Consider the following 115,343-nt stretch of genomic DNA (forward strand, 5'->3'; position numbering starts at 1 on the left):
CGTCCAGGTGATGGCCTGGGAGCTCGCGGCGAAGTCGGGGAACCGGGCGGACTCGGCGATCGCCATCCGGCTGAGCCGAACCAGATCCGGGTCGACGGACCGCGCCAGGATGGCGCGCGCGATCGTCTCCAGGCTGGCGGCGAGGTCGTCCGGCAGCGGTTCCAGGGCTCCTTCGTCCCGTTCCAGCCGCGTCAGCGCCCACGAGCTCACGGCGATGAAGAGCGCGCGCTTGTCGGAGTAGCGGGCGTAGAGCGTGCCCTTGGTGACGCCGGCGGCCTGCGCGACCGCCTCCATGCTGGTGCCGTCGTACCCGTTCTCCAGGAACGCGTCGACGGCCGCGCGCCGGATCCGGTCGGTCAGTCGGGCCGCCTGCGTCGACGTCGGCCGCCCTGAGCGGGATCGCTCCCTCCCCACCTCAGACACCACCCGACAACCCTACGGTCCCGCCCGTTTCGGGCGACGGTGCGCGACGGCCACGGGGCACGGGCCGCGTGTGACGAGCACGGGCCGGGTGCGACGGGCAGGGGCCGCGGGCGCCGGGCGGGAGCCAGCGGCGCCGGCGTCCGCGTCCGGCCGGTTGACCTAAATCGTACGGGACCGTATGGTTAATCAACCGGACGGCACCGTACGATTTTCGGCCGCTGGCCCGCTGCCACGACCGACTCGGGAGGCAGATCGATGGCGCACTTCCCCAAACCCGCCGAGGGCAGCTGGACCGAGCACTTCCCGAGCCTCGGCACCGGCTTCGTCTCGTTCGAGGACTCGATCTCGCCCGAGTACTACGAGGTCGAGCGCAAGGCGATCTTCCAGCACACCTGGCTGAACGTCGGCCGCGTCGAGCAGATCCCGAAGACCGGCAGCTACTTCACCAAGGAGATCCACGCCGCCCGCACGTCGGTGATCGTCGTCCGGGACGCCGATGGCGGGGTCCGCGCGTTCCACAACATCTGCCGCCATCGCGGTAACAAGCTGGTCTGGCAGGAGAACCCGGGCGAGGAAGTCAGCGGCACGGCCCGCCAGTTCATCTGCAAGTACCACGCCTGGCGTTACGGCCTCGACGGCGCGTGCACGTTCGTGCAGCAGGAGTCGGAGTTCTTCGACCTCGACAAGGCGACGCTCGGGCTCGTCCCAGTGCGCTGCGAGGTGTGGGAGGGCTTCGTCTTCATCAATCTCGACGACAACGACTCCACGTCGGCGCGCGAGTACCTCGGCCGTTTCGCGAAGGGTCTCGAGGGCTACCCGTTCGGCGAGATGACGCAGACCTGGAAGTACCGCGCCGAGGTCGGCGCGAACTGGAAGCTCTACATCGACGCGTTCGCCGAGTTCTACCACGCGCCCGTGCTGCACGGTAAGCAGTACGTGAGCTCCGAGAGCCGCAAGATCCAGGCATACGGCTACGAGGGGCTGCACTACGACATCGACGGGCTGCACGGGATGCAGTCCACCTGGGGCGGGATGTCACCGCCGAAGGACCTCAGCATGGTCAAGCCGATCGACCGCGCGCTGCGCAGCGGCAACTTCGGCCCCTGGGACCGGCCCGACCTCCCCGGGCTCGACCAGCTGCCGTCCGGCCTCAACCCAAGCCGTCACCACAAGTGGGGCAACGACTCCTACGTCTTCTTCCCGAACTTCATGATCCTGGTGTGGGCGCCGGGCTGGTACCTCACCTACCACTACTGGCCGACGGCCTACAACAAGCACATCTTCGAGGGCACCCTCTACTTCGTCCCGCCGAAGAACGCCACCGAGCGGATGCGTCAGGAACTGGCGGCGGTCACCTTCAAGGAGTTCGCTCTCCAGGACTCCAACACCCTGGAGGCCACCCAGACGATGCTCGAGTCCCGCGTCGTCACCCAGTTCCCGATCAACGACCAGGAAATCATGATCCGCCATCTCCACAAGACCGCGGCCGACTATGTCGCCAGCCACCAGGCGCAGCACTGAGCAAACGGCCGGGCAGCACACACGACCAGAAAGCGCCGACGGCCCCGGCCGGCCAGGAACCTGACCGGCCGGGGCCGTCGGCGCTATTTTCATGATCTGGTGGAATCTTGGGAGAAAAGACTCCGGGGATTCCGCCAGATCATGAAATGGCCCAGATCGCGAGCTCAGATCACGATGGGCAGCTTCTGGTAGCCGCGGACGGTGCTGGTGTGGAGGCGGACGGCGTTCTCGTGGTCGACCTCCCAGGTCGGGAAACGCTTCAGGGTCTCCTCGATCGCCAGCCGGCTCTCCAGGCGGGCGAGCCCGGCGCCGAGACAGAAGTGGATGCCGTGGCCGAGGGAGACGTGGCTGTCGAAGCTCCGGTGGATGTCGTAGACGTCGGGGTCGTCGTACTTGCGGTCGTCGCGGCCGGCGGAGCCGGTGAGCAGCAGGATCTTGGACTTGGCCGGGATCGTGGTGCCGTGCAGCTCGACGTCGCGGGTGGTGACCCGCCCCTGCACGGGGGACGGCGCCTCGTAGCGCAGCGTCTCCTCGACGGCGTTCCTGGTCAGGGACGGGTCGGCGGCCAGCTCGGCGCGCTGGTCGGGGTGGGCGGCGAGGATGTCGGCGGCCCAGCCGAGGAGGCGGGCCACGGTCTCGGTGCCGGCGGCGGTGAGCAGGGTGGTGAAGTCGGTGGCCTCCYGCGTCGAGAGCCGCCGGGTACCGCCGTCGGCGGCGCGGACCTCGGCCTGGACGAGGGCGGTCATCAGGTCGTCCCGAGGCGTGACGCGGCGGGCCTCGATCTGCTCGGCGAAGTACAGGTGCAGCTTCGTGGCGGCGGCCACGGCGATCTCGTTGGCCATCCCGGCGGTCTCGTCGTGGTGGAAGGTCCCGTCGATCATGTGGCGGACCTCCTCCCGGTCCGCCGGGTCGACCCCGATGAGCTGGGAGATGACCATGGAGGGCAGCAGCGCTGCGAAGTCCTGGACGTAGTCGAACCCGCCGCCGCCGACATGCGGGTCGAGCAGCTGGGCGCAGGTCTCGCGGATGGCGCCCTCCAGGCCGCCGACCCGGCGCGGGGTGAAGGCCCGGGAGACCAGGACCCGCAGCGTCGTGTGGGCAGGGGGATCCATGAAGATCATCTGCCCGGTGTCCCACGGCTCCGGGGTCATGATCTCGAGCACCGTGCCGTAGCGGGAGCTGAAGGTGGCCGGGTCCAGGTGGGCCTCGTCGACGTCCTCGAACCGCGATAACGCGTAGAAGTCGAACTTCTCGTTCCGGTATACCGGCCGCTCGTCCCGCATCCGCCGCCACACCGGGTGTGGGTCGAGATCCATCGCCTTGTCGTACGGATCCCAGTACAGATCCTCGGTCACGCTGGCCCTCTTTCGCTGATGCGATCGCCGATCGCCTTCTGGTTCGTGGAGTATGCGATCGTCGATCGCAGACTGTCAAGATGGTGCTTGAATGGTGGAATGGAGCGGCGATCACTCGTGGAGTCCGGCGATACCCGGCTCGACGCGCCTGAGCGCGCGGCCGGGGCGCGCGAGCATGGCACCGGTCCCGCCGAGCCAGCACCGCCGGCTCCCCCTGGGTACGAAGGCACACCGCCCGAGGCKGGTTCCGCCCGCTGGTGGGCACAGCGGGCGGCGTCCGCCGGCAGGCGGCGCCCGCGCCCGGGAGGACTGTCCTCGCAGCGGATCGTCGAGGCCGCGCTGGACGTCCTGCGCGACGGCGGGATCGACGGGTTGACCCTGCGCTGCGTCGCCGAGCGGCTCGACACCACCATCGCCTCGCTCTACCGGCACATCGCCAGCCGGGACGAGCTGATCGCGCTGATCGCCGACCACGTCATGGGCGAGATCCGGCTCGACCGCACCGGCCGTGGCTGGCGCGCCGACATCGAGGCGTTGATGCGCGACTTTCGCCGGATCAGCCTCGACCAGCCACTGCCGCCGTCCGCGCGCAGCAGGACCGGCTACGGGCCGAACATGCTGCGGGTCGTCGACGCGGCGCTTGGCCTGTTCCTGGAGGCCGGCCTGACCGCGGACCAGGCGGGCTACGCCACCATCACGATGCTGGAGCTCATGGCCAGCGACGCGATCCTGCGGGTCCACCGCCCCCAGAGCTCGGGCGGCCCGACGGGATCCGACGGGTTCGGCGAACTTCTCGACGGGCTACCGGCCGACCAGCTCACCGCCCTGCGCGCCGCCGGCGGCAGCTACATCAGCGCCAACGCGGACGACGTCTTCGACCACAGCATGGCCATCTTCCTCGACGGCGTGGCCAGCCGGGTGCCCAGGAGCGGGTGACGGCGCCGGGCTGGTCGCCCGGTCAGGCGCCGGGCTCCTCCACCGGTCAGGGGGTTTCGAGGATCTGGCGGGTGAGGGTGGCGCGGTCGAGCTTGTGGACGGCGGTGAGCGGCAGGTCGGCGGCCACGCGCAGGTCCTCGGGGAGCTTGTAGTGCGCGAGGAGGCCGGAAAGGTGGTCGCGCACCTCGGCGAGCGTCGGCGGGCGGGCGCCGTCGCGGGGGACGACGACGGCGACGCCGATCTCGCCCATCACCGGGTCGGGGCGGGGCACGACGGCGCACTGGGCGACGGCGGGGTGGGTGCCGAGCGCGGCCTCGACCTCCGCCGGATAGACGTTGTAACCGCCGCGGATGAACATCTCCTTGCGCCGCCCGACCAGCCGGACCAGGCCCCGCTCGTCGACGCGGCCCAGGTCCCCGGTGCGGATCCAGCCGTCGACGACCGTCGCCGCCGTCGCCGCCGGGTCGCGCCAGTAGCCGGCGAACGCGCTCGGGGTGCGCAGCCACAGCTCGCCGACCTCGCCCCCGCCGGCCGGGCGGCCGTCGTCTGCGCGGATCTCGCGGGCGATGCCGGGGCGCGGCCGGCCGATCGTGAACAGCGCCTCCTCGTCGTCGGCGTCCGGCGCGGTGCCCAGCCCGCAGCCACCCGACTCGGTCGAGGAGTAGCGCACGCTGTAGGGGGCGTTCAGCCGGCGGCGGGCCTCCTCGATGAGCGCCGGCGGTGACGCCGCCGCGCCTGCGATGATCACCTTGACGGCGCTCAGGTCGAAGCTGTCGAAGTCGGGAACGCGTAACAGCAGCGCGAGCTGCGGGGCGACGGCGTTGACGGTCGTCATCCGGTGCTCGGCGAGCAGCGCGAGGGTGTCCCGGGCCCGCCAGCGGCCCTGGATGTACATGCGCAGGCCGCGCCGCAGGTACCAGGGCAGCTTGGTCATGAAACCGACGTGGGCGAACTGGGTGGTCGCCATCGTCGGCTCACCGGGGCGGTCCGCCCACAGGCCGCCGGTGTCGATCTGGGTGACGGCGCGCAGCTGCCGCTCGGTGAAGACCGCCGCCTTGGGCGTGCCGGTGGTGCCGGAGGTGAACACGATCGCGACCGGGCGGGCCTCGTCGCCTGGCAGCGGGCCGGGCGCGGTCGCCGAGCCGGTCTCGAGCGCCGCCGTGCCGTACGCCGCCAGCTCGTCGACCTCGTGGCCGTTGGTGAGCACGACGACCGGGTCGGCGAGCTCGGTGAGCCGTTCCTGCTCGGGCGGGGCGAGCACCGGGTTCACCCCGGCGGTGATGGCGCCCAGTTTCGCGGCGGCGGCGTAGGCGAGCACGTAGCGGCTGGTCGAGGCGATCCGCAGGACCAGCCGGTCGCCGGTGCCCAGCCCGCGAGCCGCGAGCCCGGCCGCGACCGCGTCCGAACCGGTGTCCAGCGCCGCGAACGAAAGCCGGGTGCCGTCGGGATCGACGAACGCCGCCGCGTCCCCGAACCGCCGAGCCGCCTCCCGCACCGTGTCCGCCAGCATGAACCAGAACGTATCCAATCTGCATGTCACGGGCCCGCGGTCGGGAAACGAGCTGATCCAACGTTCCCCGGCGAACGGGAGACAACGGCGGGCTGGCGACGAGCGCGGCGCGGCGATCATTCGGCCGGACACGGGGTACGGCAGGCTGGTGCGTGGGCAGCCTGCTCGTGGTGGGCCATATGCGGTTTGATGAGGGTACGGGCCGCCAGAGGCACGCCGCGTCGGCGCTCCTGCACCGGCCGGATCACCACTGCGGGATCACCACTGAAGGACTGAAGGAGGGTCATCATGCGGGTCGTTGTCGATTTCGACGTCTGCGAGAGCAACGCGATCTGTGTCGGGCTGGTGCCGTCGGTTTTCGAGCTGGACGACAACGAGTACCTGTCGGTCGACGAGGAGCCTGACGAGTCGCTGCGTCCGGACCTGGAGAAGGCCGTGCGCTCCTGCCCCAAGCAGGCCATCAAGCTGGTCGACTGAGGCGGTTTTCGGTGGCGGGCGCTTCGCGCCCGCCACAGGATCGCCCCGCGAGCGTTGGTAGGAGACGGTCATGACCGACCATGTGCAGACCGAGGCAGCCGGCGGGGTGCTGACCGTCCGGATCAACCGGCCGGACAAGCGCAACGCGATCACGCAGGACATGTACCAGGCGCTCGGCGACGCGCTGGTCGGCGCGGAGGCCGACGAGTCCGTCCGGGTCGTGCTCTTCACCGGCAGCGGCGGCGCGTTCACCGCCGGGAACGAGCTCGCCGACATCGCCGAACGCGACGTCCTCGAGCCGGGCGGCCCGACCGACCGCTTCATCCGGGCACTCATCGACACGACCAAGGTGCTGGTCGCCGAGGTCGACGGCGCGGCGATCGGCATCGGCACGACGATGCTGCTGCACTGCGACCTGGTGTACGCGACGGCCCGGTCGAAGTTCGGGATGCCGTTCGTCAACCTCGGGGTGGTGCCGGAGGCGGCGTCGTCGGTGCTGCTGCCCCGGCTCACCGGGCAGCAGCGGGCGTCGAAGCTGCTGTTGTTCGGGGACGTCTTCAGCGCGCAGGAGGCGTTGGAGGCCGGGATCGTCACCGAGGTGCTGGCGGACGCCGACGCGCTGCGGGCACGGGTCGCCGACCGGGTGGCGGCGCTGCTCGCCCGCCCCGCGGGGGCCCTCGCGGCGGTCCGCCGGCTGCTGCACGGCGACACGACGATCGCCGAGCTGCACGCCGCGGCGACGCTGGAGGGCGAGGTCTTCACCCGCACCTCCAGGTCCCCCGAGGCCCAGGCCGCCATCGCCAGACTCACCAGGCGCTAGGGTCCTGCCCGTAGATCGTCGGAGTCGCCGTAGCCACGGCCGTGGCCGTGGCCGTGGCCGTGGCCGTCAGCGGCCGTCGGTGGTCATGGATCATGGAGCCATGGCCCGCCGGCGACGACGGTGGCGACGATGACGGGGAGGTCCGCATGGTCGAGCGTCGGGTGGGGCGGCCGCCCCGGATCGACCGGGCCATGATCGCCAGAGCCGCCGGTGAGATCGGCATCGACCAGGTCAGCCTGCGCTCGGTGGCCGACCGGCTCGGGGTGAGTGTCCCCGGGCTCTATCACTATGTGCGGGGCCGCGACGACCTGCTCCAGCTGGCCGCCGAGCAGTCCGCGGCGACGATCGCGCTGCCGGCCGACCGCGGCCAGCACTGGGCGTTATGGCTGCTGGAGTCGGCCGACATCCTGCGGCGCAGGTTCGTCGAGTCGCCCGCGTTGCTGGCCCAGTTCATGAGCGGCGCCTTCGGGCTGGACCAGATGGTCGACGTGCTGGAGGCCGTGATCGCGGCGCTGGTCGGCAAGGGGTTCGGCGCGCGCGAGGCGTTCGAGGCCTACGTGCTGGTGACGCAGGGCGCGATGGGCGCGGCGGTCGGCGAGATCCGCCGCCGGCAGATCGACGAGACCAACCACCCGATCGCACTGGAGTACCAGCGGGTGTTCGCCCAGCGGGACCCGTCGGACCTGGCGCACCTGCGGGCGATGCTCGCCGACGGCCCGCCGCCCGAGTCGAGGCCGGACGACCAGCTCACCACCGTGCTCGCCGGCATCGCCGCCCGTCGCGGCGACGACTGGCGCGACGTCGTCGCCCAGCTGCACCAGCGCTCCCGGGGCTGACCGGCGCACCGGGCCGCCCGGGTGGCGCGTGGCCCGGATGGCGCCGGCCCGGTCAAGCGGTTCGGGGGCCGCGGCCAGGGCACACCGGACGACGTGACTCGGATGCTTCCTCCCCAACGTCAGCCGGATGCGCCGCGTCGCTCCGTCGGCAGGTTCGCCGCGTTCACCGGCGCGGCGCCGGCCCGAAGCCCGCTGCGGCTGCGGGCCGCGCTCGCGTTGTTCGGGCTGGTGTTCTGTGGTGTCGCCGCGGGGCTGTTCGCCGCCGCCGGCTGGACGGTGCCCGCCATCCTGCTCTGTGTCGTCGGGGCCACGGCCGTCGTAGACCTGATCGTGATCGGGCGCCGGATGCGCCAGCGGCGGCGCTCGCTTCCGCCGGGCTTCGGCCAGGGCGCCGCGCCCGGGAACCGACCCCGCAGCGGGAGCTACCCGCAGTAGGGCCGTGCCCGCTTTCTGATGGTCCATGAGGAATGCCGCCGCGGCGGCCCGCTACGCCCGCGCAAGGCCGGCCGGCGACCGGCCGCGCACCATGGTCCTGACCAGCGGCTATACGATCGTGCGCCCGGAACCGTTGACCTTGGTCCCCGCACGCTCTTACCTTCGTGCTCCCACTATCTGACGGGCCATCAGATATGGCTCTCGGAGCACGGAGGAGACCGCGATGGGACGACGGCGCGACGACCTGGGCGGCACGGAGTCTGGCGGCGACGACGCGGACGGCGCCGGCTTACCCGGCCTGTCCGGCATGTCAGGCCTGTCTGACATTGCAAGCACGGCAAGCACGGTAGGCACGACAGGCGCCGCCGGAACCGCCGGCGGGGGGACGCGGCGCGTGGTGCTGGCAGGGGCGCTCGGCGCGGCGGCGGTGACGGCCGTCGGCTGGACGCCGGTCGCGCGGGTGGCGGCGGCGCACGCCGACCCGCCGGCGCCGCCGAACTTCCCGGCGTCGATCCCGCTGTACCGGCAGACGTTCCAGAACTGGTCGCGCGAGATCAACGTCACCGGCGTGTGGACCTGCGCGCCGGCGACCCCCGCCGACGTGGTGACCCTCGCGAACTGGGCCAGGGCCAACAACTACAAGATCCGCCCCCGCGGCATGGCGCACGGCTGGTCGCCGCTGTCGGTCGCCGTCGGGTCGACCGGCAACAACGTCATCTTCGTCGACACCACCCAGCACCTCACCACCGTCACGATCACCGGTTCGTCCGGGTCGACGCCGGCGACCGTACGCGCGCAGACCGGCGTCTCCATGGACAGTCTGCTCACCCAGCTGCAGGCCGCCGGCTACGGCCTGACCGCCACCCCCGCGCCCGGTGACCTCACCGTCGGCGGCGTGCTCGCGATCGACGCGCACGGCACCGCCGTCCCGGCCAGCGGCGAGACCCGGGTCGCCGGCACCACCTACGGCTCGCTGTCCAACCTGATCACGTCGCTGACCGCCGTCGTCTGGAACTCCGCGACCAGCCAGTACGTGCTGCGCACGTTCAGCCGGTCCGAGGCGGAGTCGAAGGCGTTCCTGGCACACCTGGGACGCGCGTTCCTCACCGAGGTGACGCTGCAGGTCGGCGCCAACCAGCGGCTGCGCTGCCAGAGCTGGTTCAACGTGCCGTGGACGGAGCTGTTCGCCGCCCAGGGCTCCAGCGGGCGCACCTTCGCCAGCTACGTCAACTCCGCCGGCCGGGTCGAGGCGATCTGGTTCCCGTTCACCGACACCCCGTGGCTGAAGGTGTGGAGCCGCAGCCCGAACAAGCCGCTGCTCTCCCGCCAGGTGTCCAGCCCGTACAACTACTCGTTCTCCGACAGCCTGCCGTCGTCGATCACGGACCTCGTCAGCCAGATCTCGACCGGCCACCCGGAGCTCGCCCCGACGCTCGGCCAGACGCAGATCGCCGTCGTCGGCGCCGGCCTGATCACCACCTCCACCTGGGACATCTGGGGCTGGTCGAAGGACCTGCTGCTCTACGTCCGCCCGACCACGCTGCGGGTCACGGCCAACGGCTACGCGATCCTCACCAGCAGGGCGAACATCCAGCGCGTCATCAACGAGTTCTGCACGTACTACAACAACAAGCTGACCACCTACCAGAACAACGGGCAGTACCCGATGAACGGGCCGGTCGAGATCCGGGTCACCGGCCTCGACGCCGCCGGCGACGTCGGCGTGCCGAGCTCCGGCTCGCCGCAGCTTTCCGCCCTGCGCCCACGGCCCGACCACCCGGAATGGGACGTCGCGGTCTGGCTGGACATCCTCACCGTGCCTGGCACTCCGTACGCGAACCAGTTCTACCGCGAGGTCGAGGCCTGGGTCTTCTCCAACTACTCGGGCAGCTACGCCTCGGCCCGGGTGGAATGGTCCAAGGGCTGGGGCTACACGAACAGCGCCGCCTGGGCCGACGGCACCGCGATCGGCACGACGGTGCCGAACTCGCTGCGCACCGGTCAGCCGGGCGGGGACAACTTCGACACCGCGGTCGCGACGCTGAACGCGTTCGACCCGAACCGCGTCTTCTCCAGCCCCCTGCTCGACGCCCTCCTGCCCTGAGCTCGACGCCCTCCTGCCCTGACGCGGTGGCCGGGACGGACGCGCCGCGTTCGTCCCGGCCACCGCCGTATCGTGGCCCGAGGCGACCATGAGTGCCCGGCGAGGCGCATCCAGCGGCCGCGGGGCGACGAGCTGGGGGGACGAGTGGACAGCGCGCCGGAGGACCGGGAGCAGGCGGCGCTACGCTCCGGGCTGCGCCGGATGCGGACGGTCGCCGCCTGCCTGCTGGGATTCGCGGTCGCGGTGTACATCGCGACCTCGCTGTGGCGGGACGCGCCCGGCTGGGTGGGCTATGTGCGGTCCGCCGCCGAGGCGGGCACGGTCGGCGCGCTGGCCGACTGGTTCGCGGTGACGGCCCTGTTCCGCCACCCGCTGGGCCTGCCGATCCCGCACACCGCGATCATCCGCAAGCGCAAGGACGACCTGGGTCGCGGCCTGCAGTCCTTCGTCTCCACCCACTTCCTCACCGAGGCCATCGTCCGCGACAAGGTCAACCAGATCGAGGTGGCGAACCGGGTGGGGGCCTGGCTGTGYCAGCCCGACCACGCCGACCGGGTCAGCGCCGAGGTCGCCGCCCGGCTCGCGTCGACGCTGCGCAAGGCGAACGACGAGCTGATCGTCGAGCTGGTCGAGAAGTCGGTGGTGCCCCGGCTGGTGGACGTGCCGCTGGCGCCGGTGCTCGGCGTCCTGCTCGAGCGGGCGATCGAGGACGGGCTGCAGCACCGCGTCGTCGACGTGCTGCTCGAGCAGGCCGAGGACTGGCTGATCAAACATCCGAGCGCGGTACACGACGCCGTGCTGGACCGTGCCCCCGGCTTCGCGCCGAAGTGGCTCAACGAGGCGGTCGCGGCCAAGGTCTACGCCGAGGCGGTGAAGCTCATCGGCGCGCTGCGCGCGGACCGCCACCACCGGATGCGCCAGAGCCTCGACAGCTTCCTCACCGACCTGGCCGGCAAGCTGAGGACCGACCCGGACCTGCGGGCCAGGGTCGAGGACGTCAAGGCGAGGGCGCTCGCCTCCCCCGTCGCCGGCGACGCGATCTCCCGGATGTGGGAGACGGCCAAGGGCCTCCTACTCGACCTGACCACCGACGAGCACGGCGTGGCCCGCCGCGCGGCGACCACGCACCTGGCCAGCCTCGGCCTCAAGCTCACGGCCGACCCGGAGCTGGCCGCCTCCGTGAACCGCACGGCCGCGGACCTCGCGACGCGCGCCGTCGGCCGGTACAAGGGCGACATCGCGGCCATCATCGGCGACACCGTCGCCCGCTGGGAGCCGGCCGAGGCGTCCCGGCGCATCGAGCTGCAGGTCGGCCGTGACCTGCAGTTCATCCGGATCAACGGCACCGTCGTCGGCGCCCTAGCCGGCGTCCTGATCCACCTCGTCACCGAGCTCGCCCTGTAGGCCCCTGCCCGGCGGAAACCACGCCGGGAAGGGAGGAACCACCAGCACCACGAACCACGAACCACCGCCAACCACCACCGGCCCACCGAGAGGCCTCGACTGGCCGCGCCAGGAGGCGCGCAGGGTCACCACGCGGGGCGTCTGGCACCATGGGCACCCGTGACGACCGAGCGGACGCCGGCCGCGTCGTCGCGGCGGACTCCCCTGGTGCTCGCCATGCGGGTGCTGCCGGCCGGGTGGCCGGCCTTCGCGCCGGTGGTGCTGACGGGCCTGGTCGCCGTCATCTGGCTGACCTACGTACACCCGCTGGTCCATTTCGACATCGACGTGTTCCTGCGCGCCGGCACCGCCGTCGCCGCCGGGCGCGACCCCTACCCGCGGCCCGGCACCGCGGACGTCTACTCCGGGTTCGCGTTCGTCTACCCGTACCTGATCGCGTTCCCGTTCGCCCTACTCGCCTGGCTGCCGCGCGGCGGAGCCGAGGCGCTGTTCATCGGCCTGTCGGTGCTGGCCGTGCTCGCCGGCTGCCGGCTGGCCGGAGCGCGGCGCTGGAGCCTGTACGCGCTCGTGCTGGCCGCGTCGTCGACGATCATCGGACTGCAGATGGGGACGCTGAACGCGGCCCTGTTCGCCGGGCTCGCGGGGCTGTGGCGGCTGCGGGACCGTCCGGTGCCCGCCGGCCTGCTCGCGGCACTGCTCGTCTACAGCAAGCTCTTCCTGCTGCCGCTGCCGCTGTGGCTGCTGCTCACCGGGCGCCACCGCGCCGCGGCGGTCGCCGCGGGCACGCTCGGCGCGCTGTTCGGCCTCGGCGAGCTGGTCAGCCCGGTGGACCTCACGACCTACGGCGACATGCTGAACGCCCTGGCCCGCGCGGAGGCCCCCGCCGGCCTGAGCCTGACCGGGCTGCTGATGAACGCGGGCCTTGGCCTGGGACCTGCGACCTGGGTGGCGCGCTCGGTGGCCGTGGCCCTGCTCACCGCCTGCTGGGCCGTGGGGCGGCGGGCGGCGCGGGCGCGGTGGGCCGGCGACGACCGGCTGATGTTCGCCGCCACGGTCGCGGCGGCGCTGCTCGCGTCGCCGATCGTGTGGAGCCACTACCTGCTGCTGCTCGCGGCGCCGCTGCTGGTGCTCGAGGGCGGCGAGCGGGCCGGGGCGCTGGCCACGGCGACCGTCGTGAGCTGGCTGCTGGTGACCCCGCACCTGAGCACCCCGCCGGAGCTCTTCGCCTCGGCCCTCGTGCTCGCCGTGCTCGCCGCCGGTCCCTTCGGTGACGTCGCCCGCCGCGCCGCCGCCGAACGCGGGACCGGCGGCCTGGCCGCGCTCGCGGTCCCCGTGCTGGTGGTCGCGGCGCCCGCGGTGGCGGGGCTGGAGCTGTGCTGGGCGCTCGCCCGAGCGCACCACGGCGGCGACGCCGTGACCGGCGCCTACCTGGTGACGCTCGGCCTGCTCGCGCTGCCCGCCTGGGCCGCCCGCCAGGTGCGCGGTGGGTACGAGCCGCGGCGGGATCCGCGCGCGACGCGCCTAGCCGTAGGTGGGGTTCAGCCGCAAGCGGACGACGATTAGCTCACGCTCGTGGCGCCGGTCCGGCGAAAGGCCGGTCCGGCATGTACGGTGATAACTCTGACGGCTGCTCACGCCGTCATGCGCCCGCGCCGTCCGCGAACCACGCGGTCACCGGGCGTTAGGTCGGTGCGAGCGCGCGCCGGCTCACCTTGTTCGCTGGCCCTTCGGGTCCAGCTTCCCAAGGGCCGCAATGTCCGCCCGGGGGGACGACCCCCGGACCCCCCGATGTCGAGCTTCGCTCGACCGGGGACGCAGACGGGGCGGATCCTCGGGGGTTGGATCTTTGAGCCAGCTTCCTGGCCGCCATGGAGTCCGGTCTCGCACCGTCTGACGGAATTCGTCAGGCAGGCGGGTGGTTCCAGGTGGTCGGTTGGCGTGGTCCCTGACGGGGCCGGGCCTGGGTGGGTGGCGCGGTCGGCCCGAGGATCCTCTCGGTATCTCTCGCGAAGCCGGCCTGCCGCATACCGGCCGCCGGCACGTGTTCACGCATGGGCACGGTGGCCCCGACCTGATCGGTGGATCCACTGTCTCACCCCAGCAACTCCAAATCGTTCGTCTCCTACTCCGCGGGCTCCGGCTCGGGCTCGACCTCGAGCGGCCGGCCGGCACGCGGAGGCGGACGGACTCGCTCTGGCGGCGGCTACGGCGGGCACGGCCGCCCGAGTGGCCCGCGCCGCGGTGGCGCGGGCATCGGCCGGCGCCCGGCGCCGGCCCGTCCCGCGCTGCCGACCCGCGAGCCACGCCCGCCGGTCGAGTCGTTCGAGGCCGCCGGCCTCCCGGCCCGGCTCGTCCGTGCGTTGGCTGAGCGCGGCATCGCCGCGCCGTTCCCGGTCCAGGCCGCGGCTCTGCCGGATGTCCTCGCCGGCGAGAACGTGCTCGGCCGAGCCAAGACCGGCTCCGGCAAGACCCTCGGCTTCGGCCTGCCGATGCTGGCGAAGCTCGCCGGGCGCGGCCCGGCCACCCCGCTGCGCCCGCGGGGCCTGATCCTCGTCCCGACCAGGGAGCTCGCCCAGCAGGTCAGCGACGCGCTCGACCCGTTGTCGCGGTCGGTCAGCCTGTGGCTGCGCCCGGTCTACGGTGGAACGTCGATCTCCCGGCAGATCTCGCTCATGCGCCGCGGGGTCCACATCGTCGTCGCCACCCCGGGCCGGCTCCTGGACCTCGTCGAGCGCGGCGCCTGCCAGCTCGACGACGTCGAGATCACGGTGCTCGACGAGGCCGACTACATGTGCGACCTGGGCTTCCTGCCTGCGGTCCGGCAGATCCTCGACGCCACCTCCCCCAACGGCCAGCGGCTGATGTTCAGCGCCACGCTGGACCGCGAGGTCGAGGTGCTCGTCCGGGAGTACCTGCCCGATCCGGTCCTGGTCGCCGTCGACCCGGAGTCCAGCCAGGTCACGACGCTGACCCGGCATGCCCTGGAGGCCTCCGACAAGGTCAGCCAGCTCGAGGTCGTCACCGCGCTCGCCGGTGGCCAGGGCCGCACCCTGGTCTTCGTGCGTACCCAGCGCGACGCCGACCACGTCGCCAGGGACCTGACCCGCGCTGGCGTACCCGCCGAGCCGATCCACGGTGGCCTGCCGCAGGGCGCGCGTACCCGGGCTCTCGCCGGCTTCGCCGACGGCACCCGCCGGGTGCTGGTCGCCACCGACGTCGCCGCGCGCGGCATCCACGTCGATGACGTCCGCCTGGTCGTGCACCTCGGCCCGCCGGAGGACGCCAAGACCTACCAGCACCGCGGTGGGCGCACCGCCCGGGCCGGCGCCGACGGCGCGGACGTGCTCGTCACCGTCGCCGCCGACCGCGGCAAGGTCCGCGCGATGCTGCGCACGGCGGGCGCGGACGCCCAGATCACGCCGGTCAGGGCCAGCGACCCCCTGGTCGCGGAGATCGCCGGCCCGCCGGCCCCCCGCGTCGAGCCGGGTTCGATCCCGGCGCCACGGCCGGCGGCCGACAGCCGGCGCCGGGACGGCCGGCCGGGTGAGGGACGACAGGGCGGCTCCCGCTTCGGTGAGGGCCGCAGCGGCGGTGACCACGCCGGCCGGGGTGGCTTCAGCCAGCGCGGCGCCGCCGGAGGTGGCCGGACGTCTCGCGACGGCCGCGGTGCCCCCCGCCGGGGCCCGCGCTTCGACCGTCCCCACCACGACGGCGACGCCGCCCCGGCCGCCTCGGCCTGACAGCACAGCCGGGTGACTGTCCTGACGCGGTCGCAGCCACCCGGCGGGACGTCCTGACCATGGGACGCTGACGAGGCATTCAGATAGGCCGGCCAGTCCAGGAAACCTGGACTGGCCGGCCTATCTGGCTTTACGCTTCGCGCCCGGCAACGGACGTCTGCCCTTCAGCGCCGAGGTGATCCTCGCGTTCAGGCGCTGCTGGCTGTGGCCAACGTGCCACATTCCGCACACGCAGGGATAAGCCACAAGATCGGATGATCCGTCCCGGCGGAAGCGAAGGTCGTTGCGATGGCGCAGCGCGGCCTGCTCGGTCGGGTACGCCTGCTTTTCCGGACGTGGGCACTGCTTCAAGGTCATGTCCGTTCCCCCCGGCGGATACGCCCAGACGGCCGCCCAGCCGGCAAAGCCGCGGATCAAGCCTAGCCGTGACCTTCAGCACCGGTTGACCCCGGCCATGGCGAGGCACAGCCGCGAGATCTATGGACTCGAGGGGGACCCATGGACCCGCGGGGGACGGGCCCGGCCGAGCTACGCGACGGCGGAGGCGCCGAGCAGGGCTTTGAGGTCGCCCATCAGGGCGGGGGTGCGGCGGACCTTGTAGGAGTCGTCGAGGCGCAGCAGGGTCGTGCGGTGCGGGGACTGCAGGTGCAGGTGCACCTCGGTCGTGCCGGGGTGGGTGGCGAGCACCTCGCGCAGGCGGTCGACCGTCGGCGCGTTGACCCGCGACGTCGGCAGCGTGATCACGATCGGCGGGGTGAGGGCGTGCTCGGACAGGTCGGGCACGGACAGCTCGGAGGCGACCAGCCGGGGCGCGTCCTCCCGCTTGTCGAGCCGGCCCTTGACGATGACGATCGCGTCCTCGGACAGCTGGGTCGCGCACGTCTCGTAGGTCTGGGGGAAGAACATCACCTCGAGGCCGCCCTCGAGGTCCTCGATGGTCGTGAGCGCCCAGACCTTGCCCTGCTTGGTGACCTTGCGCTGCAGGCTGGAGATGATCCCGCCGATCGTGACGACGGCGCCGTCCGGATAGTCGGCGAGCGCGGCGACCGTGCAGTCGGCCTTCGCCGTCAGGATGTGCGCGACCTCGGACAGCGGGTGGTCGGAGACATACAGGCCGAGCATGTCGCGCTCGTGCGCGAGCTTGACGGACTTCTCCCACTCCTTGTCGGAGAACTCCATGGCGCCGAAGGCGGAGGTGGTCGGGTCGTCGTCGACCTCGCCGAACAGGCTCTCCTGGCCCAGGGCGCTCTGCTTCTTCGCCGCCATTACGGCGTCGACGGCCTGCTCGTGCCGTTCGACCAGCCCACGGCGGGTGTGCCCGAAGCTGTCGAACGCGCCGGCCTTGATCAGTGACTCGATCGTCCGCTTGTTGCAGACCACGGCCTCGACCTTGTCGAGGAAGTCCGGGAACGAGGTGAAGTCGCCCTTGGACCCGCGGGTGCGGGTGATCGAGTCGACGACGTTCGCGCCCACGTTGCGGATCGCGGCGAGGCCGACCCGGATCTCGCTGTCACCGTGGGGGGTGTAGTCGGCGTCGGAGTAGTTCACGTCGGGCGGGAGCACCTTGATGCCCATCCGGCGGCACTCGTTCAGGTAGATCGCGCTCTTGTCCTTGTCGTCGCGCACGGACGTCAGGAGCGCGGCCATGTACTCGGCCGGGTAGTTGGCCTTCAGGTAACCGGTCCAGTAGGACACCAGCCCGTAGGCGGCGCTGTGCGCCTTGTTGAACGCGTAGTCGGAGAACGGGACGAGGATGTCCCACAGCGTCTTGATCGCCGCGTCCGAGTACCCGTTCGCCTTCATCCCCGCGGAGAAGGGGGCGAACTCCTTGTCGAGGATCTCCTTCTTCTTCTTGCCCATCGCGCGGCGCAGCAGGTCGGCCTGGCCGAGCGTGTACCCGCCGACCGCCTGCGCGATGGCCATGACCTGCTCCTGATAGACGATCAGGCCGTAGGTCGTGCCGAGAATCTCGTCGAGCGAGGTGCCGAGATCCGGGTGGATCGGGGTGATCTCCTGCTGGCCGTTCTTGCGCAGTGCGTAGTTGGTGTGCGAGTTCGCGCCCATCGGGCCGGGGCGGTAGAGCGCGATGACGGCGGAGATGTCCTCGAAGTTGTCCGGGCGCATGAGCCGCAGCAGCGACCGCAGCGGCCCGCCGTCGAGCTGGAACACCCCGAGCGTGTCACCGCGGGCGAGCAGTTCGTAGGTGGTCTTGTCGTCGAGCCCCAGCCCGAGCAGGTCGATCGTGATCCCGCGGTTGCGCTCGACGTTGCGGACGGCGTCGTCCATCACCGTCAGGTTGCGCAGCCCGAGGAAGTCCATCTTCAGCAGGCCGAGGTTCTCGCAGGTCGGGTAGTCGAACTGCGTGATGATCGACCCGTCGGCGTCCCGGCGCCACACCGGGATGTGGTCGATGATCGGCTCGGCCGACATGATGACGCCGGCGGCGTGCACGCCGGCCTGGCGGATCAGCCCCTCCAGGCCCTTCGCCGTGTCGATGACCTTGCGGACGTCGGCGTCGGACTCGTAGAGCGACCGGATCTCGCCGGCCTCGCTGTAGCGCTGGTGGTTCGGGTCGAAGATCCCGGACAGCGGGATGTCCTTGCCCATCACCATCGGCGGCATGGCCTTGGTGATCCGGTCGCCGACGGCGTACGGGTAGCCGAGGACCCGGGCCGAGTCCTTGATGGCGGCCTTCGCCTTGATCGTGCCGTAGGTGACGATCTGGGCGATCCGGTCGTCGCCCCATTTCTCCGTCACGTACCGGATGACGTCCGCGCGGCGGCGGTCGTCGAAGTCGATGTCGATGTCCGGCATCGACACGCGGTCGGGGTTGAGGAACCGCTCGAAGATCAGGCCGTGCGGCAGCGGGTCCAGGTCGGTGATGCCGAGCGCGTAGGCGATGAGCGAGCCGGCGGCGCTGCCGCGGCCAGGGCCGACCGCGATGCCGTTGCGCTTCGCCCACATGATGAAGTCCGCGACGACCAGGAAGTACGACGGGAACCCCATCTGGAGGATGACGCCGATCTCGTACTCGACCTGGGTGCGGTGCTTCTCGTCGATGCCGTCCGGGAAGCGGCGCTCCATCCCCCGCAGCACCTMGGCGCGGAAGAACGACTCCTCGGTCTCGCCCTCGGGGACCGGGAACAACGGCATGAGGTTGTGCTTCTTGAACATGCCGGACGTGTCGACCCGCTCGGCGATGAGCAGGGTGGTGTCGCAGCCCTCACGCCAGGCGTCGCTGGTGTCGATCGCCCGCATCTGGTCGGCGCTCTTGAGGAAGTAGCCCGAGCCCTCGAACTGGAACGACGGGTTCGCGACGGTCGAGGCGGTCTGCACGCACAGCAGGGCCGAGTGCGTCTCCCGCTCGGACTCGTAGGTGTAGTGCGAGTCGTTCGTGACGACGAACTTCATGTTCAGCTTGCGGGCGATGTCGATCAGCCCGTCGCGGACCCGGCGCTCGATCTCGATGCCGTGGTCCATGATCTCGCAGAAGTAGTTCTCCGCGCCGAAGATCTCCTGGTAGGTGGCCGCGGCCTTCAGCGCGAGGTCGGGGTGGCCCAGGCGCAGCCGGGTCTGCACCTCGCCGGACGGGCAGCCGGTCGTCGCCATCAGGCCGGCCGAGTGCTCGGCGATGATGTCCCGGTCCATCCGCGGCCACTTGATGTAGTGGCCCTCGATCGAGGCCCGGGAGTTCAGCCGGAACAGGTTGTGCAGCCCCTCGGCGTCGCGCGCCCACATGGTCATGTGGGTGTAGGAGCCGCCACCGGAGACGTCGTCGCTCTTCTGGTGCGGCTCGCCCCAGCGGACCCGCTGCTTGAGCAGCCGCGACTCGGGGGCGACGTACGCCTCGCACCCGATGATCGGCTTCACGCCGGCCGCGGTGGCCTGCTTGTGGAAGTCGTAGGCCCCGTACATGTAGCCGTGGTCGGTGATCGCCACGGCGGGCATCTTCTGACGTCCGACCTCGGCGAACATGTCCTTGAGCCGGGCGGCTCCGTCGAGCATCGAGTACTCGGTGTGGACATGCAGGTGCACAAAGGAGTCGGACACGGCAAGCCTTCCATCCGGGGTCCGGGCCGAGGGCCGGGGCGCGGGCCGAGGGCAGGTGCGGGACGACGGCGCACAGAGGACAAGACACCCAATACGGGCATCATGCTGATGTCCGGTGATCGGGGTGATGTCGGGGCGGTGTCAGCAGCCTAGCCCCAGGGTCTGACATCCCAGCGGCCGACACGACCGGCGTTTTCAAGATCCATAAAGGCCTCGCCCCGCCGGGCCGGCGACGGAAACGTACCGGCCGGCACCCGGCACCATCGGTCGCGGAAAGTGCTCGGGCGCACACGGCTGAACGGCCCGCTGCCGGGCCCGAAAGTGCGGGCCCACCAGATCCTCCCCACCCCAGGACCGCCCGCGAGCCCCGCCCACCGCGTCCGCCCGCCGACCGTGGTCGATGACGGAGCTCATGAGCTCCGTCATCGACCACGGTTCAGAAAGGATCTTCGGGTCGTGGTCGATGACGGTGTCCATAGGCCCGTCATCGACCACAAAACGATGCAGCGGGGGCGGCCGGCGGGCGAGGAACGGACGGCTGGGCTCGTCAGGAGAAGGCGGGCTCACCGCCGAGCGAGGCGGGCAGGGACCCGCCGACCGGCTGGGCCCCGGCCACCGGAGCCCCAGCCGCCGGGGCCAGGGTCGCCGGGGCGAGGGCCGCCGCGCCGGGGCCGTCGAGCCAGGCGACGATGAGCGCCGTGGTCTGGTCCACCGCCTCCAGCTGTGGCAGGTGGCCGCAGTCGTCGAGCAGCTCCACCTGCCAGTCCGGGCGGCGGGCGGCCACGTGCCGGGCGGCCGCGACGGGCACCAGCCGATCCTTACGCCCGTGCACGAGCAGCGTCGGCGCCGCCACCGCCGCCACCGCCGCGGCCAGCGGACCGGGCCGCGCGATCTGGCGGACGACCGACCGGGTGGCCGCGACCAGAGCCGCGTCGCTCGCCGGGCCGGCCCCAGGCGCCGCCGCCCGCTCGGCCGACAGAGCCACCATCGCCGCGACCGCGTCCGCCGGCACCCGCCGCGGGTCGACGGTCGTGCGCCGCAGCGCCTGTTCGACCAGTTCCTCGGTGGAGTACCGAACGCGGCGCCGGGCGAGCACCACCGAGCCGACCTTGGGCAGCACCATCCCGGTGAACATCCCGAGGATCGAGGCGTCCGGCGGCCGCAGCCGCGGGATCGGCAGCGCCGGCGAGATCAGTACCAGCCCGGTGACCGAGGCCGGGTCGGCGGCGGCGTGCAGGACGCTGATCATCCCGCCCATCGAGTTGCCTACCAGCAGCACCGGCGCCCCTCCGGACACCGCGGCGAGGAAGCCAGCCAGCAGCCGGGTGTTGGCCGCGACGTCGCTGCCCCGCTCCCCCACCGGCGTGCGGCCGAAGCCGGCGAGGTCGAGCGCCAGCACCCGGGCCCGCGTCGCCAGCCGCGGCGCGAGCGACCACCAGCTGGTGTGCGAGGCGCCCAGCCCGTGCACGCACACCACCAGTGGGCCGTCCGCCGGCCCGCCGAAGTCGGCGTAGTACACCGGCCCGTCGACGTCCGCCCAGCGCCCCTCGCGCCCGACAGCCTGATCCGTGTCCAGCATCGGCCCTCCCCCTGCCCGCCCAACCCGCGCCCTCCTGCCTAGCAAAGGACGACGGTGGCGGCCCCGACTGTGACGCAGCTATCTCCCGCCCCGGACGTCCGGGTCTCGGCGTCACCACGCCCGCTCGATACCGTTTTGGTACGGACGCCGTGACGCGCCCGTATCGGTACCAACTGCGCGGTACTGATTGTCAGCGAACGAGGGGGTCTCGCGGATGGAACTGAACGAAGCGGCCGTGTCGGCCGGTGCGTGGACGCTGCCAGGCCAGCGTGACGCCGGTGCCGAGCAGGTACCGGCCGAGACCGCCCCGACCGAGTCGGACGTCATCGCGGTGGGCCCGGTGGCCAACCCGAAGCGCCTGCGTCTGGGAGTGCCCACCTCGGTCTGACCTTCGCCGAGGGCCTCGGTTCGCCCGGGCCTCGCCATCGTCGCGAGGCCTGAACCTGGTGGTCGAGGCGCACGCCCACGGGACGTGCTCGGCCCGCTCCGGTTGCCGGGGCGGGCCGTTGTGCTTTCCGAGGACTGTCCTGCGGCGCACGGTGGACGGCGTGGCGGACGACGCAGCAGACGACGCGGCGAACGGCTCAACGGACGACGCGGTGGACGACGCGGCGAACGGCCCCCACCGTGGTGGGGGGCGGTGGACGAGACCACGGCCAGCCCCATTGGCAGGGTGTCCGGAGCGACCTAGTTTTTTGATCATGAGACCCGCTGGGCGCCGCCAGGGCGACATGAGGTTCGGCCGCGAGGAGAAGCGCGGCGGCGCCAAGTACGGACCTCCGCCCGAGGACGAGCACTCCGATCAGGGGCCGCTCACCTGCGGCGGCTGCGGCGGCACCGGCTATGTCCAGCGCGAGCACCGCGGCGCGCACGCCGTCGACGTCTGTGTCTCCTGCGACGGCCGGGGGCGGATATGACCGGCCACGGCCGGCACGCGCCCCGCGCGCCGCGCCAGACCTGCGCCCACCCCCAGGAGCAGCCGCCCGTGACCTCCAAACCCGCGCCGGTCGACGCACGGCCGGCCGGCAAACGCTGCGCCGTATGGACGCGCGGTGACACCGGCGCGACCCGTCACCAGCCCGGCCCACGACACCGCGGCACCGAGCCGCCCGTGTAGCTCCACGCCGCCCGTGTAGATCCACGCGGCGCGGGTACGTCCGCTGCCTGCCGGTTTCACCTGTCTCACCCCGTCTTCGGCCGGGTTGGCACAATCGGTGCTCCGGCCGAGCTCAGTGCCGACACGAGGTCGGGACGGGTGGCGCGAGAGGCAGGCCATGGATTTCGACGACGATCGGGTCGACACCTCCCAGCTCGAGGACCAGCGCGGCGGGCGCGGCGCCGGCGGCAAGATCGCGCTGGGTGGCGGCGGCGCCGGCGTCATCGGCGTGGTCATCTACCTGCTGGTGACGCTCCTCGGCGGCGGTGACGGCACGTCGGCCCCCGTGGGCGGGTCGGGTGGCGGCGGGACCGAGGCCGGCGCGTCTGCCGCGGCCGACCTGGCGGCCCGCTGCAACGCCTCGGGCGCGATCGACCAGTACGACGACTGCTTCGTACTGAAGGTCTTCAACGAGGTCAACGAGGTCTGGACCAGCTACTTCCAGCAGCACGGCCAGACCTACACCCGCCCGACGCTGGTCTACTTCGAGCAGGCCGTCTCGACCGGCTGCGGACAGGCCTCGTCGGAGGTCGGCCCGTTCTACTGCCCGAACGGCCAGCGGGTCTACATCGACCTCGGGTTCCTGAAGCAGCTGCAGGACCAGTACGGCGCCCAGGGCCGCTACGCGCAGGCCTACATCGTCGCCCACGAGGTCGGCCACCACATCCAGACGCTCACTGGCACCGAGGAACGGCTGCGCCAGGCGCAGCAGGCCGACCCGTCCCAGGAGAACGCGCTGTCGGTGCAGCTGGAGCTGCAGGCCGACTGCTACGCGGGCGTCTGGAGCACGCTCGCCGACAAGGCCGGCAACGTGACCGTCGGCCAGTCCGACATCGACGAGGCGCTGAACGCCGCCGAGGCCGTCGGCGACGACCGCATCGAGCAGAAGGCCGGCGTGGACGTCAATCCGGAGACCTGGACCCACGGCTCCGCCCAGCAGCGCAGCACCTCGTTCAAGACCGGCGCCAGCGGCGCCACCCTCGAGTCCTGCGGGACCGTCCCCCACTGACCTTCGGGACGGCACCGACCTTCGGGACGCCACCGGTCTTCGGGATGCCACTGACCTTCCGGACGCCACTGACCTTCGGGACGTCACCGGTCTTCGGGACGCCGCGCCGCGTCCCGCCGTCACCCCAAGGTGGCGGCGGGAACGCGGCCAGAGGCGAAGGCGGAGCTCCCGGGCAGGCGGGTGCCGGCGGCCAGGGCGGCGAGCCAGGCGTCGGTCGTCCCGACCGCGGCGAAGCCCGCGTGCAGCACGGTGAGGGCGCGCGCGTGCATCTGCTCGGCGGTGAGCGCGCCGACCTCGTTGGCATAGGCGAGCGTGCCCGTCGCGTCGGAGAGCACCTCGACGGCGAAGCCGGCGTGGGAGGCCTGGCGGGCGGTGGTGTCGACGCAGTGGTGGGTCATGTAGCCGACGAGCGTCACCGTGTCGACGGCGCGCTCCCGCAGCCAGCCCTCGAGCCCGGTGCCGGTGAACGAGCCGGGCAGGCGCTTGCGCAGCAGCACGTCACGCGGCCGCGCGGCGACCACCGGGTGCAGCTCCCAGCCGGAGCTGCACCCGGCGAACGCCGGCAGGCCGGCGTCCGCGTCCTGCTGGATCACCACGACCGGGATCCCGCGGTCGCGGGCGACGTCCATGGCCTGGCCGATCCGGTCGAGCGAACCGGCCAGCGGCGGGTAGGTGATCGGCAGCGTTCCCGTGTCGTACTCCCGCTGCACGTCGATGACGATGAGTGCCCGGTTGGACATCGCGCCTTCTCCGTTCTGTGAATTCTCCGTGGCCGTGAAATCTCCGTGGCCGTGGAATCTCCGTGGCGGTCGGCCGCGGTGGAAGCAGCATCCCGTCCGGGTTTCGGGCAAAGGAGTGGCTTGAAAGCCACCGTCCGATAGATTCAAGCCAGGATGGTCGTCGGGAGGAGCGGGCCGTGGCGCGTGACCGGGACACGGTGGCGGTGGTCTTCGGCGACGGGCAGCCGATGTTCGAGGCGTCCGTGCCGGCCAGGGTGTTCGGGCCGGTCCATCCGGACGTGCCGGCGCACGCGGTGCTGGCCGTCGCCGGCGAGCCGGGCCCGCTGACCGCGTCGGCCGGCATCCGGATCGACCCGCCCCATGGGCTGGACGCGCTCGCCGACGCGGGGATGGTGATCGTCCCTGGCTGGCGGGCGCCCGACGGGGCGCCGCCGCCGGACGCCCTGGTCACCGCCCTGGTCACCGCCCACGACGACGGTGCCGTCGTCGTCGGGCTGTGCCTGGGCTCCTTCGTGCTCGCCGCCGCCGGGCTGCTCGACGGCCGGCGCGCGACCACGCACTGGCGGCACGCCGGCACGCTCGCCGCGCGGTACCCCGAGGTCGACGTGGACCCGGACGTGCTCTACGTCGACGCGGGTGACGTCGTCACCAGCGCCGGCAGCGCCGCCGGGATCGACGCCTGCCTGTACCTGCTGCGCGCGCGGCGCGGAGCGGCGGCCGCGAACGCGGTCTCCCGGGCGCTGGTCGTCGCTCCGCACCGGCCCGGTGGCCAGGCTCAGTACATCGAGCACCCGGTGCCGGCGGCCCGCGCGGGCGGGGACCCGGTCGCCGAGGCGATGGCGCTGGCGCTGTCCCGGCTCGGCGACGCGAGCCTCGACGTCGACGCGCTCGCCCGCCACGTCCACCTGAGCCGGCGTACCTTCGACCGCCGCTTCCGCGCCCACACCGGCAGCTCCCCGCTGCGGTGGCTGCTCACCCAGCGGGTGCTGCGGGCCCAGCGCCTGCTCGAGGAGCAGCCCGGCCTGGGCGTGGACGCCGTCGCCCGGCGGGTCGGCTTCGCCGACGCCGTCTCCCTGCGCCCGCACTTCCGCCGCGTCGTCGGCGTCGCGCCCCAGATCTACCGCGCCACCTTCGCGGGCACGGATGCCCGCGTGACGGCGGCAGTCACCTGACTGATGGCGGACGGTGCCGACGCGGAAATGATCGGACCGCCGGGTCGCCCCCGGCCGGGCCCGCCGGACCGGGCCGCCGGGGCGGGCCGCCGGACCGGGCGCGTGGGCGGTGCTCGGGCCGCCCGGGTGTCATACCGGCTCATTACTCTGAAGAACGGGCTGGCCCGCGGACGCTCCGCGGGCACCGGAGCGCGCTGGTGCCAGGCACCGCGCGAGCCGGAGCCGCGGCCGCTGTGACGGGAGTCTGACGTGATCTCACGAGTCCGCCTGCCGGGCGTGCACCATTCGGCGCCGGCGAAGTCGGGCCCGCCGCGGGACCCGGCGCCCAAGCCGGCGCCGCCGAGGCCGCCGCTCTGGCGCAGCTGGCTGCTGCCGATCGGGCTGCTGATCACGGCGCTGCTGCTGTTCGTCCCCAGCATGTCCGGCGGCGGCACGAAGTCGTTCGACTACTCGGATCTGCTCAAGCGGGTCAACACCGGGACGGTCGCCTCGGTGACGATCAACGACAAGGGCGCCGTCGACGGCAAGCTCAAGGACGGCACCACGTTCACCAGCCAGATCCCGACCGCGCTGGACACGACCGCCCTCTCCTCCCAGCTCCAGTCCAAGGGCGTGGCGGTCAAGGGGACGCAGACGGGCGGCTCCTGGATCTCGGTCCTGCTGAGCTTCCTGCCGCTGCTGCTGCTCGTCGGCTTCTTCGTCTGGACGGGACGGCAGACGCGACGGCAGCTGTCCGGCGGCGGTCCACTCGGCGCCATCGGCCGGTCCAAGGCGAAGATCACCGACTCGGAACGCCCGGAGACCCGGTTCGCCGACGTCGCCGGCTACGAGGGCGCGAAGCAGGAGATCAGCGAGGTCGTCGACTTCCTGCGCAACCCCGACCGCTACCGCCGCGCCGGCGCGAAGGGCCCACGCGGGGTGCTGATGGTCGGCCCTCCCGGCACCGGCAAGACGCTGCTCGCCCGGGCCGTCGCCGGCGAGGCCGAGGTGCCGTTTCTGTCGATCTCCGGCTCCGGCTTCATCGAGATGTTCGTCGGGGTCGGCGCCTCCCGGGTCCGCGACCTGTTCGCCGAGGCCCGCAAGCGGTCACCGTCGATCATCTTCATCGACGAGATCGACTCGATCGGCGGCCGGCGCGGCGGCTCGGTGATCGGCGGCGCGAACGACGAGCGGGAGCAGACCCTCAACCAGCTGCTCGCCGAGATGGACGGCTTCGACGCCAGCACCGGCATCGTCGTGCTGGCCGCGACCAACCGTCCGGAGACGCTCGACACGGCGCTGCTGCGCCCCGGCCGGTTCGACCGGCAGGTGACCGTCCCACTGCCGACCCAGACGGAGCGGGCCGCGATCCTCGCGGTGCACGCCCGCGGCAAGCAGCTCGGCGCGGACGTCGACTTCGACGTCATCGCCCGCGGCACCCCCGGCTTCTCCGGCGCGGACCTGGCGAACCTGGTGAACGAGGCCGCGATCCACGCGGTGCGCGACGGCCGGGACATCTTCACCGCCGCGGACCTGGACGCGGCCCGCGACCGGATCCTGCTCGGCCAGCGGGACGCGTCGAACGCGCTGCTGCCCGACGAGAAGCGCTCGGTCGCGTACCACGAGTCCGGGCACGCGCTGGTCGCGGCGCTGTCCGAGCATGCCGACCCGGTCGCGAAGGTGACGATCCTGCCGTCCGGGATGGCGCTCGGCGTCACCCAGCAGCTACCCGAGGCGGAACGCCACCTCTACACCGAGGCCTACCTGCTCGACAGCCTGGCGGTCCGCCTCGGCGGCCGGGCGGCGGAACTGGTCGCCTTCGGCTACGGCTCCACCGGCGCGTCCAGCGACCTGGCCGGGGCGACGCAGCTGGCGACGCGGATGGTGCGCGAGTTCGGTCTCTCCCCCGCGCTCGGGCCGGTCGGCTACGGCGGGCGCGATCAGCAGTTCCTGGGCGGCGAGGAGGTCGTCAGCCGGCCCTACTCGGAAGGCACCCAGCGCGTCGTCGACGACGAGGTCGCTCGCCTGCTGCGCGAGGCCGAGGCCCGGGCCGTCGACCTGCTGCGCACGCACCACGACGCCCTGGACCACCTCGCCGCCCTCCTCCTGGAGAAGGAGACCGTGGACGGCGCCGCCGTCACCGACATCCTGCGCCTGACCTCTCCGGTGCCCGAGGACCTTGCGGTCGAGCCCGGCGACACCCCCGGCCTCGGCCTGGCGAGGGAGACCGCGGGTGCCGTCGCGGGCCTGGCCGCGCCGCGTCCGGCCCCCGAGGCCTAGGCGTGTCCTACGGCTTCCGGCCACGCGAGGCTCCGCCATCATCGCCGCAGGGGTCCCCGGGAGGTCGGCGCCAGCCGATCTTCCGGGGGAGCGACTTCGGCCTGGCCCGCTTCCCGTGATCTTTGCCGGCCAGGCATGGACCGCGGACCCCGCCGAACGGCCGTGATCGTTTGACGGTACGAACAAAGGGGACAAAGCGGGACGAGGACACCGGTCGGCGAGGGGTTCACTTTCGCTCGTTCAGAGAGGTAGGCGGGACGGTGAGGGTGCGACTCGGACGGCTGTTGTGGTGGCGTCATGGCGGTGGACCCGCCGGGACGGCACCCGGCGCTCCGGCACAGGCCCTGAGGCAGGCGCCGACACGGGCGCCGAAACAGACGCCGACACGGGCGCCGGCGGTCGCGGTACCAGCGCAGGCCCCTGCGCCGGACGCGAGCGGCGACGGCGACGGCGACGCGGGTGACGAGACCGACGGCCTGCTCGACGCGGTGGCCTCGGCCGCGTTCGGGTTCGCGGCCCTGCGCCCCGGGCAGCGCGCGGCGATGCGGACGATCGTCGAGGGCCGCGACACCCTGTGCGTGCTGCCGACCGGGGCCGGCAAGTCGGCCGTCTACCAGATCCCGGCACTGCTGCTCGACGGGCCGACGATCGTCGTCTCGCCGTTGATCGCGTTGCAGCGCGACCAGGTCCGCGGGCTGACGGAACGCCTCGGCGGCCTCGACGCCTTCGGCGGTGGGACCGAGGGCGGAAAGGCCAGCTCCCCGGGCGCCGCGGTGGTGGCGAACTCGCAGACCAGCGCGCGGGCGCTGGCCGAGGCGTTCGGCGCGATCCGGCACGGCACCAGCGAGTTCCTCTTCCTCGCCCCGGAGCAACTGGCCAAACCCGAGATCCGGGCGCTCCTACGTGAGGCCGAGCCCTCGTTGTTCGTCATCGACGAGGCGCACTGCATCTCCTCCTGGGGCCACGACTTCCGCCCCGACTACCTGCGCCTCGGCGAGGTCATCGACGACCTGGGGCACCCGACCGTCGTCGCCCTCACCGCGACCGCCGCGCCGCCGGTCCGCCGCGAGATCGCCGAACGGCTGCGGATGCGCGACCCGGCCGAGACCGTCGCGGGCTTCGACCGGCCGAACATCCACCTCAACGTCCGGACCTTCACCGACGACGCGGCCAAGCGCGCCGCGCTCGTCGAGTACGCGGCCGTCGAGGCCAAGCCGGGCATCGTCTACGCGGCCACCCGCCGCTCCACCGAGGAGATCGCCACCGAGCTCGCCGCGCTCGGCCTGGCGGCCCAGCCCTACCACGCGGGGCTCGGCGCGGCCCGGCGGCGCCAGACCGAGACGGCGTTCCTCGGCGGCGAGCTGGACGTCGTCGTCGCGACCACGGCGTTCGGCATGGGCATCGACAAGCCCGACGTCCGCTTCGTCGCCCATGCCGATGTCGCCGACTCGCTCGACTCCTACTACCAGGAGATCGGCCGTGCGGGCAGGGACGGCGAGCCGGCCAACGCCTGCCTGTTCTTCCGCCCCGAGGACCTCGGCCTGCGCCGGTTCTTCATCGCCGGCCCACCCGACCCGGTCCAGCTGCGGCGGATCGCGGTCCTCATGTCGCACGCCGACGGGCCGGTCCCGCTGTCCCGGCTCGCCAAGGAGGCTGACCTCACCGAGTCGGCGCTGATCCGGCTCGTCGACCTGCTCGCGCAGGCCGACGCGCTGGCCGTGCGGGACGACGGCAGCGTCGAGCACCGCCCCGACGCCCCGGACCCGGCCGCCGCCGCGGCCCGCGCCACCGAGCGCGCCCAGGCCCGCCGGACTGTCGACCGGTCCCGCGTCGACGAGATCCGCGGCTACGCCGAGACCCGCGGCTGCCGCCGTCGCTACCTGCTCACCTACTTCGGCGAGCCCTACGACGCCGACTGCGGCAACTGCGACCGTTGCGAGGCCGCGGCGGCGGCCCGGCCGGACGGACCGCCCAGCCCGGAGACGGCCGCGCGCGCGGCGGCCGAGCAGGCGTTGGCCGGCCACGCGTTCCCGGTGAGCACCAAGGTCCGCCATCAGCAATGGGGCATCGGCCAGGTGGTCCGCGACGAGGGCGACCGGCTCACCGTCCTGTTCGACGACGCCGGCTACCGCACCCTCGCCCTGGCCGCCGTCCTGTCCCGCGACCTGCTCGTTCCGCTCGACCTGGACGGCGGACCCGGCGCGCCCACCGCGGACAGCTGAGCGTCGGCCGACCGGCTGCCGACCGCCGTCCGTCCGGGGCCCGCGCGACGAGGGCCGGGTGACGGCGTCAGGCGCGCGACAGCGGTCGGACAGGGGATAAGCGGGCGGTCTGGACGGGCGGGCGCGGTAGGGTCGGGCTCGCCGGAACTGTCCGGCTTCAGCGCTTCTCGGGGGACGTGGTGCTGCGCGGACGAGGCGGGCGGGCGCTGCCCGCCGGTGACTGGTTGGAGCGGCCCCGGTGACGCCGGCGCCGGACGGGCTGGGCCGGGCACGGCCGCTGACCGCCGCGGACCCCGCCCAGGTCGGTCCCTACCGGCTGGACGGGCTGCTGGGCCGTGGCGGGATGGGCAGCGTCTACCTTGGCCGCACCTCCGCCGGCCGCAGGGTGGCCGTCAAGGTGGTCAAGGCGGAGTACGCGGCCGATCCCGGCTACCAGCGGCTGTTCGAGGAGGAGGCCAGGCTCGCGCGCGGCATCGTCCGCTCCTGCACGCCTGAGTTCCTCGACGCCGGCACCCACGACGGCCAGCCGTACATCGTCACCGAGTACATCGACGGGCCCACGCTCGAGGAGGCGATCCACCAGAGCGGGCCGTTGGAGCCCGCGGCCCTCGAACGCGTGGCGCTCGCGGTCGCCACCGCGCTGACCGCGATCCATCGCGCCGGCGTCGTCCATCGCGACCTCAAACCGTCCAACGTCCTGCTGTCCGTCCACGGGCCGCTCGTCATCGACTTCGGCATCGCGCTCGCCGTGAACAGCTCGACGCTGCGCGGGAAGGACGGATCCGGCACGCCCGCGTTCATGGCACCTGAACAGGTGACCCGCGACCAGGTGGGGCCGGCGGCCGACATCTTCGCCTGGGGCGGGGTCGTCGTGTTCGCCGCCACCGCCCGCCCGCCTTTCGGGGAGGGTCCGGCCCTCGCGCAGCTGTACCGGGTGGTCAACGAACAGCCCGACCTCACCGGCGTTCCCGAGCCGCCGCGGTCGGTGGTCGCCTGGGCGATGCGCCGGGACCCGGCCCAGCGCCCGACCGCGGCCGCGCTGTTCAACCGCCTGGTCAGCTCGCCGTCCGCCGCCGCGTCCGCGCCGACAGAGCCGTCCCAGCACCGCGCCGGCGGATCGGTGGCCGGCGCGGGTGCCGCGGGCACGGGCAGGCGGCCCGCCGGCACCGGTACGGGTGGGGACACACGGCCGAGCCTGCCTCCGTCCTCGGCGCCGCTCCCGCCGACAAGGACATGGCCCGGCTCCTCGCCGCCGCGTGATTCCCCGCCGCCGCGTGATCCTCCGCCGCCGCGTGATCCCTCGCCGACGGCGGGCACGCGGCGTCGCCCTGGGCCGCGCCGGCGCCGGCTGATCGTCCTCGCCGCCGCGGCGGCGACCGCGCTGGCGGTGGGGATCCCGCTGCTGGTGGTACAGCCCGGGCGCGGCGGCGACGGCGGGCCCGAGGCGGCGCGGCGGGCCTCGGAGACGCTCGCCGCGGCGGCCCAGCAGGCCCAGGACGAGGATCCGGGCCTCGCCCGCAGGCTCGCGCTCGCCGCCTACCGCGCCGCACCGACGCGGCAGGCACACCTGAGCCTGCTGGCCGCCTACCTGTCGCCTGGCCAGCCAGCCACCACCTTCGCCGGCCATACAGCGGCCATCGCCGACGTCGCGTTCAGTCCAGACGGCCGGCTGCTCGCCACCACCGGCACGAAGGACCACGTCGCCCACCTGTGGGACACCAACCGGCGAGGCGAGAACGTCATGTCCCTCGCCACCCTGCAGGGCCACACGGACTGGCTGGGCGACGTGGCGTTCAGCCCGGACGGAAGACTGCTCGCCACGGTCAGCGCCGACGGCACCGCCCGGCTGTGGGATACCACCGACCGCGGCATCGGCGTGAAACCGCTGGCCACGTTCACCGGGCACGTGGGCGGCGTCTGGGACGTGGCGTTCAGCCCGGACGGGAGGCTGCTCGCCACCGGCGGCGTCGACGGCACCGCCCGGCTGTGGGACCCGACCCGCCGTGGCGACAACATCGCGCCGCTCGCGACCTTCGCCGGCCACACCTCGGTCGTCGGCGAGGTGGCCTTCAGCCCCGACGGCAAGCTGCTCGCCACCGGCAGCGCCGACGGCACCGCCCGCCTCTGGGACACCTCGATCCGCGCCGTGACCAGTGACCCACGCACCACGTTCGTCGGCCATGCCCAGGGCGTCAACGAACTCGCGTTCAGCCCGAACGGAAGACTGCTGGCCACAGCGAGCGACGACGCCACCGCGCGCCTCTGGGACACGGTCGGGCGTGGTTCCTCCGTCGCCGCGGTCACCACGTTCACCGGCCACGTGAACTCGGCCGGCGACGTGGCGTTCAGCCCCGACGGCAGGCTGCTCGCCACCACCAGCGGCGACGGCACCGCCCGCCTCTGGGAGACGGCGTCGCGCGGCCCCAGCATCACTCCGCTCGCGAGCCTCACCGGCCACACCGACACGGTCAACGACGTCGCGTTCAGCCCCGACGGCCTGCTGCTGGCCACCTCCGGCACCGACGGCACCGCCCGCCTCTGGGACGCCGCCGGTCGCGGCGGCAACGTCACCCCGCTGGCCACGCTGGAAGGCCACACGGGCAAGGTCGACGACGTCCTGTTCAGCCCCGACGGCTCCCGGCTCGCCACGACCGGCGCCGACCTCACCGCCCGGCTCTGGGATCTCTCCCCCGACCGCATCGCCGCCCGCGCCTGTGCCAACCCCGCCAACCAGCTCACCCAGGCGGAGTGGACCCTCCAGGTCAAGAACCTCGCCTACGTCGACCCCTGCCCCTGACCGTCAGGCGACGCGGAGGAGGCGGCGTGTCGTCTCACGCCGGCGAGCCCGACCGCCGAGGGCCTGCGGTCGGGCTCGCCGCGCGGTCAGCGGTAGGTGAGGTCCGACGGCGTGTAGCGGCAGTAGGTCCCGTCGGCGCCGGTGCCGAGCTTCACCGGTTCGTCGCCGGCGTCGTTGCCCTCGTACCGGTCACAGATGCTGATCTTCTTCTTGGCGTCGCCGACGATCGTGATTCCGGACAGCGTCGCGGTGTCGCCGTAGTTCGAGTTGATTCCGGCGAGCGTCTTGCCGGGCGCGGTGACGGTGACGTTCTGGATGACGACCGCGCGCCGGTACTGGGCCGAGCAGTTGCCGCACGACCGGTACAGCTTCCCGAAGTCCGCCACCTGGAAGTTCCGGATGACCATCGTGCCCGGTCCGTTGTGCTGGAACACCTTGTCCGACGCGTGCCGGGCGCCGCCGCCGTCGATCGTCATGGTCTGCGTCGCGGAGGTGCCCTTGAAGGTCGCCGCGTCCTCGCCTACGTCCTCCCACCAGACGTTGMGCAGGGTGCAGGTCCCCAGGCAGTGGATGCCATCCCCGGCGGGCGCACCGATGACCACGTTCTGCACGGTGCCGCCGTTCGCCACCTCGAACAGGGCCGGCTGGTCCTCCGACTGCCCCCCGTCGCCGACTCCGCTGTAACGCCGAAGCTGACCGTCGAAGGTGCCGGAGACCTTGATGGTGGTTCTGGAGCTGACGTCGCCGGTGGGCGTCGGCCAGGCCGCGGGTGTGGCGGGAACGGTGGCCGCGACCGACGTCGCCGGCGCCGGCGGCGCCGTGGTGCCGACCGGCGTGACCGTGGTCGTGGCCGGGGGTGTCCGCGTGGGGGACGCGCCGGCCGTCGCCGTCGTCCCGGGTGACGTCCCGGCCGGGCCGGATGGTGGGCTGACCACGGTCCCGCCGCCGCCGGAAGGCGTGACCCCCGGCTGACAGCCGGCCAGAAGGGCACCACCGCCCAGCATCGCCAGCGCGGCGAGCACCGCCGCGCGCTTCGGCGCGTTCCGCCCGCGGGCGGGTCCCGCCCGCCGGGCGCCCGCCGGTTCGGACCCGTGGGATCGAAGCAGATGATCTTTCAGTCGTCGCCGCAAGGCAGGCCTCTCGGTCGGCGACCGGCCGATCCCCTCCTTCTCTCGACCAGCCGCGACGGTTTCCTCCCGCCTACTAGTCGTGTCCGCGCGCGGTTTGGTTGCCTCATACACCGATCTTCGTGGGGAAGCGTGGCCCAGGCAGGGCCAGTGCCAGTGACCGGCCCCGGCTGGCCAGCTGGTCAGCCGGCCGCCCGGCCGCCCGGTCAGCCGGTCAGCCGGAATTCCAGGTCGGCTTCGGGGATGGCGGTGTCCAGCTGGGCCTTCTGGAGCTGGCCGGAGTAGTCCCAGTTCATGGACTGCCAGCGGGTGACCTGGTCGAGTACCCAGCGGCCCGACTGGCGGGAGCCGTTGCCGGAGCGGCCGTTGCCCCCGAAGKGGAGATGGGCCTCGGCACCTGAGGTGGAGTTGTTGACGCTGACCATGCCGGCGGACACGCCGCGGCGGAACCGGAAGACCGTCGCCGGGTCGTTGGTGTAGATCGCGCTCGACAGGCCGTAGCCGGGGAGGTTGGCCAGCTCGATGGCCTCCTCGAGGGTGCGGTAGGTGGTCAGGCCGACGATCGGGCCGAACGTCTCCTCGCGGAACAGCTCGTCGTCGGGAAGCAGTCCGTCGACGACGACCGGGTGGTAGTAGAGGCCATCGGCCGGGTCGCCGACGAACCCGCGCCGCGGCGCGCCGACGCTGATCCGCCCGACGGCCGTCGAGCCGAACGTCGAGTGGTGCTCGCGGATCAGGTCCAGGTGGCGCTCATAACCGGCGGCGAACTTCGCGTCGAGCAGCGGGCCGTACAGGACGGCGCGGGTCGGGTCGCCGATCGGCGCGTTCTCGACGGCGACGGCGAGCCGGCGGCGGAAACCCACGTAGACGGACTCGTGGACGATCAGTGTGCCGAGCGACGTGCACCGCTGCCCGGCGGTCCCGAAGCCGCCGAACAGGGCGCCGTCGACGGCCAGGTCGATGTCGGCGTCCGGCGCGACGACCATCGGGTTCTTGCCGCCGAGCTCCAGGCACGGCGTCTGCAGGTGCCGGCCGCACAGCTCGCCGATCTGCCGGCCGACGGCCGTCGAGCCGGTGAAGCCGACCTTGTCGACGAGGCCGGCCGCAAGCGTCCGCGCGAGGCCGTCGGCCGTCGCCTCGCCGGACGCCGGGACCATCGAGAGCACGCCGGCGGGCAGGCCCGCGTGCCGGGCGAGCTCGGTGAGCGCCCGGGCGCAGGCGGCGGCGTACTCGGCCGGCTTCCAGACGACCGCGTTGCCGCACAGCAACGCCGGCACGATGTACCAGCTCGGCACCGCGACCGGGAAGTTCCCCGCGGTGATCACCATCATGACGCCGACCGGCTCGCGGAACGTGAACAGCTGCTTGTCGGGCATCTCCGATGGCACGGTCTCGCCGTAGAGTCGCCGTCCCTCACCGAGGAAGAACCGGCAGGTGTCGACGATCTCCTGCACCTCGCCGCGGGCCTCGGCGAGTGGCTTGCCGATCTCCCTGGTCACCAGCCGGGCGAGCGCGTCGGCGTTGTCCTCGACGAGCCGGCCGAAGTTGCCGATCACGGTGCCGCGCACCGGCGCCGGCACGTCCGCCCAGCCGCGCTGGGCCGCCCGGGCGACCTGGGCCGCCGCGACCAGCACCTCCGCCCCGCCGAGGCGGACCGCCGCGACGACCTCGCCGTGGCGCGCCGGGTTCGTCGAGGCGACCGTCGGCCCCTCGGACTCGATGCCCTCGATCATGGGCGCCACCAGCGGCGGGTGCACCAGGGTCATCGTCAGCTCCCGTCTCCCGTCAGGTCCGCGCACGCGGCCAGCCGCCCGCCCCCACCGCCACCGTAAGCGGGCGACGACTCGGTCGCAGGCCGAAGGGCCGGGGTCGCCCTGCCCGCCACCACACCGGCCTCGCCAGCTCCACCGGCCAGGGCCGCCGCCACCCGGCCGAAGGCGGCGAGGGCCGCGTCGATCTCGTCGTCGGTGATCGTGAGCGCCGGGCGCACCCGGACCGTGACGTCGCCGGCGGGCAGGGTGAGCACGTGCTCGTCGACGCGCAGCCGGCGCAGGGCCTCGTCGCGGGTGGCGCGGTCGGGCAGGTCGAACGCGCAGAGCAGGCCCAGGCCACGCGGGTTGGACAGCAGCCGGGGATGACCGGCGGCGAGCGCCGTGAGCCCGGCCAGCAGCCGCTCGCCGGCGCGCGCGGCGGCTTCGAAGAGCCGGTCGCGCTCGATGACCTCCAGCATCCGGGTCGAGCGGACCATGTCGACGAGCCCGCCACCCCAGGTGGAGTTGATCCGGCCGGGTACCCGGAACACGTTGTCCGCCACCTCGTCGACCCGGCCACCGGCCATCACCCCGCCGACCTGCGCCTTCTTCGCGAACGCGACGACGTCCGGCCGCAGGCCGAGGCGCTGGTAGCACCAGGCGGCGCCGGTGGCGCCCACCCCGGTCTGCACCTCGTCGAGGACGAACAGGGCGTCGCGTGCGTGCGCGAGCTCACCGAGGGCGGCGAGGAACTCCGGCCGCAGGTGCCGGTCGCCGCCCTCGCACTGGATCGGCTCGGCGAGGACGCAGGCGATGTCGTGCGGGTGGCGCTCGAACGCCGCCTTGGCCGCCTCGAGCGCCCGCCGCTCGGCGGCGCGCACGGCCGCGAGGCTCGCCGCGGTCACCGGGAACGTCTGTGCCGGGCTGTCGATCCGCGGCCAGTCGAACGTGGGGAAGCGGTCGGTCTTGTTCGGGTCGGTGTTGGTGACCGAGAGGGTGTAGCCGCTGCGGCCGTGGAAGGCGTGCCGCAGGTGCAGCACGCGGGTGCCGAGCCGTGCCGGGCGGCCGTGCGCCTCGTTGTGCCGGCTCTTCCAGTCGAAGGCGCATTTCAGGGCGTTCTCGACGGCGAGCGCCCCGCCTTCGACGAAGAACAGGTGCGGCAGGCGCGGGTCGCCGAGCACCCGGGCGAAGGTCGCGACGAACTCGGCGTAGGCGACGGTCGCGACGTCCGGGTTCGCCGGCTTGTTGAGCGCGGCCCGGCCGAGCTCGGCCACGACCTCGGGGTCGTCGGCCAGCTCGGGTGGGTTGACGCCGAGCGGGGCGGAGGCGAAGAAGCTGTACAGGTCGAGGTAACGCTCGCCGGTGCGGGCGTCGACGAGCGTGCGCCCGCGGCTCGCGGCCAGGTCGACGACCAGGTCCAGCCCGTCCACCAGCACGTGGCGCCCCAGCACCGCCGGCACGTCTCGCGGCGCCACGGTCACCCGGCCGGTCCCGGTCAGCCACGCGCCGCCGCCGTCCGACGGGCGCGACGCGGCGGGCTCGCGGCGGACAGCGGTACCAGTCACGAACGCGGGCACGGCCACGGGACCTCCCCGGATCGCGGGAACGCGGACTGGGCAGTACGGCACCGAACACGCAACACCGGAAATAAGCCGCCGCATCCACCTCTACGCAGGAGATCCTTCACCAGATCATCGATTTTGACAAATTTTTTACGTCACCGCTCGTCGACGGGTCACCCTCGGCGGACAACCGGCCGCGATGGAACGCCAAGACACCCGCAGGGCTTCGCCCTGCGGGTGGGAAGGATCTGGCGGGAACGACCTACGGCGAGGGAGTGACGTCGGGGGTCCGGGACGCGCCGGGGGGCGAGGTGGAAGTGCCGGGCGTCGTGCCGGTGCCTGTCGACGTGATGGGAGGCGTCGTTCGGGGGCCCTGGGTGTCGGTCTCGTTGTCCGTGGCCGGCGCGGCCGAAGTGGTCGTCGGGCCGGTCGGCCGCCGGGACGGGGGCCGGGTGGTGCGCCGCGACGATGGCGAGGCGGAGACCGACTCGATGGCCTCGGACGTCGACGCGGAGACGGAGACGGACGGTGTCGACGAGGCGGAGGTGGCGGAGGTGGGCGAGGTCGCGCTGACCGACAGGTCCGAGTCGTCGCCACCGCCGTGGCTGGTCAGGACCAGCGCGAGGGCGACGCCACCGGCGAGCAGCACGACCAACGCGGCCGCCAGCAGCGCCTTCATCGCCGTCGACCGCCCGGTCCGCGCCCCGTCGCCCGGCCGGCCCCGCCCGTCGGACCAGCCCGCCGCCGCCGCTCCAGCGGCCGCGCCGAAGGCGTCCGTCCTGGCGCCACCGTTTCCACGGGGCAGAGGCCCCGTGGGCGGGCGTACGTAGGTCGGGATGTCGGACCCGTCCGTCCAGTCGTCACCCTCGCGGCCCGGGCCGCCGCCGACCGGCAACGGGCCGGTGGCATAGCCCGGGCGGGCGCCGTCACGGCCGGCGGGCCGGGACCGGTCGCCGCGTGGCGGCCCCGACGGCTCACCCGGGCGGCCCTGCCGCGGCTGGCCGGCGAGTCCCTGGGTGGACCGCAGGTTCAACGTCTGCCCGGCAGAGGTCCCCCGCAGCGCGTCCGCCTCCGCCGCCGCCCGTGAGCGGGCCGACGGGGCCGGCGATTTGGACGGCGGCAGGGCCAGGGGCGGCGCCGGGGTCGGCGGCTGCTCGACCCACGTCACCAGCGCGGTCTCGACCGCCTGGTCCGACTCCTGGGGAGTGTGGATCTCGCGATGCAGCAGGCCGCTGACGAGAACCGTCGCGGACGGACGCGCTCGCGGGTCCTTCGCCAGCGCCGCCCGCACCAGGTCGACCAGCTGGGGCGGGACGCCGGCGAGGTCCGGCTCGGCGTGCTGGATGAGGCCGACGGCCTCGAGCGGGCTCGAGCCATGGAACGGCGAGTGCCCGGTGGTGGCGTAGGTGACGCAGGCGCCCCAGGCGAACACGTCGGCCGGCGGGCCGACCGTTTCGCCGCGCAGCTGCTCGGGCGCCATCCAGACGAGGGTGCCGACGCGTTGGCCGATCTGGGTCCTGGCCTGGGTGAGGTCGGGGTCGGAGTCGGTGGTCGAGCCGCCGAGCATGGGTTGGGTGGTCAGCGCGACCCCGAAGTCGATGATCTTCGGGCCTTCCCAGCCGAGGATGACGTTGGCCGGCTTGAGGTCGCGGTGCACGACGCCGACCGCGTGCATCGCGACCAGCCCGTCGGCGAGGCCGGCGGCGAAGCCGACGACGAGCCGTGGCGCGAGCGGCCCCCTGCCGGCGACCGCGTCGAGGAGGGTGGCGCCCTCGACGTACTCGGTGGCCAGCCACGGCGACTCGGCCTCGGTGTCCGCGTCGACGACGGTCGCCACCGAGCCGCTGCTGATCATCCGGACGGCGTCGACCTCGCGGCGGAAGCGGGCGCGGAACCGCGGGTCGCCGGCGAGCTCGGGCGTGGGGACCTTCACCGCGACCGGGCGGTCGTCCGGCCCGAACCCCAGATAGACGGTGCCCATGCCGCCGGAGCCGAGCCGACCGGTCATCCGGAACGGGCCGATCATGCGCGGATCGGCGTCGCCGAGTGGTGCCAGCACTAGTCCCCCAACCCCCGAGGTGGCGCCGCGGCCGGATCGGGGCCGCGGTCGACCTCACGAAGGTGGCACCACCTTTGCCCCTCACCTTCTCAACAGTCGACCCGCCGCGCCGGTTTATTTCCCGACATCATGAATGTCGGTTCCAGGACATCGCCCATCCGTGCCAGCGGGCCCGACGGAAGGGCCCGGCAGAAGGCCCAGGGGCAGAGCCCGGTGGAGAAGCCGGCGCGCGCCACGGTGACGCCGCCCGGTCAGCGGCGGCTGCCGTCGACCTTGGGGTCGGAGGTCGGGATGCTGGCCTCGTTCTGGGGGCGGAAGGCCTGGCCGTCCCAGTTGTAGCGAACCCGGGCGGTGCCGCTCGGGCAGCAGTCGCCGTCGCTGACGGCGTAGGTGCCGTACTCGAGGACGACGTAGCTCGGCGTCTGGTCGAGCACCTCGATATGGCGGCTTGGCTCCTTCAGGTCGGTGCCGATGAACTCGCCGTTCGCGAAGACGAACGCGAGCTGGGCCGTCGTGTCGCTTCCGTCGACGCCGCCGCCCGGGACATCCTTGGAGCCGATGACGACGTTGAGGTCACGGGTCCGGTCGAACGTGCCCAGGTCAGCCTGGTAGCCCTTGCTGTCGACGATCTGGTCGACCTCCTGCGCGGTCAGCTGATGACGGGTCGGTGAGGGGGTCACGGGCGTCGTGCCCTGCCCACCCGTGGCCACGCCGCCGCCCGTCGACGGCCCGGCGGTGGGCGCATCGGAGCCCGCCGGCGTGGTGACGGCCGCCGTCGACGAGGACACGTCCGGCGAACCGCCATCGCCACCGCCACGGTTCGCGAGCGCGAGGGCCGCGGCGGTGGCGCCGCCGAGCAGCAGGACGAGCGCGACCACGAGCAGGACGGTGCCGGCGGACCGGCGACGCGGCGGCGGCACGGGAGTCGGCCGGCCCGCCTGCAGGGGCCAGCCACCCCCCGACGCGCCGGCAGGCGGGTAGCCGGAGTCGCGGTACCCCGAGCCGCCGTAGGCCGGTGGCGGCGGGGTCGACGGGCCATAGGCCTGCCGCGGCGGCGGCGACTGCTGGTAGCCCGCCGGCGGGTACTGGCCGGGCGGGGGCGACTGCTGGTAGCCCGCCGGCGGGTACTGGCCGGGCGGGGGCGAGTACTGGCCCTGCGGGGTCGAGTGCGGGCCGGGCGCCGTACCCGGCTGGCCGGGCGGCGGGCTGGGGAGCTCCCAGAGCCTCGCGAGCGCCGTCGCGTAGCGGTCGTCGCCGGCGGCCCTGGTGGTCGCGTCGGGGGCGGCGACACCGCGCAGCAGCCGGTCGCGCAGCTCGACGGCCGACGGTCGGCTCGCCGCGTCCTTGGCGAGCGCGGCACGCACCGTCGGCAGCAGCGACGCCGGTACGCCAGCCAGGTCTGGCGGCTCGCCCAGGATCTTGAGGGCGACCGCCTGCGGGTTGTTGGCGTGGAACGGCGGCCGGCCGGTCGCCGCGTAGGCCACGCAGGCGCCCCAGGCGAAGACGTCGGCCGCGGGGCTGGCGCGCTCGCCGCGCAGCTGCTCGGGGGCCATCCAGACGATCGTGCCGACGAGCATGCCGGTGCTGGTGTGCTGGGTCGTCCCGCTGGCGCTCGCGACCCCGAAATCGATGACGCGCGGGCCGTCCCAGGACAGCAGGATGTTGGCCGGTTTGAGATCGCGGTGGATGACGCCGGCGTCGTGGATCGCTACCAGCGCCTCCGCGAGGCCGACCGCGAGGCCGCTGACGAGCCGCTCGTCGAGGTGGCCGCGATCGGTGACCGCCTCGGCGAGGCTCGCGCCCTCGACGTACTCGGTCGCCATCCAGGGGCGCTCGGCGTCCGCGTCGGCGTCGAGGACGGCGGCGACGGCGCGGCCGCGCACTCGGCGGGCGGCGTCGACCTCGCGGCGGAAACGGGCGCGGAACTCGTCGTCACGCGCCAACGCCGGCGAGGGCACCTTCACCGCGACCGCCTTGTCGGCGGGCGAGAACCCGAGGTAGACGGCGCCCATGCCGCCCCTGCCGATCAGGCTCTGGATGCGGTAGGGCCCGATCTCGCGCGGGTCGTCCGTGCCCAGCGGCGTCAGCACGCGTGCTCGTCTCCTCCCGGGGGCCCAGGTCTCAAGTGCCCAGGTATGCCCAGGTCTCTAGTGCCCAGGTATCAGACGCATAGGCGCCTATGCGGTGGTTCCTCGACATCGGGCCCGATATGCGTCCCCGCGAGCGCGCCGACGGATCGCCAGCGCGCACGGCCGGTCACCCGGACACGTCGCCTTCGTACGCATTCTTGCCTGACGCCGGATTCGCCGTCCCCGAAGGTCGGGGCCACGACGGAGGGCGCGGCCGAAGCCCCGGCGGCGATGTGCCAACCTAGAACGCTGGAGTGGCGTTTCGCGCCCCTCGACCACGCCTCGCACCACGCGCACCCGCCGGCCGCGCTCGCACGCGCCCGGCGCGGGCTGGCACCGGTGCCGGGGCGGATCGGGGTGGGTCGAGGCGCGGGTGGAGGCACGCGGAGAGGGTCTGGCGGATGTCGGGGGAGAAGCCGGTCGGACGCGACGGTGGGCGGCCCGGTGACCGGCTCACGGGCGGCCAGGTCGGTATCCTGCTCGCCCTCATGGCCGAGGGCCGGCCGTTGCCCAACCCGGAACTGGCCGCCCGCTTCCGGCTCTCGCTGGACGGCGTCGACCGACGCCGGCTGAACGACCTGAGGCTGGTCACCAGCCGCCGGGCCGGCCGTTCCTACGTCCACGAGCTGACCGACGCCGGCTGGGCCCGTTGCCGCCGCGAGCTCGCCGCACCGCCGCCCGACCGGCGCGGCGGCATCCCGCCCGGCGCCGTCCACGCGCTGCTCGCCGGGCTCGCCCGGCATCTCGACCGCACCGGCCTCGACCTGGCGGACCTGTTCGCCCGCCCGCCCGCCGGCCCGGGCACGACGACGGGCCAGGCCGAACTCGCCGGGACCGAGACCAAGGCCGGGGCGGACGCGGAGTCAGTGGCGGCGGCCAGCGAGGAGGTCGAGCGGCGGATCAGGACGGCGTACGGGGCTCTCGCCCGGTGGCCCGGGGACTGGGTGCGGCTCGCGGAGCTGCGGCCGCGTCTCGGGGCCGACCTGGCGCGCACCGACGTCGACGCCGTGCTGCGACGGATGAACCGCGGACCGGGGGTGACCGTCGCCCCGGACGAGGACCAGAAGGCGCTGACGGGCGCCGACCGGCGCGAGGCCATCGAGATCGGTGGCCAGGCCAAACACCTGATCATGGTCGAGGGCTGAGCGGATGCCGGCAACCACCGAGCGAGAGGCCTTCGCCGCGCTCAACCTCAACTGGATCCGCACCGCCGACGGCGTGTGGACGCCGTCGCCCGTGCACGTGAACGGGCTGCACGCGGACACGGTCCGCTCGCTGCTCGACGCGATCCGGGACGCGGCGGMGAGCCCCGAGGACAACCCGCCGGGCCTCGTCGTCCAGGGGCAGGCCGGCGCCGGGAAGACGCACCTGCTCGGCTGGGTCCGTGAGCAGGTGCACGCCGCCGGCGGTTACTTCTTCCTCGTCGGCCCGCTGGGCGGCGCGGCGCCGTTCTGGGAGAGCGTCATCGGCGCCGTCGTCGACGGCCTGACCCGCCCGGTCGAGGGCGAGGGCGGCGAGACCCAGCTGCGGCTGTTCCTGCGCCGCCTCGCCGGCGTCGTCGGCGCCTCGCCGGCGATCGTCGACGCGGTCACCGGCCGGATCCCGCTGGAGCCGGTCCACCTGAAGGACTTCGTCGTGGCGCTGCGCAGCTACGACCGCCGCCTCGGCGGCGACTGCCAGGACACCCTGCGGGCACTCGTCCTGTTCGGCTCGGAGGACCTCGACGACGAGGACGTGGGGCGCGGCTACCTCCAGTCGATGGAGGAGCAGTTCCCGAACGAGCGCGCCGAGCGCGGCATGCGCGCGCCCGCCAAGCCCGCGACCGAGATCGTCCGCGAGCTGTCCCGGCTGCTCGCGCTCACCGGCCCGACCATCATCGCCGTCGACCAGATCGACACCGCCACCGCCGAGACCCAGCTCCCCCACGGCCACCCCGACTCCCCCGACCGTCCCGAACCCGCCGCCCCCCTGGACGACGACGCGGCCGGCCCGGGCGGCCCCTGGGTCAGCCCGATCGTCAACGAGGTCGCCGACGGGCTGCTGGGGCTGCGTGACCTGACCAGCAGGACGCTGTGCCTGCTCGCCTGCCTGCCGATCACCTGGGACCTGGTGGCCACGCAGGCGGTCCGCTCGGTGCGCGACCGGTTCCGGGTGGTCAGCCCGCTGGGCGTCATCGGCGCGGGAGAGCTCGCCGAACAGCTCGTCGCCCGCCGGTTCGCCCGGCGCTACGGAGCGATCGGGTTCATCCCGCCGTACCCGACCTGGCCGGTGCGCCCCGAGGCATTGCTCGCGGCGGGCGACTACACCCCGCGGGCGCTGCTCCAGCACATCGACGCCCACGTGCGTGCCTGCCTCGCCGCGGCGACCTACACCGAGCTGCGCTCCTTCGACGACGTCGCCACCCCGAACGCCGCGGCCATCGACACCGCGGCCCAGGACGCGGCCGCGCCGACCCTCGGCGCTGCGCCCGCGGCCGGGGCGCGCCCGGCCGGGGCGCGCCCGGCGGGCGGGGCACCGATCTCCGTCGGCGGCGCGATCCTGGTCAACGACGCAGCCCAGGAGCAGGAGTTCGACCTCGACAGCCCGGCCGGCCGGCGGCTCGTCGTCGGCTTCGCCGAGCTGGACGTCGCCTGGGCCCGCCTGCGCGCCGGTGCGCCGGGGCTCGAGGCGCTGGCCGACCACGACGAGGACGAAGCCGTCCCCGACCTGCTCGCCGCCGGGCTGGACGCCTGGATAGCCGAGCTCGGCCCCGCCGGCCGCGTCTTCAGCCGGGACGCCCGGCCGAGCGCCAAACCCGCGCTGCACGCCCGGCTGCGCCGCGTCCTCGACGAGACGACCGGTGACGAGGCGCACTGGTCGTTCCGGGCGATCCTGACCACCCACCCGGGCACCGCGCTGACCAGGCTGAACAGCGCCTGCACGATGGCCGGGATCGCCACCGGGATCGGCGCGGGCGAGGGCGGCCGCATCCGCCGCCGGGACCGGGGCCTCGCCGGGCTCGACGGCGCCGCGGTGGCGGGGCGGCGGGGGCTGGTGGTGCTGCGCACCGCCGAATGGAGCAAGGGCGCGAAGACGCAGGACGCGGTGGAGGCGTTCGAGCGGGCCGRCGGCATCACCCATTTCCTCGCGGACGAGGACGTGCGGACGTTCGCCGCGCTGCGCCAGCTTCTCGACGGCCGCCACCCCGCGCTGGAGACCTGGCTGCTCGCCCGCCGCCCGGCGAGCTCCACTCCCCTGTTCACGTCGGCCCTCGACGCCGTCTACCGCGAGCTCGCGCCCGCACCAGGCCACTACCCGCCGGTGGTCGGCGCCCCGGCGGCCCAGGTCGCCGCCAATCCGCTCGTCGTGCAGGCCATCCACCCGCCGCGCCGTTCACCGTTCGCCCCGGCGCCAGCACCAGCGCCGGCGTTGGCCCCGACCAGGCTCGTCCTCACCGCCCTGCCTCCGCCCTCCCCGCGTCCGCCGACCCACTCCGCCGCCCCGCCCCCGATGCCGGCGCCCGCCGCCGTGACAGCTCCGCCAGTCACGGCGGCTCCACCGGTCACGGCGGCTCCGCCAGTCACGGCGGCTCCGCCAGTCACGGCGGCTCCGCCAGTCACGGCGGCTCCACCGGTCACGGCGGCTCCACCGGTCACGGCGGCTCCACCGGTCACGAAACTGGAATCGCCGGCGCCGGCGCCAGTTCTCCCCGCATCCCAGCCGCTCCGCCTCGCGCCGTCGGCCGCTCCGACTCCGTCGGCCCCGCTGGCGGCGGAGCCGACGGTCCTGATCCCGCCTGTCCCGGCGTTGCCCCCCACGCCCCCCACACCCGCGCCGCCCCCCACGCCCGCGCCGCCCTCGGCGCGTTCGGAGCCGCCAACCGCCGTGCTCGCTCCCGCGCCGACGCCCACGGTGGGCGCGGTGACCGGGCCGGCGGCGGAGCCGGCCGGCTGGCCACGGGCCGCGCGGCCGGCCTCGCCAAGGACGCCCTGGGCGGCCGGCCCCGACGAGGACGTCCACGACGCGGCCTCCTTGCCCCTGCTGGTGCCGGTGTTCGTCCCCGGCGAGCCGGCACGTTCCTCGTCGGCTCCGCCACCGCCCGCGACAGCGGAACCGGCCCCCGACGCGCCGCTGCTGGTACCGGTGGCGCTGCCGAGGATGCCCGGCGCGGCGGCCCATCCGGGCGACGCCGATCCACTGCCGGTCCCTCTGTCTCCGCCTCCGCTGGAGACTCCTCCGCCCGCGCCGAAGGCTCCTCAGCCCCCGGCGGAAATCGTGCGGCCCGCGACGGAAGCCGCTCAGCCTCCMGCCGTCGTCGAACCGGCCGGGTTCCAGGACGGGGTGGCCCGGCTCGTCCCCGTCGCGCTGCCGCTGGCCACCGGCGGCAACGGATCCCGGGGCCAGGCGGTACCAGCCGAGCGGCCAGCGGCCGCCGGCGGCAACGGGTCCGCGGGCCACGTCGAACCACCCCCACCTGAGCGGGGCGTCGCCAGGCTCGTACCGGTCGCGGGCCCGGCGGGGTACCTACCGGTGGCGCCGGTCAGGCCAGCGGCGTCCGAGGCGCCCCACCTGGCCCCTGCTTGGCCAAGCCTCCCGCAATCCCAGCGGACCCCGCTGGTCGTACCCGCGCCGACGGCCGGCGGCAACGGGTCGGCCGATCCCACCGGGTGGTTGGGGCACGCGGATCCGACGGCGACCGGTGCGGGGTCCGCGAACGGTGTGCCTCCCGGCACCGCGGACGCCGGCGGCGCCGGCCCTGGTGCGGCTGGAGCTGGGGCTGGGGGCGAGGTTGGGGCTGAGGGCGACGACGAGGTCGCGGGCGAGGAGCCGGGCGAGCTGGTGGCGGTCGGGACGGCGGCGGGGACCGGGGCGGCGGTGGAGCTCCGGTTGGCGGCGCTGCGCCGGCACGCGGTGATCTTCGCCGGGTCCGGCTCGGGGAAGACGGTGCTGGTGCGCCGGCTGGTCGAGGAGTGCGCGCTGCGCGGCGTCTCGTCGATCGTGCTGGACCCAACGGGTGAGCTGGCGCGCCTCGGCGAGGCCTGGCCGGCGCCGCCGCGGCACGGGTGGGGTCGCGGCGACGCCGAACTGGCCCGCGAGTACCTGGCGGCCACCGACGTCGTCGTGTGGACGCCGAACCGTGACGATGGCCGGCCGCTGCGCCTGACCGCGGGTGACGACGGCCCGGCGACCGATCCGGGCACGCTGCTCGCCCCGGCGCTGGGACGCCGTGCCCGGGTGTCGGTGGTCAGCCTGGTGGGGCTGGAGACGGACGAGGAGCGGCAGGCCTTCGTCGGCGAGCTGCAGCGGGCGCTGCTCGCCTGGGCCGGCAGACGCTCGGCGGCTGGCCGGCCGCTCGCGGGCCTGCTCGTGCTCGACGAGGCGCAGACGTTCGCGCCGGCCGGGCTGACGACGCCAACCACGGACAGCACGATCGCGTTGCTCGACCAGGCCGGCGATCACGGGCTGGGCCTGGTGCTCGCGACCCAGTCCCCGAAGGGGCTGGACCCAAGGGTCTCGGCGGCCGCGGCCACGCACTTCCTCGGCAGGCTGAACGCTCCAGCGCAGATCGACGCGGCCCGCGCGCTGGCGACGGCGCTCGGCGGCGAGGCGCCGGAGATCGGCCGTCTCGGCGTCGGCGAGTTCTACGCCGCCAGCGCCGGCCTCCCTGTCCAGCGGGTGAGCACCCCGCTCTGCCTCACCCAACATCCCGGCTGGCCGCTGCCCCCCGCCGACATCCTGGCCCGCGCCCGCCGCCACTGATCCGAGCCCATGGCCGTCGGCACGCCAGCGCACCACACACTCCTGGCGGTCGGCCGGTTCCCCTGAGGTCTGGATATTTAGGATGCGCGTAGATAATCTGCGCACAGGTTATCTACGCGGCGACAGGGGCGGTTCATGTGGAGCTTTGAGCACAGCGTGACAACGACGGCGGCGGCCGAGGCGGTGTGGCGGCTGTGGGCGGACGTGAGGGGCTGGGGAGCCTGGAACGCCGACATCGAGCAGATCGAGATCAGCGGCCCGTTCGCGGTGGGAAGCGAGATCGTCATGAACCCGCACGGCGAGAATCCGGTGCGGCTGCGGCTGGCCGAGGTCGTCGAGCCGGAGCGGTTCGTCGACGAGGCCGACCTCGGCGACGTCCTGATACGTACCACCCACCGCGTCGACCCGGTCGAGGGCGGAGACAGCACGGTGACCTACCAGATGGAGATCAGTGGCCCGGCAGCCGACGAGCTCGGACCCCAGGTCGGTCCTATGATTACGGCCGACTTCCCGGAGACGATCGCCGCGCTGGTCCGCCTCGCCGAGATCACCGCGCCGGCGGCGGCACGGGCGGACGCACCCTAGCCGAGGGACGCGCCGCCATGGGCGACGGTCGTGCGGTCGCGGGCTCATCCGGCTGGCGGAGCTGTGACGGAAGGCTGGGCGGTCGAACGTGGCGCTGCATCCGAACGAGAGCCCCGGCTTTCTGTTGTGGCACGCCACGCTGCGCTGGCAGCGCGCCATTGCCACGGCGCTGGCGCCGCTCGGCCTGACGCACGTCCAGTTCGTGCTGCTCGCCTCCGTCTGGTGGCTGAACGGGCAAGGCGAGCGGCCCAACCAGCTGGCCGTCGCCGCATACGCCGGAACCGACGTGAAGATGACCTCCCAGGTGCTGCGCACGCTGGAACGCAACGGCCTGGTCGAGCGCGCGACCGACCCGGACGACACCCGGGCGAAGCTGTTGCGGGTCACCGCGCAGGGCGGCGAGCTGGCGCCACGTGCGGTCGCCACCATCGAGCGGGTAGACGCCGAGTTCTTCAGCCCGGTACACAGCGGCGACGCTGTCCACCTCCTGCGGCAGCTGACAGGACGGGACAGTGGGCCCGGCGCCTGACCCCGTCGCGGGGTCCGCCCACTGTGACTCCCATCAACACGGGCGGGCCGGCGGGCCGCTGCAGCAGCCATCACGAGCAGGCGGACGGTCTGTCGTCGCGTCGAACGCCGTCGGCGTCGTCTGGGGGTTCCCAGATTCCGGTATAGAGATGCTCGACGGTGCGGTGCAGAGGGTTTCTTCGTGGCTGACGCCGCGGGTCGATGGAATAGGGCGGGACAAAGTACGGATGCCCGTCCGATCCCATAACGACGACCCACTCTCCTCGATGCACGGTCCGGTGATGGAAGCCGCACAATAGAGCAAGGTTGTCAAGGTTGGTCTTGCCGCCGGAAAGCCAGTGCACGATGTGATGCGCGTCCGTCCACGCCGCATTCTTCTGGCACCCAGGGAACGTGCATCCGCCGTCCCGCGCGACCAGAGCCCGGCGCAGCGGTGGTGGGATGATTCGGCGGGTGCGGCCAAGCTCAAGGGGCACGCCTTCGCGGGAGAGCAGAACGTGGGTGAGGTTGGCGTCGCAGCAGATTCTTTCCAGAGCGGCGTGGGACAGTGGCAGGCCATGCCCGGTGGCGGCCGGAGTGGCGCCATCCCGGCCGAGCAGGGTGTCGATCGTGGTGGTGACTGTCAGGTGGGGCCGGGTACCGCGGGCGGTCGGCAGCGTGCCCGTGCCCAGGACACGTTCGGTGAGGTCGATGAGGGCGTCGGCGCGCAGCTGCGGGACGGTGCGGCGGTCTTCGGGGTGCTCGCCGAGTGGTTTCGGCCGGGCGAGGGGTTCGAGGGCGGCGCGGAGGGTGGCGGCGCCCTCGGCGTCCAGCGTGCCGTGCAGGCGGGTGGTGCCGTCGGGCTGATCGGTCAGGTGCAGCTCGCGGCGTCGGGCCTGGTCACCATCGTCGCGCGGTTCGGAGCCGGGCGGGTGCAGCTGGTCCCGCAGACGGGCCTGGATGGTCCTGCCAAGTGCGGCCAGGTCGCCGGAGTCGAGGATCTCCGCCTGGACCAGCAGGAACTCCTCGGCCCAGTGACGCTGCTCGCACGGCGTGTCCGCCGGGAGCGCCCGCAGCGCCGTGACGATGACGACGGCCTGGTCACGGCTGATCGCGGTACCGGTGAGGGCCTCACCGACACGCGGGTAGATGCGGTCGAGGTCACGGGCCAGCTCGATGGTGCGGCGGGCGTCGGCGGGGCGCATCTTCAGTTGCCAGCGCAGCAGCTCCGCCGTCGAGGGCAGGTCCTCATCGCCGAACACCGGCCGCAGGTCCCGGCCGCCCAGGTCCCGGACCACCGCGAGCTGGACCGCGCCCAGCAGCCGGCCGGCCCGCTCCGCGGCGTCGAGGAACTCCAACGCCTCTGCGTCGGACAGCGCCCACAGGCTCGCCCCAGCCAACGCCTTCAACCCACCGACCACGCCGTCCAGCTCAGCCAGCACATGATGCCGCCCACCAAACCCGACGCCAGCCCCATCCCCCGGGATATCGGCGCCAGAAATGCCGCCCTCGAATACCGTCGCCGCACAGTTCTCGCGCCCGCTTTCCGTCGCACCCGGCCGGTTGTGGTCAACCGGGCCCAAAGAAACCTCGGACTCCGGCCGGCCCCATCCCCTGATGGGCCGGTCATCCGGTTCCTCGCGAACGGGTGGCTCGGGCATGCCTCAACGGAACCACACATTCAAACACCTGTCCATTCCGCGGCATTCGGGGGGTGCACCCCCCGAATTTTCCGATGCGGAAAAGCAGACGACCACGTTGCGGTGCTCGAATCCTAAGCGACCCGCAGCCAACGCGCACAAGCCGGCAATCAGAGGGGAAGCCACTCCCCCAACGGCTATGCGGGTAATGGTCACGCAAAACGCGAGACCGGGCGGGTCAGTCAGGTACGGGCGGCGGCGTTGGCCAGGATGGCGTCGTGGACGTACCGAGCAAGGCCTGGGGTGACGATCTCGTAGACCTGGGTGAAACGCTCGTCGGCGAGATACATCTCAGCGAGACCGACGTGGATGTCATAACTGCAGTCGTAGAACCAGCGGGTGATGTGCTGGCGGTGTTCCTCGGCCAACGCCGTGGCCTCCGGGCCATCCGCCGGTAGGCCGGACAGCAGCGCCGCACGCCAGGCACACAGCGCCGCGTCACTCTCGGTCTTCAGGCGCGCCCAGTCATCCTTCGTGTAGGACGCGGCCCGGCGCTGGGACTCCTGGTATGCGTCGGTCTCACCGAACCGGTGCTCGGCCTCGTCCGCCCACTCACCGCCCACCTTGTCCGTGCCGAAGACCTCAAGTTGTTCTTCGGGCGTCAGTTGCATGCCCATGGTGCGCGCCTCCAACTGCCTGTCGATCGCGGCGATCATGGCCGCGAGCCGCTCGCCGCGTTCCACCAGCAGCCCGCGCTGCCGGCGGAGGTGGCCGGCGGTGTCCACGCCCGGGTCGCTCACCAGCGCCCGGATCTCCTCCAGTGGAAAGCCGAGCTCGCGGTATACGAGCACCTGCCGGAGCCGCTCGAGATCCGCCGCGCTGTACACCCGGTAACCGACCACTGTCCGCCCGGACGGGCAGACCAGCCCGATCTGGTCGTAGTGATGCAGCGTCCGCACGGTGACCCCGGAAAGCCTGGCCACCCTCCCGACGGTCAGCTCGCCGGCGCTCTCGCCCTCCACACCTCGACTCTGCGCCCTGACGTCGCGGCAGGGTCAAGCCCCGGCGACGCGCCGGCCTGCATCACCAGAGGGCGTCACCAGGGGTAGGTGCCGCCGTTCTCGTTCAGGAACACTCCCGAGCCTTCGTCATGCCTGGCGAGCACCTGGGCCGCGATCCGGGCGCCGCCCTCCTCGGCGCTGTCCCAGCCGGAGTGGCCGTTGAGGTCGGTGGCGCAGTAACCCGGGGAGAGCGCGTTGACGGTGATGCCGACAGTGCGGAGCTCATGCGCGTAGATCAGCGTGATGGCGTTCAGCGCCGCCTTGGACGAGTTGTAGCCGAGAAGCTGCGCGAATTTCCCCAGCGTCGGACCGGGATCGGCCAGGACGGCGAAGGTGCCCAGGCCGCTGGAGACGTTGCCGATGACCGCGCCGGGTGACCGGCGCAGCAGACCGAGCATGGCGTTCGTGACGGCCACGACGCCGAAGACGTTGGTCTCGTAGATCTCGCGCAGCGCGGAGACCGGCAGCGTCGAGGGCGCGCGGCCCTGGTCGCGGGTGATGCCGGCGTTGTTGACGAGGATGTCCAGCCGGCCGTGCCGGGCGTCGATGACCGCGGCCGCGCGCGCGATCGTCGCCTCATCCGTGACGTCCAGGTGAAGAAACGCGACGTCCAGCCCTTGCTGGGCGAGCGCCGCGGCCGCCGCCTCGCCCAGTTCGGGGCTGCGCGCGCCGAGCAGCACGGTGTGGCCCTGCCTGGCGATGGCCGTCGCCGTGGCGAGACCGATGCCCTTGTTCGCTCCGGTGACGAGCACGATCTTGCGAGGGGAGGCCTGGGAAACGGGTTCGTGGGAGGTCATGGGTCTCACCGTCACGTCGGGGACCGGCCATGAGGAGAGCAGTCCCGAGGCTGGTATCGGCGGTCCCATGGTTCGCGGGCCCGCGCGGGTACACCCTCGTGTCATGGACCAGGCCAGCCGCGACGAGATGGCGGCCTTCCTGCGCGGGCGGCGCGCCCGGGTACAGCCGGCGGACGTGGGCCTGCCGGCCGGACCGCGCCGCCGCACGCCGGGGCTGCGCCGCCAGGAGGTCGCCCAGCTGGCCGGCATGTCGGTCGACTACTACGTCCGCCTCGAACAGGGCCGCGGGCCACGCCCGTCCGGCCAGATCCTCGGCGCCATCAGCCGGGCGCTGCGCCTGTCCGACGCCGAACGCGCCTACCTGCACCATCTGTCCGGCGAGCAGCCGCCGACCGCGTCCGTCCTGTCGTCCGACGTCAGCCCAGGGGTCCTGCACCTGCTGGACCGCTTCGACGACGCGCCCGCCCTGGTCTGCGACGCCAAGTACGACATCCTGGCGTGGAACCCGATGGGCGCGGCGCTGCTCGGCGACCTCTCCGCCGTCCCACCGGCCGAACRCAACGTCATCTGGCGTTTCTTCACCCGGGCCGGCACCCGGGAAAGGCACGACCCGGCCAGCGTGGAGCGGTTCGCCCGCGAGTCAGTGGCGGACCTGCTCGCCGCCGCGGCGCGCTACCCGCGCGACCCGGGAATCCGTGACCTGGTCGGGCGGCTGCTCGGCGCCAGCGAGGAGTTCCGTCGCCTGTGGGCCGAACGGGAGCTCCAGGTGCGCCGCTCCACCCACAAACGGATCCGCCACCCCGAGGTCGGCTGGCTCGACCTCGACTGCGACGCCCTGCACGACCCMGAGCGCGACCACTGGATCATCCTGTACACGGCGGCCCCCGGGACGCCCACCCACCGGGCACTCCAACTACTCAAGGTCCTCGGAACGCAGTGGTCGACGGCGCCCGGGTCCACCGCGACCTCCTGACCGTCCGCCGCGCACGCCGCCCCGTACCGCCCCGGCGGTCAGGCCGGCGTCGTGGCCCGCCGCGTGACCAGTCCGAGCACCTCGGCCAGGGCGGCGCGCACCCGCTCGTCGCCGATCAACCCATCCGGCCCCACCGCGCTGCGCGCGACGGGGACGCGCACCGGACTGGGAGTCGCGACGACCGCGCCGACGTAGCCCAGCACGGTCGCCAGCGTGGCGTCCGCCCCGCCCCCTCGCCCCTCGGCGGCCACGTTGATCCAGGCAACCGGCTTGCCGTAGAGCTCACCGCCCCCGACCGTCCAGTCGAGCAGGTTCTTCAGGCTGCCCGGCAACGATCCCGCGTACTCCGGCGTGCAGAACAGCACGGCGTCCGCCGCGTCGATGCGCCGCCTCAGCTCGGCCACGGCCGGGTGGACCGGTTCCTGGTCATCGGGCACGAACRCAGGCAGCCGCGCCAGGTCGTCGTAGAGATCGGCGACGACGCCGTCGGGGGCGGCGGCCCGCGCGGTTCGCAGCGCGGCCGTGTTCGTCGAGCCGCCCCGCGTACTCCCGGACACGAGCAGAACCCTCGTCTCGACGCTCACCGGCACGCCCTTTCGCCTCGCCCAGCAGCAATGTGCTTCCGGTAGCAGCAACGCGAGCACCGAATGGGTTACTCCGGGCGAGCGGCCGCGGGCCGGACGCCTTCCGGACAGCCGCCCGCCCGGAGGGAAGCTCTCCTCGATGGGCGGAGGATTTTCCACGTTCAGGCCGGTGGCAATGGTCTCGACGGCGCGGCCGCACCCGAAGCCGATTTTTCATTCACACTCAAGAACCGACAGAAATCATTCATTACACAACACTCGCTCTACGGATTGGCACGCTTGTACCTAATCGAGCCGTTGGCGCTGGACGGGCATTCCGGCGCCGGTTAGCCTCCAGTTCCTGGAGGGGCAGCGCGGTGCCGGCTGTTTGCGGCACCCCGGCCAGGAGGTTTTCTTTGGCGTCCCTCGCCGTCACCGTGCCAGCTCGGCGCACGCTGCTGGGCCTCGCGACCGCGGCATTCGCCGTCGCCATCGCGGGCTGTCAGCCAGCCGCCGGCGGTGGACCGGCCCAGCCCGCCGCGACCGGCACCCAGGTCACGTCGCCGGCTTCGACGGCCACCACGGCGCTGCCCACGGCCCCCGCCGTACCGGCCACGACCGCGCCGTCGCCGTCGGCCAGCCCGTCGGCCACGCCGAGCAGACCGACGAGGCCAACCACGGCGACACCGGCGCCGCCACCGCCGACCACCCGGCCGGCGCCGGCACCGGTGCCGGCCGGCGCGGGACGCATTCGGCCCGGCGTCGTCTACTCCGGCCCGGCGACRCACTACGACGCCGACGGCGGCGGCAACTGCATGTTCGACCGGCTGAACGATCCCGCCATGCCGGTGGTGGCGATGAACGAGCTGGACTACGAGAACGCCCGCGCGTGCGGCGCCTACATCGAGGTGACCGGGCCGGGCGGGAGCACGGTCGTGAAGGTCACCGACCGGTGCCCGGAATGCGGCGCCGGCCACGTCGACCTGAGCCCGCAGGCGTTCGAGCGGATCGCGGGCGGCGTCCCGGGGCAGGTCAACGTCACCTGGCGGCTGGTCAGCCCGGCCAGCATCGGCTCCGTCCAGTACCAGATCAAGGACGGGTCGTCGGCGTACTGGCTGGYCATCCAGGTCCGGAACCACCGCAACCCGATCGTCTCGCTCGAGGTGCGGGTGAACGGGTCGTGGGTCGCCCTTGGGCGCGAGATGTGGAACTACTTCGTGGCGCCCCAGGGGCTCGGCCCAGGGCCGTTCACCGTCCGGATCACCGACCTGTATGGCGAGCAGCTCGTCCACACGGTGAACCTGGCGCCCACGACCGTGCAGACGACCAACAGTCAGTTCGCCCAGCACTGAGCGCTGTCATCGGGCGGGGACGGCCGGACCGTCCGCCGCCCGGTGGAAACGCCAGCGTCGGGAGGAGCTCGCGAGGGGTCTGAGATGAAGGCGGGTCGGGCGGCGGTCAGGTCCGGCCGTCGGTCCGGAGATCCGTCGCCATCCGATCGCGTTCCGCGATCAGGACCTTCTCCCGTTGGCGCATGGCGGTCGCCGTGGCGAAGTCACCGGCGTCGAGGGCGGCGTCCTTCGCCGCCCTCGCCTGGCTCAGCTCCGCGGCGAGGTTCCGGGCCCGCATGTTGGCCCCGTCGATGGCGGACCGTGACTGGGGGACGGCCTCGGGCGGCGGCGGGATCTCCCCCGCGGCGTCGATGGCGGCGAGAGCCCGGCGGCGGCCCTCCGCGCGGTCGATGCCGACGTGGTCGAGGATGTCGGCGGCGACGCCCTCCTGCTCGGACAGCAGCCCGAGCAGGAGGTGCCCGGAGTCGACGTGGGCGTGGCGGAGCTGCAGGGACTCACGCAACGAGGTCTCCAGGACGTGCTTCGCCCGCGGAGTGAACGGGATGTGCGACGGCGCCTTGGGCGCACCCGTGCCGACGGCCGCCGCGACCGCCGACCGGGCGTCCGCCAGCGTCAGGCCGAACGAGGCCAGGGTGACGCCCCCGGGCCCTGTCTCCTCGTGGACCAGGCCGAGCAGCAGGTGCTCCGCGCCGATCTCGCCGTGGCCGAGCCCTCTGGACTCCTCCTGCGCGAGGACCACGGCACGCCGGGCACTGTCGGTGAATCTCTCGAACATCGGCGGTCCTCTGGACGAATCCGCGTTCCCCTTCCAGGATATCGCCGGGCCGGCCGACAGGCGCGCGGCCGCCGCGGTGTGGGCGAGCTCAGCCGTCGGCGCGTGTCGTTCCTGACTTGACCCTGGCCGACTGGCGCAATTGTCTGGGGTCATGGTCGAGATGAACGTGGCTCAGCGCATGTGGCGGCTGTTCGAACCGGTGCATGCCGTCACCTATTTCGCGCCGGCCAGCCTGGCGGCCTGGGAGACCGCCGGGCTGCGTGGCTACTGGCGCGGGTACTTCGCCGGCCGGGCGGCGCCGCTGGGCCCGGTCGGGGCGGGGCCGGTCGTCGGCGCCTTCTTCGGGTTCGCGCCCGCGATGGTGGCCAGGGCACTGCCGGACGTCTGGACCCGCGTCTCGCCGGAGGAGGCGCTGGCCGTTCGGCTCGACGGCGCTCGCGCGGCGCTCGGGCCGCTGGTCGCCGGCATCGGCGCGGGCCACCTCGCCGAGCTGGCCGCACTGTTGCGGTCGGCGGCCGAGCGGGTGCCGGTCGCCGGTCGGGTGCTCGGCGCCGCGAACGGCGCGCTGCCCTGGCCCGACGACGCGCTCGGCGCGATCTGGCACGCCGCCACGATCCTGCGGGAGCATCGCGGCGACGGACACGTCGCCGCTCTGGTCACCGCGGGTCTCGACGGCCCGGAGAGCCTCGTCTGGCGGGTCAGCAGGGGCGGCACCGAGCGCGCCTTCTACCAGCAGATCCGCGGCTGGACCGACGGCGAGTGGGACGCGGCGGCCGACCGGCTACGGGCCCGCGGCTGGCTGGAGGCCGCCGGCGAGCCGACCGAGGCCGCGCTCGCCGCCGCCGGTGACCTGGAGGCGACGACGGATCGCCTCGCGGGTCCGCCCTGGGACGCGCTCGGCCCGGACGGCGTCGACCGCGCCGCCGCGCTGCTGGCCCCGGTCGCCCAGGCCGCGGCCACGCTGCTGATGTGGCCAAACCCGGTCGGCGTCCCCGACCCGCGGACCGCGGTCGCCGGCTGACCCGCCGATGCCGCGCGTTCCCGGCCAGGCGCGCCGGGCGACGCTCGACAGCGGAACGACGCTCGACAGCAGGAGGAGACGTCCGTGTCCCAACACCGCCGGTCGCTGGTCGTGACCGTTCCCACCGAGGAACTCCGGGCGGCGCTGGCGTCCGAGCCCGCAGCCGTCGTGCTGGTCTGGGACCTGTCCGGCGAACCGCCTCGGCCGGACCTTGACGTCGTCGTCGTGCCGTACATGTCCGATCTGGCTGTGCTCTCGGCACTCAAAGGTCTGCACCCCCTGCTGGTCCAGAGCCAGTCCATCGGCTACGAGGGGGTCAGCGCCGCGCTGCCCGCCGGCCTCACCTTCAGCAATGCCGCCGGAGTCCACGAGGCGTCCACCGCCGAGCTGGCCGTCGGCCTGATGATCGCCAGCCAACGGCGGCTGCCGGCCCTGGTACGCGCCCAGGCGGATCGCCGGTGGGCGCACGCCGGATCACTGTCGCTGGCGGACTCCACGGTGATCGTGGTCGGGCAGGGCGGCGTCGGCAGGGCGATCGCCAGTCGTCTGCGGCCCTTCGAGGTCGAGATCATCCGCGTGGCGAAGACCCGCCGCGACGGCCCCGACGGCGCCATATCGGCGGTCGACGAGCTGCCGGGCCTGCTACCCGACGCCGACGTCGTCGCGCTCGCCGTACCGCTGGACGCGAGCACGACGGGCCTGGTCGACCGGGACTTCCTGGCCGCGATGAAGCCGGGCGCCCTGCTGGTGAACGTCGCCCGCGGCAAGGCGGTCGTCACCGAGGATCTCGTCGACGCGGTCCGCGCCGGCCGGGTCCGCGCCGCGCTCGACGTCGTCGACCCCGAGCCGCTGCCACCGGAACATGCCCTGTGGAACCTCGACGGGGTCCTTCTCACCCCGCACGTCGGTGGGCACAGCGCCGCGATGGGGCCACGCGTCGTCGCGCTCGTCCGCCGCCAGATCGAGGCGCTGTCGCGGGGTGCGCAGCCGCACAACGTCGTCATCCCGCCGGGGACCTGAACCGCGCTGGCCTCGGAGTCAGCTGACGCGCCGGCGCGCCGTCATCGGCTGGCCGGCCTCGCCCGCGCCCGTGCCCTCGACGTCGTCGCGGCGGATGTCGCCTCGTCGCCGGCTCGCGCCCGGACCGGATCCGGGCGCGGGTCGGGGGCCGTAGCGCAGCCTGAGGGTCACGGCATCGGGCTCCGGGCCGCGGTCGGGCTCCGGGACGGCGGCCAACACGGGCGGGCGGCTCACCCGAGTGGGCAGGATCCGCGATCCGGTCGGGCGGCGGCGTTGGATGGGCTGTTCGACCAGGTAGTACGAGGCGGACGCCAGGGCCACCGAGATGCCGCCGATGGCCAGAACCGCCGGCCAACGGCCAAGCGCGCCGGTCAGGTCATGGCCCCAGTGCGCGACCACGGGAAAGTGCCAGAGATAGAAGCCGTAGGAGATCCGGCCGAGCCAGGCGAGCGGCGGCGCGGCGAGGCCGCGGAACAGCCAGCCCGTCGTCGCCCCCTGCTCCAGGGCGAGGACGACGACGCCTGCGAGCAGCGCGACGACGGTGTAGCCGCCGTAGGACAGCGAGGTCGGCCGTGGGCCCCAGCCGGTCGGCGCCGTCACCGTCGCCACGGCCAGCAGCGCGAGCGCGACCGGACCCGCCACGGGCAGCGCGACGGCGACGCGGTCGAGGCGGCGGCGCCAGACGAGCGCACCCTCGCCCACACCGTCCGCGCCGCGCCGCGCCGCGCGCAGCCAGGCGGCCAGCGCGCAGCCGACCAGCAGCGCATCCGCGCGGGTGTCCAGCGCGAAGTACGTGCGCGTCCCCGACGCTCCCAGCGCGATCAGCACGTCGCGCCACAGCACGACAGCGGCCACCCCGCCCAGTAGGACCATGGGCAGCCGGCGGACGAGCCTCGGCCGGCGACACAGGGCGATCAGCGCCAGCGGCCAGAGCAGGTAGAACTGCTCCTCCAGCGAGAGCGACCAGGTGTGCCCGAGCCAGCCGGCCCCCGTGGACTGTCGCACCACCTGGAAGTAGTTGTTCACGTACAGCATCGACGAGGCCAGGCTGTCGAGGAACTCCGACCGCTCGCCAGCCGTGCCGACCCCCAGCAGCACGACGGCCATGAAGCCGACGAGGGCCAGCAGCCAGAACGCGGGCATCAGCCGGTAGGCGCGCCGGACGTAGAACCTCCGCAGCGACACTCCGCCGGTGCGGTCCCGCTCGGCCAACAACTGACCGGTGATCAGGAAACCGCTGAGCACGAAGAACACGTCGACGCCCAGGTAGCCGCCGGGCAGCGAGTCCATGTGGAACACGAGCACGCACAGCACCGCGAGCGCCCGGATGCCGTCCAGCGCGGGGTTGTAGCCACCGCGCCGGGCACCGCCGCGCTCCCGGGCACCGGCTTCCCTGGTTCCGGCTTCCCGGGCCCCGGTGTCCCGGGCGGTCTGCCCAGGGAGGCCGAAGGAGCCGGTCCGGCCGGCCGGCTGGGTACGCGACCGTAGCTGGACGGGCATCCGCGGCAGCGGGTCGGCCAGCGGGGCGTCTGTCCGCTTCCGGGCCGCCGGCGGGCGGCTGCCCGTCACCGTGTCCGTGCGTCGCGATCCGCGTTCCGGGTCGTGTCCGTGCTCAACCATCCGCACTCCCCTCAGAACTGTCGGACTGCCCAGCTCCTGTCCTTTTGCACCTTCTATCCCGCGAACCTTGGTATGACCTGTCAGACAAACCCGGCGACCACGCCGACAGCGGTCACCATGGGCCACCAGAAGGTTACTGAAGAGCTCCGCCGAGACCCAGCCGATCAACATCCGCCCGCCGGCGCGCGCCGCGCGGCCGGCCGTCAAGGTGAGTGGCCCGATGGTGGCAGGAGCTATCCCCCGACTGTCGTCACGACCTCGCCTAGAGCGAGAACGACACGCCACCGACAGGGAGATCGACGATCGGTTGGCCCGGCGGCGGCAACCGTCCCCCGTAAGCCCAGAACCGCCGACAGAGCAGCGCCTGCCGGTGGTTCATATCGGCCCGGGCGGTCCGGTCTCCAGCCTTCTCGAACATCACGCCACCAGCAACGGAAACACAATCCTGGTGTCCGGTTCTCGCCTCGGGCACCGTCGGCTACACACCGGACACAGGGTCTGGTTGACAGCAGATCCACTCCTTTCTTACGTTCGGGGCGGTTCGTACTGGACGTCCTGGCGAATTCCAGAAACCGGTACCACAAGTCCCGAGGGTAATAGCTGGGGGGGCACGCCAACGAACTAAGGAGACGACTCGTTTCATGACGTCCCCGTCTGGAAAGCGCCGCGCCGCAGGGCCGGTGACCGGGAAGGCACTGACGTTTTTCGTCAGAACGATTCTTCTCGCGATGGTGGCCGCCGTCGGACTGTCGGCCTGCCTTCCGTCCCCGGGCTCCGGTGGCGGTGGCGGTGGTCCACTTCCGTCATCGTCCGCCTCGGCGACGTCCACATCCACGCCCACGCCCACGCCCACGACAAGACCGACGACGCCGGGCAGTCCGACGGGCACGCCCACGACGCGGCCCACGCCCACGGCCGGGACGCCCACGGCCACTCCGCCCTCGCCGACCTCCGGCGGAGGCGGTACGAATCCGGCGGCGCCCGCGCTCAGCGGCGTCGGCTACGCCGACCGGGACGAATGGGCGAAATGGCGTGGCTGGCCCGTGCAGATCGCAGAGACCTGGAATGACGCCGCGGATACGACGGCCGGCGGCGCCACGACCTGGAAGTCGATGAACGCGCTCTGGTCCACGCACCAGTACTTCACGGACGCGCATTGGCCGGGCGAGCTCTCGCTCGCGCAGCCAATGTTCGCGAACGACCAGAACTACCAGACGTGCGCCACCGAGGACCAGATCAAGACCTTCATGGGCGAGCTCGTCAAGGCATGGCCGACGAAGGACGCATTCCTCCGGCTGAGCTGGGAGTTCAACGGCAACTGGTACCGCTGGAGCGCCAAGCCGGGCGACGCGGCCAACTTCAAGTCCTGCTGGATCCGGTGGTACAAGATCGTGAAGGGCGTCTCTCCGGGTTTCAAGCTGGTGTGGAACCCCAACGCGGAGAGCTCGGACGGAAGCCTCAACGTGCTCGATTTCTGGCCGGGCGCGCAGTATGTCGACGCCGCCGGGCCCGACCTCTACGCCAACAGCGACAACGGCAAACTACGCGACCCCAACAAGCTCGGGTCACACGGCGAGCCGGTGGGCATCGCCGCCTGGCAGGCCTGGGTCGCCAGGCAGGGCGTCCCGTTCGCGGTCCCGGAGTGGGGCGTGAACGGCGATCCGAACTGGGGCTCGACCGACCCGGCCTACATCACGCAGATGCGCACGGCGTTCGAGAAGGCCGTGGCCTCGCCGTCCGGCCTGGCCTACGAGGACTACTTCGACGGGTCGACCGCCTACAGCTGCAAGTTCACGCTGCACGACAAGGAATGCGGTTACGACTACCACGCGGCCGACGCGAAACGCTATCTGGAGCTCTGGAAGGCGCCGTACGTGAAGCCCTGACCGCACGCCCGGTCAGGTAGCCAGCGAGCGGCCCCCTCCTCCACGGGAGGGGGCCGCCGCCCGTCGGTACGTCCCGGGCGTGCTTCCGGTCTCCCGTCTGAAGGCGGCCGTGAACGCGACGTCGGACTGGTAGCCGACCTGGGCCGCGGTCGCGGCGACTGTCGTCTGCTGGTCGCGCAGCAGTGTCCGGGCCCGTTGCATCCGCAGTGAGAGCAGGTAGCGCATGGCCGGCTCGCCGACACAGGCCGTGAAGCGAGCGGCGAACGCCGCCCTCGACAGCCCGGCCGTACGGGCGAGTCCGGACGGCACGGTCCTGCGCTTTTACCACTTCACCGACCCCACCGACGGGCTGGCCCGCGTCGAGTTCCGCGACGGACAGCACATCGGCACGCACTACTCTCCTCCGCCGGAACGATGACGCCTATGAGTCCTTCTTCAGCCTTCAACGGTCCGGCGGCCGCGGCGGAGGCCGGAGAGGGTATCCCCCTGGGCCGCGAGAGTTAGCGACCTTGATACTCCGAGACATGCACGAATGGGCTGGTAACCACCGCTTAGCGATGGCAAGCCCGCTCGAAACAGCCGCACCTCGCGGTCGACCCGTCTCGCGGGTCACGCTCGGGCTCGGGACGGTGCTGGTCGCGGCGCTCACGCTCGCGGGTGAGTGGCCACTCGTCGAGCACGCCGCCCCCGAGACCACGGCGGTCGTCCTGGTCAACCTGGTCATCACGGTCGGCTTCGTGGCCACCGGGCTGCTGTGCGCGGGCGACAACCTGCTCGCCAGGCTCGGCCCTTTTTTGATCATTTCTGGAGTGCTCTGGGCGCTGTGGTGGGGGGAGGTGTGGCACCGCGATCCGATGGTCTTCGTCGGGTACGAGGCGGGGACGTGGTTCTGGTTCGTCCTCGCTCACGGCGTCCTCGCCTACCCGGGAACATGGCGCCGGGACCGGTCGGAGAAGGCCTTCCTATGGCTGACGATCGTGTCGCTGCCGGTCCTCAGCAATGCCATGCCGCTGCTGGCCCCGCCGGCGCGCTGGGGATTCAGCGACGAGATCTGGTGGCCGACCGTCTGGGACAGCCCGACGGCGTTTCACCTGGTGGCCTGGCTGGCGATCGCCGGCTACGGCGCGTCCACCGCGTACTTCGGCATTCTGTTACGCCGACGCCTGCGCGCGTCCGCGCCACATCGACGCCGGCAGCTCGTACCTGTGGTCGTCGCCCTCCTGATCGCCAGCACCGCGACCACCGTGACCTCGACGCTCGTCCTGGGATCGCCCGTCACGGAGCACCTGTACCTGGCCTACCCGCTCACCGCGCTCGCGCTGGCGTTCGTCGCGGGGTCGTTTCTGACCACCGGGATTCGGCACCGGCTGGCTCGGGCGAAAATCGTCAACCTGCTGGCACGCCAGCGCAGGCCTCCCACCGTCGAATCGGTCCGCTCGGCGCTGCGCCAGGCTCTGCGCGACGACACGGTGGAGGTGCTGTTCTGGCTGGACGCCCGCTGTCATTACGTGGACGGCGACGCGCGGACCGTCGAGCGGCTGCCCGATGCCGCGGATCGCTGTGCCGTCCCGGTCCGCTCCCGGTCCGGCGAGCCACTGGCCCTCATCCTGGTGCACCCGGCCACCCCATGGTCCTGCCCGTTGATCGAGGTCACGGTCTCCGCCGCCCGCTTCGCGCTCGAGAACGTCCATCTGCAGGCGGCGATGGGGGCGCAGCTGGCCGAGCTTCGTTCGGCCAGGACCCGGGTCGCCGAGCTGGCCCTGCGGGAACGTCGGCAGCTGGAACAGGACCTGCACGACGGTGCGCAGCAACGGTTGCTGGGCCTGGCGGCCCGGCTGGCGCTGGCGCGGACGATCGCGAGTGACCCCGGCACCCGTGCGGCGCTCGACGGCGCCCGGGCCGAGCTGCGGGAGGCGCTCGTCGAGCTGCGGGAGTTCGCCCGCGGGATCAATCCCGTCCTGCTCAACCACGCTGGCCTGCCCGCCGCGGTGGACGGGCTGGCCGGCAGCCTGCCCATCGCGTTGAGCGTCGACGTGCCCGAGACGGTACTGCGGGCGATCAGCGACCATCCAGCCGCGGAGACGGTCGCGTACCTGACCATCAGGGAGGCGCTGACCAACGCCGCCGTACACGGTCACGCCTCGAAGGCCAGCGTCGAGGCGTCCCTCGATGGCTCCGCGCTCGTCATCGACATCGTCGACGACGGATTCGGCGGCGCCACCGTCGTTCCCGGCCGTGGGCTGGCCAGCGCCGCCGACCGCCTCGGCGGACTCGGGGGCGAGGCGTCGGTTATCTGCTCAAGGAGCGGGTCGACGACATCGACGCGCTCAAGGACGCGCTCGGCCAGGTCACCCGGGGCCGCCTGGCCATCGACGAGTCGATCATCACATTGATGATGTCGGACCGTCGCAAGCCCGCCGAGTTCGATCGGCTGTCCGAGCGGGAAAAGGCGATCCTCAGCGCGATGGCCGAAGGCCGGTCCAACCAGGGCATCGCCCAGCAGCTCAACCTCTCGCCGAAGACCGTCGAGAACTACCTGACCGCCATCTTCAGCAAGCTGGGTCTGGAGAACTCGGGTGATCACAACCGCCGCGTGCTCGCGACACTGCTGTGGTTGCGAGTGGACCGTCAGCACGCGCCGGTGCTCAGGTCCTGGGACATGCGCGGGCCGGCCTCCCCGAGCTCCCCTGGCTCGCCGGCCCTGGACCCGGTCAGGTCCTCGTCGCCACCGCCGCCGGCACGGTCGCGGTGACGGCCGTCGGGCCGCCCGGCGGGCTTTCGACGGCGAACTGGCCACCGACGGCACGGACACGGTCCGCGAGTCCCGTGAGCCCTCGGCCGGATCGGATGTCCGCCCCGCCCCGGCCGTCGTCGACCACGCGCACCACGAGGTCACGGCCACATACCGACACGGACACGCGCGTCCGTCTGGCGGCGGCGTGCCGGTACACGTTCGTCAGCGCCTCCGAAACGGTGTAGTAGACGGCGAGCTCGATCTCGGGGGCGAACCGGCCATCGACGACATCGGTCTCGACGGCGATGGGCAGCGTGCCCGCGGCGAGGTCGATCGCGGCGCGCAGGCCGGACTCCCGCAGCACCGTCGGGCCGGTGCCGGCCGCCAGCGCACGGATGTCCCGGAACGCGGCCCTCAGCTCCCGATGGGCGGTCTCGACGGCCTCGGTGACCCGGGGATCGTCGGTCTGGCGCCGCACCTCACCCAGCTGCGCGGCCACCGCGAGCAGCCGGCGTCCCGTGGTCGCACGCAGCTGGTCTCGCAGGTTCTGGTGCTGGGCCACGCCGTCGCGGACAAGCCGGTCCAGCGCGGTCTCGGCGAGCTCAGCACGTTCCCGCATCATCATCTCCAGCCGGGCGTTCTCGAGCAGGAGACTGATCGCGGCCACGGTCGCCTCGACGACGTCGAGGTGGCGGTCCAGATCCGGGCGAGCGACCAGCAGCCCGACGAGAACGTCGTCCGCTGACCGGATGGGAATAAGCAGGCGTTCGTCATCCAGAGGCGGACGGCACGGGTTGCCGTCCACGTCCCAGTACCCGCCGGCCCCGTCGGCCACGAGGAGATCGGTCGACGGCGCGTCGAGCGTCCGCCGCACCAGGTCACGCACCATCGCCGGATCCACGGCGTCGCCGTCGAGGCCGGCGCTGGAGCGTGACTGGCCCGTGCGGCCCGTCGCCCGGTCGGGAGTCGAGGCGACGAGCAGCTCGGCCAACGACTGGCCGACCTCCGCGTGGGCGATCTGGCGTCGCAGGTGCAGGACACCGAAGGCGACCGGGACGGCGAGAACCGACAGCATCGACGGGAGCTGGCCCAGGCTGATGCGCGAGCGGGTGAAGTCCGCCAGGTACCACGTGGCCTGGCTGGCGGCCAGGCCAGCGACCACGAACGTCGCGAAGATCGGGATCAGCAGGTGCCTGTCCAGACGCGACGCTCGCCTGACTCGGCGGACCAGCAGGACCAGCAGCGTCACCGCGAGCGCGGTCGTGAAGAGCACAGCCCCGGTCTGGGTCGCCTGGGACAGGGGAAACGAGGTCACCAGAGTGGGCCACCAGGCGCCTGCGGGGTATTCGACCCATTCCGCGGTCGTGAACAAGGCGGCGGCGTTCCAGGTGACCGGCAGTCCCACGACCGTGACAAGAAGGAAGGCCCGCTCGACGCGGCCGTCCGTCCGGCCGGTGGGATATGTCAGCACGGCGACGACGGTAGGAACCCAGAACAGTACCCACCCTTCAAACCCGAGGTAGGCCCACACTCCGCCGTCCCAGGTGTAAAGCCAACGGCTCGCCCATAGGAGGCCAGACAGCACAAGGCATGCGCCGAGGCCGAACATCCGCGGGTCACGGGCGATCATGGCGCCAACCAGCGCGAAGACGCTACAAATGAGCACGTTTAGCGCTACCAGTGCGGGATCGGATCCGCCTGCCGGCAGCTGGCACACGAAAGCGGTCGCCGCGGCGGCCAACGGCACCAGCACCAGCCAGACCACAGAGCGCACCGAGGTGTCCTCGGTCACATCCTCTGCCTATTTACGTCGGTGCACCACCGCCACTGAGCGCCAGTTATGGCCGACGCTCCAATCTCTCCCATCGACCGGCATTTTATCCGGTTCACGCCTTTTGACGGGCAGCAGGCCCGAGACAGTACCGGAGGCGTCCCGTTCGGGCTCCCTCACCGGGGGCACGACGCCGCCAGCCTGATCGTCAGGCGTAGCCGTTGGTCGAGCTGACGAGCCGGACGCCAGAGTCGTCACGGGTCAGGACCTGCGCCAGCGCGGAACCGACGGATGGCGGGCCGCGTCGATAGCGATATCGATCGTCCTGGTCTTGGAGATGCGATGTTCTCGTACGCCAGTCGCCTGCTACTGGTTGTTCCCATCCTCGCACTGGCGGGTGCCGCCAGCTGTGGCCAGCCGACAACCGCCGACTCAGCGCCGGCTGACTCCGCGCCGGCGGCCTGCGACGCGTCGCCGCCGGCAGCGGCCGACGAGGGCGCGACGGACTTGCGGGACTGGTCCACCACCGTGGACCGGGCGGAGTCCTTCCGGACCATCCGCGAGCTCACGGCCGCCTCGGACGCGGTGGTCCGGGTGTGCGCCACCGACCGGACCGAGGTCGTCGCGATCTCGGGTCTGCCCTTCACGATCACTGACGTCGACGTGACACAGACCATCCGCGGAGACGTCCCGGAGACGATCCGGGTCCGGCAGACCGGGGCCGCGCCGGGAACCGAGGTCCCGGAGCCGGGTGGCGATACAACCGTTTCCCACGTCCTGGGTGAGATCCTGCTGCGGCCCKGGACCCCGTACTTCCTGTTCCTGGACGCCTTCGAGCGCCCGGGAGAGGACACCACCAACCAGTACGCCGTTGTCGGCGTGCTGGCCGGCCTCTACCGCGAGGAGTCCGGCCAGGCCCGCCTCCTCGACCCCGAGTCCCCGGGGCTTCCCTCGGTCCTGCCCATCGAGGACCTCATCTCCGAGGTCACCGGCTAGACACCGGGGTGCAGAAGGGTGAAGTCCTGGTTGACGCGGCGGACTGTCAGGCGGGTTGTCGAGAGCAGGCCCGGCAGATGTCGGCGAAGACGTCGACGAACGGTCGGTTGTCGACCGTGCGCCAGACGACGGCCAGCTCGCTGGGCGGCAGTCCGCTGACCGGCCGGCAGACGACGTCGTCGCGGTGGTAGATCTCGGCGTTTCCGGCGGAGAGCAGAGTGATTCCCAGTCCGGAGGCGACCGCTTCGAATGACTCCTCGGCGGTCTCGGCCTCGCCGGCAATGACGGCCGGGGACTGCCGGGCCGCCGCCCCGAGCCAGAAGTCCCGTTGGGCGCCGGCCGTCCTCGGCAGCGCGATGAAGGGCTCGTCGACCAGTTCGGCGAATGGCACCGTGGGAAGGCCGGCGAGGCGGTGCCGTGGCGCGAGCGCGACCCAGACGTCCTCGCGCGCCACGACCCGCCAGGACAGCGCGCCGGTGTCGGGCACCGGCAGCCAGGCGATCGCGACGTCCACCTCGCCACTGCCCAGGCCAACCGTGGGATCGGCCCAGGAGACCTGGCGGAACATCAGCTTCCAGCCGGGAAGGCGCTGTTCCAGCCGCGCGGTGACGGTCGGGATGAGCCCACGACCTATCCGCGTCTGAAATCCGACGCGCACCGTCGTCCCGGCCTGGGTCGACGCCTCCGACACCGCCAGCAGCRCCGCCTCCCAGTCCTCGGTGAGCCGCCGGGCATGCGGCAGCAGGGCCTCTCCGGCCAGGGTCAGCCGGACCRTCCGCCGGTCCCGATCGAACAGAGCGGTCCCCAACGACCGCTCCAGCTGGCGGATCTGCTTGCTCAACGCCGGCTGCGAGATGAACAACCGCTGGCTCGCCGCCCGGGAGAAGCTCTGTTCCTCGGCGACTGCCAAGAAGTAACGGAGATCCCGCACATGCACGTCCATAACCACTGGTTATAACAACAGGTCTTGGACCAACGCCGAGGAACCAGGCACGGTGGTCTGGCGGGGCTACCGACCGCCCCAATTCCCAGTGCCAGTGCCCAGTTCCCAGTGCCCAATACCCATGCCCAGGCCCAGGGAAGGCGACCATGCAGGCACTCGTCTACGACCCGGACCGGCCGGCCGGCCTCCGGCTGGCGGAGGTGGTCGAACCGGCTCTCCGGCCCGATCAGGCGTTGGTCGACGTTCGAGCGATCTCGTTGAACTTCGGCGAGCTGGCCTACCGGGCGGGGCGCGCCCAGCCCGGCGAGGTCCACGGGTGGGACGCCGCCGGGGTTGTCGCCGCCGCCGCCGAGGACGGCTCTGGCCCGGCACCCGGCACGCCGGTCGTGACCTTCGGCTGGGACGGCGCCTGGGCGCGCCGCCGGGCCGTTTCCACCGCGGACCTGGCGGTGCTGCCCGTCACGCTCGATCCAGGCGCGGCGGCGGCGCTGCCCGTCGCCGGGGTGACCGCGCTGCGCGCGGTCCGCCGGCTGGGTTCGGTCCTCGGCCGCCGGGTGCTGATCACCGGAGCTTCCGGTGGGGTGGGGCGGTTCGCGGTACAGCTGGCCGCCCGCGCCGGCGCCGAGGTCGTCGCGTCGGTCGGGAGCCCGGCGCGCGGCGAGGGGCTCGACAGCCTGGGTGCCGCCGAGATCATCATCGGCCCGGCGAACGCGACCGGAACGGTCCACGGGGTTCTCGACAACGTCGGCGGACAGCAGCTCGCCGAGGCGTTCTCGCTGCTCGAGCCGGGTGGTGTCGCGCTGGCCATCGGCAAGGCGTCCGGCCAGCCGACCACCATCGACTTCGAGGCGGAACGGCACCGGTCCGGCGACCGGCGGATCGAGCCGTTCGTCATCGGCTCCGAGCTGGCCGAGGACCTCGGCTATCTCGTCCGGTTGCTCGACCGGGGCGAGCTGGACCCGCAGATCGGCTGGCGGGGCTCCTGGGAGCGGGCCGCCGAGGCCGCCCAGGCGCTGCTGTCGCGCCGCGTCGCGGGCAAGGCCGTCCTCGACCTGCCGGCCTGACGAGACGACGTCAGGTCAGAGGTTCGACGAGCAGAGGTTCTGGTTCTACGAGCAGAGTGCAGAGGAGCGCGAACGTGGAACTCGGTGTCAGTGGTCTGAACGCGAAGGCGACGGCCGGTCCGGAGGCGACCGTCCGCCTGGCCCGGCTGGCCGAGGAGCTGGGATATCGCTCCTGGTGGGCCGGTGAGCACGTCGTGCTGCCCAGCCCCCGGGTGCCGGCCTCGCCGATGGAGGCGACCGACCCGATCCTCGACCCTCTGATCCATCTGACCTACGTGGCCGCGGTCACCGAGCGGCTCGAGCTGGGCACCGGAATCATCATCCTTCCCCAGCGCAACCCGCTGGTTCTGGCGAAGCAGGTGGCGAGCCTGGACGTGCTGAGCGGAGGGCGGACGCTGCTCGGCGTCGGGGCCGGCTACCTGGAGCCGGAGATGTCCGCCATCGGAGTGCCGATGGCCGGGCGCGGCCGGCGCACGGACGAGTACCTGGACGCGATGACCTCACTCTGGCTCGATCCCCGGCCCGCCTACAGCGGGCAGTACGTCTCGTTCGAGGACGTCGACGCGCATCCCCGGCCCGTGCGCCCGGGCGGCCCGCGCGTCGTGATCGGCGGCCACAGCCCGGCCGCCTACCGACGCGCGGTCGCTCGCGGGCACGCGTGGTTCGGCAACGGCACCCCCGCCGACCTGACCACCCACCTGTCCGGACTGGCCGCGGCGGCGGCCGAGGTCGAGCGACCAGCCCGGCTCGGCCGGCTAGAGATCATCTATATGCAGCTCGATCCGATCGAGGTCACCGCCGCCGCCGCCCGCCGGTACGCCGAGCTCGGGGTCGACCGTCTCCTGGTGTATCCGCTGCCGATCGAGTCGGAGAAGGACGTCGCCGCGTTCCTGGAACGGCACGCCTCCCTGTCCGGCTGACCCGCTGACCCGCTGTGGCGACGCAGGCCGCGCGCGGGGGCGCGTCCCGGGTCCGATCGAGTCACGCACCGAACTCGCGGCTCGCTACGCCTCGACCGCCGCCGACTGGGCGCCCGATCCCTTCCAGTCGACCAACTGCACGATGATGCCGTTGGGGTCGCGAACCTGAAAGGCCCGCTCCCCCCACTCCTCCTCGGTCAGCGGCATGGTGATCACCACGCCCTCGCTCCGCAGCCGGGCGAGCTCGCCTTCCAGGTCGTCGACGACGAAGGCGAGGATGAGCCCGCCCGCGCGATCGTCACGCTGGTCGGCGGGAAGCGTCGGCAGGCCGCGGCGCAGGAAGACGACGTTCAGGCAGGCGTCGTCGCGGGCGAGGGAGGCGAATCCCTCCGCGRCCAACTGCTCGGTGAAGCCGAAGTGCCGGGTCAGGAATCCCGCCGACGCCGCCACGTCGTCGACGTTCAGCGAGACCGCGGCCGAGGTGATCTTCATGGTGGGCCCTTCGGGATCGACAACTCTGTACGGCGTACATCGTACATCGTACATCGTTCGATGTACGAAGATGGCCAGGTGACGGATGAGCGCTCGGGATCTGGTGACCCGGCACGCACGCTGGCGCTGCTGTGGGGGAAGCCGCTGGCACCRTCGCGTCGTGGACCGGCCCGGGGGCTGGAACTGACGGCCGTRGTCGACACCGCCATCGGGCTGGCCGACCGCGAGGKGCTGGCCGCGGTGACCATGCGAGCGGTCTCCCGGGCACTCGGTGTCGTGCCGATGACCCTCTACACCTACGTGCCAGGAAAGGCCGAGCTGCTCGACCTGATGCTGGACGCGGTCTACAGCCGGATGCCACGCACGGACACCACGGGTGCGCCGTGGCGCGCACGGCTGACCGCCGTCGCCGACGAGAACCGGGCGCTCTTCGCCGCGCACGCCTGGGCCGCCGGGATCTCGACCCTCCGCCCGCCGCTCGGGCCCGGCCTCATGGCGAAGTACGAGCACGAGCTGTCCGCGTTCGAYGGGCTCGGCCTCGCCGACGTCGAGATGGATGACTGCCTGACCTACCTGCTGTCCTTCGTCCAGRCCAATGCCAGGGAGGCGCACCAGGCGGCCACCGCGGCGACAGCCGGCGACGACGCGCAGTGGTGGGAGCGGGTCGGCCCGCTGCTCGTCCAGGTGCTCGACGAACGGCGCTATCCGCTGGCCAGCCGGGTCGGCACCGCCGCCGGCGAGGCGCACGGCAGCGCCCACGACCCCGACCACGCGTACCGCTTCGGCCTCGCCCGCGTCCTCGACGGCCTGGCCTCCCTCATCGAACGCGCTGAGCCAGGTTCGCCGGGCAGGCAGGTCAGCGCCGACGGCACCGGTTGAGGCCGAATCGATCACCCGTCAGGTGTGATCGCACACGATCTCGGCCGGGCCTCGGGATGGCGGGACCGCTCGCCGGGATGCACGGATCAGGCCGGGCCAGAACGCGCGACCCGAAAGCCGACATCGTCGACCTGGTAGCTCGGATGGCTGCGCCGCCGCACGGAGGCCCGGCAGCTCCGGTGCTCGTCGGCCCACCCGCCGCCGCGTAGCACCCGGTAGGTGCCGTAGACCTCGGCGTCGTAGACGTCCCAGCACCAGTCCCAACCGTGGTCGCGCCCGCCAGGTGATCGACGTCGTCGAGTTCCGCTGGGAGGCCGTGTCCGTCGACACCGGCGACGTGGTGGGCGGGGGCCTGGAGATCGTCGTGCTCGACGACGACGGCCGGATCAGGACCGACTACATGTTCCCGGGAGTCTGATCTCCAGCCGCGGGGCGCGCCGCCCCGGCGGCCGCCGCGAGAGCTTCGGCCGTCGCCGGGTCGACCGGCAGGAACGCCTCCAGTTTCAGCTCGGCGAGGGTCACGTCAACGGCGGTGGCGAAGGTCGTCACCGTCGTCATCAGGCGCAGCTCGCCGCGCGATGACGCCAGGTGGAGCGGGACCGCGAAACCGAGCAGCCCGTCGGACGGTCCCAGGTCGGGTACGTACCCCATCAGCTCGGCGCGCAGCTCCGGCAGGTGGCCGAGGCGCGCCAGGATGTGGCGTGCCCATTCGGCGAGGTTGCGGATGCGGGGCGCCACGCCCTCGGGATGCAGCGCGAGGCGGTAGACGTTCCGGCCCGGGCCGACGAGCTCGGGCCGGGCGCCTTCGGTGATCAGGTCGAAGGCGTCGTTCGCGGCGATCAGGTCACCGGCGCCGTCCACGACCAGCGCCGGGTACGGCAGGTGCCCGCGCAGGATGTGGTCGATCGCGGTGCGGACCGGGGCCAACACCGGGTCGCTGAGCACGCTCTCCGGGTAGACGGGCGCGTACCCGGCCGCCAGCAGCAGCTCGTTGCGCTCCCGCAGGGGCAGTTCGAGTGACTCGGCCAGGCGCACCACCAGCCCCCGGCCTGGGGCGGACCGGCCGGACTCGATGAAGCTGAGATGCCGCTGGGTGGTGCCCGCCCGCAGTGCCAGGTCGAGCTGGCTGAGATGGCGGCGGGTACGGCGTTCGCGTAGCGCGCTGGGGAACTCCACCCGCCTGTTCTAACGACGTCGGTGGCGCCCGGCCATTCCCTGGCGGGAATTGTCGCCGTCCGCGCCGKCCGTGAGCATCGGCGGCATGGACATCGGTGTGCTTCTTCCGACCGGGGCCGCCCAGTGGGGCGCGGACGGCGACCCTCGAGAGCTGGTCACGTTCGGCCGTGCGGCCGAACGCCTGGGATTCTCCTCGCTCTTCGTCAACGACTCGCTGATCAGCCCGCGCATCGAGGCGCTGACGATGTTGGCCGCGCTCGCCCCRGTCACCGAGGCGGTCACCTTGGGAACGGGGGCACTGCTGCCGTTCCTGCGCCGGCCGATCCAGGCCGCCCAGTCCCTGGCGTCGGTCGACCTGCTGTCCGGTGGCCGGCTCACGGTAGCGGTGGGCGCGGGCTTCCCAGGTCGTTTCGGCCGGCCCTTCTACACCCTTTCCGAGGTGCCGTGGGAACGGCGCTTCGCCCGGCTGGACGAGACGGTCGCGCTGTGGCGGGCGCTGTGGAACGGCGCCGGCTCGTTCCACGGCGAGATCCTCAGGTTCGACGACGTCCCGCCCGCGACCAGGCCGCCGCGGGCGGGCGGGCCGCCGATCTGGCTCGGGGGCGCGACCCAGGCCGCGCTGGCCCGCGCCGGGCGGGCGTACGACGGGTGGCTGCCCTATCCGCCCGACCCGGCCGACTACGCGTCCGGGCTTCGGGAGGTCCGCACGGCGGCGACCGACGCCGGCCGCGCCGCCGAGGACATCACCCCCGCGCTGTTCGTCTCGGTACGGATCGACGACGACGTCGAGAGCGGCCGCCAGGCGCTGGACGCCTACGCGCGCGCCACCTACGGGATGCCGCTGGAGGAGCTGGAGAAGATCCAGGCGGTGGTCACCGGCTCCGCCGACCAGGTCCTGGCGGGGCTGGCCCGGTACGTCGCCGGCGGCGCGCGGCACATCGTCGCCCGCCTGGGTGCTCTGGATCTGCGTTCCCAACGCGACCAGCTCGAGCGGGTCGCCGCCCTGATCCCCGCCGTCCGGGCATCGGCCCATACGGATCACGTCTAGATAGTTGCTATCTGGAATTAACTATCGTATGGTCGGGCGCATGCACGAACGAACGGACATCGAGGAGTTCTCCGGCGCGGTCATGGCGCTCGTGAACCTCATCCGGCGCGGCCAGGCCAGGGCGTTCGACACCGAGCTGGTCGCCGTCATGCAGCTGCTTGCCGACGGCCGTGCCCTCCCCCCGAGCGAGATCGCCGAGGCTCTCAGCTCCCCGCGCCCCTCCGTGACCCGAAGGATCCAGGCACTCGAAGCCGCCGGAAAGATCGAGATCCACCCGGACCCAGACGACCGCCGGTCGTACCGGGTGGCGCTCAGCGCGGCAGGCCAGGCGGAGCTCGACGACCTGGCCGCGAAGGGCATGAAGCTGTTCGCCACCTGGGTGAGCGCATGGACGCCGGCGGAGGTCCGGACGTTCTCGGCACTCGCCAGGCGGTTGACGGACGGCGCGGTCACGCCACCGGCACCAGCACGCGGGAACGCCTGGTGGCGGGAGCAGCAGGCATGACGAGCCACGCGCCCGGCATCCCCTCGATCGCGGCCCGCCCCGTGACCTCCCGGCGTTTCTGGGGTGCGGTGGGCCTGGCGGCGCAGCTCGTCTTCACCGTCGGCTGGCTGCTCGCGGGCACCTGGCAGGGCCCCCGCTACGACGCGGTCCGGGATTCGATCAGTGACGAGACCGCGCTCACCGCGCCACACGCCTGGCTCCCCATCACCTGCCAGCTTCTGGCCGGTCTGGGCACGATCGCCTTCGCGCTGTTCGGGCTACGGCCCGCGCTGACCACCGCGGGCAGGACGGCCAGATATGCCCCGTGGATGCTGGCGGGTGGAGCCGTGGCCTACCTGGTCATCTTTCCCCGGCTCCCCTGCCGCCTCGCCGACACGGCCTGCGGCGTCCACCAGCATCTCTACAGTGCCGGAGGACTGACCGACGCCATCGCCTCGGGCGCCCTCATCGCCCTGCTCGCCGTCGCGCCCTTTCCCCTCTGGCGACGCATGCGCGAAATTCCTCGCTGGCGTCGCCTTCGACCCGTGATGCTCGGCGCCCGTGTCCTCGGCCCGATACTGCTGATCGCCACCGCCTCGCAGGGCCCCTACGCGCCCGGCTCCCAGGAAGGCCTGTTCGAGCGGATGCTGGCCCTCACGGTCGCGGTCTGGATCTGCGCGCTCGCCGCCAGCCTCCTGGTCTCGTCGAATCACGACACCGCGGCGGGCAGCCCCGACTCCTGGAGCGGCATACCTCCCTTCCCCACCGACCCAGGGCACTGACCCACGCCGCCTCACGCGGGCAGAACGGCCACCTGGGTCTGGTGGAAGGTCGGGGTTTCGGCCTGGTCCGCGATGGCCTGGGCGAGTTGGCCGTAGCCGAGCACACCCTCGAACAGACGGTGGCCGACCGGCGGTTCGACCAGAAGGTAGCCCGCCGCGTCACCGGCGCCGTCGGCCCGCAGGCCGGCCGGTGGGGTCACGACCAGCCAGTCGAGCTCGGTGCCAAGGCCGCGCAACGCGGGCAGCTCACGAGCATGCGCGCGCGCGAACGGCAGCAGCGGCGGTGGAAAGACGTCGGGGTCGTCCATGACCGTTCGCCCGTCGGCCAGGGGCAGGGTGGCGAACAGCCCGATCGTGACGATCCGGGCGGGTGGCGACGTCCGTGCGGCGCCGACGACCGCGGCGACGACGTGCTCGTAGAACGCCTCGTCGAAGCCGTCGAACGAGGGCGGCGGCGCCGAGAAGGGCGTCACGGCGACCACGACGACGTCGGCGTCACGCAGGACGTCGAGGAGGTCGGCGCCGCGGGTGGCGTCCGCCTCGGCCACCTCGACACCTTGGTCCGCGAGACAGCGGTGTCGACGGGCGTCGCGGACCACCCCGGTCACTCGGTGTCCCCGGGCGAGGAGTTCCTGGCTGACGGCTCGTCCCGCGCGACCACCGGCACCGAGCACGGCGACCCGCGCCGACGCGGCCGCTCGGGGTACCGCCGCGGTGAACTGTGTTCCTGTCATGGCGGCCAAGCTAGGGACCGGTAGGCCGGTTACCGCAACGTGACTGGCTACCGTTGGCGGAGTGGACGGAGTGGAGAAGACGGCCGACGCCCCGACATTCGACCCGGCGTGCCCGATGAGTGCCTTCCCGGTACAGATCGGCGACAAGTGGACCGCGATGGTCATCCTGTGCCTCGAGGCCCGACCACGGAGATTCACCGAGCTAAAGCAGAACCTCGGGTCGGTGAGCGCGAAGGTCCTAACCGACACCCTTCGCGCGATGGAGCGTGATGGCCTGGTGAGTAGAAGCGCCTTCGACGAGAACCCGCCCCGGGTGGAGTACCAGCTGACCGCACTCGGCCGGTCGCTTCTGCAGCTGGTCGAAGCGGCCCGGAACTGGGCCCGGGACAACCTCGACGACCTGTTGTCGGCCCGCCGGAGGCACGACGACACGCTTCTCGACGGTCGGGTTGGGCTGAGGGCTGGCGGCTCTAGCGGGGCGTGAACCGGCTGCCGTCGCGGCGGATGCGCAGGGCCCGTTCCCCAGCGAAATGGGCGGGGACGACCAGGGCGTCCGTGTCGGCGGCGCGGCCGAGGACCCGCTGACGGGTCTCGGCGGCTTGCCGTGGGTCGTGGCAGAAGCAACTGGACACGTGTGGCTCCCAGAACCGCATGGGTCGGAGGACCGCCGTGGCAGTGGTCGTGACCGAGCAGCAACGCCGGGAATGCCCGGTGACCGGCGTGCTGCACCGCGTCGGCAACAAGTGGAGCCCGGTGGTCATCGGACTGTTGGCCGACCATCCCTATGGCTTCAACGAGCTCGACCGCGCCATCGAAACGATCAGCCGCCGCGTCCTGACCAGAACCCTGCGCGTCCTGGAAGCCGAGGGATACGTTCGCCGCACGACCCTCGATGGCCGCGCCGCCCGGGTGGAGTACTCCCTCACCGACCGCGGAACCTCGCTGCACGAGCAGCTGCTCGCGTTCAACCAGTGGGCCCTCGACCATCGCGGAGGGGAGAGGGCGGAGGCTGACGCCTAGCGCGTTGTCGCCAGGTCGGCAGAACTGGTCCTCTCTCCCTCCGCGATCCGGCGAAGCTACCAGGCGATGGAGTTGGGGTTGGTGCCGCGCAGGAACGGCAGGCGGGTGGCCCTCGCGGTGGCGATGTCGATGCGGTAGGCGGCGCCGCCGCCGTCGATGACCATCAGGAGCTTGCCGGCCGGGTCGAGGGCCATCTCGGTGAACGTCCAGAGGTCGTTGCCTCGGTTCTCCTTCGGCTCCTCGAACAGAACCCGTAGCTGACGCCCGGTGGCCGCGTCCAGCTCGACGACGCGGGTCACCGGGGTCCCGTCGGAACGTTGCTGGGCGGCGATGACGTAGACCCGGGTGCCGCCGACACCAAGAAGCGGGGTGATCATGGTGTCCAGCTGCAGACGCGTCGGAGGCGAGGTGTTCGGCGGCAGCTGCGGTGGCAGGGGCCCGTCCGTCCCCCAGCCGAAGATCGGCTTGATGGTGCCGTCCCGGACCAGCGAGACCTCGTGGCCCGCCGCGTCGATCGTCAACCGGTACGCGAACCCTCTGGGCGTGGCATGGTCGTAGGCGAAGGCGTGGAACACGCGCGGATCGCCCGTCGCCTCGACCGCCGTGAAGAACTCCCCCGACCGCGGCTGGACGCTCGCGGTGACGGCGCCGGTCAGCGCGTCCCGCACGGCGATCTCCTGGTACTGCCCGTCGGCGATGTTCGTGAGGAAGTAACGAGCCGGGAATCCGGCCTCGGCGACGGCCGCCGCCCAGGGGTCGCCCGGTTTACGGAGTGCCTGGGGCAGCACGATCGCCGAGACGCCGACCAGGAGCAGGACGACGACGCCGACCAGCACAGGCACGAGACGCCGCGCCCGGCCCGCGCGCGGCTCGCTCCGCCGGTACCAGTTCCGATACCGACCCCGCCGAGCCAGGCTGGCGGGCGATACCGGCGCCCTTCCGGGTGCCGGATCGGTCGTCACCAGGTCGGCTGTCGCGGCGGTCGCGTCGCGCAGGCGGTCCTCGAGGGCGGCCATGGGTCGGGTCACCACGCGATCGAGTTCGGCATCGTGCCCCGCGGGAACGGAATGCGGGTGGCATGGGTGGTCGCGATGTCGACGCGGTAGGCGCCGCCGGCTCCGTCGACGACCATCAGCAGACGGCTGCTCGGGTCAAGCGCCATCTCGAAGAAGGTCCAGACGGTGTTGCCGTGGTTGACGTATGGCCGCTCGAACAGGATCCGGAGCTGCTTGCCGGTGGCGGCGTCCAGCTCGATGACGCGGGTGACCGGGGTGCCGTCAGCGCGCTGCTGGGCGTCGATGGCGTAGATCGTCTCGCCGTCGCCGCTGAGGATCGACGAGGCGTAGCCGTTGCCGCCCGCCCGCCAGCTGACGACGCGCCGCGCGTTCGCGAGCAGGTCACCGCCGGGTCCCGTGGTGTCGAGGAGCCACAGTCCGGCCTTGTCGGCTGGTTGCTTGTATCCCATGTCGCTGAACTGGAAGGCGAGGTAGCGCCCGTCTGTCGACCAGCTCAGGTCCGTCGTACCGCCGGGCCGGTCCGCCGTGAAGTGCGTGGCGTGCCCGGTCCGCACGTCCACCACATCGATCCCCGCCGGCGGAAGTTTGCCGTTCGTGACGGGGGACGGGGCCGGGTACGCGAGCCGCCTCCCGTCCGAGGACGCGGCGAACGAGCCGCCACTCCACGGCTGCGAGCCGGTGTTCACCTCGCTCAGCGAGACGACCTTCCCGGCGGCGTCGATCGTGAGCCGGTAGGCCCTGGCCGCGACGAGGCCGGCGTTGCCCGTGACGTAGAAGACCCGCGGGTCGGCCGTCGCGGAGACGGCGGAGAACTCGGTCCCGCCGGGCGGTGGCACCGAGTCGGTGACCTCCCCGGTCAACGCGTCGCGGACCGCGATCTCCATATAGCCCGTGCCGGCCCCACCCATGTTCGTGACGAAGTAGCGGGCCGGCGAGACGGCCGGGGCACCCGTCGTGGCCGGCGTCCGGTCCGGCTGCCGCACCACGCGGGGAAGCAGAACCGTGCCGCCGACGACGAGCAGGACGACGACGGCGATCAGCGCCGGCACAAGCCAGCGGGCGCGACGGCGCGCCTCGCCGCCCCGCTGTGCGCCGCCCCGCGACGCGCCGCCCTGAGGGACGTCGCCCCGAGGGACGCCGCGTTCATACCAGCGCTGCCGGGCGAGGCCCGCAGGCGACATCGCGACGGGTTCGGTCACGCGCCACGCCGCGGGTACGGACGTCGTGGTCACCAGCTCCGCCGCCGCGGAGGTCGCGTCGCGCAGTCGGTCCTCGAGGGCGGTCATTGCGCCCCCTCCCCGAGCTGGCGGGCCAGCGCGCGCAGCGCGCGGGTCGCGGTGGAGCGGACGGTCGCGGGCGTGATACCGAGCATGTCGGCGATCTCGCCGTCGGAAAGGTCCAGGTAGTAGCGCAGCACGAGGACCTGCTGGCGCCGCGGCGCGAGGCGGCGCAACGCGGCCATCACCTCGCGACGGTCCTCCCGGAACATCGCGGCCGACTCGGCCGACCAGATCGGAGGATCGTGGCGGACGCCGAGCCGGCCCAGCACAGCCCGGCGGCGCAGCACGCCGCGGGCGCCGTTGAGGACGGCGGCCCGGACGTAGGCATGTGCGCTTTCCGGGTCGCGCAGCCGCGACCAGTGCCGCATCAGCCCGACGAACGCCTCCTGGACGACGTCCTCGGCTGTGCGCTGATCGCCGAGCAGCACGACCGCGAGTCGCAACAGCCCGGGGCGGTGCTCGCCGAACAACTGCCCGACGGAGGCGTAGGGGTCGGCCACCGGTTTGGCGGAGCTGCCGTCGCTCGGCTCGGGGGTCGGCGGATCCACGGAGGGGAAGTCTCGCGCGGCAGTCACACCTGGCCGCGCGGACGGTTCTGGGCGCACATATCTAGAGATGCGCGAAGGTACCCATCCGCTGCTCGCCGGCTGAGACAACAATTGCCGGCACCACTACGGGGGAATCATCAGGCGCTGTAGGGGTCGCGGAGTGGCTTGGCGATGATCGCGGCGCGGACGGAGCGTTCGGCATGGGCCGCGGAGCCAGTGGCGAGGTAGCGCTGGGTGCGGCCGTGGCCAGCCTCCTCAATCAGACCGGCTGCTTTGAGCCCCTGCAGGTCGCGGATCGCCTGGTCACGGGTCAGATCCTCGTCCCGCATGTAGGTGGCACGACGCACCCCCTCTGGACGGGTCGCCGCGTACAGGGCAGCTACGGTGCGCTCGGAGAGCCCGGCAGCCGCGGCCTGGTCCGCCAGAACCCGCCAGACTTCGGCCGCGATGTCGAGACGGCGCTGGACTACCTGCGCCTGCAGGTGGTGGGCGCGCAGGCAGAAGCGCAGCCAGCCGTGCGCGTCGCGCTCCGGCTGGAAGCTCCCACCCTGCGCCTCGCCAAGCGCCGCGTAATACATCGCGGTGTTGTGAGGGGACGATCCAAGCCATTCCTCGATGCTGGAGAACTCCGGCGCGATGATCAGCTGCCGGGCGAGCACCAGCGTGTGCAGGCAGCGGGCCATCCGCCCGTTCCCGTCCCGCCAGGGATGGATGCTGACAAGGTTCAGATGGGCCATTGCGGCCCGGACGACGACGGGGGCATCGAGGTCTCCGCCCTGGAGCCAGCCACACAGCTCGTCCATGAGGTCAGGTACCCGCTCGGCGTCCGGCCCGGTGTAGACCGGGGGATTGTCCGGCGCACCGGACACCCAGATCGGCCCAAGTCTGTACCGGCCAGGCGACCTTTCGAGATCATTACGAAGCATCATGAAGTGCAGTGCCGACAGGAGCATCGGGTGAAAGGCGAAGACCTCGAACCGGGCGGCCTGGAGCACATAAGTCAACGCGTCCGCGTAACCGGTGACCGCCGCGCGGGTCTGCGCGTCGTGTGCCGTCGGCATCTCCTCGCCGGCCACGACCGCCTCAGCGTCCGCCGCGTCGACGGTGTAGCCCTCGATCGTGTTCGACCCCCTGATGGCGCCCGCGATCAGGCTGCGCCGCAGCTGCCCCAGCCAACGGCGCGGCTCGGCGACCTGGTGGCGCAGCTCGCCGCGGAACCGTTCGAGGTCGACCAGCACCCGCTCATCGGCCGCGTCGACCTCTGGCACCCGAAACAGCATGCGACGATGCTACGCGCCTCGTAGCATCCGCCGCCAACGCCCCGCCGCATCGGCCTGACCCGCGCGCTCGACGTCGCGGACCACACCAACGGGAAGGTGTTCAGGCGACCCCGACGACCGCCGACAAGCCTGGCCGTCACCCGGGCGTCTGGAGGAGCGGCAGCAACTGGCTGCCCTGGCGTTCGATCTCCGGCAGGTACGGCGTGTCCGACAGGATGAAGTGGGTGATCCCCAGGTCGCCGTACCTGCGCAGGGACTTCGCGACATCCGCCGCCGAGCCCACCAGCCAGGTGGTGCCGGCGCCCTCTCCGCCGACCTTGCCCGGTGCGGTGTAGAGATTGTCGTCCAGGACCTCTCCGCGTGCCTGAAGGTCGAGCAGCCGCCGCTGGCCCACCGCGCCCGCGTGGCCGTCGCGGCCAGGACGCCCACGCTGGCGGGCCGCCAGCTCGGCGACCTTCGCTTCGGCGTCGGCCCAGGCCTGCTCCGTGGTGTCCCGGACGAAGGTCGTGATGCGCAGCCCGAACTCCAGCGGGGGATGCTCTCGGCCCAGCTTCTCGCCCAGCGCCCGCAGGCGCGCGACGCGCTCCTGGATGCCGTCCAGCGGCTCTCCCCAGAAGAGCTGGACATCCGCTTCGGTGGCCGAGACCCGCTCCGCCGCCTCCGAGGCCCCGCCGACATACAGCTTCGGGTGGGGGCGGCCCGGGCGGGCCGAGATCCTGGGAACCACGGTCGAGCCGGCCACCTGGAAGTAGTCGCCGTCGTAGGTGACCTTCCGTTCGGTCCACAGCCTGCGGACCAGTTGGATGAACTCCCTGGTCCGGGCGTAGCGCTCGGCCGGATCCGCCTCGCCGTCGCCATACGCCCGGAGGTCGTCCTGGCCGGAGACGATGTTCACCCGCACCCGCCCACCCGAGAGGTGGTCGAGGGTGGCCGCGGCGGAGGCGAAGTTCGCGGGCTTCCAGTAGCCGKGGCGGACGGCGATCAGCGGCTCGAAGCTGGTCGTCCTCGCCGCCAGGGCCGTCGCGACGGTGAAGGTGTCCGGCCGGCCCCAGCCGGTTCCGAGCAGGGCGCCCCGCCACCCGTGCCGCTCGAGCGCGAGGGCCTGAGCGGTCAGCGTGTCGAGACTGTTGTGACCTGTCACGGCGTCGTCGCCGCGGTGCCCGGGCTGGACCTCGTTGGGGATGTACCAGAGAAACTCCCACGTGGTCACCGCAGGCTCCTGCCCGGGACGGGCCCGCGACGGGCCAGTTCCACCAGGCACAACTCGCCGCGCCTCGTCATGTCTTCGGACCTGATCGCCCGCATGCGCCCGTCTCCTCCACCAGCGCTCCGCCGCCGAGGCTCGTCCGCCCTCCGCTGCGGCCTGGCCGCCGAACCCACGCCCGGATCGTCATGCTCCCGGGCAGTGCGGCGCGAGTCGGTCCGGTACTCACAGATCCTCGCGGAAGGCGGCCATCGCATGAGCGCCGGCCATCGCGCGGGCGCCGGCCATCGCGGAGGCCCGCGGCCGTGACTTCCCAATCCAACGGGCCGAAGGCGGCGGCGGGTGCGTCGCACCACACGGCGGCAGAAAATCGGAATCGCGCCCAAATCCGGCCGCRCCAAGAATGGCCCGACGGTGAAACCCGATCTCCTTACGGCGCGTTGCCGGCACTTTCACACGGTGCTACGCTGCGATTGCCTCACGCGACGAATCGTGCGCCCATTCATGGCGGCGCGCCGCGATCGCGTTTTTGGCAGCTTCCATCAGGCGCACCCTCGCTAAGGAGAAGTGCAGTGGCCACTATTTCCGCGCGTACCGCCGAGATGCAGGAATGCATTGACGCATGCATCGACGCCCGCTCGGCGTGTCGTAGCACCATGGATTACTGCATGCGCCAGGGCGGGGCGATGATGGACGCCGCGCTGATGCGGATGCTCTTGGACTGCAGCGACACCTGCGGGATGTGCGCCGACATGATCATGCGGGAGTCGGGCAGCATGAAGGACATGTGCCGCATGTGCGCGGACATGTGCACCCGGTGCGCCGACATGTGCGCGAAGATGCCCGAYGACCGCCAGATGGCGGCCTGTGCGGAGGCCTGCCGCCGCTCCGCGGCCGCATGCCGGCAGCTGGCGGCGGCCTAGTAGACGGCGCTCCCGCAGAAACGTTTGAGGCGGTGGCATCCAGTGGGTGCCACCGCCTTCGCGCTGCGCAAGCCGGAGCGCGGTGGACCGGAGCGCGGCCGATTGGCCGGCGCCGGAGTACTCGCCCTTCGGAATCCGCTACCGGTCCGCATCCCGGGCGGCCACGCGAAGCTACTTCACAATGTCGACGGTGTTAATGGAATTTCCCCTGGCGGCGGCGACCCATGCCGACGCGGACCACTGCACGGTGCTGGCAGGCTTGGGGGATGACCGAGCCCCGCGCCGCCCCGGGCGTCACCACCGCCTACGACGTCGCCGCGATCCGCGGTCACTTCCCGTCGCTCGCCGCCGGCGCCGCCCACTTCGACGGGCCCGGGGGCTCACAGACGCCCGACGTCGTGGCGCACGCGGTCTATGACACGCTCACCCGTCCGCTGGCCAACCGCGGCACCGTGACGCTCGGCGAACGCAACGCCGAGGAGGCCGTCGTCGCCTGCCGCGCCGCCGTCGCCGACCTCCTCGGTGTCGAGCCGAACGGCGTGATCTTCGGCCGCAGCATGACGCAGAACACGATGGACCTCGCCCGCACGATCGCGAAACGGTGGGGTCCGGCCGACGAGGTGGTTGTCACCCGGCTCGACCATGACAGCAACGTCCGGCCCTGGGTGATCGCCGCGCGGGCGGTTGGAGCGACGGTCCGTTTCGCCGACTTCGACCCCGAGACCGGCGAGCTCGCGCCGGACGACATCGAGCGCGTCCTCTCCCCCTCCACGCGACTGGTCGCGGTCACCGCGGCCTCCAACCTGATCGGCACCATGCCCGACATCGCCGCGATCAGCCAGGTGGTCCACTCCGTCGGGGCCTGGCTGCACGTCGACGGCGTGCACCACGCGGCGCACGCGGCAGTCGACGTCCCGGCCCTCGGCGCGGACTTCTACGCCTGCTCCCCCTACAAGTTCCTCGGCCCCCACTGCGGCGTCACCTACGGCAGGCCCGAGCTCCTCGAGCAGCTCTCCCCCGACAAGCTGCTGCCGGCGACCGACGCGGTCCCCGAACGGTTCGAGCTCGGCACCMTCCCCTACGAGCTGATGGCCGGCACGACCGCGGCCGTCGACTTCCTCGCCGGCCTGGCGCCCGAAGCCGTCGCCGCGGGCACGGGCACGGACCGGCGGGCGAGGCTCGTCGCGTCGATGGCGGCGCTGCAGGCCCACGAGGACGTCCTGCGCGAACGGATCGAGGCGGGGCTGCGCGAGTTGCCCGGGGCCACGCTCTGGTCACGAGCGGCGCGCCGCACGCCCACCCTCCTGACGACCCTCGAGGGCCACGACCCGCAGAGCATCAGGGCCTTCCTCGGCGAGCGCGGGGTCAACGCCCCCGCCGGCTCCTTCTACGCCTACGAGGCCTCCCATCGGCTCGGCCTCGGGGACACCGGCGGCCTGCGAGTAGGCCTGGCGCCGTACAACGACGACGGCGACGTCGACCGGCTGCTCTCGGGGCTGAGGGACTACTTCGACCGTTGAGCGGGTGTTTCACGATCCCTATGGCTATGGGCTATGGAGCTATGGCGTGGGTATGAGACCGCGCAGCGCCGGAGCAAGCTCGCGCCATTCGCGGTCCGGCAGCGCGGTCGGGTCCGCGGTGAGGACCTGGACACAGACGTGGTTCGCGCCCGCGTCGAGGTGTTGGCGTACCCGGTCACGAATCACCTCGACGTCGCCGTAGGCGACGATCGCGTCGACCAACCGACGGCTCGGCCCGTCGACGAGGTCATCGTCGCCGAAGCCCAGCCGCCGCATGCTCGCCTCCTGATGCGGCGCCATGGAGACGTAGCCGGCGACGTGCGCGGTCGCGACCTGACGGGCCCGGTCAGCGGCGGTGTCCAGGACGACGGCCTGCTCGACGCCCAGAAACGCCTCGGGGCCCATGAGTTCGCGCGCCCGCCGAGTGTGTTCGACGGGCACGAAGTACGGGTGCGCCCCCCATGTCCGTTCGGCCGCCAGCGACAGCATCTTCGGACCGAGCGCGGCCAGTACCCGGCGCACGGCCGGGCGCGGTGACGGGCTGTGGGCCGGTACGGCGTCCATGGCCGCGAGGTAGGCGCCCATGGTGGATACCGCCTTCCCCAACGCGGGCAGCGGATAGCCATCCAGCTTGTGGATGCTGTCGTCGACCCGGTGCCCGCCAAGGCCGAGAAGGTAGCGCCCTGGGAACGCCTCGCCCAGCGCGCGTGCCGCGGTCGCCAGGGCGATCGGATCGCGGAACGCGATGTTCGCGATGCCGGACGCGACGGCGATGCGCCGGGTGGCCGACAGCAGCAGCCACGCCTGGCCGACCGTGTCGCGACCGAACGCCTCTCCGTACCAGAGTGCGCCGTAGCCCAGCTCCTCGATCTGGGCGGCGGCCTCCCGCACACGGTTGGCGGGCTGGCCGTCGAGCGCGAACGTCCAGACGCCGACGTGGCCGAGCTCGTGTTCTGGGTCCGCTGTCACGGCGCTCCTTCAGTCCTCACGCGATCAGTCCCATCCGATCCGGACAGGGTGTCCGTTTCCGTTCGCTACGATACGGACACCCTGTCCGGATGTCTATACGGGTGGGCGGAGAGGAGGGAGGGATGGCGATGGGTGGACGAGGCCCTATGGAACGCGTCCAGCGCACCGATGCCCGGCGTAACCGGGAACGCCTGGTCGCGGCCGCGCGCGAGGCCTTCGACGAGGCTGGACCCGACGCGTCCCTCGTCGAGATCGCCCGCCGGTCAGGGGTCGGGCAGGGAACCCTCTACCGGCACTTTCCGACGCGGGCCGCGCTGTTGAGTGCCGTACTCGCGGACCGAATCGAGACGCTGTGCCGACAGGCGGCCGAGCTGTCTGCCACCCGCTCCGCCGACGACGCACTGGCGACCTGGCTACACCTGTTCCTCGTCCACGCCCGCGTCAACCAGGGTCTCGCCGGCGCGTTCATGGCCGAGGGACCCGAGACAGTCCCCGTCGACTGCCATCAGGCCATCACGCGCGCCGCGGCCGATCTCCTCGGCCGCGCCCAGCGGACGGGCACCATACGGCCCGATCTGAGCCCCGACGACCTCGTCCAGCTCGTCGTCGGCATCGCGCTGGCGACCGCCCGCACCGGCGACGCCGACCAGGCCGACCGCCTGCTCGCGCTGGCCCTCGACGCCGTCAGATCTCGCCGTCTTCCATCAGGTACATCCTGAAGTCCGCGAAAATCCGGTCCCGCAAGGGGATGATGTCCAGGTATTCCGGCTCGAAGAACAGCCTTTCAGCCAGCTCCTCCGCCGGGAAGTCGATCACCATGACCAGGTCGGGAGCATGGGAGCCGTAGAGCGCCCTCTTGACGAGCTGGCGGCGGATGACCGTCCCCTGGTTCTTGTCGAGATACGCGCGCACGGTCCTCGAGTACTCCGCGAAGTGCGCCTCGTATCCCTCCCGGAAAGAGCCCTCCACCACGATCGTCGCCTTGCTCAACTCGATTCCTCCGGGGTGAGGCCCACGCGCTGGACTTGGCTGGCCGGCGACGTCGCGGCGAGCCCCTTCGCGGTCGCGTTCGCGTACAGCCGCAGGACGACGAATGCGACGCACGCGCCGCAGGTCCCGAGGGTCATGTCGCCCAGGGTGTCCTCGTAGGCGGTGGCCAGTTCGGTGCCGTGCCGGATGAACGTCCACCATTCGCCGATCTCCCAGGCCAGGGCGAGCAGTGCCCCGCCCCCGACCACCGCGACCCCGCTCACCCAGACCGGCCGCACCGACCAGACGCCGAGTACCAGGCCGAGCCCCAGGCAGACCAGGAACCAGTTCACGAAGTGGTTGGCGTCGTCCCACCACACCACGGTGTCGTAGAGATTCAGCGTGTTGCCGCTGACATCGACGAGGAAGGGTGCCATCACCAGGGCGAATCCCGTCCAGGGCGGATCGTGCGGCGCGGGTCGCCGTCGTTGCGTCAGCCACCACACGGTCGGCACCAGCAGCATCAGGATCGGGTAGAACACCAACCTGGCGCCGAACCCCTTGCCCTCGAACTGTGGCAGGCCGGTCGCCACGCTGGCGATCGCGAGCTGAATGACCGTCGCGGCCAGGACGAGCAGCGAGGCGGCTTTCGCCGACGGACGACGCATACCGGGATCCTCGCCACCACATGCGCGGACGACCCGTCGCTGTAGCGAGCCCGACACCGACTGTCGGTGGTTCGGGCGGCGGCGCCCTCGACCGATCACCGCCGTCGGCGGGTGGGCGTCATGTCTCCGCCGCGTCGGCGTGCGACCCGTCCCGGGGCGGGTGAACGTGCCGCAGGGCGTGGGTCATCCGGTCGACGAGGAGCGCCTCCCCGTCGACCATCGACGGCGCGAGGTGGCTGTTGATCTCGAGTGACACCAGGCCGTGCAGGGTGCCGAACAGGCCCAGCAGGCGGTGCTGGTCGTCGGTGGGCAGCGTGGCGAACTCCGCCAGCCGGTCGCCGCGTCCCTCCGCCTCCCCGACCGCCAGCAGGAACGGCCGATAGACCGTCTGTTCTGCGGTCACGGTGGGTCCGTCCGCCGGGGCCGCGTATCCGGGCAGCTGGTCGGTCCAGATCAGGTTGAACTGCCGGGGGTTGGCGACAGCCCAGGCTCGGTATGCCCGGACGCAGGCGAGGAGCCGGTCGACGGACTCGGCGCCCGCGCTGTCGTCGAACGCCTGGCGGACAGCGTCGGCGAGACTCCGGAAGCTCTCCGTGATCAACGCGGTGAACAGGTCGTCGAGGCTGCCGAAGTAGGTGTAGAGCGAGGCCGGGTTCATGCCGACCTCGCGGGCGACACCCCGCCACGACACGTTGCCTGGACCGCCTTCGTCGAGCTGACGGCGGGCGACGGCGGTGATCTCCGCGACGAGCTCCCGGCGCTGCCGGTCGCGTCGGGACTCCGTGGAGGTGCTCACGCCGTCGAGCCTAGTCGAACAAGCTTGATCTTTCGAACGCCATTGACTCGCCAAACAATGTTTGGCTACTGTCTCCATACAGTGTTCGAACTTCGAATGGTGATTGGAGATGGTGAAGAGGTGCACCTCCTCGACGCCTCCGTCGTCCTGGGCGCGGGCCCCGTCGGCCGGTCGGTCGCGGCCGCGCTCGTGGCCCGCGGGATCCGTCCGCGCGTCGTCACCAGATCGGGGACCACGATCGACGGGACCCAGCCCTGCCAGGCCGACGTGGCCGACCCCGACGGTGYTCGCGGCGCGGTCGGCCGCGCCACCGTGGTCTTCCAGTGCGCCCAACCGGCATACCACCGGTGGGGGAAGGACTTCCCGGCCATCCAGCGATCCGTCGTCCAGGCCTGCGAGGCGAGTGGCGCGGTACTCGTGGCGATCGAGAACCTCTACGGGTACGGGCCGGTGTCCGTACCCATGACCGAGGACCTTCCGATGAGACCGACCACCCGGAAGGGCGCGGTGCGCGCCGCCATGTGGGCCGAGCTGCTCGACGCTCACCGGTCCGGCCGGGTCCGCGTCGCGGCGGTTCGGGCCAGCGACTTCTTCGGCGCCGGGGTGCGCGACTCGGCGTTCGGCGAACGGTTCTTCGCCCCGCTCGTCTCCGGTGGGAAAGCCCAGATCCTTGGCTCACCGCGGGCACGGCACGCGATCACCTATGTGCCCGACCTCGCCGAGGCGGCGGTACGCGTGGCCGAGGATCCCGCGGCCTGGGGGCGAGCATGGCATGCGCCGACCGCCCCGGCGATCAGTCAGCTCGCCCTCGTCGAGGCCACCGCGCGCGCCGCAGGTGTGGCGCCCGCCTTCGTCGCGGTGAAGCCGTGGCAGTTGCGCCTCGTCGGTGCCGTCAACCCAGGCGCTCGGGAGACGGTGGAGATGCTCTACGAGTTCGACCGCGACTTCGTCGTGGACTCGTCGGCCTTCGAGACCCGCTTCGGCCAGCGGCCGACGCCGCTGGACCGCGCTCTCGCCGAGACGGCCGCGTGGTACCAGCGGGCGGAGACCTGAAACAGGCTGGGTACGCGTCACCGGCGCGCTGGTGCTCGTCCCGCTCATCGCGCCAAGAAGCGCGCCGAGCCCTGGCCAGGTGAACATCACTTTTGGTGACGGTTCGGTCCGGATTGAGGTACGACCCGCGGGGCCCCACTGGCCGAGTTTGACTCCTTACCACTGGTTCCCGTTCCTGTTTCCGTAACCAGCCCGGCCGTCGGTCTCGCCATTGCGGTGAGGCGGCGGCTGACCAGGCAGTGCGGCTGGCGGTCCGAAGAACTGTCCTTGTCCGAAGCGGCAACCATGGCGGGCCAATGTGCGTGCCTGCTCTCGGTTCTGGACGCCGGYGGCAACGACCGTGAGACCGAGGTCCTTGGCGAGGGTGAGCAGTGCGTGGCGGAGCAGGTCGGCCCGGTTGGCGCTGCCTGTTAGGCCGCCGGCGAAGGAGCTGTCGAACATAAGTATCTGGATCGGCAGCTCGTCGAGCGCCAGAAAGGTGTTCTGGTTCCTGGCGATGCCGTTCAGCGCGAGGCGCAGGCCACGGGCGACGCATGTCCGCAGGCTGCGCGCGACCTCCTCGTCGAGGCACTCCATGTCCAAAACCTTGAGGACCAAGGCCTGGGCGGGGAGGCGGGAGGCCGCCAGCGCCGCCTCGACGTCAAGCAGTAAGTCACCAGGCGGCCTCGCCGCCGAAACGCTGACGCAGACGGTGACATTCTKACCTGTCTGCCTCCGGTAGTGGCCGATATCATGGCACGCGCGGCCGATGATCAACCGTTCGAGCTGTGCTCTTAGCCCCTCCCCGCTCGCGACCGCGACCATCTGCTCTGCCGTGAGCGACCCGAACGTCGGATGGTGCCAGCACGTTGAAGCCTGGAACGCGACCGTGTGATGGTGGATCAGATCGACGATCGGCTGATAGAGGACATCGATGACGCCGCCGGCGGGATCGCCCCGCAGCAACTGGCACAGCGCGAGTTGCGCCGTCGGCGACCGGCCGTGAGCGAAGATGTCAGGATCGTAGACGACCAGACTGTTTTTCCCCCGCTGCTTGGCCGCGTACATGGCGAGATCTGCCTGCTGGACCAGGTCCTCGGCACTGATCGGGGATCCCGGCACAGCGACTGTCAGGCCAAGGCTCACGTGAATGGCGCATGGCTGCCCGGCAAGAAAGCACGGTGCCCGGACCACCGCGCCCACCCTCTTGCCGACCGCCTCGGCGTCCGCGGCATCGTCCGCCAAAAGCACCGCGAACTCGTCGCCACCGAGACGGGCGACCGTGTCCGAGGGCGGTACGCAACCAAGCAGCCGCCGAGCAGTTATCCTCAGCAATTCGTCCCCGGCCGGATGGCCCAAGGTGTCGTTGACAATCTTGAAGTCATCGAGATCACAGAAGAGCAGAGCCAGCCGGCCGCGGGCTCGCCGAGCGACCGCGGCTTCCACCCGGTCACCGAACAGCACGCGGTTCGCCAGCCCGGTCAGCGGGTCATGGAGCGCCTGGTGGCGCAGCTGGCGACGGCTCTGCTGAACCCTGTCCAGCAGCTTCTGGTTGTCCGCCAAAGTCAGCATCTGCCGGATCAGCACCAGCAAAACGAGCGCGAAGATGCCGTATATTTCGATCGGTTCGACCCGCACCTCGGTTGACATCTGAAGGCCCGCCAGCACGCCCAGCGCGGACAGTGGAATGTACGGGAGGAATATCCTCACCCAGCCTATGCCGGGTCCGGCCCGCCAGCCAGTCCACCGGACGTGCCACGAGGCCCTGCCGTCAGAAGCGGATTCGAGGCTTAGGGGGGAAGCGGCAACTACAGAGCCAGTCGATGACCGTGGTGGCGTGATGCAGGCAAGCCCGATCATCACAGTGCCAATGACGTTAGCGGCTTCGAGTTGCAGGGGCTCCGGTCGGCCGATCGCGACGAAGTAGAGCGACACGTGCAGAAGTACGGTGATGGAGGCCAGCCCACCACCGAGCAATGCGAAGGACTTCTTCTGGCGGGGGCGCCGGAACGCCGCCACGAGCAGCACGGTGATCAGTAGCAGGAGACATCCGAGGCCGAACGCCAACAATATCGCGAGACTGGCTGGTGCGGGTGCTCGCGCACGCATCAGAGGCCGGAGGATGACCACCCAGCCGAGCAGGCTCAGCGAGCTGACGAGGAGCACCGCGTCCATGACGGTGACAGTCCGCCAATGGGTGCCGCCCTGACCGGCTCCGCGCACCGGCTCGTCCTCTGGGCTGAGTGGGTCGGTGGGAAAAGCCAGCAGCGCGACAACGGATGCTGGAATGAACGCCAGATACGCCGGCTCCGTCCCCGACAAGGGTGGCACCGGCTCCTGGCCCGAGAACAACGCCCTGACGGAAGTGATGACCAGGCCGGCTGCCACCGCGATCCATCCGGCGAGCAGGAGCAGTCGCCAACGTCGCTCGCCGCCCTTCGCTCGCCGTGCCGACCACAGCTCGCATCCACCCTGGAACGCAATAGCGGCCATGCCGCAGGCGCGGACTACCAGATCAGCGGCGCGCGGGGGAAGGATGAAGGAAGCGAGCATGACTGTGGGCGCGACTGCCGCCCACACATAGACTATTCGGCGGAAAACGGTCGCGCCGCAGTTCGGTGCGTCGCACTCCGTCGCAGCTGCTCCAGTGATCTCCGCGCGCGACATCGCCCTCTCCGCCTGGGATCATTTCCGCCCACGCCAGCCTGGATCGTCCTGCCAGCCGGAATGGATCGCCGCGACGAACCTCCTCCGACTCGTCCAACCGAAAGCGACGTCATATATACCCAGAGTGATGGCACGCACATTAGTACGGGTGGACGAAGACCGCCAACGAGCCGAGGAGGCCCGATACGCTCTCCGCGCGTTCCTCGCCCCAATCTCAGCGCCGATCAGACCGAAACGGCCTGGCGATCAGGAGGTTGAGCATCGGCTACGGCATCACGCTCACCGCGATGGTCGATCAGGACCGCCTCGTCGTCGAACGGCGGACACCGGCGGCGGCAAGGTGGTACCGCCTGGCGGACGAGTTCGGCGAGCACGGCGCACGAGTGCTCGCCGGCGCGGCCGACCACGTGACGCTCAACGCATCGACCGCTGGATTGGCGGAGCGCACCTACCAGGCCGGCGCGTGCCGTGGCGCTGAGCCGACGGCACCGAAACCACCGTCCTCGCCGCCGAGGACACACAGCCACCCCACGCCACCCCTTGACCAGTCCGCTCGTCGTCCCCGTGCGGGCCCTGATCGACGGCCCTCGCCCACTCCCCTGACGCGGTCCACGCCTGCGCGACAGGCCAAAGGCCACCTCACGGGCTGGCACAGCCGGGACCTACGGCATCAGGCTGGCGGCGATGGTGGCGCCGAGTTCCCAGCAGGCCTCGCGGGCCGCGGTGTCCGGGGTGCCAATCACGGTGACCGGATCGCGCAGGCGCTTCCAGCGCAGACCGGTCGCGATCGACTCAACCGAACGCACCGCGCCCGTCGTGTCGCTGCCGCCGTGGACGTACAACGCGTACGGCCGCCCGACCGTCGCTTCCAAGACCGGGTAGTACACGGTGTCGAAGAAGTGCTTGAGCGCGCCGCTCATGTAACCGATGTTGGCGGGAGTGCCGAGCAGGTAAGCGTCGGCGGCGAGCACGTCGACGGCGGTCGCGGCCAGCGCCGGCCGCACGACGATATCCACACCTTCAATGGCGTCGTCCCGGGCGCCTGACAGCACCGCCTCGAGCATGGCTTGCATCGTCGGGGACGGGGTGTGATGAACGACGAGCAGCGTTGGCACCAGGGTCATTTTACGGCGCCGCTATCGTCTCCCCTCGCGGCGACACCGGCCGGCCGGTCCTGCCCGGTGCCAGTCGCGCTCCTTCCGTACAACGTGGTGGTCCAGGCGTTGATCAGCGTGGCGATCAGGACGTCCGGGTCGTCGAACGGCGCGACGCCGGCGGCGGCGAGGTAGTACAGCCGTTCACCGAGCCAGGTGAGGCCCGCGGCGGTGGCGCGGATGTCCGCGCCACCGAGGTGCCGGAGCGCCGCGGGATCCGCCTCGATCCGGGTGACGGTGGCCTCGGTGAAGGTGTTCATCTGATCGAGCCACAGGACCCGCAGCTCGTCGTCGGAACCCCAGCTGTCGACGATCGCCATCAGCACGCCGGCGTTCTCCCGCCACAGCCGGGCACCGTCGGTGATGCCGAGGCGTAGCCCCTCCATCGGGTCCGAAAGCCCGTCCGCATCGGGGTCCGTCCAGGGGTGTGCCGCCTCGTGCCCCCGGCGGACCGCCTGACGGACCAGCTCGGCGAGCACTGCCTGTTTGCTGGCGAAATAGAAGTAGAAACTGGCCTTCGACACGCCCGCGGCACGAACGATGTCGGCGACGCTCACCGCGTCGAACCTGCGGTGCGCGAGCAGCCCCTCCAGCGCGGCGAGCAGACGGGACCTCAGCTCCGCGGGCGGCGGGTCGCCCACCGCGCGCCGCGCCGATGCCGCAGCGTGGGATCGCGTCATCCCCTCACCGTAGGACACCTGGTCCGGGTTACTGGTTCGGGGACCAAATGTCTGCCCGCGCCAGACGGAAGAGACCGATCTCGCCGACCAGACGGGTAGTCCAGACGGGGTGTATTGTCCCGGCATGACCACCATCGCGATACATCTTGTGGTGACTGATACCGACACCGACGCGGCGTGGTACATCCAGGTGCTGGGCGCGCACGAGGTCAGGCGGCTGGCATTGCCCGACGGGCGAGCCCTCATCGTCGAGCTGCGGCTTGGCGACACCACGCTCGCGGTCGCCGAGGAGATGCCCGAGGCCGGCATCCGCACGCCGAAGAGCCTCGGGGGCACTCCCGCGGCGCTGCACCTCACCGTCCCCGACGTCGACGTGGCCTTTCAGCGCGCCGTCGAGGCKGGAGCGACGGCCTTCGAACCGGTGCACGACGCCATCTGGGGCGATCGCACCGGGCAGTTCCTCGATCCCTCCGGTCACCGCTGGGCGCTCGACACGCACCTCCGGGACGTACCCGACGACGAGATCGCGCGCGAGCTCGCCCGGGTGATCGCCGGGTCCGCCGCGTCATGAGGTACAGGACGCTGGGCACCAGCGGGCTTCGGGTCTCGGACCTCATCCTCGGCGCGATGACCTTCGGCGAGCAGGGCGGGGTCGGCGCCCCGCCGGAAGAGTGCCGCCGCATCCTCGACCTGTACGCCGACGCCGGCGGCAACACGATCGACACGGCGATCAACTATCGCGACGGCGCCAGCGAGGAGATCCTCGGCGCGCTGCTCACCGGCCGCCGCGAGTCCTTCGTGCTGGGCACCAAGTACACCGTTTCCCGCGACCGCGCCGACCCCAACGCGGCGGGCAACGCCCGCAAGAACCTGCGCGCGTCCCTCGAGATCAGCCTGCGGCGGTTGCGCACCGACTACATCGACATCTACTGGGTCCACATGTGGGACCGGTCCACGCCGATCGAGGAGACGATGCGCGCCCTCGATGACGCGGTACGCGCAGGCAAGATCCTCTACATCGGCATCTCCGACACCCCCGCCTGGGTCGTCGCCCGCGCCAACACCATCGCCGACTGGCGCGGCTGGAGCCAGTTCGTGGGTCTACAGGTGCCGTACAGCCTGCTCAACCGCGACATCGAGCGGGAGCTGCTGCCCATGGCGGAATCCCTCGGCCTTGGAGTGACCGTCTGGAGCCCGCTGGGCGGGGGCGTCCTGTCCGGGAAGTACACCCCACCGCCCAGCACACCACTGCCCGGCCCGCCGCCGTCCGGCCCCCCGCCGACCGAGAGCGGCGCGGACCAGGCGAGCGACCTGACCCGGACGCGGCTGAGCGCCGAGTCGCTGACCGATCGGGACCTCGCCGTCGCGAGATCCGTGCGCGCGATCGCCGACGAACTCGGCGTCACCCCATCGCAGGTCGCGATCGCCTGGACGAGAAGCCGCTCGGTGGCGATCCTTCCCATTCTGGGCGCGCGGCGGGTCGATCAACTACGCGACAATCTCGGCGCCCTCGACGTCACGCTGTCACCCGACCTCGTCGACCGGCTCGATGACGCCACCGGCTTCTCGCCAGGCTTCCCGACCGACTTCATCGACCAGAACTCCCCCTGGGTCTTCGGCGCCGCCGACACCCGCTCATGATCCAGCCCTGGGCGTGACTCGACGCGGGCCGGTAGGAGCCAGGCGCTTGTGGCTCAGCCGTGCATCGGTGAGACGGGAGCCGCGGCGACCGCGCGCACGTCGGCGAGGGCGACGGGGTCCAGGACGCGTTCGGCGATCTGGAGGAGCCCCGCGACGACGGGCGGGGGCGCGGTGGCGGCGAGGCGGGCGACCAGGGCGTGCCGGGTGGGCCGGTCCAGGGCGGGGAGCATGTACCGCAGGGTCGTGGCCATGACATCCGGGGTGGTGTCGGCCATGAAGCGGGCGCGGGTCAGGGCGATCTCCTCGTCGCTGCACAGTTCCCAGACCCGCGTCATGACGACGGTCTCCTCGCCGTGCAGGTGGGGGAGGTAGCTGGCGACGAAACGGGTCAGGTCCCGGTAGAGGCCGAGCCCGGCCGAAGGGTCGGGGGCGGCGATCACGGCGATGAACCTGTCGTCGAGGTGGTCGAGCAGGTCGTCGAGGTCGCGGTGCTGCTCGCCGGCCGGTTCGGTGGTCTCCGGGTCGACGCCGTCGAGGATGCGCAGGATGTGGCGGTCCTCGTGCTCGGTGTGGGCGCGCAGCAGGTCGAGCAGGGGCCACCACCTCTCGCCGAGGGCCGCCACCTCGGCGGGGTCCGCCCAGTCGGTGCGGCCAGCCTGGATGGTGAGCTCGAACAGTCCCAGGCGCAGGGCCTTGTGAATGTGGGTGAACAGGTCGTCGCGGACGAGGGTGTCAGCAGTCATGGCCTCGAAGGTAGGAATCGCCGTGCCGCCCGCCTATCCCAGATTTCAGGGGTTGGCCCGGCCGGTCGGCGTGGTCATCCTGGAATTCGTGAACCTGTGCGAGCGTGTCCGGGCGCTGGCGGCCGAGGGCGGCGACCTCACCGCCGTGCGCGGCCGCCTGGACCGCCTCCTACGCACGAGCGTCCCGTACGACATCGCCGCGATCTCGACCGTGGACCCGGCCACCATGCTGTGGACGAGCTGTTTCCTCAGCGGGCAGCCAGCGGGCGACGAACGAGACCGGGAGAATGTCCTCTACGAGCTGGAGTTCACCGGCACCGACCTCAACGGCTACCGCGACCTGGCGAACGACGGCCGCCTCGTCGGCCGGCTACACCAGACGACCGGCGGGGACCTGACCAGGGCGAAACGCTGGGAATCGCTCCTGTCACCGCTGTCCTGCGTCGACGAGATGCGGGTGATCCTGCGGTCGGGCACCATGACCTGGGGAACGCTGACGCTTTACCGCACGGGCAGCAGCCGGCCGTTCAGCGACCGGGACGAGGCGACCATCCGCGCCGCGCTGACCGCCATCGCCGACCTGTTCCGCCTCACCATGCTCCGCGCCGCACTCGCCTCGCCGGGAGGCCTCGAACGGCCGCCGGGCCTGCTGCTCGTCACCGCCCGCGGCGAGATCGAGTCGGTCACCGACGACGGCCGCGCCTGGCTCGCCGCGCTGGACGACCGGGGCCGGCTGCCCAGCGTCGTGCGGTCCATCGCCGTCGCCGCCGCCACCGGCAACGGCCTCGCCCGCGCCGCGCTACCGGCCCGCGACTGCCGCTGGGTCGTGCTGCACGGCTCGCCGATGCCCGGCGGCGACTCGCCCATGATCGCCATCATCATCGAGGGCGCCCGCCCGGTCGTCGTCAGCGAGGTGATCGCCGGCGCCTACGGCCTCACGCCGCGCGAACGCGAGGTCATCGGGCTCGCCGCCCAGGGCAGATCCACCCGGCAGCTGGCCACCGCGCTAGGTATCTCCCCCTTCACCGCGCAGGACCACCTCAAGGCGGTGTTCGCCAAGACCGGCGTGCGCACCCGTGCCGAACTGGTCGCCACGCTCTACGTCCAGCAGTACGAGCCCCGCCGCGCCAGCGCCAGCCAGCCCAGCCCCTACGGCTGGTACCTCGACGACCAGGTCCCCGCCTGAGGCAGGCCGACTGGCGTGGGCTGGCTGAACGTGGGCTGGCTCAGGCGGGTTCTGGCCGCCGCCCCGAGGCGCCTTTCCTTCCGCCCTCGCTGCCCCGTACCGATCGATCGTCGCCGTCGGCGACCTATCTCGTGCGGACCGCCACCGCGCCTGGATACCCTGGAAGACGGCCGTCGCGCTGGCGGCCCTGGACGCCGGGCCGACGCCTGCCGCCCAGCTCGAGGTGAGGAGCGCACACAGATGCTGCGTGTTGGCGACACCGCGCCGGACTTCGAACTACCGGACGAGACCAACACCCCTCGCAGGCTTTCCGCTCTCCTGGCGGATGGTCCGGTCGTGCTGTTCTTCTACCCGGCGGCGATGACCAAGGGCTGCACCGCGGAGAGCTGCCATTTCCGGGACCTCGCGGCGGAGTTCGCCAAGGTCGGCGCCCAGCGGATCGGTATCAGCACCGACACCGTGGCCAAGCAGAAGGAGTTCTCCGACAAGCACTCCTTCGACTATCCGCTGCTGTCGGACGCCGACGGCACGGTGTCGCGGGCGTTTGGCGTGAAGCGGCCGCTCGACCTGCTGCGAGTCAAGCGCGCCACCTTCGTGATCGGTACGGACCAGGTCATCATCGAGGCCATCGTCAGTGAGCTGAACATGAACATGCACGCCGACAAGGCCTTGGCCGCGCTGGGCGGCTAGGACGACCGGCACGGTCTGTAGCCGGACGCACGGGCGGCAGAGCCGACAGACAAGGGCGAGATGGCGGCCGTCGTCACGAGCGAAGGCCCTGGCCCCACAGGGCATTCCAGTGACAAGCCGGCCACTCTCGGTGGGCCTGTTCCACGTGCGGACAGCGCAGGAGTTGACATATCGATGGCCGCGAGCCCGTTCCAGCCAGTTCGGACCTGGCGCTCCGCCGCTGCCGCCGCGCCCCTGGCCGCGGCCATCGCCCTCGCCATGGTTCTCTGCCTGGCCGCTGCCGGATGTTCTTCTGATGGCGGGTCTGGACGCACGGAGGCTCCCGGCGCGTCCCTCTCGCCCGCCGCGGCCGTCACCGCCTTGCCACCAGGTTCGGGCAGAAACATCACGGTGAGCACGTCGGATCAGCTGACCGCCGCCATCGCCGGCGCCCGCCCCGGCGACACCATCAACCTCGCCGACGGCACCTACACCGGCAAGGAGGCGGTTGGGAAATACACGGGAAGCTTCTCCGTCACGACGGCGGGGACCGCGACCGCCCCCATCACGCTCCGCGGGGGGCGCGGCGCCGTCATCGACGGCGGTGGTGCCGGCGGCCACTACGGGCTGTACCTGGTGAAGGCCGACTACTGGCAGATCCAGGGAATCTCCGTGACGAACGCGACCAAAGGCGTGGTGCTCGACGGCTCAAACCATGTCCTGATCGACCGTGTCAGGGTCTCCAACACCGGGCAGGAGGGGGTTCACTTCCGCGCCTTCTCCAGCGACAACACCATCTCGAACTCCGACGTGACGGCCACGGGCAGGCGCTCGGCCGGATATGGCGAGGGGGTCTACATCGGCAGCGCCCACTCGAACTGGGGCACCTACACCGGCGGCCGGCCGGACGCCTCGGACCGCAACAAGGTCATCGGCAACACCTTCAGCGACACCGCCGCCGAGAATATCGACATCAAAGAAGGCAGCACCGGCGGTCTTATCCAGGGAAACCACTTCGACGGCGCTGGCACGGGGCAGACGAAGGATGGCGTCCGCAAGGCCGCGAACTCCGCCGACTCGTGGATCGACGTCAAGGGCAACAACTACACGATCATTGACAACACCGGCGCCCACGCCCTCTCCAACGGCTTTGAGATCCACAACGTCAAGGATGGCTGGGGCAGGGGCAACGCCTTCCACAACAACACCCTCGACGTCGACGCATACATCACCGACGACCCCAAGCACTCGGGCTTCGGTTTCTGGGTACAGAACACCGCTACCGGCAACGTCGTCGGCTGCGACAACACGGTCACCAACGCGGTGTCCGGGTTCGCGAACGTCGCCTGCACGCCGCGAAGCAGCTGATCACCAGGACGTACGGGCCCGATGGCTCCCCGCGACGCGCCCACGATCCCGCGAGGATCAGGCGAGCTGATCGCGCAGCCACGAGAGCGGGCGGCCGTCGAGTTTCGCCAGGCCCTCCTCGGCGGTCATCGCGGTCGAGGCGGCGACAGGAAACCGCCGCAGCATTCGGGACCCGGGGTAGTAGACGAGGCGCTCGTCGAATTCCAGGCAGAGCCGGAACGAGGCGACCCAGGAGGCAACCCTTTCGTCCGCGCCCCGCGCGGCGAGCAGCGCCTCCGCACTGGAGAAGCGTTCGAYGGTCTCCTGCGGATCCTTCCGGTCGATCGAGTAATAGGCGTAGACGTTCTCGATTGGGTCGAAGAAGTAGCCGAACTCGTGCCACTGATCGGCCTCAATGGTCAACACCGGGTAGGCCTTCGAGGTGACGGCGACGAACTCGCGCACGGAGAGCTGATCGTCAGGCATGTCCCGCACTTTACAACTCGAAGCGGGCGGCGGCGTCCTGCGCTATCCGCGCTATCCGCGCTCGTAGCTCGCTTTCAAAGGCCGGCGTGGTCCAGTCGTCACCGGCGAACTCGGTCCCCACATCGGCTGTGACCTCACCCACCCGCCGGTCACCGTCGAATACCCTGACCCGGTAGTAACAGACTTCGCGGTACTGGTCGTAGCTGTCGAACTCCGCCGTCCATGAAAGCCGCCCGTCGACGGTCCTGCTCGTCGCGAACTCGGGCCAGGAGAATTCCATTGGGCCGGGACCAGGACCGCCTACGTGCCGTTGTCCTGTCTGCCCGTGGCCAGCAGGTCCTCCGTCTGGACATCCGGGAGGAACAGTGCCGCGATCGCCGCCGCGGCGGCGAGAACCGTGATCGCGATGGCGACGGTGTGCAGGGCGGGCACCTGCCCGACGCGGGCGCTGCGCTGGGTGAACAGGGTCGCGACGATCCCGATCCCGAACGAGCCGAGAACCCGCTGGACGACGTTGAAGGCGGTGTTCGCGTCCGCCTGCTGCTCGGGTCGCAGTGGCTCGGTCGCCACCAGGACCAGCGGCGTGATGACCAGCCCCACGGCCGCGGCGCGCAGCGTGAGGATCAGCCCGGTGAGCCACAGCGGGGTTCCCGCGCCGATCGCGAACAGGCCCGCGCTGGAGGCGACCAGCAGAAGGAACCCGCCGAGGACCGTGGGACGTACCCCGATCCGCGCGGCGGCGCCCGCGCCCGCCAGGGTGCCGACGCCGGTCACGATCCCCTGCGGCAGCAGCGCCACGCCGGTGATGAACGCCGAATGGCCCTGGCCCGACTCMAGGAAGATCGGGACCACGAACACGATCGACCAGGCCGCGACCGACGCCGCCCCACACAGGGTGAAGGCCAGCGCCACGGACCCCTGGCGCAGGATCGACAGGTCGAGCGCCGGGTGCGGGATCCGGCCGGACCGGACCGCGTAGACGGCTAGTACGGCGACGCCGCCGACGATCGGCCCCCACGTCGCGGGCGGCGTCAGGGCGCCGCGGGTGATGCGGTCGACGCCGTAGAACACGGCCACCAGCCCGACCGCGAGCAGGCCGAGACCGGCGAGGTCAGGCCGGGCCGCCGGCTGGGCCGGTGGCCCGAGGTTCGCGGGCAGCCGCCGGGCCGCGGCGACGGCCAGCAGCCCGATCGGCACGTTGATCAGGAAGATGGCCCGCCAGCCCTCGCCGCCGCCGATCGCGCCGAGCAGCATGCCGCCGATGCTCGGGCCGAGCGCCGGGCCGAGGAAGAGCAGGACGCCCGCGGCCGGGGACATCCGCCTCGACCCGCCGGACCCGCCGAGCAGCATCGACATCGCCAGCGGCACGAGCGGCGCGCCCGCGAGGCCCTGCAGCACCCGGGCGGCGATGAGCACCCCCACGCCCGGTGCCGCCCCGCACAGCGCAGACGCGGCGGTGAAGGCGGCGAGGAAGGCGGTGTAGGTGGGAATGGTGCCGAACCGCCGCGACAGATAAGAGGTGAGCACGAGCCCTGTGCCGAGGGCCAGCAGGTAACCGCTGACGATCCACTGCACCGTCGGCAGCGACGTGCCCGTCTGCCGGGAGATCGGCTCGACCGCGACGTTGACGATGCTGGAGTCGAGCATCGTCAACAGCGGGCCGGCGAGCAGCGCGTACTGCGCGCCCGGACGGAACCTGACCACCGGCGATGTAGCCGTATCGGCGGTCGTGTCCGGCATGGCCTCGGTCACCACGTCCATGCCTCCTCGCTGACCTGCGGCATCGTGTGTCGGCCTTACTGCCCGGCTAGGTGCTCATCGTGGCATGCGTCGTTTGCGCGCCTCGGGTCGGGACGCGCGCGGACGGGCGTTTGGTCCGGGAGGAACACACCCGGGCCACCTCGCACGCGTCAGCGCGACGCGGAATCCGCGACCAGCGCCGCCGCGGCCTGGTCGGCCGCCGGGACGATCCCGGCCGCGCGTTCCAGGCCCTCGATCTCGGCCAGCCAAAGCCTGGCCAGTTCCGCGGCGCGCGGCGCGGGCACGGTGAAGCCGGCCGTGGCCGTCCGCCCGAGGCCACCGAGCGTGACCACCACCTGCCGACGCCCCTCCCGCGCGGGCGGCACCGGCATCGCCGCGGTGACCGGAGCTCCCGCCACCGCCAGCGGCCCGGGAATCGGCCCCAGATTCGTCGTGTTCACCGCGGCCTTGCGAAGTTCCTGGCCGCCGCCGATGGTCCGGCGGCCGAACCGGCTGGGCACCCGGTCGGACCAGAAGCGATCGCTGAGGCTCGCGCTCGAACCCCCTTTGTAGGGGGCGGTCTGGCGGCACACCTGCTCGAAACGCTCGCCTGGCGAGGTGAGCTCCAGGGGCAGTGCCACCCGGGTCGCCACGAAAGCGTTGCCGAGGATGGAGCGCTCGGCTGGGCGCCGGGCGCTGACCGAGAGCACCGTCCGCACCGGCAACTGATCCAGCGGCGACGACCAGGCCGCGAGCGCCCCGCCCATGCCGACCAGATAGACGTCGTTGACGGAGGCGCCGTAGGCCTGGCCGACCGCGCGCAGCCGGTCGACCTCGATGGACGCCCAGCCCATGCTGTGGCCATCGGCGGCGGGACCAGTGAGCGCCGCGAGCGCCCCGGACGGCCCTGCCCACGTCGTGGCCTGACGCCGCGCGGCCGACACCAGCCCCCCGGGCGTGAGCTTCCCGGTCCGCATCCAGGCCGGGCCCGTGGTGGCCCCGGCCGCCGCCTCATCGCCGAACAGGAACGTCAACACCCGGTTCTGCGAGAGACCGTCCACCCAGACGTGGCTGGACCGGAACAGGACATGGACGTCGCCCGTGTCGGGGCTGGTGAGCAGGCCGACCTCCCAGGCCGGCCTGTCCAGCGGCATCACCATCCCCGAGAGCCGCCCGGCCGTCGCCCGCAGGTCGTCCTCGGTGGCGCCCGCCGGCAGCGGGTACTCCCGCACGTGCCGGGTCACGTCGATCTCCCCGTCCGCCTCCCAGCGCGGCGCGCGGCCACGACGCGTCACCAGCCGCTCCGTGAGCACGGGGAATGCCCGGACACGGTCGAGAACCGCGGCCCGGACCTCGTCGAGATCCGGCGACCCGGACATCCGTAGCAGGTAACCGCTGACGCTGACCGGACGGGTCGGATAGGCCCGCTGGAAGTCGAGCATGTACCGGTCCATCGGGCTCAGCCGCCGGCCACCCGGGTACGCACCGTAAAGAGGCTCCGCGCCGTCGATGGAATCCGAGCGCATCTCGACCCCCGTCTCGCGACGCGGGCCCTACGCCGACGCCGAACCCGCCCCGCGCGGGAAGGGTTTCCACCGCTCCTGGCCGAGGCCGAGAGCCACGCGTGACCGTAACGCCCTGTATGGGCGGTACTGCGACGGGCCAGCAGCCTACTGGCGCCCCAACGGGCGACCGCAAGGAGGTCGCGGATCGGATACACCGCCTCAAAGCGCTGAGCCCGAGCACCGGCGACGGGCCGAGCGAGCACATCAGCCGCCTGGCCGGGCTCCCACTCGGCGCACCCAGCGCCTCCCGGCCGCACCCAACGCCACCCGGCGCCACCCGGCCGCACCGCACCGCACCGGACTGGCCAGGCCGCCGGACGGCCCCGGGATCGACGGCTCGAGACCGAATGAACGTTCCAGCGGTTTGGCGGCGTGCCTGGAAACATTCGGAGTCCRCCGTCCGCATTGCGCGTGCCGGTCGCATACTCGGCAGGCGATCAATGGGCCGCCGGGACGGATGGCCGAGGGGCGTCCAGATGCACCGATCATGGCGCATGATCCGCTGCCCGAGCCGGCCTGGAACTCTTATCTTCGTGAATCTTCAACGGAGTCCGCACTCGCCGCGCGATTACACCTCGACCTCGGGCCAGAGGTAGTCATAAAACAGTACCCACCCTGTCGCGTCGGCGACATCGTCCTCTCCGGCCGCCCGAGCTCCCTGTCTAGTATCTGTCCTCGGCCCGGGGTTGCCAACACCCGGGCCCGAACCTTCCAAAGCCGTAGACAATGCCATCTCCCCAGGTCAGAGYGCTGCCCGCACCCAACCGTTCCCGGGCGCCCTGGGAGYGGACTCCCAGGCGGACCAGGAAAGACCGGGATCACTTGCCGGATTTTTCCCAGGTCCGGGGACCGCCGCCCACCTATATTCATCCTTGTCGTTCGGCTTACGACCGGCATCGCCGCACGGTCGGCACCCCGCCGCCGCCGCACGCCGGAGGTAAACCGGTTTCCAGCTCAGCCAGGGAGCCAGTCGTGAAAATCGCGCGGCGAACCGTCTGCGTTATCCAGGGCGGTCCGCGATGACAAGGTCGGGCGGCGAGACGGAAAGGCGCGAGCGGGCCACGGCGATCGCCGGCGGCCACGCGGACGCGCGAGCCCTCACCGCTGTCGACAAGATCACCCTTGGATACCAGCGGGCGTATCCACGGACCCGGCTGGCGGTCGGAAACCTGCTGGTCGGCCATGGGCCGGCCCCGGAGATCCAGGAGCTGCGAGACCTGGTCGCGGACCGGGCGCGCGCCTTTCCCCCGCTGACCCACCGGGTCACGCCGGCGGGATGGGGCCGCCTGGTCTGGACGCCCGACACCGACTTCGACCCCGCGTCACACGTCCATGGGTACCGGCTGCCGGCCGGATCCGGGTTCGCCGGGCTGCGCGAGGCGATCGAGCGGCTGTCCGCCATCGAGATCTCGCTGAAGACGCCGCCGTGGCAGCTCTGGCTGCTCCATGGCGACCGTCCCGACGGCTTCGCCCTGCTCTTCCGCGGCAGCCACGCCCAGATGGACGGAGCGGCCCTGGACGTGGTCCTGGGAAAGCTGTTCGGCCAGTCCAGCCCGGAGGAGCCCCGGGCGCCTCGGCGCCCGTTGCCGGAGCAACGCCGGTACAGCCCTCTGACGGTCGGTAAGGCGCTCGCGCGCTCGGTGGGCTGGCTCGCCAGCACCACCGCGATCGCCCCGTTCACCGGGGCCCCGACCGGCGAAACCCGCCACGCCTGGCTGGAGATCGACCTTGCCAGGCTGCGGACGATCGGGCGGGCGTACGTGGCGACCGTGAACGACATCTTCCTCGCCGCGCTCGCCGGCGCCCTGCGGGCGTGGTGCCCGCCGGAAGCCGGCACCACCGGCACCACCCGGTGGGTCCGGCGGCGCGCGGTACACGCCGCGATGCCGGTCAGCACCCGTCTCGCGGCGCAGCGGGAGGTGGTGAGCAACTACCTGACCACCGTGCGGATCGCGCTGCCTTACGGCGAGGCGTCGATGCGCGGGCGGGTCGACGCGATCCGTCGGCAGACCATCCAGCTCAAGAGGAACGGAACCCCGGGGGTCGCCGAGCGCCTCTTCCTCTGGACGGTCCCGGCGCCGTTGCGGACCGCGGTGCTGTCCACCGGGATCGCCACCCGCGGCTTCGCGCTCACGGCGTCCAACCCGGCCGGCCTCACCGGTCCCTTCGAGGTCCTCGGCCGGCCGATCATCGACGCCGTCCCCGTGCCGCCCGTCCCCGCCGGCCAGCGCCTGGCGGTGCTGCTGAGCGGGCTCGACGAGCAGGTGCGCGTCGGCTTCTCGACGGACGCCTCGGTGCCCGGCCATGAACGCCTGGCCGAGCTGTTCGCCGCCGAGCTCGACGCCCTCGAGGCCGAGGCTGGCATTCACCAGGACCCGTCCGACGGCGCGGTGGCACGCCCGGTGGGCAGCCTCGTCGGGCCGACCAGCCCGAGCGCCCCGGACTCCCCCGCTACGCACTTCCCGGCCCAGGACTCTCCCGGCACGCACTCCCTCGGTACCCCCGTCCCACAGTTCCCCATCCCGCACTCCCTCGGCATCCCTGCCACGGGCTCCGACCCACGATCGGCCGACGCGCCGGTCGCGGGCACGGGCGCGGGCGCGGGCGCGACCAGCCAGACCAGACAGTGACGAAAGAGCGGTTCAGCGATGACCATGCATGCACGCCTGGTTGATCTCGTGGCGGTGACGACGCCAGACCCGGACGCCGCGTCCCCCGCCGTTCCCACGACTCCCACGTCCGCGGCCGACCTCGTGGACGCCGCGGACCTCGCGGACCTCGCGGGCCTGCGGGTCCTGGTGGTCGGTACCGGTCTGATCGGCACATCGGTCGGCATGGCGCTGCGCCGGCACGGGACCGACGTCCTGCTCTACGACCGGTACCCGGCCCAGTCCGCCGTGGCGGCCCGTCGCGGTGCCGGTCGGGTCTGGCCCTTCCCCGGCCCCCGTCAGGCCGGCCTCGCCGGGCCGCGCCCGGTCGATGCCGCGGACGCCGGCGCCCGCGGCGCGCAGGCGGACGACCCCGCGGCCGACGCGGGCGACCCCGCGGCGAGCGCCGGGCAGGCCGTCGACCACGTCGTGATCGCCGTTCCCCCGCGCGACGTGGGCCACACGCTCGTCGCCTGGCAGCGCCTGCTTCCCGGGGCGACGTTCAGCGACACGGCGTCGGTGAAGGTCGAGCCGCTGACCGACGCCGAGCGCCTCGGCGCGGACATGTCCCGGATCTGCGGCGCCCACCCGGTGGCCGGCCGCGAGCGCGGCGGTCCCGAATGGGCCGTGGCGGACCTGTTCGCCAACCGGCCCTGGGTCATCACCCCGTCGGCGGCGACGTCGCGGCTCGCCCAGCGGCACGCGAGCCTCATGGCCGTCGGCTGCGGCGCCTGGGTCGCGCACCTCGACCCGCGCACGCACGACTTCGCTCTCGGCCTGCTCAGCCATCTGCCGCACATCGTGGCCAGCGCCTTCGCGGCTCGGCTGGCGACGATGCCGGAGGACCTCGCCCGCCTCGCCGGTCCCGGCCTGATGGACTTCACCCGGATCGCGGGGGCGAACGCCGACCTCTGGACGGAGATCGTCGGAGCCAACGCGTCCCCGCTGGCGGACCTGCTCGCCGACGTCGTCGCCGACCTCGACCGGGTGCGCGACGCCCTCGGCGCGGGCGCGGTCCAGGGCAGCGGGACCGATCCGGTCGTCGAGTCGCTGTTCCGGATGGGGAACACGGGCCGCTGTCGGCTGGAGGCGGCGAAGGCCCTGCCAGCCCCTCGGACGGCCATCGACGACCACATCGGCGGTGTCGACGGGCGGATGTCCGCATGACCACCGAGGCCGCGGGCAGGCTCGACCCGCTCGTCGCCGGGCTGCTCCCCTCGCCGTCGCCGGTTCGTTTCCTCGACCCCGGCGGCGAGCCCGTCGACGAGCACGACGGCTACCGGCCACCGGCGGACGAGCTGCTGGTCCGGGCGTACGAGGCCATGACGCTGGTCCGCCGCCTCGACACCCAGGCCACGGCGCTGGCCAGGCAGGGCCGGATCGCGGCCTTCCCGTCGTCATCGGGCCAGGAGGCGTGCCAGGCCGGCGCGGCGCTGGCGCTGCGCCCGCGCGACTGGCTGTTCCCGACCTACCGGGACAGCGGCGCGCTGCTGTCGCGGGGCGTGGACCCCCTGGAGGTGCTGGCCCCTGTCCGCGGGCACCGGCACTGCGGCTACGACCCCCGCGCCCACCGGTGCGCGCCGATGAGCACGCCGCTGGCGACCCAGGCGCCGCACGGCACGGGCCTGGCCGTCGCGGCCCGCTGGCAGGGCACGGACGAGGTCGCGCTCGTCCTTCTCGGCGACGGCGCGACCAGCGAGGGTGACTTCCACGAGGCGCTGAACTTCGCCGCGGTGTTCCGCGCCCCGGTGGTGTTCCTGGTGCAGAACAACCGCTACGCGATCAGTGTCCCCGTCTCCCGGCAGAGCGCGGCGCCGTCGCTGGCCTACAAGGGCATCGGCTACGGGGTACGCGCCGAGCAGGTCGACGGCAACGACGCCGTCGCCGTCCTGTCGGTGCTGGCCGAGGCCGTGGACCACGCCCGGGCCGGCCTCGGGCCGATGCTGGTCGAGGCGCACACCTACCGCATGGGGCCGCACACCAGCGCGGACGACGCGAGCCGCTACCGGGACGACGGTGAGGTGGCGATCTGGCGGGCGCGGGACCCGATCGAACGCCTGCGGGCGTACCTGCGCGGGCGGGGCCTGCTCGACGACGCGGCCGAGGCGGCCGTCGCGGCGCGGGCGGAGGCGCTCGCCGCCCGAGTCAGGGCCGGCGTGGCCGAGGACCCGTCGGTCGAGCCGACGGAGATCCTCGACCAGGTCTACGCCGTCGCGCCGGCCTTCCTGGCCGAGCAGCGCGCGGCGCTGCTGTCCGAACTCGACGCGGAGGGCGGGGCCGCGCGATGACCACGAGCCAGCACGTCAGGCCGGGCGCCTCGTCCCCGGGCGGGCAGGTGGGCCCGGCGGGAGACGGTACGGACCGGGCGGCGGCGGTGACCATGACGCAGGCGCTCAACCGGGCGCTGCGGGACGCGATGGCGGCGGACGACCGGGTGCTGGTCCTCGGCGAGGACGTGGGCCGCCTCGGCGGCGTCTTCCGCGTCACCGACGGTCTGCAGGGCGCCTTCGGCGAGCGGCGCTGCTTCGACACACCACTGGCGGAGGCCGGGATCGTCGGGTTCGCGGTGGGCCTGGCGATGTACGGCCTGCGGCCGGTCGTGGAGCTGCAGTTCGACGCGTTCGCCTATCCGGCGTTCGAGCAGGTGGTAAGTCACGTGGCGAAGCTGGGCGCGCGCACCGCGGGCCGCCTCCGGCCGGGCATGGTGCTGCGGATCCCCTACGGCGGCGGGGTGGGCGCGGTCGAGCACCACTCCGACAGCTCGGAGGCGTACTACGCGCACACGGCCGGCCTGAAGGTCGTGACCCCGGCGACGGTCGCGGACGCCTACTCCCTGCTGCGGGACGCGATCGACGATCCCGACCCGGTGGTGTTCCTGGAGCCGAAACGGCTGTACTGGAACCGTTCACCGGTGGACCTGCCCGTGCGGACCGAGCCGCTGGGCCGGGCAGCCGTGCGTCGGACCGGGCGGGACGTGACGGTGGTGACGTACGGGGCGACCGTCCCGGTCGCGCTGGAGGCCGCCCAGGTCGCCGCCGGGCACGGCTGGGATGTCGAGGTCGTCGACCTGCGCTCGATCGTGCCGTTCGACGACGACACGGTCGTCGCCAGCGTGCGGCGCACCGGCCGCTGCGTGGTCCTGCACGAGGCCCAGGGATTCGCCGGGGTCGGCGCGGAGATCGCGGCCCGCGTCCAGGAACGCTGCTTCCACTCGCTGGCGGCGCCGGTCCTGCGGGTGACCGGGTGGGACATCCCATACCCAGCTCCGAAGCTGGAGCACCACCACCAGCCGGGCGTCGCGCGCGTCCTGGCCGCGTTCGAGCGCCTGCAGTGGGACGACGAACCGGACACCCGCTGGCTCGACACGGGCGGGGGCCTGGCGTCATGAACGGTTCGCGTGGCGGTGCCGCCACGGCCTCAGCGACCTCCACCAGTCCTGGGGCCGGCGTCGCCGAGTTCGCCGTCCCCGATCTCGGCGAGGGGCTGACCGACGCGGTCGTGGTGCGGTGGCTCGTCGAGGTCGGGGACCCGGTCGAGATCGACCAGCCGATCGTGGAGATGGAGTCGGCGAAGGCGCTCGTCGAGATTCCCTGCCCGTACGCCGGGATCGTCGAGGCCCGCCACGGCGGCGAGGGCGACGTCCTGCCGGTCGGCTCACCCCTCGTGCGGGTCCGGGAGCGGGCCGCCGCGGTCACCGACCGGCCGGCCGGTCGCACCGACCAGCCGGCCGCGCCGGCGCTCGTCGGCTTCGGCCCCGCCGCGGCGGGGCCCAGCGCGGCCAGGCGGCCGCGGCCGCCGAAGCCGGTCACCCACGCCGCCGCGGGCGATCAGGCCGCGCAAGCCGCCGACGGCACCCCGGCCACTCCGGCCAACGCGGCCAACGCGGCCAACGCCCCGAGGATCATCTCGCCCGTGGTCCGGCGGCTCGCCCAGGCCGCGGGTCTCGATCTGGCCACGGTCGCCGCCACGGCCACCGGCGCCGGCGGCGTCATCCGCCGGGCGGACGTGGAACGTCTCCTGGCCTCGCCCGGTCACGCCGAGAGCCATCCCCCGGCGTCCCCTGAGCCGCCAGCCGCGCCCGCGATCCGCCGGATTCCGCTGGCGGCCAGGCGGGTGGTCGCGGAGCGGATGACACGCAGCCGCAGGGAGATCCCGGAGGCGACGGCCTGGCGCGACGTGGACTTCACCGACCTGCTCGCGGCCCGTGAGGCGATCAACGCTGACAGCCGGGACCGGCCGGTGAGCGTGCCCGGCCTGCTGGCCAGGATCTGCGTCGCGGGGCTCGCGCGCCATCCCGAGCTCAACGCCACCGTCGACACCGAGCGGGGCGAGATCGTCCAGTATCGGTCGGTCAACCTGGGATTCGCGATCGCCGGCGCCCGGGGCCTCGTCGTCCCGGTCATCCCGAACTCCGACGCGATGACGGCGCCAGCGCTGTCCGAACGGCTCCAGGAACTGACCTCCCGGGCCCAGGCCGGCTCGTTGACTCCGGCCGAGCTCACCGCGGGCACGTTCACCATCAACAACCACGGCGCACTCGGCACGGACGGCGCGGTCCCGATCATCAACCATCCCGAGGTCGCGCAGCTCGCGGTGGGCCGGATCGCCGAGCGGCCCTGGGTCGTGGACGGCGAGATCCGACCGCGGCGGGTGGCTCAGCTCACCGTCGCCTTCGACCACCGCGCCTGCGACGGCGCACCGGTGGCCGGCTTCATCACCTTCCTGGCCCGCTGCGTCGAGCAGCCGCTTCTCATGATCTCCGAACTGTAGATCGAACTGTAGGAAAGAAGGACGAGGTACCAAAGATGGGCGCGCGAACCGGCAAGGAGTTCCTCGAGGGGCTGGTGGACGACCGCGAGGTCTGGCTGGACGGCGAACGAGTGGCCGACGTGACCGCGCATCCGCGGACCGCCGGCGCCGCCAGGACCCTCGCGGGCCTGTTCGACCTGCAGCACGAGCGGCCCGACCAGTTCCTGGCCGTGGAGCCGGAGAGCGGGGAGACGGTCGCGGTCACGCACCTGATCCCCCGCTCGGCCGCGGACCTGGCCCGCCGGCACGAGGCGATCGCCGGCATCGCCCGGCGCACCCTGGGGCTGATGGGCCGCAGCCCCGACTACCTCAACGTCACGCTCGCCGGCTTCGCCGGGCGTCCGGACGTGTTCAGGCGCGGCGGCAACGACGAGGGCACCGCCAACCTGCTCGCGTACCACCGTCAGGTCATGCGCGACGACCTTGCGCTGACCCACGCGATTGTCAACCCGACCGTCGACCGGTCGATGCCGGAGACCGCGGCCGGCGGCGGCGAGATCGTCGTCCACAAGGTGGCCGACACCTCGGAAGGGATCGTGGTGCGCGGCGCCCGGGCGCTGGCGACCCTCGCGCCGTTCGCCGACGAGATCTTCGTCTATCCCGGCTACCCGCTGGCCGAGGGCGACGAGCGCTACGCCGTGATCTTCGCCATCCCGATGTCCACGCCGGGCCTGAAGGTGCTCTGCCGGGACAGCTACTCCTCGACGGCGCCGGCGGCCGACGCGCCCCTGTCGAGCCGGTTCGACGAGCAGGACGCCGTCATCGTCTTCGACGACGTCGAGGTGCCGCGCCACCGCGTCTTCCTCGACGGCGACGTGGACCTCTACAACCGCGTCATGCAGCGGTCCGGCTGGACCGCCAACGTCATGCAGCAGACGACGATCCGGGCCGTCTCGAAGCTCCAGTTCGCCTGGGAGCTCGCGACCAGGATGGCCGGGGCCGTCAACAACACCAGCCCCGCGGCCGTTGAGATGCTCGGCGAGATCTGGAGCTACCTGGAGCTGACCCGGTCGACGCTGRCCGCCGCGGAGGCCGGCGCCCACGAGTGGGGGTCGGGAACCTGGTTCTGCGCCGAGCCGCCGTTCGCGGYCCTGCGCCCCACGCTGCCCCGCTGGTTCCCCAGGGTGACCGAGATCATCAAGCTGCTGGGGAGCCACAGCCTGCTGGCCACCCCGACCCAGGCCGAGCTGGCGAACCCGCTGCTGCGCCCGCTGGTGGACCGCTACTACCAGGGCGCGAACGGCCTGCCCGCCGACGAGCGGACGGCGCTGTTCCGGCTGGCCTGGGACTTCGTCGGCACCAGCCTGGCGGGCCGCTCCGACCTGTACGAGCGGTTCTACCTCGGCTCGCCGGGCCGTTTCCTGCAGCTCGCCCAGCGCCAGGCGGCCCGCGGCGCCGACTTCGCCCTGGTCGACTCGGTCCTGTCCTGATCCTCGCCGCCCGAACGCCCGTACGGCCGCCGGGGAGGGCTGAGCATTCCCCGAACGTGACCTGCACGCTCCCGGTCCGCCCGACGTGTCTCGGTCGACCCGGTCAGCCACACACGGTGTCGAGGCATGTACGGCTGAGCGGGCCGTAGACCGCCGAAAGCAGCCCGACGGGTATGGCGGACCACAGCCCGATCCGCCCGCCACCCAGATGACCTCCCCCCGCGGCACCAGCAGACCTCGAAGCGCGGCATCTGACCGCGTCTATAGACACGCCCAGATGCCACAGTTCACCCGAGGATGATCGGACTGTGGCATCTGAGCGTGTCTATCGGCACGCTGACGTGCCACGGTTCGGCGATGGGGCGGGTGCCGCGGGTGATCGGGCGGAGTCTCAGGCGCCAGGAATGCGGAGACTCCGCCCGATCACGTAGTGGTGGGCGACGCGCCCGCGGGCTGGCGGGCACCGCCGCCCCCGAGCCGCGGCGGTGCCCCCCAGCGGCGCGCTTCCCGCTCGCGGCCTGAGCAGGAAGCACGCTGCCATGTCGGACGCCACCGCCTGGCGAGACGTTGCGCGATCGATCGGTCCAGTCCGGACCAATCCAGGCTGGACCGAGCCGAGCCGGATCAACCACAGCGGGCCTGGCCAAAGCCAACCGAGCCAGATCGAGCCGGATCGGAGCGACAACGACGGCGAACCGCCGGTATCGCTCGCGCGGCGGACGTGCCAGTGAGCGATGCCGGCGAGAGYGGGACTCAGCGGTGGCTGCCACCGAGCTGAAGACCGATGACGCCGAGGATGATGAAGGCGAGGCCGCCGGCCTTGAGGACGGTCATCTCCTCTTTGAAAGCCAGCACGCCGATGACGGCGACGATCGCGGTACCGACGCCGGACCAGATGGCGTACGCGACCGCGAGCGAGATCGTGCGCAGCGCCCGGGAGAGCAGGTAGAACGACACCGGGTAGCAGGTCGCGACCACCAGGGTCGGCCAGAGTTTGGTGAAGCCGTTGGACTGGCGCAGCGCCGTCGTCGCCACGATCTCCAGCCCGATGGCCAGGGCAAGCTGCAGGGCCGCGATCACTAGCCGACCCTAGCCGGCAAACATGCTGGTCGCGGGCGGCATTTCGGCCATGTCACGCGGCATTCAGCCGACGTCCTCGCGACCGCCGGGACGCGGTCGCGAGGACGGCCGGGACGGTTACCAGGGGCGACCGCCGGGCCCACCGGGCTGCCCGAACAAGCCGCCGAGAGCGCCGCCAAAGCCGCCCTGCAGATGGCCGGGCTGGCCGGAGCCRTGCGGGTTGCCCTGCCCGCCGAGCCGGTTGCCGGCGAAGCCGCCCTGGCCGACGCCGAACAGGCCGGCCGCGCCGCCGCCGGACAACGCCTGGTACGGCGGCAGCAGCTCACTCGGCTGAATGATCGCGTAACCATCGCCAGCGAACGACATCTGCCAGCTCTCGCCCGTGTTGCCGCGCGGCTTCCACGCCGACGAGGACGTCACGGCGGCCTCCATGGAGACCTGCAGACCGCTCGACCAGCCGACGACCGCGTCCGCGTCGGCGAAGTAGTAGTTCTGCGGCGTGACCCGCATGACCAGCGGCGCGCCGGTGGTGCACAGCGCGACCTTGCCTGAGCCGGTCAGCTCGACCTGGTAGCTGCCGACGCCCGCGATGCCGACGTCGCTCTGGATCCGGACGATGTTCCAGTTCAGGCTCATGTCGAAGGCGAGCACGTTGCGCCCGTCGATGGTCACGCCGTCGCGGCCGTCCAGGTCGAGCAGGAAGATGTCCTGCGCCTGGTAGGCGAGGAAGACGCTGCCCGCGCCGGACACCTTCATCAGATGCAGGCCTTCGCCGTCGCCGAAGAGGTGGCTGAAGTGCCCGGCCCAGCCCTCCCACTGCCCGTCGAACTGGGCGGCGCCCTGGTAGGCGACCATCGAGCCGGCGCGCGCGAAGAACTCGCGCATGCCCTGGGCGCCGAGCGTCGCCTTGAGCATCTTGCCGTTCTGCAGCGTGAACCGCTCGCCGCTGGCCACCTCGGGGTTGTCGAGCAGCGAGCTGCGGATCCCGGCGCTCGGGTTGCCGCCCGGCATGCCACCCATCCCGGCCGGCGGGGGCGGCATGCCGGGGGGCATGCCGCCTGGCGGCGGTGGCATGCCCGGAGGCATCCCACCTGGCGGCGGCGGGAAGCCAGCGCCAGGGGGCGGCGGGTAGCCACCTGGCTGAGGCGGATAGCCGCCACCGGGCGGCGGCGGGTAGCCACCTGGCTGAGGCGGATAGCCCCCTCCGGGGGGCGGCGGGTAGCCGTGGCCGGGCGGCGGCGGTGGGTAGCTCATGACGTCGTCCTTCCAGCCACGGCGGGGCCAGCGGCGGACCTGCTGACGGTGGGCGGCACGGGTCGTCAGCCCCGGACCGCGAAGTTCGGGCGCTCGTCCTCGCTCGGCTGCACGACGACGAAGCCCTGGCCGTGGAAGCCGAGCTGGAACGCCTCGCCGGAGCCGCGGCCGAACATGCTGCCGAAGCCGGCGGTGCGCCGCTTTTCGATGCTCAGGCCCTCGGTGTAGGCGACCAGCGCGTCGGTGTCGACGAAGGTCGGCGCCTCGCGGGTGTCAAGCATGATCGGGTTGCCCTTGGAGACCATCGCGACCCAGCCCGCGCCCTGGGTGTTGTTGCGGATGACCACGTTGAACATGCCCATGCCCGACAGCATGGTCACGCCCTTCACCCGCTCGATCCCCCACTGCAGGCTGGCGTCGAACGCGAGGATGTTCTTGCCGTTTACCGACACGGCCTCACCCGGGGTGAGCTGCAGGACGATGACGTCCTTGCCGTAGTCGGCGAGGTAGAGCAGGCCCTGGCCGCGCGCCGTCATCAGCGGCACACCCTCGCCGGTGGCCCAGCTGGAGGCCAGCCGGCGCACCTCCGGCGGCTGCGGGTCGAACTCGATCAGGCCCTCGTAGCCGATCATCGAGCCGGACCGCGCGAACAGGTCGAAGCCCGGCCACATGACCACCTTGGCGATCTTCGACCCGTGCTTGCTCATCCGGTCCATGACCGGGGTCGGGCCGTAGTGCTGAATCAGCTGTCCCTGCACCGCGGGCTCCTCGTCTGCGTCTGCGCCGCCCGCGTCATCGCGGGACACCTACGGGTCTCGGCCATCGCGGGCTCACACCTCGTACGGCTGGACGACGATGAAGTGGCCGCCGCCCATCCCCTGGAACTGCAGGTTGTGGGACTCGCCGCTGGCCGTGTGGTAGACCTGCCGCGAGATCCGGACCTGCGACGACACGCTGACGCGCATCCCGACGGTCCAGGCGACCAGCGCGTTGATGTCCCCGAACGTCGGCCCCTGCACGGGCAGCGTCATCGGCGTGCCCTTCGTCATCACGACGATGGTGCCCGGGCCGGACATCTCGAAATGGAAGATGCCGCCGCCCGGGATGCCGGCGCTCTCGATCCGCTTGACCTCGCTGGTGATCGTCGCGTCGAAGGCCAGCACGTTCTTGGTGTTGACGCACAGCTTCTGGCCGGGGCCGAGCTCGACGATGTGCAGGTCGGACGCGTCCTGGGCGAGGAACACCTCGCCTTGGCCCTTGCAGGTCATGAGCTTCAGGCCCTGCCCGGTGAGCTTCTCCTCGATCATCCCGCGCAGGCCGCGGCTCTTGTAGTCGAACTCGATGTTGCCCTGGTAGGCGACCATCGCGCCCCGCAATGCCATCGCGTCCTCGCCGAGGCGGACCTTGACCAGCTTGCTGTTCTGCTGCACCCAGCGGCCCTGTGCCTGGTTCTCGGCATACGAGGTGAGGCTCGCCATCGCGCCCGGCGGCACCGGCTGCGCCTGCGACGGCGGTGGCTCCTTGTACAGGTTCACCAGCGGCGACGCGGCGCCGGCCGCCGCGGCCGGCGGCTGGCCATAGCCCGGCGCCTGGGGCGCGGCGGGTGCCGGCGGGCGCGCGGCCGGTCCACCGGGGGGCGGCGCGAAGCCACCAGCCGGAGCGGGCGGCGGGGCGAAGCCACCGGCCGGAGCGGGGGGCGGCGGGGCGAAGCCACCCGCCGCCGGCGCGGGCGGCGGCGCGGGCGCCGGGTCCTCGACCTCGCCGCCGAAGGAACGGATGAGCTCCGCGAGCCCGCCGGCGAAGCCCTGCCCGTTCGCGGTGACCCGCCAGACGCCCTTGCGGTACACGTCGCCGATCATGACGGCGCGCTCGGAGGTGAAGTCGGCCCCGGTGAACGGGTACCGCATCACCTCCTGGCCGCCGACGACGATCCGGAAGTAGCCGGAGGTGATCTGGCTCGCGCTGCCGGCGCCGTCGAGCGCAGCGCAGAACGACAGCTTGTGGATCGAGGGCGGCACCGCGTCGAGGGTGAGCCGGAACGACTCGGTGTCGCCCGACTGGGCGCCAAGCTGCTGGATCGAGCCCTCAGGCGACTTCGGCTGGTTGAAGAAGACGAAGTAGCGGTCGTCGGAGAGCCGGTCGTTCGCGTCCAGGCCGAAGCAGGAGATGTCCCAGCTGGTGCCCGGAGCGTTGACCTGGATACCGATGTAGAGGTCGGTACCCTGCGTGATCGCGGACAGCTGGCTCTTCTGACCTCGACCGAACTGCGTGACCACGCTGTTCC

General features: G+C 72.2%; 100 protein-coding genes and 1 pseudogene. 54 read left to right on the forward strand and 47 right to left on the reverse strand.

Translation table 11 applies throughout. The features are described 5' to 3' along the window. On the reverse strand, positions 1-414 hold a 414-nt coding region (locus BCD49_RS04960), incomplete at its 3' end, for a TetR/AcrR family transcriptional regulator (RefSeq protein WP_131803380.1). 264 nt (positions 415-678) lie between these two features. Here BCD49_RS04960 and BCD49_RS04965 point away from each other — a divergent pair. Then, positions 679-1,944, forward strand: a complete 1,266-nt coding sequence (locus BCD49_RS04965) for an aromatic ring-hydroxylating oxygenase subunit alpha (protein WP_007509462.1) — start codon at positions 679-681, stop codon at positions 1,942-1,944. A gap of 164 nt (positions 1,945-2,108) precedes the next feature. Here the strand turns inward: BCD49_RS04965 and BCD49_RS04970 are convergent, their stop codons facing one another. Then, positions 2,109-3,299, reverse strand: a complete 1,191-nt coding sequence (locus BCD49_RS04970; RefSeq protein WP_071041213.1) for a cytochrome P450 — start codon at positions 3,297-3,299, stop codon at positions 2,109-2,111. 99 nt (positions 3,300-3,398) lie between these two features. On the opposite strand from BCD49_RS04970, the gene BCD49_RS04975 reads away from it, so the two are divergent. Continuing rightward, positions 3,399-4,235, forward strand: a complete 837-nt coding sequence (locus BCD49_RS04975) for a TetR/AcrR family transcriptional regulator (protein WP_035925239.1) — start codon at positions 3,399-3,401, stop codon at positions 4,233-4,235. A gap of 46 nt (positions 4,236-4,281) precedes the next feature. On the opposite strand, the gene BCD49_RS04980 is transcribed toward BCD49_RS04975, so the two are convergent. Next, entirely contained in the window at positions 4,282-5,745 is a 1,464-nt protein-coding gene (locus BCD49_RS04980) for a class I adenylate-forming enzyme family protein (RefSeq protein ID WP_007509456.1), read from the reverse strand. Positions 5,746-6,033: 288 nt separating this feature from the next. On the opposite strand from BCD49_RS04980, the gene BCD49_RS04985 reads away from it, so the two are divergent. The 8 genes from BCD49_RS04985 (at position 6,034) to BCD49_RS05020 (ending at position 15,561) form a co-directional block, all read left to right on the forward strand. Beyond that, the gene (locus BCD49_RS04985; protein ID WP_007509454.1) at positions 6,034-6,222 is read left to right on the forward strand and encodes a ferredoxin; all 189 of its coding nucleotides are present in this window, start codon (positions 6,034-6,036) and stop codon (positions 6,220-6,222) included. Positions 6,223-6,292: 70 nt separating this feature from the next. Beyond that, positions 6,293-7,042, forward strand: a complete 750-nt coding sequence (locus tag BCD49_RS04990) for an enoyl-CoA hydratase-related protein (protein ID WP_007509453.1) — start codon at positions 6,293-6,295, stop codon at positions 7,040-7,042. 92 nt (positions 7,043-7,134) lie between these two features. After that, the gene (locus BCD49_RS04995; protein WP_131803374.1) at positions 7,135-7,878 is read left to right on the forward strand and encodes a TetR/AcrR family transcriptional regulator; all 744 of its coding nucleotides are present in this window, start codon (positions 7,135-7,137) and stop codon (positions 7,876-7,878) included. A gap of 102 nt (positions 7,879-7,980) precedes the next feature. After that, complete coding sequence (locus tag BCD49_RS05000) at positions 7,981-8,313, forward strand: DUF6343 family protein (protein ID WP_131803375.1); 333 nt, start codon at positions 7,981-7,983, stop codon at positions 8,311-8,313. 223 nt (positions 8,314-8,536) lie between these two features. Next, a complete protein-coding gene (locus tag BCD49_RS05005; protein WP_007509447.1) occupies positions 8,537-10,417 on the forward strand; it encodes a cholesterol oxidase substrate-binding domain-containing protein in 1,881 nt (626 codons plus the stop codon). 144 nt (positions 10,418-10,561) lie between these two features. Further along, complete coding sequence (locus tag BCD49_RS05010; protein ID WP_007509444.1) at positions 10,562-11,821, forward strand: DUF445 domain-containing protein; 1,260 nt, start codon at positions 10,562-10,564, stop codon at positions 11,819-11,821. A gap of 159 nt (positions 11,822-11,980) precedes the next feature. Beyond that, entirely contained in the window at positions 11,981-13,384 is a 1,404-nt protein-coding gene (locus BCD49_RS05015; RefSeq protein ID WP_232794153.1) for a glycosyltransferase family 87 protein, read from the forward strand. A 515-nt stretch (positions 13,385-13,899) separates the two neighbouring features. Then, positions 13,900-15,561, forward strand: coding sequence for a DEAD/DEAH box helicase (locus BCD49_RS05020; protein ID WP_007509441.1), 1,662 nt, complete (start codon positions 13,900-13,902; stop codon positions 15,559-15,561). Between the two features lie 120 nt (positions 15,562-15,681). Here the strand turns inward: BCD49_RS05020 and BCD49_RS43075 are convergent, their stop codons facing one another. From BCD49_RS43075 to BCD49_RS05035, 3 genes are all read right to left on the reverse strand, one after another. Beyond that, positions 15,682-15,918, reverse strand: a complete 237-nt coding sequence (locus tag BCD49_RS43075) for a hypothetical protein (protein ID WP_131803376.1) — start codon at positions 15,916-15,918, stop codon at positions 15,682-15,684. A 171-nt stretch (positions 15,919-16,089) separates the two neighbouring features. Further along, positions 16,090-19,611 (reverse strand): DNA polymerase III subunit alpha, encoded by a 3,522-nt coding sequence (gene dnaE, locus BCD49_RS05025; RefSeq protein ID WP_071041215.1) that lies wholly within the window; start codon positions 19,609-19,611, stop codon positions 16,090-16,092. A gap of 547 nt (positions 19,612-20,158) precedes the next feature. Beyond that, the gene (locus BCD49_RS05035; protein ID WP_007509437.1) at positions 20,159-21,190 is read right to left on the reverse strand and encodes an alpha/beta fold hydrolase; all 1,032 of its coding nucleotides are present in this window, start codon (positions 21,188-21,190) and stop codon (positions 20,159-20,161) included. Positions 21,191-21,404: 214 nt separating this feature from the next. Here BCD49_RS05035 and BCD49_RS43975 point away from each other — a divergent pair, with 214 nt between their 5' ends. The 3 genes from BCD49_RS43975 (at position 21,405) to ypfJ (ending at position 23,355) form a co-directional block, all read left to right on the forward strand. After that, positions 21,405-21,578 carry a hypothetical protein gene (locus BCD49_RS43975; RefSeq protein ID WP_007509436.1) on the forward strand — a complete coding sequence of 58 codons (174 nt, stop codon included), beginning with the start codon at positions 21,405-21,407 and terminating at the stop codon, positions 21,576-21,578. A 313-nt stretch (positions 21,579-21,891) separates the two neighbouring features. Then, a complete protein-coding gene (locus BCD49_RS05040) occupies positions 21,892-22,107 on the forward strand; it encodes a hypothetical protein (protein ID WP_232794154.1) in 216 nt (71 codons plus the stop codon). 315 nt (positions 22,108-22,422) lie between these two features. Further along, positions 22,423-23,355, forward strand: a complete 933-nt coding sequence (gene ypfJ, locus BCD49_RS05045) for a KPN_02809 family neutral zinc metallopeptidase (protein ID WP_269799836.1) — start codon at positions 22,423-22,425, stop codon at positions 23,353-23,355. 119 nt (positions 23,356-23,474) lie between these two features. Here the strand turns inward: ypfJ and BCD49_RS05050 are convergent, their stop codons facing one another. After that, a complete protein-coding gene (locus BCD49_RS05050; protein ID WP_007509430.1) occupies positions 23,475-24,095 on the reverse strand; it encodes a cysteine hydrolase family protein in 621 nt (206 codons plus the stop codon). A 176-nt stretch (positions 24,096-24,271) separates the two neighbouring features. Between BCD49_RS05050 and BCD49_RS05055 the strand changes: the two genes are divergently transcribed. From BCD49_RS05055 to BCD49_RS05070, 4 genes are all read left to right on the forward strand, one after another. After that, a complete protein-coding gene (locus tag BCD49_RS05055) occupies positions 24,272-25,267 on the forward strand; it encodes a helix-turn-helix domain-containing protein (RefSeq protein ID WP_007509428.1) in 996 nt (331 codons plus the stop codon). Between the two features lie 249 nt (positions 25,268-25,516). Then, positions 25,517-27,526, forward strand: a complete 2,010-nt coding sequence (gene ftsH / locus BCD49_RS05060) for an ATP-dependent zinc metalloprotease FtsH (protein WP_007509426.1) — start codon at positions 25,517-25,519, stop codon at positions 27,524-27,526. A gap of 260 nt (positions 27,527-27,786) precedes the next feature. Then, positions 27,787-29,748: a RecQ family ATP-dependent DNA helicase gene (locus BCD49_RS05065; protein WP_007509425.1), complete on the forward strand. Its 1,962-nt coding sequence runs from the start codon at positions 27,787-27,789 to the stop codon at positions 29,746-29,748. Between the two features lie 238 nt (positions 29,749-29,986). Next, positions 29,987-32,545 carry a WD40 repeat domain-containing serine/threonine protein kinase gene (locus tag BCD49_RS05070; RefSeq protein WP_007509423.1) on the forward strand — a complete coding sequence of 853 codons (2,559 nt, stop codon included), beginning with the start codon at positions 29,987-29,989 and terminating at the stop codon, positions 32,543-32,545. Between the two features lie 86 nt (positions 32,546-32,631). Here the strand turns inward: BCD49_RS05070 and BCD49_RS05075 are convergent, their stop codons facing one another. From BCD49_RS05075 to BCD49_RS05095, 5 genes are all read right to left on the reverse strand, one after another. Continuing rightward, entirely contained in the window at positions 32,632-33,567 is a 936-nt protein-coding gene (locus BCD49_RS05075) for a pectate lyase (RefSeq protein ID WP_083401263.1), read from the reverse strand. Between the two features lie 311 nt (positions 33,568-33,878). After that, on the reverse strand, positions 33,879-35,438 hold the full coding sequence (locus tag BCD49_RS05080; protein WP_071041219.1) for an aldehyde dehydrogenase family protein: 1,560 nt from the start codon (positions 35,436-35,438) through the stop codon (positions 33,879-33,881). Between the two features lie 2 nt (positions 35,439-35,440). Next, positions 35,441-37,006 (reverse strand): L-lysine 6-transaminase, encoded by a 1,566-nt coding sequence (gene lat / locus BCD49_RS05085; RefSeq protein WP_007509417.1) that lies wholly within the window; start codon positions 37,004-37,006, stop codon positions 35,441-35,443. 241 nt (positions 37,007-37,247) lie between these two features. Then, positions 37,248-39,011: a serine/threonine-protein kinase gene (locus BCD49_RS44815; protein ID WP_232794155.1), complete on the reverse strand. Its 1,764-nt coding sequence runs from the start codon at positions 39,009-39,011 to the stop codon at positions 37,248-37,250. 284 nt (positions 39,012-39,295) lie between these two features. After that, entirely contained in the window at positions 39,296-41,134 is a 1,839-nt protein-coding gene (locus BCD49_RS05095) for a protein kinase domain-containing protein (protein WP_007509413.1), read from the reverse strand. 440 nt (positions 41,135-41,574) lie between these two features. Between BCD49_RS05095 and BCD49_RS05100 the strand changes: the two genes are divergently transcribed. The 4 genes from BCD49_RS05100 (at position 41,575) to BCD49_RS05115 (ending at position 48,026) form a co-directional block, all read left to right on the forward strand. Continuing rightward, the gene (locus BCD49_RS05100) at positions 41,575-42,318 is read left to right on the forward strand and encodes a hypothetical protein (protein ID WP_007509411.1); all 744 of its coding nucleotides are present in this window, start codon (positions 41,575-41,577) and stop codon (positions 42,316-42,318) included. Between the two features lie 4 nt (positions 42,319-42,322). Next, positions 42,323-46,912, forward strand: a complete 4,590-nt coding sequence (locus tag BCD49_RS44820) for a helicase HerA domain-containing protein (protein WP_071041221.1) — start codon at positions 42,323-42,325, stop codon at positions 46,910-46,912. 135 nt (positions 46,913-47,047) lie between these two features. Next, on the forward strand, positions 47,048-47,497 hold the full coding sequence (locus BCD49_RS05110) for an SRPBCC family protein (RefSeq protein ID WP_007509406.1): 450 nt from the start codon (positions 47,048-47,050) through the stop codon (positions 47,495-47,497). Positions 47,498-47,585: 88 nt separating this feature from the next. After that, the gene (locus BCD49_RS05115; protein ID WP_007509404.1) at positions 47,586-48,026 is read left to right on the forward strand and encodes a MarR family winged helix-turn-helix transcriptional regulator; all 441 of its coding nucleotides are present in this window, start codon (positions 47,586-47,588) and stop codon (positions 48,024-48,026) included. A 70-nt stretch (positions 48,027-48,096) separates the two neighbouring features. On the opposite strand, the gene BCD49_RS05120 is transcribed toward BCD49_RS05115, so the two are convergent. From BCD49_RS05120 to BCD49_RS05130, 3 genes are all read right to left on the reverse strand, one after another. Further along, a complete protein-coding gene (locus BCD49_RS05120) occupies positions 48,097-49,446 on the reverse strand; it encodes an HNH endonuclease signature motif containing protein (protein WP_007509402.1) in 1,350 nt (449 codons plus the stop codon). Between the two features lie 440 nt (positions 49,447-49,886). Continuing rightward, positions 49,887-50,666 (reverse strand): MerR family transcriptional regulator, encoded by a 780-nt coding sequence (locus tag BCD49_RS05125; protein WP_007509400.1) that lies wholly within the window; start codon positions 50,664-50,666, stop codon positions 49,887-49,889. Positions 50,667-50,740: 74 nt separating this feature from the next. Beyond that, complete coding sequence (locus tag BCD49_RS05130) at positions 50,741-51,502, reverse strand: SDR family NAD(P)-dependent oxidoreductase (RefSeq protein ID WP_007509398.1); 762 nt, start codon at positions 51,500-51,502, stop codon at positions 50,741-50,743. A 103-nt stretch (positions 51,503-51,605) separates the two neighbouring features. Here BCD49_RS05130 and BCD49_RS05135 point away from each other — a divergent pair, with 103 nt between their 5' ends. Next, positions 51,606-52,475 carry a helix-turn-helix transcriptional regulator gene (locus BCD49_RS05135; protein WP_071041223.1) on the forward strand — a complete coding sequence of 290 codons (870 nt, stop codon included), beginning with the start codon at positions 51,606-51,608 and terminating at the stop codon, positions 52,473-52,475. 38 nt (positions 52,476-52,513) lie between these two features. On the opposite strand, the gene BCD49_RS05140 is transcribed toward BCD49_RS05135, so the two are convergent. Next, a complete protein-coding gene (locus BCD49_RS05140; RefSeq protein ID WP_083401264.1) occupies positions 52,514-53,065 on the reverse strand; it encodes an NAD(P)H-dependent oxidoreductase in 552 nt (183 codons plus the stop codon). Positions 53,066-53,454: 389 nt separating this feature from the next. On the opposite strand from BCD49_RS05140, the gene BCD49_RS05145 reads away from it, so the two are divergent. Next, positions 53,455-54,390 carry an expansin EXLX1 family cellulose-binding protein gene (locus BCD49_RS05145; protein ID WP_071041224.1) on the forward strand — a complete coding sequence of 312 codons (936 nt, stop codon included), beginning with the start codon at positions 53,455-53,457 and terminating at the stop codon, positions 54,388-54,390. A 106-nt stretch (positions 54,391-54,496) separates the two neighbouring features. On the opposite strand, the gene BCD49_RS45800 is transcribed toward BCD49_RS05145, so the two are convergent. Continuing rightward, positions 54,497-55,165, reverse strand: a complete 669-nt coding sequence (locus tag BCD49_RS45800) for a Clp protease N-terminal domain-containing protein (RefSeq protein WP_007509391.1) — start codon at positions 55,163-55,165, stop codon at positions 54,497-54,499. A gap of 151 nt (positions 55,166-55,316) precedes the next feature. Here BCD49_RS45800 and BCD49_RS05155 point away from each other — a divergent pair, with 151 nt between their 5' ends. Next, positions 55,317-56,186 carry an SCO6745 family protein gene (locus tag BCD49_RS05155; protein ID WP_007509389.1) on the forward strand — a complete coding sequence of 290 codons (870 nt, stop codon included), beginning with the start codon at positions 55,317-55,319 and terminating at the stop codon, positions 56,184-56,186. A gap of 84 nt (positions 56,187-56,270) precedes the next feature. Next, positions 56,271-57,206 carry a 2-hydroxyacid dehydrogenase gene (locus tag BCD49_RS05160; RefSeq protein ID WP_007509387.1) on the forward strand — a complete coding sequence of 312 codons (936 nt, stop codon included), beginning with the start codon at positions 56,271-56,273 and terminating at the stop codon, positions 57,204-57,206. Between the two features lie 18 nt (positions 57,207-57,224). Here BCD49_RS05160 and BCD49_RS05165 read toward each other — a convergent pair whose 3' ends face one another. Continuing rightward, positions 57,225-58,826, reverse strand: coding sequence for an acyltransferase family protein (locus tag BCD49_RS05165; RefSeq protein ID WP_007509385.1), 1,602 nt, complete (start codon positions 58,824-58,826; stop codon positions 57,225-57,227). Between the two features lie 1,043 nt (positions 58,827-59,869). Here BCD49_RS05165 and BCD49_RS40285 point away from each other — a divergent pair. Further along, positions 59,870-60,712 carry a glycosyl hydrolase gene (locus BCD49_RS40285; RefSeq protein WP_232794159.1) on the forward strand — a complete coding sequence of 281 codons (843 nt, stop codon included), beginning with the start codon at positions 59,870-59,872 and terminating at the stop codon, positions 60,710-60,712. A gap of 12 nt (positions 60,713-60,724) precedes the next feature. Here the strand turns inward: BCD49_RS40285 and BCD49_RS05175 are convergent, their stop codons facing one another. Continuing rightward, positions 60,725-61,021 (reverse strand): helix-turn-helix domain-containing protein, encoded by a 297-nt coding sequence (locus BCD49_RS05175; RefSeq protein ID WP_083401266.1) that lies wholly within the window; start codon positions 61,019-61,021, stop codon positions 60,725-60,727. Between BCD49_RS05175 and BCD49_RS43400 the strand changes: the two genes are divergently transcribed. The 3 genes from BCD49_RS43400 (at position 60,936) to BCD49_RS05190 (ending at position 63,464) form a co-directional block, all read left to right on the forward strand. Beyond that, positions 60,936-61,130, forward strand: coding sequence for a hypothetical protein (locus BCD49_RS43400; protein WP_007509380.1), 195 nt, complete (start codon positions 60,936-60,938; stop codon positions 61,128-61,130). The two genes, BCD49_RS05175 and BCD49_RS43400, sit on opposite strands and share 86 nt — an antisense overlap. Positions 61,131-61,269: 139 nt before the next feature. Continuing rightward, complete coding sequence (locus BCD49_RS05185) at positions 61,270-63,105, forward strand: sensor histidine kinase (RefSeq protein WP_007509378.1); 1,836 nt, start codon at positions 61,270-61,272, stop codon at positions 63,103-63,105. Continuing rightward, positions 63,105-63,464 carry a response regulator transcription factor gene (locus BCD49_RS05190; RefSeq protein ID WP_007509376.1) on the forward strand — a complete coding sequence of 120 codons (360 nt, stop codon included), beginning with the start codon at positions 63,105-63,107 and terminating at the stop codon, positions 63,462-63,464. Before BCD49_RS05185 ends, BCD49_RS05190 begins: the two co-directional genes overlap by 1 nt. Here BCD49_RS05190 and BCD49_RS05195 read toward each other — a convergent pair. Then, on the reverse strand, positions 63,424-65,220 hold the full coding sequence (locus BCD49_RS05195) for a sensor histidine kinase (RefSeq protein ID WP_007509374.1): 1,797 nt from the start codon (positions 65,218-65,220) through the stop codon (positions 63,424-63,426). The two genes, BCD49_RS05190 and BCD49_RS05195, sit on opposite strands and share 41 nt — an antisense overlap. A gap of 339 nt (positions 65,221-65,559) precedes the next feature. Between BCD49_RS05195 and BCD49_RS05200 the strand changes: the two genes are divergently transcribed. Then, positions 65,560-66,213 (forward strand): hypothetical protein, encoded by a 654-nt coding sequence (locus tag BCD49_RS05200; RefSeq protein WP_071041225.1) that lies wholly within the window; start codon positions 65,560-65,562, stop codon positions 66,211-66,213. A gap of 46 nt (positions 66,214-66,259) precedes the next feature. Here BCD49_RS05200 and BCD49_RS05205 read toward each other — a convergent pair whose 3' ends face one another. Continuing rightward, positions 66,260-67,156 carry a LysR family transcriptional regulator gene (locus BCD49_RS05205; protein ID WP_071041226.1) on the reverse strand — a complete coding sequence of 299 codons (897 nt, stop codon included), beginning with the start codon at positions 67,154-67,156 and terminating at the stop codon, positions 66,260-66,262. 146 nt (positions 67,157-67,302) lie between these two features. On the opposite strand from BCD49_RS05205, the gene BCD49_RS05210 reads away from it, so the two are divergent. After that, positions 67,303-68,220, forward strand: coding sequence for a zinc-binding dehydrogenase (locus tag BCD49_RS05210; protein ID WP_007509369.1), 918 nt, complete (start codon positions 67,303-67,305; stop codon positions 68,218-68,220). A gap of 74 nt (positions 68,221-68,294) precedes the next feature. After that, positions 68,295-69,140: an LLM class F420-dependent oxidoreductase gene (locus BCD49_RS05215; RefSeq protein WP_007509367.1), complete on the forward strand. Its 846-nt coding sequence runs from the start codon at positions 68,295-68,297 to the stop codon at positions 69,138-69,140. A gap of 84 nt (positions 69,141-69,224) precedes the next feature. Here the strand turns inward: BCD49_RS05215 and BCD49_RS05220 are convergent, their stop codons facing one another. Further along, positions 69,225-69,632, reverse strand: coding sequence for a VOC family protein (locus BCD49_RS05220; RefSeq protein WP_071041227.1), 408 nt, complete (start codon positions 69,630-69,632; stop codon positions 69,225-69,227). A 60-nt stretch (positions 69,633-69,692) separates the two neighbouring features. Here BCD49_RS05220 and BCD49_RS05225 point away from each other — a divergent pair, with 60 nt between their 5' ends. Further along, positions 69,693-70,511: a TetR/AcrR family transcriptional regulator gene (locus BCD49_RS05225; protein ID WP_071041228.1), complete on the forward strand. Its 819-nt coding sequence runs from the start codon at positions 69,693-69,695 to the stop codon at positions 70,509-70,511. Positions 70,512-70,597: 86 nt separating this feature from the next. On the opposite strand, the pseudogene BCD49_RS40290 reads toward BCD49_RS05225, so the two are convergent. Beyond that, a pseudogene (locus BCD49_RS40290) lies at positions 70,598-70,774 on the reverse strand (SUMF1/EgtB/PvdO family nonheme iron enzyme); the annotation flags it as partial. Between the two features lie 20 nt (positions 70,775-70,794). Between BCD49_RS40290 and BCD49_RS45805 the strand changes: the two are divergent. Further along, positions 70,795-70,929, forward strand: a complete 135-nt coding sequence (locus BCD49_RS45805) for a hypothetical protein (RefSeq protein ID WP_007509362.1) — start codon at positions 70,795-70,797, stop codon at positions 70,927-70,929. On the opposite strand, the gene BCD49_RS05230 is transcribed toward BCD49_RS45805, so the two are convergent. Next, positions 70,908-71,687: a helix-turn-helix transcriptional regulator gene (locus BCD49_RS05230; RefSeq protein WP_007509360.1), complete on the reverse strand. Its 780-nt coding sequence runs from the start codon at positions 71,685-71,687 to the stop codon at positions 70,908-70,910. The genes BCD49_RS45805 and BCD49_RS05230 overlap by 22 nt on opposite strands. Positions 71,688-71,772: 85 nt before the next feature. On the opposite strand from BCD49_RS05230, the gene BCD49_RS05235 reads away from it, so the two are divergent. Genes BCD49_RS05235 through BCD49_RS05245 form a run of 3 tightly spaced genes read left to right on the forward strand, consistent with a single transcriptional unit; the run spans position 71,773 to position 74,001 of the window. Then, on the forward strand, positions 71,773-72,735 hold the full coding sequence (locus tag BCD49_RS05235; RefSeq protein WP_007509358.1) for an LLM class flavin-dependent oxidoreductase: 963 nt from the start codon (positions 71,773-71,775) through the stop codon (positions 72,733-72,735). A gap of 40 nt (positions 72,736-72,775) precedes the next feature. Further along, positions 72,776-73,240 carry a MarR family winged helix-turn-helix transcriptional regulator gene (locus BCD49_RS05240; RefSeq protein WP_232794160.1) on the forward strand — a complete coding sequence of 155 codons (465 nt, stop codon included), beginning with the start codon at positions 72,776-72,778 and terminating at the stop codon, positions 73,238-73,240. Continuing rightward, entirely contained in the window at positions 73,237-74,001 is a 765-nt protein-coding gene (locus tag BCD49_RS05245) for a DUF998 domain-containing protein (RefSeq protein ID WP_007509354.1), read from the forward strand. Before BCD49_RS05240 ends, BCD49_RS05245 begins: the two co-directional genes overlap by 4 nt. An 11-nt stretch (positions 74,002-74,012) precedes the next feature. Here the strand turns inward: BCD49_RS05245 and BCD49_RS05250 are convergent, their stop codons facing one another. After that, positions 74,013-74,735, reverse strand: coding sequence for an NAD(P)-dependent oxidoreductase (locus BCD49_RS05250; RefSeq protein WP_232794161.1), 723 nt, complete (start codon positions 74,733-74,735; stop codon positions 74,013-74,015). Positions 74,736-74,805: 70 nt separating this feature from the next. Between BCD49_RS05250 and BCD49_RS05255 the strand changes: the two genes are divergently transcribed. Further along, the gene (locus BCD49_RS05255) at positions 74,806-75,219 is read left to right on the forward strand and encodes a winged helix-turn-helix transcriptional regulator (protein ID WP_007509351.1); all 414 of its coding nucleotides are present in this window, start codon (positions 74,806-74,808) and stop codon (positions 75,217-75,219) included. On the opposite strand, the gene BCD49_RS43405 is transcribed toward BCD49_RS05255, so the two are convergent. Then, positions 75,206-75,367 (reverse strand): hypothetical protein, encoded by a 162-nt coding sequence (locus BCD49_RS43405; protein WP_157845265.1) that lies wholly within the window; start codon positions 75,365-75,367, stop codon positions 75,206-75,208. The two genes, BCD49_RS05255 and BCD49_RS43405, sit on opposite strands and share 14 nt — an antisense overlap. Positions 75,368-75,404: 37 nt before the next feature. Here BCD49_RS43405 and BCD49_RS05265 point away from each other — a divergent pair, with 37 nt between their 5' ends. Further along, a complete protein-coding gene (locus BCD49_RS05265) occupies positions 75,405-75,755 on the forward strand; it encodes a winged helix-turn-helix transcriptional regulator (protein ID WP_007509346.1) in 351 nt (116 codons plus the stop codon). Between the two features lie 56 nt (positions 75,756-75,811). On the opposite strand, the gene BCD49_RS05270 is transcribed toward BCD49_RS05265, so the two are convergent. The 5 genes from BCD49_RS05270 to BCD49_RS05290 all read right to left on the reverse strand — a co-directional run bounded on the left by BCD49_RS05270 (position 75,812) and on the right by BCD49_RS05290 (position 81,089). Beyond that, the gene (locus BCD49_RS05270; RefSeq protein WP_007509345.1) at positions 75,812-76,771 is read right to left on the reverse strand and encodes a hypothetical protein; all 960 of its coding nucleotides are present in this window, start codon (positions 76,769-76,771) and stop codon (positions 75,812-75,814) included. A gap of 8 nt (positions 76,772-76,779) precedes the next feature. Next, positions 76,780-78,057, reverse strand: a complete 1,278-nt coding sequence (locus tag BCD49_RS05275) for a hypothetical protein (protein WP_007509343.1) — start codon at positions 78,055-78,057, stop codon at positions 76,780-76,782. Beyond that, positions 78,054-78,599: an RNA polymerase sigma factor gene (locus BCD49_RS05280; protein ID WP_007509341.1), complete on the reverse strand. Its 546-nt coding sequence runs from the start codon at positions 78,597-78,599 to the stop codon at positions 78,054-78,056. The genes BCD49_RS05275 and BCD49_RS05280 overlap by 4 nt, the downstream gene beginning before the upstream one ends. 137 nt (positions 78,600-78,736) lie before the next feature. Further along, positions 78,737-79,879, reverse strand: coding sequence for a Fic family protein (locus tag BCD49_RS05285; protein ID WP_007509340.1), 1,143 nt, complete (start codon positions 79,877-79,879; stop codon positions 78,737-78,739). Positions 79,880-80,015: 136 nt separating this feature from the next. Next, entirely contained in the window at positions 80,016-81,089 is a 1,074-nt protein-coding gene (locus BCD49_RS05290) for an LLM class flavin-dependent oxidoreductase (protein ID WP_071041229.1), read from the reverse strand. Positions 81,090-81,655: 566 nt separating this feature from the next. Here BCD49_RS05290 and BCD49_RS05295 point away from each other — a divergent pair. Beyond that, the gene (locus BCD49_RS05295; protein WP_007509335.1) at positions 81,656-82,006 is read left to right on the forward strand and encodes a four-helix bundle copper-binding protein; all 351 of its coding nucleotides are present in this window, start codon (positions 81,656-81,658) and stop codon (positions 82,004-82,006) included. A 266-nt stretch (positions 82,007-82,272) separates the two neighbouring features. Beyond that, positions 82,273-83,526 carry a cysteine desulfurase-like protein gene (locus BCD49_RS05300; RefSeq protein ID WP_071041230.1) on the forward strand — a complete coding sequence of 418 codons (1,254 nt, stop codon included), beginning with the start codon at positions 82,273-82,275 and terminating at the stop codon, positions 83,524-83,526. Positions 83,527-83,565: 39 nt separating this feature from the next. Here BCD49_RS05300 and BCD49_RS05305 read toward each other — a convergent pair whose 3' ends face one another. Then, positions 83,566-84,495: a TIGR03620 family F420-dependent LLM class oxidoreductase gene (locus BCD49_RS05305; protein ID WP_007509332.1), complete on the reverse strand. Its 930-nt coding sequence runs from the start codon at positions 84,493-84,495 to the stop codon at positions 83,566-83,568. Positions 84,496-84,623: 128 nt separating this feature from the next. Here BCD49_RS05305 and BCD49_RS05310 point away from each other — a divergent pair, with 128 nt between their 5' ends. After that, positions 84,624-85,214, forward strand: coding sequence for a TetR/AcrR family transcriptional regulator (locus tag BCD49_RS05310; RefSeq protein ID WP_106410532.1), 591 nt, complete (start codon positions 84,624-84,626; stop codon positions 85,212-85,214). On the opposite strand, the gene BCD49_RS43410 is transcribed toward BCD49_RS05310, so the two are convergent. The 3 genes from BCD49_RS43410 to BCD49_RS05325 form a co-directional block, all read right to left on the reverse strand. Beyond that, complete coding sequence (locus tag BCD49_RS43410; protein WP_007509328.1) at positions 85,180-85,485, reverse strand: DUF1330 domain-containing protein; 306 nt, start codon at positions 85,483-85,485, stop codon at positions 85,180-85,182. The two genes, BCD49_RS05310 and BCD49_RS43410, sit on opposite strands and share 35 nt — an antisense overlap. Further along, positions 85,482-86,132 (reverse strand): hypothetical protein, encoded by a 651-nt coding sequence (locus BCD49_RS05320; protein ID WP_007509326.1) that lies wholly within the window; start codon positions 86,130-86,132, stop codon positions 85,482-85,484. Before BCD49_RS05320 ends, BCD49_RS43410 begins: the two co-directional genes overlap by 4 nt. Positions 86,133-86,250: 118 nt before the next feature. After that, on the reverse strand, positions 86,251-86,928 hold the full coding sequence (locus tag BCD49_RS05325) for a TetR/AcrR family transcriptional regulator (RefSeq protein WP_007509324.1): 678 nt from the start codon (positions 86,926-86,928) through the stop codon (positions 86,251-86,253). A gap of 120 nt (positions 86,929-87,048) precedes the next feature. On the opposite strand from BCD49_RS05325, the gene BCD49_RS05330 reads away from it, so the two are divergent. Next, entirely contained in the window at positions 87,049-87,981 is a 933-nt protein-coding gene (locus tag BCD49_RS05330) for an NAD-dependent epimerase/dehydratase family protein (RefSeq protein ID WP_241832262.1), read from the forward strand. A gap of 156 nt (positions 87,982-88,137) precedes the next feature. Here the strand turns inward: BCD49_RS05330 and BCD49_RS05335 are convergent, their stop codons facing one another. The 3 genes from BCD49_RS05335 to BCD49_RS45810 form a co-directional block, all read right to left on the reverse strand. Continuing rightward, a complete protein-coding gene (locus BCD49_RS05335) occupies positions 88,138-90,627 on the reverse strand; it encodes a diguanylate cyclase domain-containing protein (protein ID WP_083401269.1) in 2,490 nt (829 codons plus the stop codon). A 662-nt stretch (positions 90,628-91,289) separates the two neighbouring features. Further along, positions 91,290-91,751: a flavodoxin family protein gene (locus tag BCD49_RS05340; RefSeq protein WP_007509319.1), complete on the reverse strand. Its 462-nt coding sequence runs from the start codon at positions 91,749-91,751 to the stop codon at positions 91,290-91,292. Then, positions 91,748-92,461: a TetR/AcrR family transcriptional regulator gene (locus BCD49_RS45810; RefSeq protein WP_106410280.1), complete on the reverse strand. Its 714-nt coding sequence runs from the start codon at positions 92,459-92,461 to the stop codon at positions 91,748-91,750. Before BCD49_RS45810 ends, BCD49_RS05340 begins: the two co-directional genes overlap by 4 nt. A 151-nt stretch (positions 92,462-92,612) precedes the next feature. Here BCD49_RS45810 and BCD49_RS05350 point away from each other — a divergent pair, with 151 nt between their 5' ends. Then, entirely contained in the window at positions 92,613-93,032 is a 420-nt protein-coding gene (locus BCD49_RS05350; RefSeq protein WP_198939423.1) for a VOC family protein, read from the forward strand. Beyond that, a complete protein-coding gene (locus BCD49_RS05355) occupies positions 93,029-94,102 on the forward strand; it encodes an aldo/keto reductase (RefSeq protein WP_007509314.1) in 1,074 nt (357 codons plus the stop codon). The genes BCD49_RS05350 and BCD49_RS05355 overlap by 4 nt, the downstream gene beginning before the upstream one ends. A gap of 53 nt (positions 94,103-94,155) precedes the next feature. On the opposite strand, the gene BCD49_RS05360 is transcribed toward BCD49_RS05355, so the two are convergent. Next, entirely contained in the window at positions 94,156-94,845 is a 690-nt protein-coding gene (locus tag BCD49_RS05360) for a hemerythrin domain-containing protein (protein ID WP_007509312.1), read from the reverse strand. Here BCD49_RS05360 and BCD49_RS05365 point away from each other — a divergent pair. The 3 genes from BCD49_RS05365 to BCD49_RS05375 all read left to right on the forward strand — a co-directional run bounded on the left by BCD49_RS05365 (position 94,844) and on the right by BCD49_RS05375 (position 98,068). Then, the gene (locus tag BCD49_RS05365; protein ID WP_035925252.1) at positions 94,844-96,031 is read left to right on the forward strand and encodes a helix-turn-helix transcriptional regulator; all 1,188 of its coding nucleotides are present in this window, start codon (positions 94,844-94,846) and stop codon (positions 96,029-96,031) included. The genes BCD49_RS05360 and BCD49_RS05365 overlap by 2 nt on opposite strands. A 240-nt stretch (positions 96,032-96,271) precedes the next feature. Continuing rightward, positions 96,272-96,721: a peroxiredoxin gene (locus BCD49_RS05370; RefSeq protein ID WP_007509309.1), complete on the forward strand. Its 450-nt coding sequence runs from the start codon at positions 96,272-96,274 to the stop codon at positions 96,719-96,721. 390 nt (positions 96,722-97,111) lie between these two features. Next, the gene (locus tag BCD49_RS05375; RefSeq protein WP_051466379.1) at positions 97,112-98,068 is read left to right on the forward strand and encodes a right-handed parallel beta-helix repeat-containing protein; all 957 of its coding nucleotides are present in this window, start codon (positions 97,112-97,114) and stop codon (positions 98,066-98,068) included. A gap of 57 nt (positions 98,069-98,125) precedes the next feature. Here BCD49_RS05375 and BCD49_RS05380 read toward each other — a convergent pair whose 3' ends face one another. The 4 genes from BCD49_RS05380 to BCD49_RS05395 form a co-directional block, all read right to left on the reverse strand. Beyond that, positions 98,126-98,533 carry a hypothetical protein gene (locus tag BCD49_RS05380; RefSeq protein WP_071041257.1) on the reverse strand — a complete coding sequence of 136 codons (408 nt, stop codon included), beginning with the start codon at positions 98,531-98,533 and terminating at the stop codon, positions 98,126-98,128. Positions 98,534-98,543: 10 nt separating this feature from the next. Continuing rightward, a complete protein-coding gene (locus BCD49_RS05385; RefSeq protein ID WP_007509304.1) occupies positions 98,544-98,813 on the reverse strand; it encodes a hypothetical protein in 270 nt (89 codons plus the stop codon). A gap of 20 nt (positions 98,814-98,833) precedes the next feature. After that, on the reverse strand, positions 98,834-100,294 hold the full coding sequence (locus tag BCD49_RS05390; RefSeq protein WP_106410281.1) for an MFS transporter: 1,461 nt from the start codon (positions 100,292-100,294) through the stop codon (positions 98,834-98,836). A gap of 149 nt (positions 100,295-100,443) precedes the next feature. Beyond that, positions 100,444-101,799 carry a wax ester/triacylglycerol synthase domain-containing protein gene (locus BCD49_RS05395; RefSeq protein ID WP_007509301.1) on the reverse strand — a complete coding sequence of 452 codons (1,356 nt, stop codon included), beginning with the start codon at positions 101,797-101,799 and terminating at the stop codon, positions 100,444-100,446. Between the two features lie 1,058 nt (positions 101,800-102,857). Here BCD49_RS05395 and BCD49_RS05400 point away from each other — a divergent pair. The 6 genes from BCD49_RS05400 to BCD49_RS05425 all read left to right on the forward strand — a co-directional run bounded on the left by BCD49_RS05400 (position 102,858) and on the right by BCD49_RS05425 (position 110,725). Next, entirely contained in the window at positions 102,858-104,468 is a 1,611-nt protein-coding gene (locus BCD49_RS05400) for a wax ester/triacylglycerol synthase domain-containing protein (protein WP_007509300.1), read from the forward strand. Between the two features lie 18 nt (positions 104,469-104,486). Further along, the gene (locus tag BCD49_RS05405; protein WP_007509299.1) at positions 104,487-105,653 is read left to right on the forward strand and encodes a prephenate dehydrogenase/arogenate dehydrogenase family protein; all 1,167 of its coding nucleotides are present in this window, start codon (positions 104,487-104,489) and stop codon (positions 105,651-105,653) included. After that, positions 105,650-106,774: a pyruvate dehydrogenase (acetyl-transferring) E1 component subunit alpha gene (gene pdhA / locus BCD49_RS05410; protein ID WP_007509298.1), complete on the forward strand. Its 1,125-nt coding sequence runs from the start codon at positions 105,650-105,652 to the stop codon at positions 106,772-106,774. Before BCD49_RS05405 ends, pdhA begins: the two co-directional genes overlap by 4 nt. 92 nt (positions 106,775-106,866) lie before the next feature. After that, positions 106,867-107,874: an alpha-ketoacid dehydrogenase subunit beta gene (locus BCD49_RS05415; RefSeq protein WP_035929695.1), complete on the forward strand. Its 1,008-nt coding sequence runs from the start codon at positions 106,867-106,869 to the stop codon at positions 107,872-107,874. Then, entirely contained in the window at positions 107,871-109,256 is a 1,386-nt protein-coding gene (locus BCD49_RS05420; protein ID WP_051466380.1) for a dihydrolipoamide acetyltransferase family protein, read from the forward strand. Before BCD49_RS05415 ends, BCD49_RS05420 begins: the two co-directional genes overlap by 4 nt. A gap of 35 nt (positions 109,257-109,291) precedes the next feature. After that, positions 109,292-110,725, forward strand: a complete 1,434-nt coding sequence (locus BCD49_RS05425) for a 4-hydroxyphenylacetate 3-hydroxylase family protein (RefSeq protein WP_071041232.1) — start codon at positions 109,292-109,294, stop codon at positions 110,723-110,725. 753 nt (positions 110,726-111,478) lie between these two features. Here the strand turns inward: BCD49_RS05425 and BCD49_RS05430 are convergent. From BCD49_RS05430 to BCD49_RS05445, 4 genes are all read right to left on the reverse strand, one after another. Continuing rightward, positions 111,479-111,805 (reverse strand): DMT family transporter, encoded by a 327-nt coding sequence (locus tag BCD49_RS05430; protein WP_007518470.1) that lies wholly within the window; start codon positions 111,803-111,805, stop codon positions 111,479-111,481. A 117-nt stretch (positions 111,806-111,922) separates the two neighbouring features. Then, entirely contained in the window at positions 111,923-113,059 is a 1,137-nt protein-coding gene (locus BCD49_RS05435; protein ID WP_007518469.1) for an AIM24 family protein, read from the reverse strand. 65 nt (positions 113,060-113,124) lie between these two features. Beyond that, entirely contained in the window at positions 113,125-113,817 is a 693-nt protein-coding gene (locus BCD49_RS05440; RefSeq protein ID WP_007518468.1) for an AIM24 family protein, read from the reverse strand. Positions 113,818-113,889: 72 nt separating this feature from the next. Then, the gene (locus tag BCD49_RS05445) at positions 113,890-115,335 is read right to left on the reverse strand and encodes a TerD family protein (protein WP_007518467.1); all 1,446 of its coding nucleotides are present in this window, start codon (positions 115,333-115,335) and stop codon (positions 113,890-113,892) included. Between the last annotated feature and the right edge of the window lie 8 nt (positions 115,336-115,343).

Source organism: Pseudofrankia sp. EUN1h (genome assembly GCF_001854645.1).
Classification (GTDB): Bacteria; Actinomycetota; Actinomycetes; order Frankiales; family Frankiaceae; genus Pseudofrankia; species Pseudofrankia saprophytica.

Coding starts and splice junctions, on each gene's coding strand:
- BCD49_RS05395 (WP_007509301.1), bottom strand. CDS start 101,799: ATGCGCTCGGATTCCATCGACGGCGCGGAGCCTCTTTACGGTGCGTAC.
- BCD49_RS05400 (WP_007509300.1), top strand. CDS start 102,858: ATGACAAGGTCGGGCGGCGAGACGGAAAGGCGCGAGCGGGCCACGGCG.
- BCD49_RS05210 (WP_007509369.1), top strand. CDS start 67,303: ATGCAGGCACTCGTCTACGACCCGGACCGGCCGGCCGGCCTCCGGCTG.
- BCD49_RS05035 (WP_007509437.1), bottom strand. CDS start 21,190: ATGCTGGACACGGATCAGGCTGTCGGGCGCGAGGGGCGCTGGGCGGAC.
- BCD49_RS05420 (WP_051466380.1), top strand. CDS start 107,871: ATGAACGGTTCGCGTGGCGGTGCCGCCACGGCCTCAGCGACCTCCACC.
- BCD49_RS05405 (WP_007509299.1), top strand. CDS start 104,487: ATGACCATGCATGCACGCCTGGTTGATCTCGTGGCGGTGACGACGCCA.
- BCD49_RS05190 (WP_007509376.1), top strand. CDS start 63,105: ATGATGTCGGACCGTCGCAAGCCCGCCGAGTTCGATCGGCTGTCCGAG.
- BCD49_RS04990 (WP_007509453.1), top strand. CDS start 6,293: ATGACCGACCATGTGCAGACCGAGGCAGCCGGCGGGGTGCTGACCGTC.
- BCD49_RS05155 (WP_007509389.1), top strand. CDS start 55,317: ATGGTCGAGATGAACGTGGCTCAGCGCATGTGGCGGCTGTTCGAACCG.
- pdhA (WP_007509298.1), top strand. CDS start 105,650: ATGACCACCGAGGCCGCGGGCAGGCTCGACCCGCTCGTCGCCGGGCTG.
- BCD49_RS05270 (WP_007509345.1), bottom strand. CDS start 76,771: ATGGCCGCCCTCGAGGACCGCCTGCGCGACGCGACCGCCGCGACAGCC.
- BCD49_RS05275 (WP_007509343.1), bottom strand. CDS start 78,057: ATGACCGCCCTCGAGGACCGACTGCGCGACGCGACCTCCGCGGCGGCG.
- BCD49_RS05000 (WP_131803375.1), top strand. CDS start 7,981: ATGCTTCCTCCCCAACGTCAGCCGGATGCGCCGCGTCGCTCCGTCGGC.
- BCD49_RS05185 (WP_007509378.1), top strand. CDS start 61,270: ATGGCAAGCCCGCTCGAAACAGCCGCACCTCGCGGTCGACCCGTCTCG.
- BCD49_RS05415 (WP_035929695.1), top strand. CDS start 106,867: ATGACGCAGGCGCTCAACCGGGCGCTGCGGGACGCGATGGCGGCGGAC.
- BCD49_RS05360 (WP_007509312.1), bottom strand. CDS start 94,845: ATGACTGCTGACACCCTCGTCCGCGACGACCTGTTCACCCACATTCAC.
- BCD49_RS05285 (WP_007509340.1), bottom strand. CDS start 79,879: ATGCTGTTTCGGGTGCCAGAGGTCGACGCGGCCGATGAGCGGGTGCTG.
- BCD49_RS05110 (WP_007509406.1), top strand. CDS start 47,048: ATGTGGAGCTTTGAGCACAGCGTGACAACGACGGCGGCGGCCGAGGCG.
- BCD49_RS05100 (WP_007509411.1), top strand. CDS start 41,575: ATGTCGGGGGAGAAGCCGGTCGGACGCGACGGTGGGCGGCCCGGTGAC.
- BCD49_RS05365 (WP_035925252.1), top strand. CDS start 94,844: ATGGCCTCGAAGGTAGGAATCGCCGTGCCGCCCGCCTATCCCAGATTT.
- BCD49_RS04965 (WP_007509462.1), top strand. CDS start 679: ATGGCGCACTTCCCCAAACCCGCCGAGGGCAGCTGGACCGAGCACTTC.
- BCD49_RS05040 (WP_232794154.1), top strand. CDS start 21,892: ATGAGACCCGCTGGGCGCCGCCAGGGCGACATGAGGTTCGGCCGCGAG.
- BCD49_RS04995 (WP_131803374.1), top strand. CDS start 7,135: ATGGAGCCATGGCCCGCCGGCGACGACGGTGGCGACGATGACGGGGAG.
- BCD49_RS05370 (WP_007509309.1), top strand. CDS start 96,272: ATGCTGCGTGTTGGCGACACCGCGCCGGACTTCGAACTACCGGACGAG.
- BCD49_RS04985 (WP_007509454.1), top strand. CDS start 6,034: ATGCGGGTCGTTGTCGATTTCGACGTCTGCGAGAGCAACGCGATCTGT.
- BCD49_RS43075 (WP_131803376.1), bottom strand. CDS start 15,918: ATGACCTTGAAGCAGTGCCCACGTCCGGAAAAGCAGGCGTACCCGACC.
- BCD49_RS05240 (WP_232794160.1), top strand. CDS start 72,776: ATGCACGAACGAACGGACATCGAGGAGTTCTCCGGCGCGGTCATGGCG.
- BCD49_RS45810 (WP_106410280.1), bottom strand. CDS start 92,461: ATGACGCGATCCCACGCTGCGGCATCGGCGCGGCGCGCGGTGGGCGAC.
- BCD49_RS05050 (WP_007509430.1), bottom strand. CDS start 24,095: ATGTCCAACCGGGCACTCATCGTCATCGACGTGCAGCGGGAGTACGAC.
- BCD49_RS44815 (WP_232794155.1), bottom strand. CDS start 39,011: ATGATCGGCCCGTTCCGGATGACCGGTCGGCTCGGCTCCGGCGGCATG.
- BCD49_RS05355 (WP_007509314.1), top strand. CDS start 93,029: ATGAGGTACAGGACGCTGGGCACCAGCGGGCTTCGGGTCTCGGACCTC.
- BCD49_RS05250 (WP_232794161.1), bottom strand. CDS start 74,735: ATGACAGGAACACAGTTCACCGCGGCGGTACCCCGAGCGGCCGCGTCG.
- BCD49_RS05005 (WP_007509447.1), top strand. CDS start 8,537: ATGGGACGACGGCGCGACGACCTGGGCGGCACGGAGTCTGGCGGCGAC.
- BCD49_RS05245 (WP_007509354.1), top strand. CDS start 73,237: ATGACGAGCCACGCGCCCGGCATCCCCTCGATCGCGGCCCGCCCCGTG.
- BCD49_RS43975 (WP_007509436.1), top strand. CDS start 21,405: ATGGAACTGAACGAAGCGGCCGTGTCGGCCGGTGCGTGGACGCTGCCA.
- BCD49_RS05340 (WP_007509319.1), bottom strand. CDS start 91,751: ATGACCCTGGTGCCAACGCTGCTCGTCGTTCATCACACCCCGTCCCCG.
- BCD49_RS05165 (WP_007509385.1), bottom strand. CDS start 58,826: ATGGTTGAGCACGGACACGACCCGGAACGCGGATCGCGACGCACGGAC.
- BCD49_RS05320 (WP_007509326.1), bottom strand. CDS start 86,132: ATGCGTCGTCCGTCGGCGAAAGCCGCCTCGCTGCTCGTCCTGGCCGCG.
- BCD49_RS45800 (WP_007509391.1), bottom strand. CDS start 55,165: ATGTTCGAGAGATTCACCGACAGTGCCCGGCGTGCCGTGGTCCTCGCG.
- BCD49_RS43400 (WP_007509380.1), top strand. CDS start 60,936: ATGGCCGGCTCGCCGACACAGGCCGTGAAGCGAGCGGCGAACGCCGCC.
- BCD49_RS04980 (WP_007509456.1), bottom strand. CDS start 5,745: ATGCTGGCGGACACGGTGCGGGAGGCGGCTCGGCGGTTCGGGGACGCG.
- BCD49_RS05385 (WP_007509304.1), bottom strand. CDS start 98,813: ATGGAATTCTCCTGGCCCGAGTTCGCGACGAGCAGGACCGTCGACGGG.
- BCD49_RS05130 (WP_007509398.1), bottom strand. CDS start 51,502: ATGACCTCCCACGAACCCGTTTCCCAGGCCTCCCCTCGCAAGATCGTG.
- BCD49_RS05310 (WP_106410532.1), top strand. CDS start 84,624: ATGGGTGGACGAGGCCCTATGGAACGCGTCCAGCGCACCGATGCCCGG.